The sequence below is a fragment of the Nocardiopsis sp. N85 genome, from assembly GCF_028882275.1.
GTDB lineage: Bacteria > Actinomycetota > Actinomycetes > Streptosporangiales > Streptosporangiaceae > Nocardiopsis > Nocardiopsis lambiniae.
Window position 1 is genome coordinate 57228 of the sequence record NZ_JARBUT010000013.1, and the last position, 115343, is coordinate 172570.

General features: G+C 70.7%; 99 protein-coding genes, 3 tRNA genes, 1 other RNA gene and 2 pseudogenes (2 of these 105 cut by a window edge). 47 read left to right on the forward strand and 58 right to left on the reverse strand.

The window, feature by feature from the left end; translation table 11 throughout:
- From PWG71_RS18625 to dnaA, 10 genes and pseudogenes are all read right to left on the reverse strand, one after another.
- Window positions 1–1111, reverse strand: partial view of a M3 family metallopeptidase gene (locus PWG71_RS18625; RefSeq protein WP_274811109.1) — the 5' portion only. It extends 854 nt beyond the left edge of the window; only the first 1111 of its 1965 coding nucleotides appear in the window; its start codon is at window positions 1109–1111; its stop codon lies beyond the left edge, outside the window.
- 1151 nt (window positions 1112–2262) lie between these two features.
- Window positions 2263–2339: transfer RNA gene (locus PWG71_RS18630), tRNA-Ile, on the reverse strand.
- A 196-nt stretch (window positions 2340–2535) separates the two neighbouring features.
- Entirely contained in the window at window positions 2536–3084 is a 549-nt protein-coding gene (locus PWG71_RS18635) for a DUF3566 domain-containing protein (RefSeq protein ID WP_274811111.1), read from the reverse strand.
- A 103-nt stretch (window positions 3085–3187) separates the two neighbouring features.
- Window positions 3188–5782, reverse strand: a complete 2595-nt coding sequence (gene gyrA, locus PWG71_RS18640) for a DNA gyrase subunit A (RefSeq protein WP_274811112.1) — start codon at window positions 5780–5782, stop codon at window positions 3188–3190.
- Between the two features lie 75 nt (window positions 5783–5857).
- Window positions 5858–7795: a DNA topoisomerase (ATP-hydrolyzing) subunit B gene (gene gyrB, locus PWG71_RS18645; protein ID WP_274811113.1), complete on the reverse strand. Its 1938-nt coding sequence runs from the start codon at window positions 7793–7795 to the stop codon at window positions 5858–5860.
- Between the two features lie 479 nt (window positions 7796–8274).
- Complete coding sequence (locus PWG71_RS18650) at window positions 8275–8772, reverse strand: DUF721 domain-containing protein (protein WP_446725051.1); 498 nt, start codon at window positions 8770–8772, stop codon at window positions 8275–8277.
- Between the two features lie 79 nt (window positions 8773–8851).
- Window positions 8852–9985 carry a DNA replication/repair protein RecF gene (gene recF, locus PWG71_RS18655; protein ID WP_274811114.1) on the reverse strand — a complete coding sequence of 378 codons (1134 nt, stop codon included), beginning with the start codon at window positions 9983–9985 and terminating at the stop codon, window positions 8852–8854.
- A gap of 143 nt (window positions 9986–10128) precedes the next feature.
- A pseudogene (gene gnd / locus PWG71_RS18660) lies at window positions 10129–11043 on the reverse strand (phosphogluconate dehydrogenase (NAD(+)-dependent, decarboxylating)); the annotation flags it as partial.
- 102 nt (window positions 11044–11145) lie between these two features.
- On the reverse strand, window positions 11146–12285 hold the full coding sequence (gene dnaN / locus PWG71_RS18665; RefSeq protein WP_274811116.1) for a DNA polymerase III subunit beta: 1140 nt from the start codon (window positions 12283–12285) through the stop codon (window positions 11146–11148).
- A gap of 1503 nt (window positions 12286–13788) precedes the next feature.
- Window positions 13789–15768, reverse strand: a complete 1980-nt coding sequence (gene dnaA / locus PWG71_RS18670) for a chromosomal replication initiator protein DnaA (RefSeq protein WP_446725055.1) — start codon at window positions 15766–15768, stop codon at window positions 13789–13791.
- Window positions 15769–16571: 803 nt separating this feature from the next.
- On the opposite strand from dnaA, the gene rpmH reads away from it, so the two are divergent.
- From rpmH to PWG71_RS18710, 8 genes are all read left to right on the forward strand, one after another.
- Window positions 16572–16715 (forward strand): 50S ribosomal protein L34, encoded by a 144-nt coding sequence (gene rpmH / locus PWG71_RS18675; protein WP_013155858.1) that lies wholly within the window; start codon window positions 16572–16574, stop codon window positions 16713–16715.
- A gap of 83 nt (window positions 16716–16798) precedes the next feature.
- Complete coding sequence (rnpA, locus tag PWG71_RS18680; RefSeq protein WP_274811118.1) at window positions 16799–17305, forward strand: ribonuclease P protein component; 507 nt, start codon at window positions 16799–16801, stop codon at window positions 17303–17305.
- Window positions 17302–17613, forward strand: a complete 312-nt coding sequence (gene yidD / locus PWG71_RS18685) for a membrane protein insertion efficiency factor YidD (protein WP_274811119.1) — start codon at window positions 17302–17304, stop codon at window positions 17611–17613. The genes rnpA and yidD overlap by 4 nt, the downstream gene beginning before the upstream one ends.
- 28 nt (window positions 17614–17641) lie before the next feature.
- The gene (gene yidC, locus PWG71_RS18690; RefSeq protein ID WP_274811120.1) at window positions 17642–18586 is read left to right on the forward strand and encodes a membrane protein insertase YidC; all 945 of its coding nucleotides are present in this window, start codon (window positions 17642–17644) and stop codon (window positions 18584–18586) included.
- 106 nt (window positions 18587–18692) lie between these two features.
- Entirely contained in the window at window positions 18693–19172 is a 480-nt protein-coding gene (locus PWG71_RS18695; protein ID WP_274811121.1) for a Jag family protein, read from the forward strand.
- A 1485-nt stretch (window positions 19173–20657) separates the two neighbouring features.
- Entirely contained in the window at window positions 20658–21383 is a 726-nt protein-coding gene (rsmG, locus tag PWG71_RS18700) for a 16S rRNA (guanine(527)-N(7))-methyltransferase RsmG (RefSeq protein WP_274811122.1), read from the forward strand.
- Between the two features lie 146 nt (window positions 21384–21529).
- Window positions 21530–22354, forward strand: a complete 825-nt coding sequence (locus PWG71_RS18705) for a ParA family protein (RefSeq protein ID WP_274811123.1) — start codon at window positions 21530–21532, stop codon at window positions 22352–22354.
- Between the two features lie 70 nt (window positions 22355–22424).
- Window positions 22425–23393 carry a ParB/RepB/Spo0J family partition protein gene (locus tag PWG71_RS18710; protein WP_274811124.1) on the forward strand — a complete coding sequence of 323 codons (969 nt, stop codon included), beginning with the start codon at window positions 22425–22427 and terminating at the stop codon, window positions 23391–23393.
- A gap of 162 nt (window positions 23394–23555) precedes the next feature.
- On the opposite strand, the gene trxA is transcribed toward PWG71_RS18710, so the two are convergent.
- The 8 genes from trxA to PWG71_RS18750 form a co-directional block, all read right to left on the reverse strand.
- Window positions 23556–23879, reverse strand: coding sequence for a thioredoxin (gene trxA / locus PWG71_RS18715; protein ID WP_274811125.1), 324 nt, complete (start codon window positions 23877–23879; stop codon window positions 23556–23558).
- Window positions 23880–23946: 67 nt separating this feature from the next.
- Entirely contained in the window at window positions 23947–24879 is a 933-nt protein-coding gene (gene trxB, locus PWG71_RS18720) for a thioredoxin-disulfide reductase (protein WP_274811126.1), read from the reverse strand.
- A 219-nt stretch (window positions 24880–25098) separates the two neighbouring features.
- Complete coding sequence (locus PWG71_RS18725; RefSeq protein ID WP_274811127.1) at window positions 25099–25935, reverse strand: anti-sigma factor family protein; 837 nt, start codon at window positions 25933–25935, stop codon at window positions 25099–25101.
- Window positions 25932–26558, reverse strand: coding sequence for an RNA polymerase sigma factor SigM (gene sigM, locus PWG71_RS18730; RefSeq protein ID WP_274811128.1), 627 nt, complete (start codon window positions 26556–26558; stop codon window positions 25932–25934). Before sigM ends, PWG71_RS18725 begins: the two co-directional genes overlap by 4 nt.
- 23 nt (window positions 26559–26581) lie before the next feature.
- Window positions 26582–28177, reverse strand: a complete 1596-nt coding sequence (locus PWG71_RS18735; protein ID WP_274811129.1) for a protein kinase family protein — start codon at window positions 28175–28177, stop codon at window positions 26582–26584.
- Between the two features lie 276 nt (window positions 28178–28453).
- Entirely contained in the window at window positions 28454–30244 is a 1791-nt protein-coding gene (murJ, locus tag PWG71_RS18740) for a murein biosynthesis integral membrane protein MurJ (protein ID WP_274811242.1), read from the reverse strand.
- 156 nt (window positions 30245–30400) lie between these two features.
- Window positions 30401–32245, reverse strand: coding sequence for a murein biosynthesis integral membrane protein MurJ (gene murJ, locus PWG71_RS18745; protein WP_274811130.1), 1845 nt, complete (start codon window positions 32243–32245; stop codon window positions 30401–30403).
- 181 nt (window positions 32246–32426) lie between these two features.
- Complete coding sequence (locus PWG71_RS18750) at window positions 32427–34970, reverse strand: DUF6049 family protein (RefSeq protein WP_274811131.1); 2544 nt, start codon at window positions 34968–34970, stop codon at window positions 32427–32429.
- 343 nt (window positions 34971–35313) lie between these two features.
- Here PWG71_RS18750 and PWG71_RS18755 point away from each other — a divergent pair, with 343 nt between their 5' ends.
- Window positions 35314–36798, forward strand: coding sequence for a CCA tRNA nucleotidyltransferase (locus PWG71_RS18755; RefSeq protein WP_446725052.1), 1485 nt, complete (start codon window positions 35314–35316; stop codon window positions 36796–36798).
- Window positions 36799–36887: 89 nt separating this feature from the next.
- Here PWG71_RS18755 and PWG71_RS18760 read toward each other — a convergent pair whose 3' ends face one another.
- Together PWG71_RS18760 and PWG71_RS18765 are read right to left on the reverse strand one after the other, a co-directional pair.
- Window positions 36888–37616, reverse strand: coding sequence for a class I SAM-dependent methyltransferase (locus PWG71_RS18760; RefSeq protein WP_274811132.1), 729 nt, complete (start codon window positions 37614–37616; stop codon window positions 36888–36890).
- A 128-nt stretch (window positions 37617–37744) separates the two neighbouring features.
- Complete coding sequence (locus PWG71_RS18765) at window positions 37745–38194, reverse strand: rhodanese-like domain-containing protein (RefSeq protein ID WP_274811133.1); 450 nt, start codon at window positions 38192–38194, stop codon at window positions 37745–37747.
- A 94-nt stretch (window positions 38195–38288) separates the two neighbouring features.
- On the opposite strand from PWG71_RS18765, the gene PWG71_RS18770 reads away from it, so the two are divergent.
- Entirely contained in the window at window positions 38289–38747 is a 459-nt protein-coding gene (locus PWG71_RS18770) for an Lrp/AsnC family transcriptional regulator (RefSeq protein WP_274811134.1), read from the forward strand.
- A gap of 45 nt (window positions 38748–38792) precedes the next feature.
- Entirely contained in the window at window positions 38793–39338 is a 546-nt protein-coding gene (locus PWG71_RS18775; protein ID WP_274811135.1) for a GNAT family N-acetyltransferase, read from the forward strand.
- Between the two features lie 7 nt (window positions 39339–39345).
- Here PWG71_RS18775 and PWG71_RS18780 read toward each other — a convergent pair whose 3' ends face one another.
- Both PWG71_RS18780 and PWG71_RS18785 read right to left on the reverse strand, forming a co-directional pair.
- The gene (locus PWG71_RS18780; protein ID WP_274811136.1) at window positions 39346–40638 is read right to left on the reverse strand and encodes an MFS transporter; all 1293 of its coding nucleotides are present in this window, start codon (window positions 40636–40638) and stop codon (window positions 39346–39348) included.
- Between the two features lie 55 nt (window positions 40639–40693).
- Window positions 40694–41764 (reverse strand): inositol-3-phosphate synthase, encoded by a 1071-nt coding sequence (locus PWG71_RS18785; RefSeq protein WP_274811137.1) that lies wholly within the window; start codon window positions 41762–41764, stop codon window positions 40694–40696.
- Between the two features lie 832 nt (window positions 41765–42596).
- On the opposite strand from PWG71_RS18785, the gene PWG71_RS18790 reads away from it, so the two are divergent.
- From PWG71_RS18790 to PWG71_RS18815, 6 genes are all read left to right on the forward strand, one after another.
- Window positions 42597–45512, forward strand: a complete 2916-nt coding sequence (locus PWG71_RS18790) for a transglycosylase domain-containing protein (protein ID WP_274811138.1) — start codon at window positions 42597–42599, stop codon at window positions 45510–45512.
- 231 nt (window positions 45513–45743) lie between these two features.
- On the forward strand, window positions 45744–46034 hold the full coding sequence (gene rpsF, locus PWG71_RS18795) for a 30S ribosomal protein S6 (protein WP_274811139.1): 291 nt from the start codon (window positions 45744–45746) through the stop codon (window positions 46032–46034).
- Window positions 46035–46159: 125 nt separating this feature from the next.
- On the forward strand, window positions 46160–46765 hold the full coding sequence (locus PWG71_RS18800; protein WP_274811141.1) for a single-stranded DNA-binding protein: 606 nt from the start codon (window positions 46160–46162) through the stop codon (window positions 46763–46765).
- Between the two features lie 126 nt (window positions 46766–46891).
- Window positions 46892–47128 (forward strand): 30S ribosomal protein S18, encoded by a 237-nt coding sequence (rpsR, locus tag PWG71_RS18805; RefSeq protein WP_073381321.1) that lies wholly within the window; start codon window positions 46892–46894, stop codon window positions 47126–47128.
- 28 nt (window positions 47129–47156) lie between these two features.
- Complete coding sequence (gene rplI / locus PWG71_RS18810; protein WP_274811142.1) at window positions 47157–47603, forward strand: 50S ribosomal protein L9; 447 nt, start codon at window positions 47157–47159, stop codon at window positions 47601–47603.
- Between the two features lie 195 nt (window positions 47604–47798).
- Window positions 47799–48614, forward strand: coding sequence for a peptidoglycan recognition protein family protein (locus PWG71_RS18815; protein WP_274811143.1), 816 nt, complete (start codon window positions 47799–47801; stop codon window positions 48612–48614).
- A gap of 42 nt (window positions 48615–48656) precedes the next feature.
- Here PWG71_RS18815 and PWG71_RS18820 read toward each other — a convergent pair whose 3' ends face one another.
- Entirely contained in the window at window positions 48657–50006 is a 1350-nt protein-coding gene (locus PWG71_RS18820) for an MATE family efflux transporter (protein ID WP_274811144.1), read from the reverse strand.
- Between the two features lie 348 nt (window positions 50007–50354).
- Here PWG71_RS18820 and dnaB point away from each other — a divergent pair, with 348 nt between their 5' ends.
- Window positions 50355–51710, forward strand: coding sequence for a replicative DNA helicase (dnaB, locus tag PWG71_RS18825; RefSeq protein WP_274811145.1), 1356 nt, complete (start codon window positions 50355–50357; stop codon window positions 51708–51710).
- 60 nt (window positions 51711–51770) lie between these two features.
- Window positions 51771–51944, forward strand: a complete 174-nt coding sequence (locus tag PWG71_RS18830) for a hypothetical protein (protein WP_274811250.1) — start codon at window positions 51771–51773, stop codon at window positions 51942–51944.
- 424 nt (window positions 51945–52368) lie between these two features.
- Here the strand turns inward: PWG71_RS18830 and abc-f are convergent, their stop codons facing one another.
- From abc-f to upp, 6 genes are all read right to left on the reverse strand, one after another.
- Window positions 52369–54018 carry a ribosomal protection-like ABC-F family protein gene (gene abc-f, locus PWG71_RS18835; RefSeq protein WP_274811147.1) on the reverse strand — a complete coding sequence of 550 codons (1650 nt, stop codon included), beginning with the start codon at window positions 54016–54018 and terminating at the stop codon, window positions 52369–52371.
- 610 nt (window positions 54019–54628) lie between these two features.
- Window positions 54629–54859: a hypothetical protein gene (locus PWG71_RS18840; RefSeq protein WP_274811149.1), complete on the reverse strand. Its 231-nt coding sequence runs from the start codon at window positions 54857–54859 to the stop codon at window positions 54629–54631.
- Window positions 54860–55251: 392 nt separating this feature from the next.
- Window positions 55252–55761 carry a PH domain-containing protein gene (locus PWG71_RS18845; RefSeq protein WP_274811151.1) on the reverse strand — a complete coding sequence of 170 codons (510 nt, stop codon included), beginning with the start codon at window positions 55759–55761 and terminating at the stop codon, window positions 55252–55254.
- 17 nt (window positions 55762–55778) lie between these two features.
- Window positions 55779–55943, reverse strand: coding sequence for a hypothetical protein (locus PWG71_RS18850; protein WP_170293704.1), 165 nt, complete (start codon window positions 55941–55943; stop codon window positions 55779–55781).
- Between the two features lie 333 nt (window positions 55944–56276).
- Complete coding sequence (locus PWG71_RS18855; protein WP_274811153.1) at window positions 56277–56510, reverse strand: three-helix bundle dimerization domain-containing protein; 234 nt, start codon at window positions 56508–56510, stop codon at window positions 56277–56279.
- Window positions 56511–56923: 413 nt separating this feature from the next.
- The gene (upp, locus tag PWG71_RS18860; protein WP_274811154.1) at window positions 56924–57577 is read right to left on the reverse strand and encodes a uracil phosphoribosyltransferase; all 654 of its coding nucleotides are present in this window, start codon (window positions 57575–57577) and stop codon (window positions 56924–56926) included.
- 279 nt (window positions 57578–57856) lie between these two features.
- Here upp and PWG71_RS18865 point away from each other — a divergent pair, with 279 nt between their 5' ends.
- The 4 genes from PWG71_RS18865 to PWG71_RS18880 all read left to right on the forward strand — a co-directional run bounded on the left by PWG71_RS18865 (window position 57857) and on the right by PWG71_RS18880 (window position 59473).
- Window positions 57857–58354: a tRNA adenosine deaminase-associated protein gene (locus PWG71_RS18865; protein WP_274811155.1), complete on the forward strand. Its 498-nt coding sequence runs from the start codon at window positions 57857–57859 to the stop codon at window positions 58352–58354.
- A gap of 43 nt (window positions 58355–58397) precedes the next feature.
- Window positions 58398–58874: a tRNA adenosine deaminase-associated protein gene (locus PWG71_RS18870; RefSeq protein WP_274811156.1), complete on the forward strand. Its 477-nt coding sequence runs from the start codon at window positions 58398–58400 to the stop codon at window positions 58872–58874.
- Window positions 58871–59344 (forward strand): nucleoside deaminase, encoded by a 474-nt coding sequence (locus PWG71_RS18875; RefSeq protein ID WP_274811157.1) that lies wholly within the window; start codon window positions 58871–58873, stop codon window positions 59342–59344. The genes PWG71_RS18870 and PWG71_RS18875 overlap by 4 nt, the downstream gene beginning before the upstream one ends.
- Window positions 59345–59385: 41 nt before the next feature.
- Window positions 59386–59473 (forward strand) — tRNA-Ser (locus tag PWG71_RS18880).
- A 78-nt stretch (window positions 59474–59551) separates the two neighbouring features.
- Here the strand turns inward: PWG71_RS18880 and PWG71_RS18885 are convergent.
- Window positions 59552–60409 (reverse strand): LacI family DNA-binding transcriptional regulator, encoded by an 858-nt coding sequence (locus PWG71_RS18885; RefSeq protein WP_274811158.1) that lies wholly within the window; start codon window positions 60407–60409, stop codon window positions 59552–59554.
- Window positions 60406–62871 (reverse strand): glycoside hydrolase family 2 protein, encoded by a 2466-nt coding sequence (locus PWG71_RS18890; RefSeq protein WP_274811159.1) that lies wholly within the window; start codon window positions 62869–62871, stop codon window positions 60406–60408. Before PWG71_RS18890 ends, PWG71_RS18885 begins: the two co-directional genes overlap by 4 nt.
- A gap of 136 nt (window positions 62872–63007) precedes the next feature.
- On the opposite strand from PWG71_RS18890, the gene PWG71_RS18895 reads away from it, so the two are divergent.
- Window positions 63008–64222 carry an ROK family transcriptional regulator gene (locus PWG71_RS18895; protein WP_274811161.1) on the forward strand — a complete coding sequence of 405 codons (1215 nt, stop codon included), beginning with the start codon at window positions 63008–63010 and terminating at the stop codon, window positions 64220–64222.
- 2 nt (window positions 64223–64224) lie between these two features.
- On the opposite strand, the gene PWG71_RS18900 is transcribed toward PWG71_RS18895, so the two are convergent.
- The 3 genes from PWG71_RS18900 to PWG71_RS18910 all read right to left on the reverse strand — a co-directional run bounded on the left by PWG71_RS18900 (window position 64225) and on the right by PWG71_RS18910 (window position 67789).
- Window positions 64225–64800, reverse strand: a complete 576-nt coding sequence (locus PWG71_RS18900; RefSeq protein WP_274811162.1) for a PadR family transcriptional regulator — start codon at window positions 64798–64800, stop codon at window positions 64225–64227.
- A 76-nt stretch (window positions 64801–64876) separates the two neighbouring features.
- Window positions 64877–66892 carry an NADPH-dependent 2,4-dienoyl-CoA reductase gene (locus tag PWG71_RS18905; RefSeq protein ID WP_274811163.1) on the reverse strand — a complete coding sequence of 672 codons (2016 nt, stop codon included), beginning with the start codon at window positions 66890–66892 and terminating at the stop codon, window positions 64877–64879.
- Between the two features lie 117 nt (window positions 66893–67009).
- On the reverse strand, window positions 67010–67789 hold the full coding sequence (locus PWG71_RS18910; RefSeq protein WP_274811164.1) for an SGNH/GDSL hydrolase family protein: 780 nt from the start codon (window positions 67787–67789) through the stop codon (window positions 67010–67012).
- A 339-nt stretch (window positions 67790–68128) separates the two neighbouring features.
- Here PWG71_RS18910 and PWG71_RS18915 point away from each other — a divergent pair, with 339 nt between their 5' ends.
- The 3 genes from PWG71_RS18915 (at window position 68129) to PWG71_RS18925 (ending at window position 71273) form a co-directional block, all read left to right on the forward strand.
- Window positions 68129–69868, forward strand: a complete 1740-nt coding sequence (locus PWG71_RS18915; RefSeq protein WP_274811165.1) for a pyruvate dehydrogenase — start codon at window positions 68129–68131, stop codon at window positions 69866–69868.
- A 479-nt stretch (window positions 69869–70347) separates the two neighbouring features.
- A complete protein-coding gene (locus tag PWG71_RS18920; protein WP_274811166.1) occupies window positions 70348–70566 on the forward strand; it encodes a hypothetical protein in 219 nt (72 codons plus the stop codon).
- Between the two features lie 335 nt (window positions 70567–70901).
- Window positions 70902–71273 (forward strand): DUF1330 domain-containing protein, encoded by a 372-nt coding sequence (locus PWG71_RS18925; RefSeq protein ID WP_274811167.1) that lies wholly within the window; start codon window positions 70902–70904, stop codon window positions 71271–71273.
- A 288-nt stretch (window positions 71274–71561) separates the two neighbouring features.
- On the opposite strand, the gene PWG71_RS18930 is transcribed toward PWG71_RS18925, so the two are convergent.
- Window positions 71562–71649: transfer RNA gene (locus PWG71_RS18930), tRNA-Ser, on the reverse strand.
- A 460-nt stretch (window positions 71650–72109) separates the two neighbouring features.
- On the opposite strand from PWG71_RS18930, the gene ffs reads away from it, so the two are divergent.
- Window positions 72110–72205: signal recognition particle sRNA small type (ffs, locus tag PWG71_RS18935), an RNA gene on the forward strand.
- A gap of 108 nt (window positions 72206–72313) precedes the next feature.
- Window positions 72314–74512: a DNA polymerase III subunit gamma and tau gene (locus PWG71_RS18940; RefSeq protein ID WP_274811169.1), complete on the forward strand. Its 2199-nt coding sequence runs from the start codon at window positions 72314–72316 to the stop codon at window positions 74510–74512.
- Between the two features lie 15 nt (window positions 74513–74527).
- Here the strand turns inward: PWG71_RS18940 and PWG71_RS18945 are convergent, their stop codons facing one another.
- The gene (locus PWG71_RS18945) at window positions 74528–75151 is read right to left on the reverse strand and encodes a TetR/AcrR family transcriptional regulator (RefSeq protein WP_274811171.1); all 624 of its coding nucleotides are present in this window, start codon (window positions 75149–75151) and stop codon (window positions 74528–74530) included.
- A gap of 113 nt (window positions 75152–75264) precedes the next feature.
- Between PWG71_RS18945 and PWG71_RS18950 the strand changes: the two genes are divergently transcribed.
- The gene (locus PWG71_RS18950) at window positions 75265–75465 is read left to right on the forward strand and encodes a DUF6243 family protein (protein WP_274811172.1); all 201 of its coding nucleotides are present in this window, start codon (window positions 75265–75267) and stop codon (window positions 75463–75465) included.
- Window positions 75466–75541: 76 nt separating this feature from the next.
- Here PWG71_RS18950 and PWG71_RS18955 read toward each other — a convergent pair whose 3' ends face one another.
- Together PWG71_RS18955 and PWG71_RS18960 are read right to left on the reverse strand one after the other, a co-directional pair.
- Window positions 75542–76720: a methyltransferase domain-containing protein gene (locus PWG71_RS18955; RefSeq protein WP_274811174.1), complete on the reverse strand. Its 1179-nt coding sequence runs from the start codon at window positions 76718–76720 to the stop codon at window positions 75542–75544.
- Between the two features lie 106 nt (window positions 76721–76826).
- Complete coding sequence (locus PWG71_RS18960) at window positions 76827–77993, reverse strand: alkene reductase (protein WP_274811175.1); 1167 nt, start codon at window positions 77991–77993, stop codon at window positions 76827–76829.
- A 71-nt stretch (window positions 77994–78064) separates the two neighbouring features.
- Between PWG71_RS18960 and PWG71_RS18965 the strand changes: the two genes are divergently transcribed.
- The 5 genes from PWG71_RS18965 (at window position 78065) to PWG71_RS18985 (ending at window position 82103) form a co-directional block, all read left to right on the forward strand.
- Window positions 78065–78478, forward strand: a complete 414-nt coding sequence (locus tag PWG71_RS18965; RefSeq protein ID WP_274811176.1) for a MerR family transcriptional regulator — start codon at window positions 78065–78067, stop codon at window positions 78476–78478.
- 55 nt (window positions 78479–78533) lie between these two features.
- Window positions 78534–78869 (forward strand): YbaB/EbfC family nucleoid-associated protein, encoded by a 336-nt coding sequence (locus PWG71_RS18970; RefSeq protein WP_274811244.1) that lies wholly within the window; start codon window positions 78534–78536, stop codon window positions 78867–78869.
- Between the two features lie 126 nt (window positions 78870–78995).
- The gene (gene recR, locus PWG71_RS18975) at window positions 78996–79595 is read left to right on the forward strand and encodes a recombination mediator RecR (RefSeq protein WP_274811177.1); all 600 of its coding nucleotides are present in this window, start codon (window positions 78996–78998) and stop codon (window positions 79593–79595) included.
- Window positions 79596–79776: 181 nt separating this feature from the next.
- Window positions 79777–81048 (forward strand): aspartate kinase, encoded by a 1272-nt coding sequence (locus PWG71_RS18980; protein WP_311512390.1) that lies wholly within the window; start codon window positions 79777–79779, stop codon window positions 81046–81048.
- Window positions 81045–82103 (forward strand): aspartate-semialdehyde dehydrogenase, encoded by a 1059-nt coding sequence (locus PWG71_RS18985; protein WP_274811179.1) that lies wholly within the window; start codon window positions 81045–81047, stop codon window positions 82101–82103. The genes PWG71_RS18980 and PWG71_RS18985 overlap by 4 nt, the downstream gene beginning before the upstream one ends.
- Before the next feature lie 93 nt (window positions 82104–82196).
- Here PWG71_RS18985 and PWG71_RS18990 read toward each other — a convergent pair whose 3' ends face one another.
- Window positions 82197–82931 carry a GntR family transcriptional regulator gene (locus PWG71_RS18990; protein ID WP_274811181.1) on the reverse strand — a complete coding sequence of 245 codons (735 nt, stop codon included), beginning with the start codon at window positions 82929–82931 and terminating at the stop codon, window positions 82197–82199.
- Between the two features lie 253 nt (window positions 82932–83184).
- Between PWG71_RS18990 and PWG71_RS18995 the strand changes: the two are divergent.
- A pseudogene (locus tag PWG71_RS18995) lies at window positions 83185–83523 on the forward strand (PLD nuclease N-terminal domain-containing protein); the annotation flags it as partial.
- Between the two features lie 676 nt (window positions 83524–84199).
- Here PWG71_RS18995 and PWG71_RS19000 read toward each other — a convergent pair.
- From PWG71_RS19000 to PWG71_RS19025, 6 genes are all read right to left on the reverse strand, one after another.
- Window positions 84200–84985 (reverse strand): cupin domain-containing protein, encoded by a 786-nt coding sequence (locus tag PWG71_RS19000; protein WP_274811182.1) that lies wholly within the window; start codon window positions 84983–84985, stop codon window positions 84200–84202.
- A 17-nt stretch (window positions 84986–85002) separates the two neighbouring features.
- Window positions 85003–86082, reverse strand: a complete 1080-nt coding sequence (locus PWG71_RS19005) for a hypothetical protein (RefSeq protein WP_274811184.1) — start codon at window positions 86080–86082, stop codon at window positions 85003–85005.
- Window positions 86083–86257: 175 nt separating this feature from the next.
- Window positions 86258–87568: a dihydrolipoamide acetyltransferase family protein gene (locus PWG71_RS19010; RefSeq protein ID WP_274811186.1), complete on the reverse strand. Its 1311-nt coding sequence runs from the start codon at window positions 87566–87568 to the stop codon at window positions 86258–86260.
- 15 nt (window positions 87569–87583) lie between these two features.
- A complete protein-coding gene (locus tag PWG71_RS19015; RefSeq protein ID WP_274811188.1) occupies window positions 87584–88597 on the reverse strand; it encodes an alpha-ketoacid dehydrogenase subunit beta in 1014 nt (337 codons plus the stop codon).
- A gap of 16 nt (window positions 88598–88613) precedes the next feature.
- Complete coding sequence (pdhA, locus tag PWG71_RS19020) at window positions 88614–89720, reverse strand: pyruvate dehydrogenase (acetyl-transferring) E1 component subunit alpha (RefSeq protein WP_274811190.1); 1107 nt, start codon at window positions 89718–89720, stop codon at window positions 88614–88616.
- A 482-nt stretch (window positions 89721–90202) separates the two neighbouring features.
- Window positions 90203–90880 carry a GntR family transcriptional regulator gene (locus PWG71_RS19025; protein ID WP_274811192.1) on the reverse strand — a complete coding sequence of 226 codons (678 nt, stop codon included), beginning with the start codon at window positions 90878–90880 and terminating at the stop codon, window positions 90203–90205.
- 725 nt (window positions 90881–91605) lie between these two features.
- Between PWG71_RS19025 and PWG71_RS19030 the strand changes: the two genes are divergently transcribed.
- Together PWG71_RS19030 and PWG71_RS19035 are read left to right on the forward strand one after the other, a co-directional pair.
- Window positions 91606–92349 (forward strand): phosphatase PAP2 family protein, encoded by a 744-nt coding sequence (locus PWG71_RS19030; RefSeq protein ID WP_274811193.1) that lies wholly within the window; start codon window positions 91606–91608, stop codon window positions 92347–92349.
- A 354-nt stretch (window positions 92350–92703) separates the two neighbouring features.
- Window positions 92704–94758, forward strand: coding sequence for a heavy metal translocating P-type ATPase (locus PWG71_RS19035; protein WP_274811195.1), 2055 nt, complete (start codon window positions 92704–92706; stop codon window positions 94756–94758).
- Between the two features lie 1193 nt (window positions 94759–95951).
- Here PWG71_RS19035 and PWG71_RS19040 read toward each other — a convergent pair.
- The 4 genes from PWG71_RS19040 to PWG71_RS19055 are packed head-to-tail and all read right to left on the reverse strand — an operon-like array spanning window position 95952 to window position 99626.
- Window positions 95952–97277, reverse strand: coding sequence for an ABC transporter permease (locus PWG71_RS19040; protein WP_274811197.1), 1326 nt, complete (start codon window positions 97275–97277; stop codon window positions 95952–95954).
- Window positions 97274–98023 (reverse strand): ABC transporter ATP-binding protein, encoded by a 750-nt coding sequence (locus PWG71_RS19045; protein ID WP_274811198.1) that lies wholly within the window; start codon window positions 98021–98023, stop codon window positions 97274–97276. The genes PWG71_RS19040 and PWG71_RS19045 overlap by 4 nt, the downstream gene beginning before the upstream one ends.
- Window positions 98020–99150 (reverse strand): peptidoglycan-binding protein, encoded by a 1131-nt coding sequence (locus tag PWG71_RS19050; protein WP_274811200.1) that lies wholly within the window; start codon window positions 99148–99150, stop codon window positions 98020–98022. The genes PWG71_RS19045 and PWG71_RS19050 overlap by 4 nt, the downstream gene beginning before the upstream one ends.
- A complete protein-coding gene (locus PWG71_RS19055) occupies window positions 99147–99626 on the reverse strand; it encodes a hypothetical protein (RefSeq protein ID WP_274811201.1) in 480 nt (159 codons plus the stop codon). The genes PWG71_RS19050 and PWG71_RS19055 overlap by 4 nt, the downstream gene beginning before the upstream one ends.
- Window positions 99627–99805: 179 nt before the next feature.
- Between PWG71_RS19055 and PWG71_RS19060 the strand changes: the two genes are divergently transcribed.
- Both PWG71_RS19060 and PWG71_RS19065 read left to right on the forward strand, forming a co-directional pair.
- Entirely contained in the window at window positions 99806–100480 is a 675-nt protein-coding gene (locus PWG71_RS19060) for a response regulator transcription factor (protein WP_274811203.1), read from the forward strand.
- Window positions 100477–101688, forward strand: a complete 1212-nt coding sequence (locus tag PWG71_RS19065; RefSeq protein WP_274811204.1) for a sensor histidine kinase — start codon at window positions 100477–100479, stop codon at window positions 101686–101688. The genes PWG71_RS19060 and PWG71_RS19065 overlap by 4 nt, the downstream gene beginning before the upstream one ends.
- A gap of 134 nt (window positions 101689–101822) precedes the next feature.
- Here the strand turns inward: PWG71_RS19065 and PWG71_RS19070 are convergent, their stop codons facing one another.
- The 9 genes from PWG71_RS19070 to PWG71_RS19110 form a co-directional block, all read right to left on the reverse strand.
- Window positions 101823–102827, reverse strand: a complete 1005-nt coding sequence (locus PWG71_RS19070) for an ABC transporter ATP-binding protein (RefSeq protein WP_274811206.1) — start codon at window positions 102825–102827, stop codon at window positions 101823–101825.
- A gap of 3 nt (window positions 102828–102830) precedes the next feature.
- Complete coding sequence (locus tag PWG71_RS19075) at window positions 102831–103700, reverse strand: ABC transporter permease (protein WP_446725053.1); 870 nt, start codon at window positions 103698–103700, stop codon at window positions 102831–102833.
- Complete coding sequence (locus tag PWG71_RS19080) at window positions 103693–104493, reverse strand: ABC transporter permease (protein ID WP_274811207.1); 801 nt, start codon at window positions 104491–104493, stop codon at window positions 103693–103695. Before PWG71_RS19080 ends, PWG71_RS19075 begins: the two co-directional genes overlap by 8 nt.
- Window positions 104494–104651: 158 nt before the next feature.
- Window positions 104652–105029 carry a hypothetical protein gene (locus tag PWG71_RS19085; RefSeq protein ID WP_274811209.1) on the reverse strand — a complete coding sequence of 126 codons (378 nt, stop codon included), beginning with the start codon at window positions 105027–105029 and terminating at the stop codon, window positions 104652–104654.
- 235 nt (window positions 105030–105264) lie between these two features.
- Window positions 105265–105870, reverse strand: coding sequence for a hypothetical protein (locus tag PWG71_RS19090; protein WP_274811210.1), 606 nt, complete (start codon window positions 105868–105870; stop codon window positions 105265–105267).
- Between the two features lie 38 nt (window positions 105871–105908).
- Window positions 105909–106493 (reverse strand): DUF6286 domain-containing protein, encoded by a 585-nt coding sequence (locus PWG71_RS19095; RefSeq protein WP_274811212.1) that lies wholly within the window; start codon window positions 106491–106493, stop codon window positions 105909–105911.
- Between the two features lie 17 nt (window positions 106494–106510).
- Window positions 106511–106882: an Asp23/Gls24 family envelope stress response protein gene (locus PWG71_RS19100; protein ID WP_274811213.1), complete on the reverse strand. Its 372-nt coding sequence runs from the start codon at window positions 106880–106882 to the stop codon at window positions 106511–106513.
- Window positions 106879–107064 (reverse strand): hypothetical protein, encoded by a 186-nt coding sequence (locus PWG71_RS19105; RefSeq protein ID WP_274811215.1) that lies wholly within the window; start codon window positions 107062–107064, stop codon window positions 106879–106881. The genes PWG71_RS19100 and PWG71_RS19105 overlap by 4 nt, the downstream gene beginning before the upstream one ends.
- Window positions 107065–107110: 46 nt before the next feature.
- Window positions 107111–107581: an Asp23/Gls24 family envelope stress response protein gene (locus tag PWG71_RS19110; protein WP_274811216.1), complete on the reverse strand. Its 471-nt coding sequence runs from the start codon at window positions 107579–107581 to the stop codon at window positions 107111–107113.
- A 458-nt stretch (window positions 107582–108039) separates the two neighbouring features.
- Here PWG71_RS19110 and PWG71_RS19115 point away from each other — a divergent pair, with 458 nt between their 5' ends.
- From PWG71_RS19115 to PWG71_RS19145, 7 genes are all read left to right on the forward strand, one after another.
- Window positions 108040–108603 (forward strand): RNA polymerase sigma factor, encoded by a 564-nt coding sequence (locus PWG71_RS19115; protein ID WP_274811217.1) that lies wholly within the window; start codon window positions 108040–108042, stop codon window positions 108601–108603.
- Window positions 108594–109145 (forward strand): hypothetical protein, encoded by a 552-nt coding sequence (locus PWG71_RS19120; RefSeq protein ID WP_274811218.1) that lies wholly within the window; start codon window positions 108594–108596, stop codon window positions 109143–109145. The genes PWG71_RS19115 and PWG71_RS19120 overlap by 10 nt, the downstream gene beginning before the upstream one ends.
- A 116-nt stretch (window positions 109146–109261) precedes the next feature.
- A complete protein-coding gene (locus tag PWG71_RS19125; protein ID WP_274811219.1) occupies window positions 109262–110089 on the forward strand; it encodes an amino acid-binding protein in 828 nt (275 codons plus the stop codon).
- A gap of 128 nt (window positions 110090–110217) precedes the next feature.
- The gene (locus PWG71_RS19130; RefSeq protein WP_274811220.1) at window positions 110218–110934 is read left to right on the forward strand and encodes a L,D-transpeptidase family protein; all 717 of its coding nucleotides are present in this window, start codon (window positions 110218–110220) and stop codon (window positions 110932–110934) included.
- 317 nt (window positions 110935–111251) lie between these two features.
- Window positions 111252–112172: a hypothetical protein gene (locus tag PWG71_RS19135; RefSeq protein ID WP_274811221.1), complete on the forward strand. Its 921-nt coding sequence runs from the start codon at window positions 111252–111254 to the stop codon at window positions 112170–112172.
- A gap of 511 nt (window positions 112173–112683) precedes the next feature.
- Window positions 112684–113100: a hypothetical protein gene (locus PWG71_RS19140; RefSeq protein WP_274811222.1), complete on the forward strand. Its 417-nt coding sequence runs from the start codon at window positions 112684–112686 to the stop codon at window positions 113098–113100.
- Window positions 113101–113130: 30 nt separating this feature from the next.
- Window positions 113131–115343, forward strand: the 5' portion of a protein-coding gene (locus PWG71_RS19145; protein WP_274811223.1) for a DEAD/DEAH box helicase family protein. It continues 568 nt past the right edge of the window; the window shows 2213 of its 2781 coding nt (coding positions 1–2213); its start codon is at window positions 113131–113133; the stop codon falls past the right edge of the window.

Consider the following 115343-nt stretch of genomic DNA (forward strand, 5'->3'; position numbering starts at 1 on the left):
CGTCGGGGTGGTAACCCCGCAGGTCGGTCCGCTCGGTGAAGGTGATGCCGTACAGCCCGGTGGCGGCGTGGAAGACCCCGTCCACGAAGACCCGCTCCAGCTCGAAGTAGGGGCGCAGGGCCGCCTCGTCGACGTGGTAGCGGCTCTGCCGGACCTTCTCCGCGTAGAACGCCCAGTCCCACGCCTGGATGGGGTGTCCGGCCAGCTCCTCCAGTTCCCCGGCCAACCGGTGGAGGTTGCGGACGGCCGGTTCGACCATCGCGCCGAGTCGTTCCTCGACCGCCTCGACGGTCTTGGCGGTCTGGTCCGCGACCTTGTAGGCGGCGTGGTCGGGGTATCCGAGGAGGGCGGCGCGTTCGGCCCGCAGCGCGGCCATGCGGGCGGCGATCTCGACGTTCCCGGGGGCGCGTTCGACACTGAGGGTGTGGAGCCGCTCGCGCACGGACCGGTCGGTGAGCCGGGCCAGTGCGGGCTGGACGCTGACGTTGAGCAGGGGCAGGACGTACTTCCCGTCCTGCTCGGCCATGGCGATCCGGTCCTCGTCCAGGCCGTCGAGTTCCGCGGCGTCGTCGACGACGAGCGCGGACTCGGTGAGGGACTCGACCACGTTCTGGCCGAACTCCGTGGACAGACGGGCCAGTTCCCCGTTGAGCTCGCGCAGTCGGGTCTGGTCGGCCTCGTCGAGGAGGGCGCCGGCCTTGACGAAGTCGGTGCGGTACCGCTCCAGGAGGGCGGCCTCCTCCGGCCCGTCGGCCATGACCTTCTCGATCCGCTTCCACAGGTCGCGGTCGAGGGTGATGGCGTCGGCGTGCGCGGCCAGTCGGGGGGACATCTCCTTCTCGATCTCCTTGACGCCGTCGGTGGCGTCGGAGGAGCTGAAGGTGAAGAAGACGTTCGAGACCCGGCGCAGGACGGCCCCGGAGCGCTCCAGGGCGGTGAGGGTGTTCTCGAAGGTCACGGGGGCGGGGTCGTTCTTGATCGCGTCGATCTCGGCGATCTGCTCGGCCATGCCCCGTTCGAAGGCGGGGAGGAAGTGCTCCTCGCGGATGTTCTCGAAATCGGGGAGCCCGTAGGGCAACGCGCTGGGAGCGAAGAACGGGTTGTCGGTCAAGGGTCGGGCTCCTCGTGTGCTGGGTGACGGCTCTCCGTGCCGTTCTACCGCGCCGGGGTCGTCCCGTCACCCCACTTTCGTCGAGGGCGAATCCCGGACCGCGCTCCACCTTCGGAGGGTTCGGGGCCGCGCATGGCCTTCGGCCTGATCGAAGGATGGAGAGCCGCTGGACACCCGGGGCGGCCCGCCGATCAGACCGCCCGGCGCACTCCCTCGACGGCACACCGGGGAGCGGTGACCCGCCCGGCGGGAGCCGATGTCGGCCGAAACCACCACGCGAGCGCGGGCGGCCCGGCGTCCGACCGTGCCGACGTGTCGCCGTGTCGATACGGCGACGTGTCGGCAGGTCGGCAGGTCGGCAGGTCGACGCGGCCTCGGGGCCGCCGGCCCCGGCCTGGTCGCCGCCCGGGAGACCCCGCGCCTCCGCGTCAGGGACGCGGGCACGGCCGGGGACCGGCCGGCGAAGGCCCTGAGCGCGGAGCGCGGACCGACCGCGCCTGAACCGGGGCCGGAAGTCGGCGTATTCGGCGTGCACCGTCCTGACCGCCATGGCCCGGCCCTCAGGGCCCATCGCGGCGTGGACCACGTCCGTACCGCCCGCGCGCAGCCGTTCGAGGAGCCGATGACGGCGGCTGACGCGGGGCGCGGCCGGCGACAGGTCCTCGGCGGAGACGGACAGGCGGATCCCCACCCCGAAGGGGGTCTCGGCGGGGGCACGGGTCTCCGGAACACGATGGGGGCGGCTCCTCGGCGACCCGCCGCCGGTGGTCGGAGCGGTCGTCCGGACGGGCCGACGACCGGGTCGGCCCGTTCGTTCCGGGCCCGTGGCGGCCGTCAGCCGACGGGCCACAAGCGCACGCCTCCCCGGCCGACCGTGGCGAGCACGCTCCCGTCCGAGTTGAACGCCACCGCTCCCAGGAATCGGCGTCCCTCGACGATGACGGTGTGCTCACCGGTCGAGATCCCACAGCCACACCCCCTCGGTTCCGGCGGTGGCGAGCCGCGTGCCGCCGGGGTGGACCGCCACCGCGTTCGCGAGCTTTTCTTGGCCGTCCGTGTGGGCGCGGACGCCCGGGCCCGCCCCCGGCGTGCGGGCGGTACTTCGCCGCTGTACGCAAAAGACCCACCAGTGATCTGGTGGGTCTTTTGACTGGTGGGCGTACCAGGACTTGAACCTGGGGCCTCATCCTTATCAGGGATGCGCTCTAACCGACTGAGCTATACGCCCTCGTTCCGAGTGGAACTCTACCGCATCCGATGGACCGGGGCGAACCGGTTACCGGGTGCGGACGGGAGTCGGGACGCGGCTCGCGCGTCCCTCTTCACCTTCGATTTTACCGGTCTCCGGGAGTGCTCCGGACCGCTCTCGCGACGCGTGCGGGCCCGGACCCCGACGGGTCCGGGCCCGCACGCGGAGCCGTTTCCTACTCGGCCTCGGACAGCGTGACGTCGAGGCCGCCCACGAGGTCGGCGACCAGGTTGTAGACCATGGCGCCCACCGTGGACAGAGCGGTGATGAGCACGATGTTCAGCGCGCCGACGACACCCGTGTACCCGAGCACGCGGCCGGGCGAGAACCACGCCGCCGGGTTGAGGCCGAGTTCGCCGTCGCCGTCGCCGTCGCCCTCCAGCAGCGCGTTGATCATGTTGGTCAGCTCGTCGAACACGCCCAGCATCGACAGGGTCGCGTAGATCACCGCCACCGCGACGAACAGGATGATGAAGCACACCAGGGAGACGACGAAGCTGAACTTCATCACCGACCACGGCTCCACGCGGGAGACCGTCAGGTGCGCCTTGCGGCTGCTGAGGGTGGCCTTGACCGCGCCCCCGTCCTTGTGCGCCGTACCGTCGCCCGGGGTCTCCGTCATGGTGGTCGCCTCTCCGTCGCCCGTGGGGGCCGCGTCGGTCGTCTCCACGTCCCCTGCGGGAGCGGTGTCGTTCGTGGTGGTGTTCCGCTGGTTGTCAGACATAGAAACGTTACCGCTGGACTTTCCTTGAGAGCGGGTGGTTGAGCGACCGGGACCCGTGGGGGTGACGTCCCCCCACGGGTCCTATCGGGACTTAACGCGCAGTCTAGGCCTCGGGTTCGCCTTCGGCCGCGACCGTGTCGATGACCGTGTCGTCGGCGGCGTCCTCAAGCCCCTCCTCGTCGTCACCGGCCTCGGCGTTACGGGCGATCGCGACGATCTTGTTGCCCTTGTTCAGGTTCATCAGCCGAACGCCCATGGTGGTGCGGCCGGACTGCTTGACCTCGGCCGCGCCGGTGCGGATGACCCCGCCGGCGGAGGTGATCGCGAAGACCTCGTCGATCCCCGGGTCGACCATGAGCGCGCCCACCAGCTTGCCGCGCATCTCGACGACCTTGGCGGTCAGCACGCCCTTGCCGCCGCGGTTCTGCAGCGGGTACTGGTCGGACGGGGTGCGCTTGGCGTAGCCGTTCTCCGTGGCGACCAGGACGTCGGTGGACCCGTCGCCGGGCCGGATGACGTCCATGCTCAGCAGGTAGTCGCCTTCGAGGAAGCGCATACCGATCACACCGCTGGTGGCCCGGCCCATGGGACGCAGGGACTCGTCGGAGGCCGGGAACCGGATCGCCTGGGCGTCACTGGAGATGAGCAGCAGGTCGTCGTCGCCGAAGACCAGGCGGGCGGCGATCAGCTCGTCGCCCTCGCGGAGGTTGATCGCGATGATGCCGGCCGCGCGCGCCGAGTCGAAGTCCTCCAGGCGGGACTTCTTGACCAGGCCCTCACGGGTGGCCAGGACCAGGTACGGCGCGGCCTCGTAGTCGCGCAGCGCCATGATCTGCGCGATCTCCTCGCCCGGCTGGAACGGCAGGAGGTTGGCCACGTGCTGGCCGCGCGCGTCGCGGGCGGCCTCGGGCAGCTCGTAGGCCTTCGTCCGGTACACCCGGCCCTGGTTGGTGAAGCACAGGATCCAGTGGTGGGTGGTGGTGACGAAGAAGTGCTGGACGATGTCGTCCTGCTTGAGCTGGGCCCCGCGCACGCCCTTGCCGCCGCGCTTCTGCGCCCGGTAGTTGTCGATGCGCGTGCGCTTGGCGTACCCACCGCGGGTGATCGTGACGACCACGTCCTCCTCCGCGATGAAGTCCTCCATGCGCATGTCACCCTCGAACGGGATGATGTGCGTGCGCCGCTCGTCGCCGTACTTGTCGACGATCTCGCCCAGCTCCTGGCGGATGATGGTGCGCTGGCGGACGTCCGACTCCAGGATGTCGTTGTAGTCGGTGATCTGCGCCATCAGCTCGTCGTACTCGGAGGTGAGCTGGTTGCGCTCCAGGGCCGCGAGCTTGCGCAGCTGCATGTCGAGGATGGCGCGGGCCTGGACGTCGTCGATGTCCAGCAGCCCCATGAGACCGGTGCGCGCCTCGTCGGCGGACGCACTGGACCGGATGAGGGCGATGACCTCGTCGATGCGGTCCATGGCCTTGAGCAGCGCGCGCAGGATGTGGGCGCGCTCCTCGGCCTTGCGCAGCAGGTACCGGGTGCGCCGGACGATGACCTCGACCTGGTGCTTGACCCAGTGCCGGATCATCTGGTCCAGGCGCAGGGTGCGCGGCACCCCGTCGACCAGCGCCAGCATGTTGGCGCCGAAGGTCTCCTGGAGCTGGGTGTGCTTGTACAGGTTGTTGAGGACGACCTTGGCGACGGCGTCGCGCTTGAGCACGATGACCAGGCGCTGACCGGTGCGGCCGCTGCTCTCGTCGCGCACGTCGGCGATGCCGTTGATCTTGCCGTCCTTGACCAGGTCGGCGATCTTCAGCGCGAGGTTGTCCGGGTTGACCTGGTAGGGCAGCTCGGTGACGACCAGGGTCTGGCGGCCCCGGTTGTCCTCCTCGACCTCGACCACGGCGCGCATGGTGATGGAGCCGCGCCCGGTCCGGTAGGCCTCCTCGATGCCGCGCTTGCCGACGATCAGGCCGCGGGTCGGGAAGTCGGGGCCCTTGACGCGTTCGATGAGCGCGTCGAGCAGTTCCTCGTCGGAGGTCTCGTGGTTTTCGAGGTACCAGTAGACGCCCTCGGCCACCTCGCGCAGGTTGTGCGGCGGGATGTTGGTGGCCATGCCCACAGCGATCCCCGAGGAACCGTTGACCAGCAGGTTCGGGAAACGGGCGGGGAGCACGACGGGCTCGGAGGAGCGGCCGTCGTAGTTGGGCCGGAAGTCGACGGTCTCCTTCTCGATGTCCCGGAGCATCTCCATGGCCAGCGGCGCGAGCTTGCACTCGGTGTAGCGCATGGCGGCGGCCGGGTCGTTGCCCGGGGAGCCGAAGTTGCCGTTGGGGTCGACCAGCGGCATCCGCATGGACCACCACTGGGCCAGTCGGACCAGGGTGTCGTAGATGGCGCTGTCACCGTGGGGGTGGTAGTTGCCCATCACGTCGCCGACGACGCGGGCGCACTTGAAGAACCCGCGGTCGGGGCGGTAGCCGCCGTCGTACATCGCGTACAGCACGCGCTGGTGGACGGGCTTGAGACCGTCACGGACGTCGGGCAGGGCGCGACCCACGATGACCGACATCGCGTAGTCGAGGTAGCTGCGCTGCATCTCGACCTGGATGTCGACCGGTTCGATGCGGTCGGTGATGCGCTGGGGGGCGTCCAGGGCGGAGTCCGCTCCCTCAGGGGCGTCCGGGTTGTTCGCATCCGTCACGGATGTCGATCCCTTCTACGAAGCTTCGGTTGAGCTCGGTTCGCTGCCCGGGGCCGCCGGCCCCGGGCCTGGTCCCTAGATGTCCAGGAAGCGGACGTCCTTGGCGTTGCGCTGGATGAAGGCGCGTCGGGACTCGACGTCCTCGCCCATGAGCACGCTGAACATGTCGTCGGCCTGAGCGGCGTCCTCCAGGCTGATCTGGAGGAGGACACGTCGGTCGGGGTCCATGGTGGTGTCCCACAGCTCGCCGGCGTTCATCTCGCCCAGACCCTTGAACCGCTGGACCATGTCGCGCGGGCGCGGGTCCTTCCTGCCGGCGGCCATGCCGGCCTCGATGATGCGGTCGCGCTCGGCGTCGGAGAAGGCGTAACCGGCGTCGGAGCCGCGCTGGTCCCACTTGATCTTGTACAGCGGCGGCTGGGCCAGGTAGACGTGGCCGAGCTCCACCAGCGGCTTCATGAAGCGGAACAGCAGCGTGAGCAGCAGGGTGCGGATGTGCTGGCCGTCGACGTCGGCGTCGGCCATCAGGATGATCTTGTGGTACCGCAGCTTCTCGGCGTCGAACTCCTCGTGGATGCCGGTGCCCAGGGCGGTGATGATCGCCTGGACCTCGTTGTTCTTGAGGATGCGGTCGATGCGGGACTTCTCGACGTTCAGGATCTTGCCGCGGATGGGCAGGATGGCCTGGTTGTGCGGGTTGCGGCCGCCCTTGGCGGAGCCACCGGCCGAGTCGCCCTCGACGATGTAGACCTCGCACTCCTCCGGGTTCGTCGACTGGCAGTCGGACAGCTTGCCGGGGAGGGAGGTGGACTCCAGGAGGGTCTTGCGCCGGGTGAGGTCACGGGCCTGGCGGGCGGCGATGCGGGCGCGGGCGGCCTGGCTGGCCTTGGACACGATGTCCTTGGCCTCGCCGGGGTTGCGCTCGAACCAGTCGCGCAGGTGCTCGTTGGTGACCTTCTGGACGAAGGACTTGGCCTCGGTGTTGCCGAGCTTCGTCTTGGTCTGACCCTCGAACTGGGGTTCGGCGAGCTTGACCGAGATGATGGCGGTGAGGCCCTCACGGATGTCGTCGCCGGTGAGGTTGTCCTCTTTCTCCCGCAGCAGCTTCTGGTCGCGGGCGTACCGGTTGACGAGCGTGGTCAGCGCCGACCGGAAGCCCTCCTCGTGCGTGCCGCCCTCCGCCGTGTTGATGGTGTTGGCGAAGGTGTGCACGGAGGAGGTGTACGACTGGTTCCACTGCATGGCGATCTCGGCCGAGATCCCCTCGCCGTCCTCCTCGAAGGAGATGATGGAGGCGTGCGCCGGTTCCTTCTTGGCGTTGATGTGCTTGACGAAGTCGGCCAGGCCGTCCTCGTAGTGGAAGGTGTCGACGGTGGGGCCGCCGTCGGTGTGCTCGGGCCGCTCGTCGCGGAGGGTGATGGACAGCCCCTTGTTGAGGAAGGCCATCTCCTGCATGCGCCGGGCCAGCGTCTCGTAGGAGAACGTGGTGGTCTCGAAGATCGAGCCGTCGGCCCAGAAGGTGATCTGGGTGCCGGTCTCGTCGGTGGCCTCACCCTGGATGAGCGCCTCGGTGGGCGCGGTCATCTCGTAGTGCTGGCGCCAGACGTGACCGTCCCGCCGGATCTCGACGTCCAGGGCGGTGGACAGCGCGTTGACGACGGAGACGCCGACGCCGTGCAGACCACCGGAGACGGCGTAGGACTTGCCGTCGAACTTGCCGCCCGCGTGCAGCGTGGTGAGGACGACCTCGACGGCGGGCCGTTTCTCCACCGGGTGCATGTCGATGGGGATGCCGCGGCCGTTGTCGGCCACCCGCACACCGCCGTCGGCCAGCAGGGTCACCTCGATGGCGTCGGCGTGCCCCGCCAGCGCCTCGTCGACGGAGTTGTCGACCACCTCGTAGACCAGGTGGTGCAGGCCCCGCTCCCCGGTGGAACCGATGTACATTCCGGGGCGCTTGCGGACCGCCTCAAGCCCCTCCAGAACCGTGATTGATCGAGCGTCGTAGGCCAAGTGGGTACACCCTCCTGCTGGGGACGACTGCCGGCTTCGGCCGAGCGGACGGCGGCCGGCCGAGGGCATGGGGATCACAAGGGGCGGCATGCCGCGACACCTGGGAGATCACCGTTCGCCGCTCGGTCCGTCCGCCCACCCTCTCTTGGGGGCGTGATACCGGCTACAGACGTCTGAAGAACCGCTTCCATGATACCCCGCGCGGTACGACAAAGTGGCATTGGCGACCCCTGTGCCGCATCACAACGAACGTTCGGGGAGGGAGACGGGTCCCTACACGCGGGAGGGGCTTCTCGGGGTTCCGGGAGCACTTCAGATGCCTTGGGAGAGGTTCGGTTCCGGTTCGCTCCCGCCCACCCGGTCACACCGGTGAACACCACGGGGCACCTCCCCCACACGCCCCACCACAACCGCACCCACCTGGGGATATCCACAGCCTGTGGACGATGGGGGCCGTGCCGGGCATCGACCGGAAGGGCTCAGCGCCGGCGAGAACCGGGCCCCTTGACCTTGATGGAGACGACGGTGCCCTCGCCCAGCTCCTCGTTGATCCGTCGCATCAGGTCCCGGACCATGGAGCGCGCGTGGGCCGCCATGGTCGGCGAATCCGCCACCAGGACCAGCTCGCCCTCCGCGTAACTCTCCGGACGCAACCGGCGGGCGTTGAACTCCCCGACGATCTCCGACCAGCGGCCGAACACGCCGCCGATCCGCACCTGTTCCTGCCAGCCGTGCTCGACCAGCCAGGTGCGCACGGCGTCGCCGAACATCTGCGGCTCGTTGCGTGACCGCAACCGGCCACGCTTGCGCGGGCCGGAGCCCCGGGGCACCGCGCCGCGGTCCCGGGCCTCGGCGCGGGCCCGCGCCAGTGCCTGCCGGGCGAGGTCGGCGCCGGAGGCCGCCGGGGGCGCGGAAGGCGTGGAGGGCTTGGAGGGTGGGGAAGGAGCCGACGGGGCTTCGGCGCCGAGGCCGTCCACAGGCTGTGGACGACGGATCGCGGAACCGGGATCGGACAGGCCGGATCCCCGCCGGGGATCCACAGGCTGTGGATGACCCTCACTCACCGGCGACCGTCCCCTCGCGCACCCCGAACCGGGCGCCGTCCAGTTCTTTGGGGATGTCGTCGGCGACCGCCGCCGTCACCAGGACCTGTTCCGCGCCGCGGACCCGCTCGGCCAGCCGGCGCCGGCGTTCGGTGTCCAGCTCCGCGAACACGTCGTCGAGGATGAGCACCGGGTCGTCGCCGTCCGCCCGCAGCAGGTCGAACGCCGCCAACTTGAGCGAGAGCGCGTACGACCACGACTCACCCTGGCTGGCGTATCCCTTGGCGGGCAGCCCGCCGAGTTCCAGGAACAGGTCGTCGCGGTGCGGGCCCACCAGGCTCACCCCGCGCTGGAGTTCGCGGTCCCGCTGCTCGACCATGGCCGACCGCAGGGCCTCCGCGAGTCGGGCGCGGTCGTGCGGGGGTTCCTCCCCCTCGGCCGCGAGCGGGCTCCGATAGGAGGGCACCGCCGGACCGCCGGAATCGGTGAGCCCGGCGTAGGACGCGTCGACCAGCGGCCGCAGCTCCTCGACCAGACCCAGTCGGGCGGAGAGCAGCTCCGCGCCGATCTCGGCCAGGTGGGCGTCCCACACCTCCAGCGTGCTCAGGTCGGGCGCCGAACGCTGTCGGAACATCCGTCCCGACGCCGACTTCAGCAGGGCGTTGCGCTGCTTGAGGACACGGTCGTAGTCGGAGCGCACCCCGGCCATCCGGGGGGACCGGGAGACCAGGAGATCGTCGAGGAACCGACGCCGCTCACCCGGGTCGCCCTTGACCAGGGACAGGTCCTCCGGGGCGAAGAGCACCGTGCGCAGGATCCCCAGGACGTCGCGCGGCCGCCCGGCGGCCGCCCGGTTGATCCGGGCCCGGTTCGCTCGTCCCGGGTTGAGCTCCAGGTCGACCAGCATGTCCCGGTCGTCGCGCACCACCCGGGCCCGCACGATGGCGCGGGCCGCCCCCTGGCGTACCAGCGGAGTGTCGGAGGAGACGCGGTGACTGCCGAGCGTGGCCACGTAACCGATGGCCTCGACCAGGTTGGTCTTGCCTTGGCCGTTGGCGCCGACGAACACGCTCACACCGGGCTCCAGCTCCACGAGGGCCTCGGTGTAGGAACGGAAGTCGGCCAGTTGCAGATGGGAGACGTACATCCGGCCTTCCTCCTGGTCAGGGGAGCGGACGAGACGGTGGGAGGGGTGAGGCGGAGGGCGGGTCCGCGGCGGGGGCGCGGACCGCACGCCCCGGATCGCGTCCCGACCCCGGACGGGGGCCGGGACCGATCGGCGACGGTGGATCAGGCCTGGTCGGCGTTGGTGGCGCCGTCGGCCTTGGTGACCGCGTGGCCGCCGAACTGGTTGCGCAGCGCCGCGACGACCTTCATCGACGGGCTGTCGTCCTGGCGGGAGGCGAACCGGGCGAAGAGCGCCGCGGTGATGGCCGGTGCGGGCACCGCCAGGTCGACGGCGGCCTGCACCGTCCAGCGGCCCTCGCCGGAGTCCTGGGCGTAACCGCGCAGCCCCTCCAGCCCCGGGTCCTCCTCCAGCGCCCGGGAGAGCAGGTCGAGCAGCCAGGAGCGCACCACCGTGCCCTCGCGCCAGCTCTCGAACGTGCCGGGGACGTCGTCGACGATGCCGGAGGCCGCCATGAGCTCGAAGCCCTCGCCGAAGGCCTGCATCATGCCGTACTCGATGCCGTTGTGGACCATCTTGACGAAGTGGCCCGCGCCGATGGGGCCGGCGTGCACGAAGCCGCCGCCCACGTCGGGGGTGAGGGAGTCGAAGACCGGCCGGGCCCGCTCGATGTCGGCGGCCTCGCCGCCCACCATGATCCCGTAACCGTTCTGGCGCCCCCAGACGCCGCCGCTGACGCCGGCGTCGATGTAGCCGATGCCCTTGGCGGCCAGGAGGTCGGCGCGGGGACGGTCGGCGACGTAGTGGGTGTTGCCGCCCTCGATGACGAGGTCGCCCTCCTGGAGGAGGCCGGCCAGCTCGGTGATGGTGGACTCGGTGGGCTCCCCGGCGGGGACCATCACCCAGATCACCCGGGGGGCGGCCAGACGGTCCACCAGGGACGCGAGGTCGTCGACGTCGCGCTCGGGGGAGACGACGTCGTAGCCGACGACCTCGTGCCCCTTCTCGCGGAGCCGGGCGGCCATGTTGCCGCCCATCTTCCCGAGGCCGACCATTCCGAGCTGCATGCTCTCGCTCCCCCTTGTGCGCCGCCTGTGGACGGATTCTTCGGACCGTGGATCGTGGACCCCGAACGGCCCGGCCCGTTCGAACGTGTCGGGGACCGGACCGGGCGACCCGGATCAGTTCGGCTGTCGTACCGGCATGATCAGGTAGCGGTATTCGGGGTCCGTGCCTTCGGCGGCCGGCTTCCCGGTCAGGATCGACGGCCGCGTGGAGGTGGTGAAGTTCAGTCGGGCCACGTCGGTGCCGATGGCGCCGAGACCGTCGAGCAGGTAACCGGAGTTGAACGCGATCTGGATGTCGTCGCCCTCCAACTCGGCCTCCAGGACCTCGACCGCCTGGGCCTCCTCACCGGTGCCGGCCTCCAGGACCAGACGGCCCGGGGTGAAGGAGAGCCGCAGCGGGGTGTTGCGTTCGGCGACCAGGGAGACGCGCTTCACGGCCTCCACGAACTCGGAGCGGGAGACCTCCGCGACGGAGTTGAAGGTATCCGGCAGCAGGGCGCGGTACTTGGGGAACTCGCCGTCGAGCAGGCGGCTGGTGGTGCGTCGGCCGCCGCCCTCGAACCCGATCATGCCCTCGCCGGTGTCGCTTCCGGAGAGCGCGATGGAGACCTCGGCGCCGGAGGTCAGCGACTTGGCGGTGTCGTGGAGCGTCTTGGCGGGGACCAGGGCGACCGCGGACAGACCGGGGTCGGCGGGCTTCCAGGTGAGCTCGCGCACCGCGAGGCGGTAGCGGTCGGTGGAGGCGAGGGTGATGGTCTCGCCCTCGATCTCGACGCGCACACCGGTGAGCATCGGCAGGGTGTCGTCGCGGCCGGCGGCCACGGCCACCTGGCTCACGGCGGCGGCGAAGGCGTCGCTGCCGACGGTCCCGCTCACACCGGGCATCTCCGGGAGCGTGGGGTAGTCCTCCACCGGCATGGTGGTGAGCGTGAACTTGGCGCTGCCGCCGGTGACCACGACCTTGGCGCCGTCCGTGGCGACCTCCACGGGCTGCGCGGGGAGGTTGCGGGTGATCTCGGACAGGAGCTTGCCGGTGACCAGGACCGTGCCCGGCTCCTCGACGTCCACGTCCACGACGGCCTGCGTGGAGACCTCGTAGTCGAAGCCGGACAGGCGCAGCTGCTGACGGCCCTCGAACTCGCCCGCCTCCAGCAGGATTCCGACGAGGACGGGGACCGAGGGGCGCGTCGGGAGTGTGCGCGCGGTCCAGGCGACCGCTTCGGCCAGTACGTCGCGTTCGACCCGGAACTTCACTTGCCGACTCACTTTCCGCCCGGCCGGGGTGCCCGGCCGAAGTCTCAACGTTGCTGCTCTTGGGTGTCTCGTGGGAGGTCGCGGGTCGGCCGCCGTCAACAGGCTGTGGACGACGTGGGTGGCGGATGCCGTCACCGGGGTGGACACCTGCGAGGTGAGCCGGGTGCGTCGTCGGAGTCGGTCTCGGATCGGCCGGGCCGGGAGCCCGTAGGGGTCACCGCTCGGATGTGGGCGGCGAAGGACAGGGGCGAGATCACACGTTACCCGGATTCACCCGCTGCCGCTGCCGGCCCCGGGGTCACGGCGGTCACGGCGAGTTGTCCACAGATTTTCCGCGTTGCCGTTTCGAAGCCACACTTGGGTTAATGAAGGTGCGCAGTAGTAGTAGGGCCTGTGGATACTGTGGATAACCGTTGTTTTACCAGGTCAACACCGGAATTTTTATCCACAGGGCCTGTGGACGACCCTGTGTACAACTCGGCCGGCCTGTGGATGAATCGACTCGTCCCCAGGTTGTCCACAGCTCGTCCACAGGGTTGTCCACAGGTTCTCCCCAGGTTGTCCACAACCGGCTGTGGTCTGGTGATCCGATGACCCCCACCCCTGTCCACAGGAACACCCCGGGTTACCCACAGCGATGGCGTGGTTATCCACAGGTTATCCACAGGGTTGTCCACAGATTTGGACCCCCTTCTGTGGATAACTTCGTCGGAGTCGGCGAAAATTTTTTTTCCGGCCCTTCCACATTTCCGGCCAACCTGCACAAAGAGGCTGTGGACAGAGTTGTCCACAGGAAAGGTGCCAACGCGCGTTGACATGAGCGGCTGTCCTGCCGGGTGTGGGAAGGACAACAGGGCCGCGCGGGCCCCGGAAACCGGGGCGAAGCCACTGGTCCAGGCATGTTCGGTGACGATGGTCGACACTCCTCGCCGAGTTCTCGAAGCGGGACGGGCCTGGGCATAAACCTGTGGATAACCGCCTGTGGAGAGACCCAGCCTGTGGATAACTCCCTGTGGACAACGTGTGCGGACCGCTTCGCGGGGTTGTGCACAGGAAGGAACGGATCGGTGAGGGGATGGGGATCCCCGCCGTCGAAGGGCGCACGGGACGGAGGACGGAGACGCGCCGGGTCCCGGGGGCGATGGGATCGATCCGTCGAGGGGGTGTGGGGGAGACACGTGTCGACGACCCCCGGTTCCGCGCGTGTCCGCCCACGGCCCTGTGGACTGTCTCCGCGAGGGGCCCGGGGAGAAGGGGAGGGACGTCCCCGCTGACCTCCCGTGCGCCCTTCGTGTTTTCGCGGGCCGTCCTACGACGAGGGATCGGGGCGGGCACGGGAGGAGGGGAGAACAGGGGTGGGGGAGAGGTACGCCGGTACGGCGGAGGGGCGACCCCGCGGGGTCGCCCCTCCGCCGTACCGGCGTCGTGTCGATACGTCTCCGAAGAGACGAGGCGACACGACCGCTCATCGACATGTCGTCCGTGACGGGGGCACATGAGCGGTCAGGACAGGGGCGGCTGGTCCTTGATACGACTGGTGAGCTCGTGCACCTGGTTGTAGATGGACCGGCGCTCCGCCATCAGCGCCCGCACCTTCCGGTCGGCGTGCATGACCGTCGTGTGGTCCCTGCCGAACTGCTGCCCGATCTTGGGCAGGGAGAGATCGGTCAGCTCCCGGCAGAGGTACATGGCGATCTGCCGGGCGGTCACCAGCACCCGCGAGCGTGAGGTCCCGCACAGGTCCTCCACGGTCAACCCGAAGTAGGCCGCGGTCTGGGACATGATCGCCCCGGCGGTCACCTCGGGCACGTCGGCGCCGGGCACCAGGTCGCGCAGCACCTGACTGGTGAGGTCCAGGTCCACCGACTGCCGGTTGAGGCTGGCGAACGCGGTCACCCGGATCAGCGCGCCCTCCAGCTCCCGGATGTTGGTGGAGATCTTGCTGGCGATGAACTCCAGCACCTCCGGTGGCGCGGCCAGACCCTCCTGCACCGCCTTCTTCCGCAGGATCGCGATGCGCGTCTCCAGTTCGGGCGGCTGTACGTCGGTGAGCAGGCCCCACTCGAACCGGCTGCGCATCCGGTCCTCCAGCGTCGTCAGCTGCTTGGGCGGCCGGTCGCTGGAGATGACGATCTGCTTGTCGGAGTTGTGGAGCGTGTTGAAGGTGTGGAAGAACTCCTCCTGCGTCTGCTCCTTGTTCTCCAGGAACTGGATGTCGTCCACCAGGAGCACGTCGATGTCGCGGTACCGGCGACGGAAGCCGTCGGCCTTGCCGTCGCGGATCGAGTTGATGAACTCGTTGGTGAACTCCTCGGAGCTGACGTACCGCACTCGGGAGCCCTCGTAGAGCCGGTGCGTGTAGTGCCCGATGGCGTGCAACAGGTGGGTCTTGCCCAGCCCGGAGCCGCCGTGGATGAACAGTGGGTTGTAGGCCTTGGCCGGGGCCTCGGCCGCCGCCACCGACGCCGCGTGGGCGAACCGGTTGCTGGAGCCTATGACGAAGGTGTCGAAGGTGTACTTGGGGTTGAGCCGCGCGTGTTCGCCCGGTGGGATCTCCGGGGAACGCCCGGGTGGGGAGGACGGCGCCGACACCGAACGGGCCCGTCGCCGGGCCGTCGGCGCGGGACGCGGTTCCTCCGGGGCGTCCGCCGCGTCGTCGTCGCCGGACGGGGGGACGTCGTCCTCACCGGATTCCTCGGGTGCCGTGGGGGGCGGGGCGGGGAGGGCCTCCGGAGGGGCCGTGAGACCCTCCTCCGGGGTCTCCCAACGGTTGGGGCGCTCCCATTCGGCCTCGCCGCCGGTCCACGTCGCAGGGCCCCAGGAGGACGGCTCCGTGGGGGGCGCGGTCGGCTCGGACGGTGCCGCGGACTGTTCCCAGGCCGGGGGAGAGGATCGTCGGGGCCGCTGCGGGGCGGGCGCCCGGGACGCCGAGGAGGCTCGGGCGGCGGACGTCGACCAGGGCGCGGGCTCGCCGTACTGGATCTCCTCCTGGGTGAAGGAGCCGTCGGCGGGGTGACCGTAGGCGTCCGGGCCGGAGCCGAGCAGGTCCGGCTCGTGCGGCAGGGCGGCGTGTCGGCCCCCCGGGTAGGGGCGTTCCCGCGGGGGCTCCGGGCGTGCGTGCTGACCACGGGCCTCGGGCGACGCGACCGTTCCCTCGGGGCCGTCCAGGAGACCCTGGTCGAACCGGGCGGCACGGGGGTCCTCGGTCTCGCGCGGGCCGTAGGAGGTGTGCGCCGCGGGCGGGGGCGGCGGAGTGGGCACCGCGGTGGGGTCCACCGTCACCGCGACCCGGATCTCCCGCCCCAGGTGGGCGGAGAGCGCCTTGCTGATCATCGGGTAGAGCCGACTCTCCAGCACCTTCTTGGTGAACTCGTTGGGCGCCGCGATCAGCGCCGTGTCCTCGATCAGGCCCAAGGGGCGGGTCTGGGGCAGCCAGGCGCGCTGATGCGCCGGCAGGGAGTCGTTGTCGATCCCGTCCAGCACGCTGGACCAGACCGCTGCGAGGTTGACCTGTGCGTCAGCCAAAGCGACCTGCCATGTTGCTGTCCCTTCGATGCGGAGCTGTTCGTGCGGAGTGGAGAGGGGACGGGGGCGTGTGCGACGGGTGGAGGGTACGGCTCGGATCCCCGGAGTCCTGTGCCCGTGCCGGATCGGGGTCGGCGGCGGGCGGACTCTTCATTGTCCTCCCCTGGCGACGGTGCCGGGGCAGGGTGGGCGGTATGCCCGATGTGAAGGTTCGCACGGGCCTGTGGAAAACCCGCTGGTCCGCCGATCCGGCAAGGCTTTGACTACCTACGGGTATCCACAGCTTCGGTCGGTTGTCCACAGGTTGTCCACAGGGTTATCCACAGGATGGCAGATCTGTGGACTCCACGCAGAGTTATCCACAACAGGCAGGTCAGAATGTGTCCGCGAGGGTTTCTTCGGCATCGCCGGCGCTACGGGGAAGGGTGAGAGGAGAGTTATCCACAGGCTGAGGTTATCCACAGGGGAGGGGGGTTGTGGAAGTCTCACACGCCTGTGGATGACGATCTGTCCACAGGTCGCCCTGTCGACTCGTCCCCACGGACCGGGAGCCGACGACCGCCCCGAGGGGACCCGGCACCGGGCTCGGAGGGTCTGATTTGACCCCGCCCGAACCAGGTCGTATCTTCTTTATGCTTATGCCGACGATTCTGCCCGCGCCTGTCCGTCGACCGGTGCGCACGCGGCCATGGCACTCTGAGGGCCCGCATATCCTGGGGGTCCTGTCGTAGTACTTTCCTGACACGCCCCTGGAGCCAGTAGTGAGCAAGCGTACGTACCAGCCGAACAACCGGCGTCGCGCGAAGGTCCACGGCTTCCGGCTGCGCATGCGTACGCGCGCCGGTCGCGCCATCATCGCCTCGCGTCGCCGTAAGGGACGCGCCGCGCTGACCGTGAGCCACTAGGCCACGCAGCCCCACGTTCTTCGGGACCGGTCCGGCCTTCCGCCGGCCGGTCCCTTTGTCATGGGAAGCCCGGGGGAGGCCCGATGCTGTCGCCGAAGAACCGGATGCGCCATAGCGCCGAGTTCGGTTCCGTCATGCGCTCGGGCCGACGCGCGTCCCGCGACGACCTGGGTGTCGTGTACCTCCCACCGCCCGCCGTCCGGGGAACCACCGGGGAACCGGAAGCGTTCCCGGAAAAGACCCCCGCCCCTCCCCGCGTCGGTTTCGTGGTGAGCAAGGCGGTCGGTGGAGCGGTGGTGCGCAAGCGCGTCCAGCGCCGGCTGCGTCACCTGATGCGACCACGACTGTCCGAATTGCCGGACGGTAGCCTGCTGGTAGTGCGTGCCAGACCTTCCGCCGCGACCGCGCGGCACGAAGACCTGGCCGCGCAGCTGGACGGTGCGATCTCCTCGGCGATGCGACCCAAGGGGGCCTCGCGCCGTCGCCGCGGCCGCGGTTCCCCGAGACCGCAGACGCCGGAACCGGCGAAGAGCGAGACGACAGGCGGCCGCCCCGCACACGAGGGCGGAGAACGGTGGACGGACCGATGACCGAACACGCACCGACGCTGTTCGCGCGTGCGCTGATCCTCCCCATCCGGGGCTATCAGCGGTTCATCAGCCCGCTGCTCCCACCCGTCTGCCGGTTCTATCCTTCGTGCAGCGCGTACGCCGTCGAGGCCTTGCGCGTGCACGGGGCCTTGTACGGGCTGTGGCTGGGCATCCGGCGCATCGCCCGCTGCCATCCCTTCACCAAGGGTGGCTTCGACCCGGTCCCGCCACGGCGGGACCGGGCTCGGGAGTCCGAGGAATCTGCGGGCGGAGCCGGGACCACCGGCCATGCTCCCGGGGACCAGTAGCTGAATCGAAGCACATAGGAGTTGGCCGGTGCTGGACTGGCTTTACAACATCGTCGGCTGGACATTGGTCCAGATCCACGCGGGTCTGGGCTACGTCGGGCTGAACCCCGACAGCGGGTGGGCGTGGGGCCTGTCCATCGTGCTGCTCACCATGCTGATGCGTCTGCTCATGGTGCCGTTGTTCGTCAAACAGATGAACACGCAGCGCAAGATGCAGGAGATTCAGCCCAAGCTGCGCAAGCTCCAGGAACGCTACAAGCACGACAAGGAACGGCTCCAGCAGGAGTCGATGAAGCTGTACCAGGAGAGCGGCACCAACCCGCTCATGGGCTGTCTGCCGCTGCTGTTGCAGATGCCGGTCTTCTTCGCCCTGTTCAACGTGCTCCGCAGCGTCGCCGAGGGCAACGTCCGCTACTACTTCACCGAAGAGCTGGTGGAGAGCGCCCGCCAGGCCCTCGTCTTCGAGGCGCCCATCGCGGCCCACTTCAACAGCTCCCCCGAGGAGCTCCTGGCCCTCGGTTCCACCAACCCGATCATGGCCAAGGTCTTCATCGCGTTGGCCTGCGTCATCATGGGCACCACGACGTTCCTCACCATGCGCCAGAGCATGAAGCGCAGCGTCGTGCAGATGCCCGACAACCCGATGATGCAGACCCAGAAGATCATGATGTACATGGCGCCCCTCTTCGGGCTCTTCGGTCTCATGATGCCCGTGGGCGTGCTCATCTACTGGGTCACCTCCAACGTGTGGACGATGGTGCAGCAGCACTTCCTCTACCGGAACCAGCCGATGCCCGGAGAGCCGGTCGAGGCCAAGGGCGCGCAGACCTCCAACGGTTCCGCCAAGGGCATGCTCGGCCGAAAGAAGAAGCAGCCCGAATCCGCTCCGCCGCCGGCGGAACAGCCTAAGATCGAACGCAAGCAGCCGAAGAAGCAGCCTCGCTCCAAGCGCACCGGGGGCGGATCCCAGTAGCGAGGCTGCGGTACGCAGGCGAGGACGCCCCTGATGCGTACCGATCGCGGGAACAGGAGACGGGAACGCCGTGACATCGAGCGAGGAAGGAAGCGGTGCAGTGGCCGTGGCTGAGGCGCCTATCGACATCGAGGCCCTGGAGAACGAGGGCGACATCGCCGCGGACTACATCGAGGGACTTCTCGACATCGCGGACTTCGACGGCGACATCGACATGGACGTCGAAGGCGACCGTGCGATGGTCTCGGTCGTCGGGGCCACCCTCGATGAACTGATCGGCGAGGAGGGGGAGGTCCTGGAGGCACTCCAGGAGCTGACCCGACTGGCCGTGCACCGGGCGACGGGTGAACGCAGCCGACTGATGCTGGACATCGGTGGCTACCGGGAGGGGCGCCGCAAGGAGCTCTTCCGGGTCGGCGCCGAGGCGGCGGAGAAGGTCAAGGAGAGCGGGGAGGCTTACGACCTGGAGCCGATGACCCCGTTCGAGCGCAAGGTCGTCCACGACGCGGTCGCCGCGGCGGGCCTGCGCAGCGAGTCGGAGGGTGAGGAGCCCAACCGCTACGTGGTGGTCCACCCGGCCTCCTAGACCGGGGGAGACCCGAGGGGCGATGTTTCACGTGAAACATCGCCCCTTTCGCATGCCACGATCTCGCCGACCCGACGGACGGACCCGCCACCACAAGGGGGTGAAACGGAGGAAGGACCGTCTTCCTCCTCCCCAGTGGCAAAGGTGACCGCTTCCTTCGGTCCCGGGGGTGCTGGGGAAGCCGTCCGCGACCTTCGCTCCAGGAGGTTCGAGGAAGACGTGATCGCTGCATTCACCCCAGGGATGAAGGCGATTCTTATCCGCATGACCTGGGCCCGGCGGCGGACGGTGGGCCCCCTTCGGTCACTGGAGTGCTGAAGCGGCCGGGTGGTGAGGCATCGGGCAGGGTGTCGACATGTCCTTATGGCGACGCGATGTTTCACGTGAAACATCATCGAGGTCACGGCCGGACCTGAAGCCGCCGGTCCTCGACACCCCCGCCTCCTGAGGCGCTGGTCGAGGAGAACACGCCTTTACTTTTGAGTCGGGGTCGAGGGCATCCTTCTTTTGAGCCCTTGGGGCTGGCGCCGTAGATCGCTGTTCCCTGCACCCCCTGGGGCGGAGGCAGGGGGCACCGTCCCCTTCGCCCCCGGAACTCAAGGCAGCGGTGACCTTTCCCGCTGGGGCGCAGGAAGATGGCCCCTCCTCGGTTTCACCCCTTGTGGTGGCGGGGCCGCACGCGCCCGGTGTCCTCCCTTCCCGGAAACAGAAGCGTTCTGGGGTGGCGCGGGTCGGATGGGCGATCGCGCACCCGCCCCCGGCAGCACACCCTCACCACCCCGCACGTGCGCCCAACGCGCTCGCCCTGGGCTCTGCCGAGCGTCGACCGCGCCGTGGCCGGGAACGGGCCCACGCCCGCCAGGCCGCCGTCTCCACATGGCTCGGGAGGCCTACCTCATGGCGGTACCGTCTGCTGTCGTACCCTCTGCGGACACCCGCAGGGTCGTGGCACAGGTATCCGGGGAAAGGGGAAACCCTCCGGGGCCGGGCGGGAGCGGACGTCCGACGACCGAGGCCCAAGCGGAAGGAAACCAGCACCCCCCAGGCACCAGCCCCCGGCCAAGGGCCCACCTCCACCACCGGGCCCCGGCCCCAAGGCCTCCAGCCCCAGGGAGACAGCGACCCCCCGGGTCCAAACAGCGACCCCCCGGGTCCTGCCTGAGCGGTGATCCTCGGTCGTGGGCGGAAGACCATCCCCTTGCCGTGGTCGAAAAGGGACCCTCCGCGTCGGGGTGGGGAGGCGACACTCCCGGGGTGTGTCGTTCCCCTGACGGGGGCTGGGAGGGGGGGACGTTCGGGGAATCGATGTTTCACGTGAAACATCGGCACGCTCGCCCGCGTAGGATCGGTGGGGATCCTCCCCCCGTGCGTGCGGTGTTCTCTCCGACGCGGGGATCACCTTCATCGGCCTTCGGGTGCATGCCGCCTTCGCCGACGACCCGACCTTGGAAGTGAAAATGGAAGAGTTCCGACAGGTGGTGACCGATGACCGTGGGCGCTGAGGAGTCCGGTGCCGTGCCGCCCGAGCCTCCCGTCGAGGCGGTGGAGATCTTCGGCGATGCCCTGCCGAAGGCGCGGCGCTATGCCGAACTGCTCGCCGACGACGGCGTGCGGCGCGGGCTGATCGGACCACGCGAGGTGCCCCGCCTCTGGGAGCGGCATCTCATCAACTGCGCGGTGGTCGAGGAACTCCTCCCCGAGGGGGCGGAGGTCGTCGACATCGGTTCCGGTGCGGGCCTGCCCGGTCTGGTGCTCGGCCTGCTCCGTCCCGACGTGCGGATGATCCTCCTGGAGCCGCTGTTGCGTCGGACGGTCTTCCTGGACGAGGCGGTCGAGATCCTGGACCTGCCCAACGTCGAGGTACGGCGGGGGAGGGCCGAGGAGGCGCACGGCGATCTCCTCACCGACTTCGTGACCGCGCGGGCGGTCGCGCCGTTGCCGCGGTTGGCCGGGTGGGCGCTCCCGCTGTTGCGCAAGGGCGGCAGTCTGCTGGCGCTCAAGGGCGAGCAGGCGGAGGCCGAACTCGTCGCCGCGGAGCAAGCCGTTTCAAAACTGCGGCCCAACGTTAGCGATGTGATCAGGGTCGGCCGGGGTAAAGTCGAACCCGCTACCACGGTCGTTCGCGTCACGGTGACATCCGACGGTGGTCCGTCCCCGTCAGGGTCGCAGAAGTCGCGGGACGGCAAGAAGAAGCGCGGACGGAAGAGGTGAACTCATTCGTGCCCCACAATCCAACCGACAGTTCTGATGTTTCACGTGAAACATCCGCCTACGGAGACCTGCTCGATGTTTCACGTGAAACATCGTCCTACGGCGAGAACCCCGATACTCCACTCGCCCGTGCGGCACAGGCCGCCATGGCCTCCCGCGGGCACACCGAGATGTGGCCTCGCCCCGAAGCCTGCCGCGTGATCGGCGTCGCCAACCAGAAGGGCGGCGTCGGCAAGACCACGACGACGGTCAACATCGCCGCCGCTCTGGCGATGCACGGCCAGCGCGTCCTGGTCGTCGACCTCGACCCGCAGGGCAACGCCTCCACCGCCCTGAGCATGGAGCGCAACAACCAGACCCGCTCGATCTACCACTGCCTGGTGGAGGACGAGGAGATCCGCAAGCTGGCCCAGCCGGTCCCGGACATCCCCGGACTCTGGTGCGCCCCGGCGACCATCGACCTGGCCGGCGCGGAGATCGAACTCGTCTCCCTGGTGGCCAGGGAGGCCCGCCTCAAGCGGGCGTTCGCCGCTTACGACACATCGGATCTGGACTACATCCTCATCGACTGCCCGCCCTCGCTCGGCCTGCTCACGGTCAACGCGATGGTGGCCTGCGACGAGGTCATGATCCCGATCCAGTGCGAGTACTACGCGCTCGAAGGTCTGGGTCAGCTGCTCAGCAACGTCAAGCTGGTCCAGTCCCACCTGAACCCCGGGCTGGCGGTCAGCACCATCCTGTTGACGATGTACGACGGTCGGACCCGGCTCTCCCAGCAGGTGGCCGACGAGGTGCGCTCGCACTTCGGCGACACCGTCCTGAAAACGGTCATCCCCCGAAGCGTGCGCGTTTCCGAGGCGCCCAGCTATGGCCAGTCGGTGATGACCTACGACGCGTCCTCCACCGGTGCCGTCGCCTATCTGGACGCGGCTCGGGAGATCGCCTACCGGGCGAAGGACGTGCGGCGCTGATCCGTGCGTATGTGGACCCGGCCGTCCCGGCCGGGTGTGAACCGTGTGAGAAGTGTGGAGGGAAGTACCGGTGAGCCAGCGACCTCGCGGACTGGGCAAGGGATTGGGGGCGCTCATCCCGTCGGGGCCGCCTGCGGCTCCCATGGGGTCCGAGGCCGTTCCGGAGACGGTCAACGGGACGGCGGCCGTGTCCGGCGGCCCGGTGCCCATGCCGGACGGCACCTACCTTGAGGAGATCCCGCTCGCCGACATCCGCCCCAACCCCCGGCAGCCGCGGGTCCACTTCGATGACGACGCCCTGGAGGAGCTGCGCAACTCCATCGTCGAGGTCGGTGTCCTCCAGCCGGTGGTGGTGCGCGAGCTGTCGTCGGGGGAGGGGCACCGCTTCGAGCTGATCATGGGGGAGCGGCGGTTCCGGGCCAGTCACATGGCGGAGAGGGAGACGGTCCCCGCCATCGTCCGCAAGACGAGGGACGACGAACTCCTGCGGGAGGCGCTGCTGGAGAACCTGCACCGGCAGCAGCTCAACCCGCTGGAGGAGGCCGCCGCCTACCAGCAGATGCTGGACGACTTCGGTACCACCCAGGGCGAGCTCGCCCAGCGGGTGGGCAAGTCACGGACGCACGTCACGAACACCCTGCGGTTGCTCCAGCTCCCCGCGAGCCTGCACAACAAGGTGGCCTCCGGTGTGATCAGCGCCGGGCACGCCCGTGCCCTGCTGAGCCTCAAGGAGCCCGAGGCGATGGAGCGAATGGCCGAGCGGGTCATCCAGGAGGGCCTGTCGGTCCGTTCCCTGGAGGAGATCGTCGCGCTGCGGGAGAAGGGGCACGACGTCGAGAGGGCGGAGCGGATCCGCAAGGCCTCGCTCAAGGCGATCACCCCTCCGCACGTCGAGGAGTGGGCGACCGCCCTGGCCGACCGGCTCGACACGACGGTCAAGGTCGACCTGGGCAAGCGCAAGGGCAAGATCGTGGTGGAGTTCGCCTCGGTCGAGGACCTGGAGCGCATCATCGAGCAGATGGGCGCCCGCAAGGCCTGAGCACGTGTCGATTCATCGACTCGGCCCTGATGTTCCACGTGGAACATCAGGGCCGAGTCGCTCAGGTGGCCCTGGGCCGCCTGGCGAGGGGGGGTTCCTCCCCGTGCTCACGAGAGTGACGAAAGGCCCCCAGGGGCGACCTGGGGGCCTTTCGCGAATCGCCTACAGGTACTCGGCCAGCTCGGCTTCGAGGAGGCGCTTGGGCTTGGCGCCGATGATCTGCTTGACGACCTCGCCGTCCTTGTACAGGTTCATGGTCGGCAGCGACATCACGCCGTAGGCCCGCGGGGTCTCCGGGTTCTGGTCGGTGTTGAGCTTGACGACCTCGATCTTCTCGCCGTGCTCCTGGGCGAGCTTGTCCAGGACCGGGGCCATCTGCTTGCACGGCCCGCACCAGTCGGCCCAGAAGTCCACCAGGACGGGCTTGTCGCTCTTGAGGACCTCGACCTCGAAGGTGGCGTCGGTGACGGTCTTGACGGCGGACATGGTTCTCCTTGTTCGATGAGACCTGTTGGCGGGGCCGGGCCCGTGCGGGCGGGCGGCCGGTGGGGTTCTAGTTGCCGTGCTCGGCGAGGAAGCGCTCGGCGTCCAGGGCGGCGGCGCAGCCCGTGCCGGCGGCGGTGATCGCCTGCCGGTAGCTGTGGTCGACGACGTCGCCGGCGGCGAAGACGCCCTCCAGGTTGGTGCGGGTGGAGGGGGAGTCCACCTTGACGTAACCCTCGTCGTCGAGCTCGATCTGGTCGCGGATCAGGTCGACCCGCGGGTCGTGGCCGATGGCGACGAACACACCGGTGACGTCGAGGGTGCCGTCCTCGCCGGTCTTGTTGTCGTGGATCTTCAGCCCGCTGACCCTGTCGGTGCCGAGGACCTCGACCACCTCGGTGTTCCACAGGAAGGAGATCTTCTCGTTGGCGAAGGCACGCTCGGCCATGATGCGGCTGGCGCGCAGCTCGTCCCGACGGTGGATCACGGTCACGGACTTGGCGAAGCGGGTGAGGAAGAGGGCCTCCTCCATGGCGGTGTCGCCGCCGCCGATCACCGCGATGTCCTGGTCGCGGAAGAAGAACCCGTCGCAGGTGGCGCACCAGGAGGTGCCGCGGCCGGACAGTTCCTTCTCACCCGGCACGCCGAGCTCGCGGTAACCGGAGCCGGTGGCGAGGATGATCGTGTGCGCGAGGAAGGTCTCACCGCCGGCGGTGACCTCCTTGACGGGCTTGGTCAGGTCCACGGCGGTGACGTCCTCGGGGACCAGCTCGGCACCGAAGCGCTCGGCCTGCTTGCGCAGGTTGTCCATGAGGTCCGGGCCCATGATGCCGTCGGGGAAACCGGGGAAGTTCTCCACCTCGGTCGTGTTCATCAGCGCGCCGCCCGCGGTGATGGAGCCCTCGAACACCAAGGGGCGCAGTTCGGCTCGGGCGGCGTAGACGGCGGCGGTGTACCCCGCCGGTCCGGAACCGATGATGATGACATTGCGGACGTCACTCACGCTCGTAGGCCCTTCACACGATCAGATGCCCCGGCCACGGGATGGTGACCTCGGGGGAGAGTCGGTATAGCACAACCGATGGTAGGCGCACCTGATTCCCATGGACACATCCGCCCTGGTTACGGGGGCGGGGTATGCCGAAGGCCCGGTACGGCGGGAGGTCCGGCGATCCGTCGGCGAATCGTCCTGTCGACGTGTCGACAGGACGACGCGGGCCGTTCAACGGGTGGTGAAGGTCTCCTGCTCCAGGACGCCGTCGGGGCTCTCGCAACCGGCCGGGTCCACCACGTACACCTCGGTCGTGTCGCCCATCGGGGCGAACAGGACCCAGGCCGGTGCCCCCTCGAACCGGGCGTCGTCGACCAGGGTGAAGCGCACCCCCAGGCGCTCGCCCAGGGACACCGCGCACTCCTCGATGAGGATGGAGCCGTCCTGCGCCTCCTCCTCGGCGCCGTACCCGCTCTCGGGGACGGTCGCGTCGAGCACGTCGGCGGCCTGGTCCGCCAGATCCTTCGAGGTGTAGTCGGTGCCGCTGCCCACGATCTCCGGCTTGTAGGGCTGGGCGGCGTCGGGTACGGCCTCCTCGGCCTGCTCCTCTTGCAGCAGGGGCGCGGCGCTGCCGCCGACGGCGGATTCCTGCTGGGTGGACATCACCGCGTTGAGCACGGCCCCGCCTCCACCGACGACGACCGCGCCCGCGGCGGCGAGCATCATCAGCCGGGGCAGGTTCATCCCGTTGAAACCGCGCTTCTTCGGGCGGGTGAACGGAACGACCGGTGCCACCGGTCCGCCCGTCTCCGTAGCGGTGTCGTCGGAGCCGGCACGTTCGCGCACCGCCTCGTCGATACGTCGGTCGAGGAGGTCGGCGACGTCCTGTGGCATGGGAGGGACCGGCGGCACGTCGGCGAGCACACCGCTGACGGCGGTGAGCTCGTCCAGTGTCGCCGCGCAGAGCGCGCAGGTCTCTATGTGGTGGGCAACGGTGCGTTCCTCGTCGGGCTCCAGTAGCTCCTCGGCGAAGAAGGCGAGTGCCTCCACGTCAGGATGGGACGTCACGATGGGTTGGCACCTCCTCTCCCAGTTGTGACGTCTCGGGGGGGATGAGGGTTCCTCAGGTGGGCCAGAGACGGAAGAAGTTTGGCGCGACCTCGCGCACATCGGCTCTTGACCGTGCCCGTCGCCACATCGAGGATCTGCGCGGCCTCCTCCACCCGGTAGCCGAGCATGTCGACGAGGGTGAGGGCCATGCGCTGGTCGAGGGGGAGGGTCTCCAGGGCGGCGTGCACGTCCAGGCGCGCCTCGGTCTGGGAGGCGTGGTCGGGTCCGCCGCCGACGCGGCCCAGCCGGTCGTTGGAGAGCACGTCGAGGGTGTCGTCCTCGGTGGGGGTGGACGGGCGCGCCTTGCGGCGGCGCAGCCGGTCGTGGCAGGCGTTGACGACGATGCGGTGCAGCCAGGTGGTCACCTGGGACTCGCCGCGGAAGCGGTCGGCCGAGCGGAACGCGGACAGGAACGCGTCCTGGAGGGCGTCCGAGGCCTCCTCGCGATCACCCATCATGCGCACGGCGACGGCCCAGAGACGATCCCGGTGGCGTCGCACGAGCACCGCGAACGCCTGGTCGTCACCCTGGGTGTGTCTTGTCAGAAGCTCCCGGTCAGGAAGCTCTTGGACCGCGTCCATCAGTGTCGATCACATATCCCCGTCTACTCGACGCCGAGTACCTCTACCTCGTAGATGCTCCCACGGTACTTGCCGTCGTTGTCCACCGGCAGTTCGGTGAACCAGACGAGGACGTACTGACCGGAGGTCGGTGTCTCCAGCTCGATCGGCTGTTCACCGGTCACCGCACCGGACCAGACGGCCGGCATGGCGGCGTCCACCGCCTCCATCTCGCTGGGGTGCGAGGCCGCCTGGTCGCCGATCCGCACCTCGACGGTGTGGTCGGCGGTGGGCAGGTACAGGTTCAGCCCGTGGACCTCACGGCTGGAACCCAGGTCGACCAGGAGGCCGACCCCGTCCTTGGTGGTGCCCATGGGGTCGTTGTAACTCTCGGTCTTCCAGGGCTCCCCGCCGGTGTCCCCGTCGTGCGCCCTGTGCGCGTTGTTGCCGTGCTCGTCGCCGTCGCCGGCGGGCAGCGGGTCGTACCCCTCGGCACCGGAGATGTCGAGAAGTACCGTTTCGACGGTCTCCTCTCCGCCGGCCTGCTCGCTGCCGTCGCCGCTGGGCTGGGCCTCGTCGTCGTTGCGCATGTTGGAGCCGAACATCCAGGCGCCGGTGACCACGGCCGCGAAGAGCACCACGGCGAGCACGCCGATGATGATCTTCTGCGGCGATCCCTGTCGCTCGGCGGCCCGGCGGTCCATGCGCGAGGGCGCGGGGCGCTCGCTCCGCATGGTCGCGGCGGACCGCGGTCCCGTCCCGTTGCGTGAGGAGCGGCGCGGGCCGGTGGAGCCGAACTCGCCGGTGCGCCGTGAGGTCCCGGGCTCGGGCGGCGGGGCCGCCTCGGCGGGGGCGACGGGCAGCGGGATGAGCCGGGGTACGTCCGCCATGGCCGCGCAGAACTCGCCCGGCGAGGTGATCGCCGGGCCCGGGACCACCTGGCCCACCAGGTGGGGCAGGGCGGCGCGGGTGGTGATGGAGGCCAGGGGTTCGCCGACGCCCTGGCGGATCTGGTTCGCCGGGTAGGGGCCGGAGGGGCCCTGGGGGGCCGGGGGCAGGCTGTTCTGCGGCCCACCCGGCCAGGTGCCGGTCAGGGCCGCGTACAACAGGTTGCCCAGCCCCTGGGCGTCGATGGCGGCCGGGTCGGCGACGGGGGCGCCCAACAGGGCGGCGTCCACACCGATACCGGTGACCTTGACCGCTCCGCCGCTGCTCCACATGAGCTTGCTCGGCGTGAGACACAGGTGGTACAGGCCGCCCGCGTGCGCGGCGGCGATGGCCTCGGCCGCCTCGGCGACCAGGCCGGCGGCGCGTTCGGGGTCCAGGGGACCTTGGGACAGCAGGTCGGCCAGGGAGGAGCCGACCACCCACTCCTCGACCACGTAGGGGATGGGAGGAGTGTCGTCGGCGTCGAAGACCTGGGTGACGCGCGCGTCGGGGATGCGGCTGGTCGCTCGGGCCGCGCGGACCACTTCGGACGTGCGCGGGAAGCCGTCGGCGAAAGTCCACACGGCCACGGGCCGTGCGAGTGTCTCGTCGGTGGCCTTCCAGCGGGTGGCCCCACCGGTCTCGCTCACCACCTGGTCAAGGCGGTACCGGTTGGCCAGCTTCGCCCCGGGCTCGATCAGGAAGGTGCTCATGATGGGAGTGACGGGTGCCAGTGCCGGTGCCCGGCGCGGTCCGTGTCGCGATCCTGTGGGGATCGGTGCGTCACGGGGTGCGCGTGCAGGGGGTATCGGCCCTGTCTGCTGTCCCCAGCCTCCCTTCGGGCAGCTCGGATGAACATTGTGGTAGCGGTCAAGCGATGCTCGTCCATGCTAGGACGCCTGAACAGCATCTTTGGAGGACAACGGGTGTCCGTTCACCTTCTGGGACGTAGCGGCCCTGGGGCGCCCAAGGCCATCCATTCCCGGTGATCAGCGACGTCGCAGTCGGGTCTTGAGCAATTCGAGGAATGATGTGACTTCGGTCACATTGAGGAACTTGGCACTGACCACGAACAGTACGCCACCCACGACACCTCCGAGGACCATCGACGCGAGTCCGGGCCAGAAGTCGCCGGGCAGCCCTTGGAACACGTGGATCATCGCGATTCCGAAGACGGCCGAGGGGACCGTGGCCAGGTGCAGCTTGAACAGGGTGACCGCCGTGTGCCGCCCGTCCAGGCCGTTCAGCCGCTTGTGCAGCATGTACCACATGATGATCGCACCGACGATGTAGTAAAGCCCGTAGGGGATCGGCAGTAGCACCACCACGTGCTGTGGTTCCACGACGAACAGCAGGGCGATCGCGGTGGTCGCGTGCGCGATCTCCGACGGGATCGCCACCAGGGCCGGGGTGCGCGTGTCACCGAGCGCGTAGAACACCCGCATCTGGAGCTGGAACAGGGTGAACGGGATCAGCATCACGCAGAAGACCATGAGGATGCGACCGATCGCGGCGGCGTCGGCGGTGCTCGTGCTGCCCTGCGCGTAGATCATCACGCAGAACGGGATCGCGAAGACGATCATCGCCACCGAGATCGGCACGATCAGCACCGAGGAGAGCCGGAAGCCCCGGGAGAAGTCGCTGCGCACCTGGTCCTTGCGGCCGGCCGCCACGTGCTCGCTCATCCGCGGCAGCAGCGCGGTGATCACCGAGACGGCGATGATCGCGTACGGGAGCTGGAACAGCATCGAAGCGAACTTGTACGCCGCGATGCCCGAACCCGACTCGAAGCCCAGCTCGGCCGCCCGGGTACCGGCGCGGGAGGCCACGTTCGTGGAGACGAGGGCGCCCAACTGGGCGACGACGATGTAGAGCATCATCCACGAGGCGGCCTGGGCCGCCTCGCCCAGCCCCGCGCCCCGCAGGTCCAGGCGGGGGCGCCAGCGGAATCCCGCCGCGGCCAGCGCCCACAACAGCACCAGCGCCTGGACGACCTGACCGGCGGCCGTGCCCAGACCCAGCAGAATCAGCTCATCGGAGGTCACCGTGTCCGGAGTGCGGCCGGGCCCGGCGATGTGCAGGAACCAGACGCCGATACCGATGATCACCACGTTGTTGAGCACCGGGGCCCACATCGGCGCCCCGAACCTGCCGCGCGCGTTGAGCATCGCGCTGGCCAGACCGCTCGCACCGATGAAGAAGATCTGGGTGACCAGGTACCGCGCCATGATCACCGACACCTCGAACTGGGCGCCGGTGAACTCGCCCGCGTAGATGCGGATGAACCACTCCGACAGCAGCACCGAGACCACGGTGATCAGGAGCAGCGAGACCAGCATCAGCGTGACCAGCCGCTGCTCCGTCTTGTTCCCTCCGTCGACGTCCAGCCTGCGCCGTTTCACCAGGAACGGGACGAAGACACTGGCCAGCAGACCGCCGATGAGCAGGTCGTAGACCATGTACGGGACCATGCCCGCCACCTGGTAGGCGTCGCCCAGCATCTGCGTGCCGATCGCCGCCGCCAGCACGATGGTGCGGACGAACCCGGTGGCGCGCGAGAACACGGTGCCCAGCGCCATGATCGCGCTGGACCTGGCGAGGTTGCCCGGGGCGGTGTGGGTGCTACCGCCGATCTCGTCGCCGTCCTCCATGCCGGCGCGGTCGGCGGTGCCCAGGTCGCCGATGTCGCTCGGGTCCCGGCGCGTGGTCAGCCCGGTCTCGGGCTCGGTCGCCGGTTCGTCGCGCTCGTAGACGTCGAGGACGTCCTCGGGCATCACCATCTGGCGACGGCGCCGCTCCCCGGAGGCCCGCTCTCCGGGCCTCGTACCGGAATCCTGCTCGTGGGGGTCTTCGCTGGACACCGTGGTCTCGTCCTTGTCTCGTGGAGCGGGGGCGGTATCCCGGCGGGGGTCAGGGCCGGGAACGTCGATGCGGGATCAACGACGCAGGCGGCCGCGGATCAGTTCCACCGCGGCGCTCAACTCCGGGACCCGCAACAGCCGGGCGGCCACGAGGAAGAACAGCGCGCCGAGAAGGCACCCGGCCGCGGGGGCGCCGAGGTAGGTGAGCAGGCCGGGGCCGACGTAGGTGTCGAAGAGCCAGAGCACACCGAAGCCCGCCGCGATGCTCGGGACGACGGCCAGGTGCAGGCGCAACAATGTGCCCATGATGTGCTTTCCGTCAAGCCCTCCGATACGGCGGCTCAGCACGGTCCCGGCGATGACCAGACCGGACAGGAACGAGAACATGAAGCCCGCCGCGACGCCCACGACCACCTGCTCCGGAGGCAGGAACAGGTAGGACACCAGCGCGAGAGCGGCGTGTACGGCCAGGTTGGCGATGGCGATCATCGCCGGGGAACGGGTGTCCCCCATGGCGAAGAACACGCGCAGCATGAGCTGGAAGATCGTGAACGGCACCAGCCCGAGCGACATCACGGCCAGGATCTGGCCGATGTTGGCCGCGTCGGCCACCGAGATGGACCCGCGAGCGAACGCCAGGATCGACAGCGGTTGGGCGAACAGGGCGATCGCGAAGGCCATGGGCACCAGCACGAACGCGGAGATCCGCAGGGTCCGGGAGAAGTCCGACCGGACCGCGTCCCAGTCGTGGTCGTCGGCGTGCGCGCTCATCCGGGGCAGGAGCACCGTGATGAGGGAGACCGCGATGATCGCGTACGGGAGCTGGAACAGCTGGTAGGCCAGGTTGTAGGCGGTGATGCCGGCACCGACGTCGCGCCCCTGCTCGATGGCGGTGACGTTGGCGGCGTTGGCGATGTTGGTGGTGATCCACAGCCCCGCCTGCGTGAGCAGGGTGTACATCATCATCCAGCCGGCGGTCCTGAGGGCCTCGCCCAATCCGGAACCGCGCAGGTCCAGGCGGGGACGCCAGCGGTAACCGGTGCGCGTCAGCGCCACGAACAGCACCAGGGCCTGGAGGACCATGCCGGCGGCCGTGCCGGCGCCCAGGAGGTTCAGCTGGCCGTCGGTGACGGTGCTCGGGGTCTGGCCGGGACCGGCCATCCACAGGAACACGCCCGCCACGGACATGATCACCAGGTTGTTGAGCACCGGTGCCCACACGGCGGCGCCGAAGTACCCGCGGGTGTTGAGCATGGCGCTGAGCAGACCGCTCAGGCCCACGAAGAAGATCTGCGACAGCAGGTAGCGGGCCAGGTACACCGACACGTCGAACTGGTCCCCGGTGAACCGGGAGCCGTACAACCAGATGAGGAACTCGGCGGCCGCGATCGCCACGGCGGTGAGCAGGAACAGCGCCACGAACGTGGTGGTGAACAGTCGGTCCTCGGTCGCCTTGCCGCCGTCGGCGTCGCGCTTGCGCCGCTTGACCAGGAACGGCACGACGACGCTGGCCATCAGGCCGCCGATGAGCAGGTCGTTGAGGATGAAGGGGATCGTGTGCGCCGTGTGGTAGGCGTCACCGAGCAGGTGGGTGCCGATGGCGGCGCCCAGCACGATGGTGCGGGCGAAGCCGGTGATCCGGGAGGCCATCGTGCCGATCGCCATGATGGCGCTGGAGCGCATCATGCCGCCGCCGGTGTCCGACGCCGTTCCGCCGTCACCGCCTCCGTCGTCGCCCCCGTTCCGGTCGTCCCCGGGGGAGGGGACGCCGGGAACGGCCGGTTCGGGCAGTTCGCCCTCCTCGAACGAGGGGACGGGGCCGCCCGAGGGGCGGATCGGGCTCTCACCGGGGAGAGGACCTTCGGGCTGGGAGGAACGACGGCGGTGTTTTCCGCCATCGTTCGGGGAGTCGGTGACCACCGTGGATCAGGCTTCCTTTCGTCCGACTGGGAGGACCCGGCGGGACCGGGCCGTCGGCTCCGCGTTCGGCCGGGTCGGGCCGTGTCCGAGGCGCGCGGGGCGCGTCGACACGGCGACGTGATGATGTGTCGACATGGCGCCCTGTCGCCGAGCGGTCATGTCGATCGGGGGATCGGAGGGCTCACGACCCTTCGCCGCGCGGGGGCGCGGTGTCCCCGTCGGGCGTCCTCGTGTCGTCACCGGGTGCCCCGTCCTCCTGAGAGGGCGTGTCGCCCCCCTCGGTTCGCGGGCCCGGGTCGGCTCCGTCGGCGTCCGTGTCCTCGTCCGCGCCCTCCGGGGAGGCGCCTCCGGCGGGGGTGTCCCCCTCGGGGGTCTCCCCGGCGGCCCGCTCGGCCTCCGCCGCCGCCCGACTCCGACGGACGATCCACCTGCGCAGGGCGCGCGGGGCCAGGGCGGCGATGAGGATCAGCGCGCCGACACCACTGATCAGCAGTGCCTGGGTGCCCAGACCGGTGGCGTTCACCGGAAGCTGGACGGCCTGGCTGTTGATCGGTTCGCCGGCGGAGTTGTGCAGGCTGGCGTGCACCACGGTGCGCCCGTTGATCCGGGCCGACAACGGCACGTACACCGTGGTCTTGGCCCCCGGGGCGATCTCGAAGTGGGTGTCGTACTCGCCGATGCTCAACCGTTCGGCGTTCTCGGAGAACACCGACAGGTGCACGTAGACGGACTGGTCCTCAAGGTCGTTGGCGACCAGGATGCCGGTGATGCCGGTCCGGCTGGCGAGGGTGACGTCCTCACCGGGGATGATGCGCACGTCCCCCAGACCGTCGTCGACCTTCGCCATGACCAGGGAGCGCATGTTGCCGGCCACGGCCTCCTCATCGCGCCAGTGCACGGACTCCAGGCGCACCAGGGCGGGCCGGAACGGGTCCTCGTCCTCCACCAGGATGCTGTTGAACATCCGCACGTCGCGGCTGACGTCCTCGACCAGGCCCAGGTAGGTGGAGCCGAGTTCGTTCTCGGCCGCGCGGTCGGGGTAGTTCAGCGAGCCGCGGACGTCCTCCCACTCCTCCTCGGCGGGCGGTTCGATCTCGTCCAGGCGCTCCGCGGACAGCCAGGGCAGCTCGTCCGTGGCCGCGAGCACGCCCTCGGCGAACTCCCGGCTCGGGTCCCACCCGGAGTCGGGGGAGGCCACGATGACCCGGTCGCCGCCCACGTTCTCACCGGCGATCATCGCGGTCTCGGCGACGAACCGCCGCAGTGCCAGAGCGGTCTCCTCCGGGGTGTCCGTGGGCATCGACAGGATCTCGGTGATGCCCTCGTCGGCCACGAGCGCGATCGGCTCCTCGTCGGAGTCGCCCTCCGAAACGGGCAGCGGGGCCTGGGCGGTGGGGGTGGTGGGAAGCAGGCTCTGGACGGGCAGCGCGTCCTCGGTCAACAGGAAGCGGGTGGCCCCCTCTTCGGCGAAGAGGGTGTGCACGGCGCCGTCCATCAGCCCTTCGGCGGGGAGGGCGAAACGTTCGTCGGCGGGGCTCCCCAGCGCCCGTTCGACGGCCTCCCGGCCGATACGGAACGAGGCCTCGGCGTCGCCGTCCATCTCGTTGCGGAGCAGGGCCGCCAGGTCGGGGGAGGCGTAGGGGGTGGCCACGACCGTGTCGAGGGACAGCACGCGGCGCGCCTCGCGCAGCCACACCTGGGCGGCGACGTCGGCCTGCACGCTCTCCCGGTCCGGGTCGGACCCGGCGGGCACGGTCAAGGGGTCGTTGACGACGTCGTGTTCGTCGGCGGCCATGCGCAGGATGTCGTCGAGGGTGCCGGGGTCGACGGCCCAGGTGACGGGCACGCCCTCGGTACGGGACGGGTCGGTCTCCTCGGACTCGTTCTCCTCCTCGCCCTCCTCGCCGTTCTCCTCGCCCTCGTCCTGATCATCGGTCTCGGCCTCGGTCTCGTCCTGGGGCACCGGACCGGCGGTCTCCTCGGCGGTGGCCTCCTCGTCGAGGGGGGACTCGGAGGGTTCGGCGTTCAGTCCGAGGAGTTCGACGAGGTCCTCGTCGCCGGGGGCGAAGGACACCGGGGTCTGGGCGCCCACGGACAGCAGCCGGCCCAACCGGCCCTCCTCCGCGACGGTCGTCGACAGGCCGTCGCCGAGGAAGGTGTCGTCGTCCGCGCGCTGGGGCGGGGCCATCAGCGGCCACACCCAGGCGATGTCGACGGCGGGCGGGTCGTCCTCGTCGCCGACGTAGGGGAGGAAGGTGTACCGGGCGCCGATCACGGCGCCGTCGCCGTCGACGGCCTCGATCACCAACGGGTAGACGCCGTAGGAGCCCAGACCCAGCTCCTCGGCGGGCACGCTCAACGAATACGAGTGGCCGGTGCCGGGGGGCAGTTCGTCGGTGATCTCGTCCTCGGGGCCGGGCGCGTCGGGCTGCCAGCCGTCGCCGGAGGCGAAATCGTCCAGGGCGTCGCGGTCGACGAAGGGGTGCTTGGAGTACCGCACGCGGACGGTGACCTCGCGCATGCTCTCCGAGGTGGTGTTGGTCACCTCACCCGAGATGCGCAGAGTGTCCTTCTCGTCGAGGGCGTCCGGCGTGATCCGCTCGACGACGAGCGGCTCGGCGCCGTCCGAGGGCTCGGCCGGGACGGCCGACGCGGACGTGGCCGGGAACGGAAGCAGCGCGGTGGCCAGGGCCATGACCACCGGCACGGAGGTGATTCGACGCAACGCTTGACCGGTTTCCTGATTCGGGTCCAGAGGGCCGACCCGCCGGGATCTCGTCGCGAGGGCGGGAACGGTCGGGGTGCCCGCACGGCGCACACGACGTTCGCGGGTCGGGTGGACGCGGAGAACACGACCATCGCGCTCCACCACTGCACCCGAAGATACCGTCTCCCTCACATCCGGGGTCTGGCGAGGACCTTCGTGGGACGTGTCGTCGGGACACGATCGCACATCGAACGGGCGTGTTCGGGCGTTCGGACGACCGAGCCGTGCCCCGCGCGCCCCGGCTGCCGACGCCCCGGAAACGATTCGCGGTTTGCTCGCGGGGCCGCCTAACCTGCGTTGTGTGCCGAACACAGAGTCTTCGAGTGAGAACGACATCATGCCGACCACGGCGGGTGCGCCGACCCCCGCGCAGCTGTCCGCGATAGCCGAACTGGTCGAGTCGTCCCGTCCCGTCTCGGATGGACTCGGCGGTCGGTTCGCCGAGCACGGGAAGGAACTGGCCCTGGTCGGCGGCCCCGTCCGGGACGCCCTTCTCGGTCGGCCGTCCCATGACATCGACCTCACCACCGACGCCGTGCCCCAGCGGGTGCTGGAACTGGTCGACGGCTGGGCCGACTCGGTGTGGACCGTGGGCATCGACTTCGGCACCGTCGGACTGCGCAAGAGGGATCTCCAGTTGGAGATCACCACCTACCGCAGCGAGTCCTACTCTCCCAAGTCCCGCAAGCCCGAGGTGGCGTACGGCACGGAGATCGAGGACGACCTGCTGCGCCGCGACTTCACCGTCAACGCCATGGCGGTGCGCCTGCCCGCCGGGGAGTTCGTCGACCCCTTCGGCGGCCTGGCCGACCTGCGGGCCGGGGTCCTGCGCACCCCGGGCAAACCCGAGGACTCCTTCAGCGACGACCCTCTGCGCATCATGCGGGCCGTGCGGTTCGCCGCCCAGCTCGGTTTCGAGCTCGCCCCGGAGGTCGCCGACGCGGCCGGGGACATGGCCGATCGGCTGACCATCGTCTCCGCCGAGCGGGTCCGGGAGGAGCTGACCAAGCTGATGCTCAGCCCGGACCCGAGCCGGGGCATCGGGCTCATGGTCGACCTGGGCATCGCGCCCTACGTCCTGCCGGAGGTCCCCAAGCTGCGTCTGGAGATCGACGAGCACCACCGGCACAAGGACGTCTACGAGCACTCCCTCACCGTCCTGGACCAGGCCATCGAACTGGAGCGTTCGCGAGGGCACGAGCCCGACCTGGTCCTGCGCCTGGCGGCGCTGCTCCACGATGTCGGCAAGCCCAAGACGCGCGCCTTCGAGGGGCCCGGACGGGTGACCTTCCACCACCACGAGGTGGTGGGCGCCTCCATGAGCCGCAAGCGCCTCACCGCGCTGCGCTTCCCCAAGGACGTCATCTCCGACGTCGCCGCCCTGGTCGGGCTGCACCTGCGCTTCCACGGATACGGCAAGGGGGAGTGGACCGACTCGGCGGTGCGCCGGTACGCCCGCGACGCCGGTCCGCTGCTGGAACGGCTGCACATCCTCACCCGGGCCGACTGCACCACCCGCAACCGGCGCAAGGCGGCGGCCCTGGCCCGTTCCTACGACGACATCGAGCGGCGCATCGAGGCCCTCGCCGAGCAGGAGGAGCTGGACCGCATCCGGCCCGACCTGGACGGCAACGAGATCCAGGAGATCCTCGGCCTCAGGCCGGGGCCGGAGATCGGCAAGGCCTACCGCTACCTCCTGGAACTGCGCCTGGAGAACGGGCCGATGGAGAAGGAGGCCGCGATCGAGGAACTGCGCGCCTGGGCCGCCGAGCACCTGTCCTCCTGACCCTTGGACCCGCCCGCCACCGTCCTCGCCGGGGGGTCCGCGGACGCGGGCCCCTTGGCCGTGCCCCGGAATGATCCTCCGAACACGGACTAGGGCCGGCCGGGCTTGACGGCGGTGACCGCCATCGCCATCCCGAACACCCGCAGCGGCGTCCCCTCCAGCACGTCCGACAGGGACCGGAGGGGGCGCGGGCGTCGGTCGAAGGCCGGCATCAGGTAGTCGATCGCCCGCACCCGCAGGCCGACCCCTCGCAGTAGTCGGCCCATCTCCTGGGTGGTGAACGCGCGGACGTCGGACATCCGCCCGTGCAGCGGGGGCACCCACGGCAGGAACGGAGCGGTCAACGCCGGCATGCGCCGATCGCCCCACAGCACGCCGTGGGTCTCGAAGGGGAACCACCGGTTGGAGGTGGTGAGCGAGAACGCCCCGCCGGGTTTGAGGACGCGGTGGATCTCGCCCAGCGCCGACCCCAGGTCATCGATGTGCTCGACCACCTCGAACGCGGTGACACGGTCGAAGGTGTTGGGATCGAAGGCGAGCGAGTCGGCCGACATCTTGTGAAGGCCGATCCGATCCTCCAACGGGGTGCCGGCGATGCGCTCGGCGAACAGGTCCAACCGCTGCGGCTCCAGGTCGATGGCGTCGACCCGCACGTAGTCGTCGGCGATCTCGACGGTGTGGGCACCGTCGCCACAACCGATGTCGAGCAGTCGGTCCCCCCGGACGGGCAGGTGCCGCGAGACGGCTCCGACCCGTTTGGCCACTCCGCGTCGCCCGAAGGCGCCGGAGGGATCACCGATCCCCGGCCCATCGTTCATGGCACACCATCTCTCCGCATCGACGAGTCCTTGGCCGGGACACTACAGCAAGTGATGGATTGATCACGGAAGGATCGATCGCTGTATGGACATGTCGACACCCCGGCTTCGGAGTCCGGCCGTCCCGCTCAACAGGCACAGGTGGGGGCGCCCTCGGGGGCGGTCAGCGGGTCGGCCGGGGAACGCCGGGCCCCATCGGCGGTCTCCACCGCGAAACCCTCGCGGATCCAGTACTCGATGCCGCCCGCCATCTCCTTGACGCGGTATCCCAGACGGGCGAACTCCAGGGCGCCCTTGGCGGCGCCGTCGCACCCCGGGCCCCAGCAGTACACGACCACCGGTCGGGACGGGTCGACGAGCGCGGCCGCCTCCGCGGCGATCCGGGTCCTGGGCAGGTGTACCGCGCCGGGCACGCGGGCCTGGTCCCAGGCGACGTCGGCGCGGGTGTCCACCAGGGTGAAACCCGGGTCCCCGGTCGCCATGGCGGCACTCACGTCGGACACGTCGGTGTACAGGGCCAGACGCGCCGAGAAGTGGGCGACGGCCTCGGAAGGGTCGGCGAAACGCGATGTCATCATGTCGACAAGGCTAGATTCGGGGACCGATCGGGGAACAGGTGTGATCCACGGTCTCACCTTGTTCCGACCGTGGAACACGCGGTATATCCCTTTCATGACCGACGTATCCCTGGACGAGACCGATCTGCGCCTGTTGGCCGCCCTCCAGGCCGATGGCCGGGCCGGGTACGCCGAGCTGGCCCGGACCGTTGCCATGTCCGCCAGCGCCGTCGCCGAACGCGTGCGCCGGTTGGAGGCCGCCGGCGTCATCTCCGGTTACACCGCCGTCGTCGACCCCGAGCGGTTGGGGTTCACCGTGTCCGCCTTCGTCCGCCTGTCCTACCCCAACGGCAACCACAAGCCCTTTCACGACCTGCTGGCCACCACGCCCGAGATCCTCGAAGCCCACCACATCACCGGTGAGGACTGCTTCCTGCTCAAGGTCCTCGCACGTTCCATGCGTCACCTGGAGGAGGTGGTGGGTCGCGTCGCCACCCTGGGCGCGGTCACCACCAACGTCGTCTACTCCAGCCCGCTCACCGGGCGCGCGCCCACCGAGGCGCGAAGGGCGTGACGGCGGTCATTGCGCGGATCGGACCTTCGGCATGACACTGGCGCGATGAGCCTGACCACCTGGTACCTGGAGATGACCGACCTCGGTGACCTGCGCCCCGCGCGGGAGCCGGAGGGCGACGTACGGTTCGTCCGTGTGGGGATCCCCAGCCCCGCGTTCAGCCGGTTCCTCTACGAGCGCGTCGGCGGTGACTGGCAGTGGGTCGACCGCCTCACCTGGACCCCGGAGCGGTGGAGGGCCTGGGTCGACCGCCCCGCCGTGGAGACCTGGGTGCTCTACCAGGACGGGGCCCCCGCCGGCTACGCCGAGTTGGAGGCCCAGGACGACGGCGCGGTCGAGATCCTCTACTTCGGTCTCATGCCCGGCTTCCTCGGCCACGGGCTGGGCGGGCACACGCTCACCCTCGCCCTGCGTCGCGCCTGGGACCTGGCAGACCGGCTCCCCGGCCGGGAGCCCACCCGCCGGGTATGGCTGCACACCTGCTCCCTCGACGGCGAGCACGCGCTCACCAACTACCGCGCGCGGGGCCTGGAGATCTACAGGACGACACACGAACAGGTCGACACGTCGACCAAGGGGCGTGTCGCCTGAGACCCGCTCACGCCTCCGTGGTCTCGGGCAGCGCGACGGTGACGCGCTCCCTGAGGGACCAGACCAGGCTCGCCGCGAGGTAGACGGCGGCCATCCCGATCACCACGGTCGCCCCCGCCCCCGAGGGCGGCACCAGAGCCGCGGCCAACGCCGCGCCGAGCACGAACGTGGCGTTGAAGAGCACGTCGTACACCGAGAACACGCGGCCGCGGAAGGCGTCGTCGACATGTCGCTGTACCAACGTGTCGACGGTGACCTTCACCCCCTGGGACACGAACCCCAGCACGAACGCCGCCACCGGGAACAGCACGGGTGAGAACGGCAGGGCGAAGAGCACCAGCGCCACCGCCGCCGCCAGCAGCTGGAGTCGGATCCACGTCCCCGGCGTCATCCGCTTCGTCGCCCACGGGGTGGCCACCGCGCCGAGGAAGAACCCGATCGCCAGCACCGCCGCCGCCACGGAGAACCCGGCCAGGCCCGCCACCCCGCCGCCGGTGAACGTGTTGTCGTACAGCAGCAGCGTCATCAGCGAGGAGATCCCGAACAGCGTCCGGTGCAGCCCGATCGTGGCCAGGGCGTCCCGGGCCGGCGGGCGCGACCAGATGTGCCGCACCCCGGCGACCATGCCGCGCACCGATCCCCGCACGGCGTCCCGCACCTCAGCGGGTTCCCGCTCCATGTGGGGGCCCAGCTCCCGGTACCCCAGGGAGAGGGAGACCAGCCCGGCGCCGACGAAGCCGAGAGCGGCGGTCACCAGGACGACGCCCGTACCGAGCGCTCCGGCACCGCCGAGCACCCCGAGCACCAGACCGGCTCCGGTGCCCAGTGAGCTCGCCACGGTCCCACAGGTCGGCGTGACGGCGTTGGCCATCATGAGCTGTTCGCGCGGCACCACGTACGGCAGCCCCGCGGACAGCCCGGACAGGAAGAACCGATTGACACTCAACACCAGGAGCGCCGCGACGAAGAAGGCCGGGCCCTCGCCCCCGGTCACCACCACCGCGCTGACCACCGCCAGCGCGGCCTTGGCCAGCGCGGACAGCAGGAGCACCTGGCGGCGCGGCCACCGGTCGATGAGCACCCCGGCGAACGGCGCCACCACCGAGAACGGCAGGAGCAGCACCGCGAAGGCCGTCGCCACGGCGGCCGCGCTCGTGTGCTGCTCGGGGTTGAAGAAGACGAAGCCGGCCAGGCCCGCCTGATAGACCCCGTCGGAGAACTGCGAGACCAGCCGGGTACCGAAGAGCCGGCGGAACCGGGAGCCCTGGAGAACCGTGCGCAGATCGCCGAAGAAGGACACGCCACCAGGGTAGGGCGTGCCCGGGGCCGGGCCGGCCCCGGGCGTCCGCCCCGCGCTACTCGCCCGCGATGAAGCGCTCGACCGCGTCGTGCGCCTCGGCGTCGCTGTACTGCTCGGGCGGCGACTTCATGAAGTAGGAGGAGGGCGCGAGGATCGGGCCGCCGACGCCGCGGTCCTTGGCGATCTTCGCGGCGCGCACCGCGTCGATGATGATGCCCGCGGAGTTCGGGGAGTCCCAGACCTCCAGCTTGTACTCCAGGCTGAGCGGCACGTCGCCGAAGGCACGACCCTCCAGGCGCACGTACGCCCACTTGCGGTCGTCCAGCCACGGCACGTGGTCCGAGGGGCCGATGTGCACGGCACCGGCCTTCAGCTCGTGGGGGATCTGCGAGGTGACCGACTGGGTCTTGGAGATCTTCTTGGACTCCAGGCGGTCGCGTTCGAGCATGTTCTTGAAGTCCATGTTGCCGCCGAAGTTCAGCTGGTAGGTGCGGTCGACGATCACACCGCGGTCCTCGAACAGCTTCGACAGCACCCGGTGGGTGATGGTCGCGCCCACCTGGGACTTGATGTCGTCACCGATGATCGGCACGCCGGCCTCGGTGAACTTGGCGGCCCACTCGGGGTCGGAGGCGATGAACACCGGCAGGGCGTTGACGAAGGCCACGCCCGCGTCGATCGCGCACTGGGCGTAGAACTTGCCGGCCTCCTCCGAGCCCACGGGGAGGTAGGAGACGAGGACGTCGGCCTCGCTGTGCTTGAGGGCGGCGACCACGTCCACGGCGTCCTCGGGGGACTCCTGGATCATCTCCCGGTAGTACTTGCCGAGACCGTCGTAGGTGGGGCCGCGCATGACGGTGACGCCGGTGGGCGGCACGTCGCAGATCTTGACGGTGTTGTTCTCACTGGCCACGATGGCGTCGGCCAGATCGTGGCCGACCTTCTTGGCGTCCACGTCGAAGGCGGCGACGAACTCGATGTCGCGCACGTGGTAGGGACCGAACCGAACGTGCATCAGGCCCGGGACCCGGGAATCGGGGTCGGCGTCCTTGTAGTAGTGCACGCCTTGGACGAGCGACGCCGCACAATTGCCGACGCCCACGACGGCTACACGTACCGAACCCATTGGTCCTTGCTCCTTCTCGTTCGCGAACATGGATGCCACGGCGCGCGACGGCGCCCCCGTGCCCTGGGGCCGGTGGGGGACGGCCGCCCCGCGTTCGTTCTCCGTATGTGCTCAGCGGTTCGCACGGTGTTTCTGTTCCCGACCCGGACGGTCGGGCGGGGGAGGAACATGCGTCTCCGCCTGTTTTGTTCGGATATGACTCTATCTTCGGTCATCCGGGGAACCGCATGTCACGCCGGGTGACACCATCGTTCCGCAAGCGTCGGCACCCTTCCGTGTCCGTCCCCTCCTCCGTCGCGTCGCGCGCGAAATGTCACACACCCCCTCCATTCTGCGCCGACACCGCCTCGACCTTCCCTGGTGATACCGACCGGTGTTCGGTTCCATGGCCGCGAACAGCGTGAACGGTACGAGGCAGGCGGTACGTGGTGGATTGTTCCGCCGCACGCGGTACTCTCGCGCGTGGGTTGTGCTATACCGGCTCCTCGCCTTAACGTGACCTGTGATTTGCGTGTGATGGCCGGTACAGCTCCCCGCCCCGCCCCCGACACGATGGACATCGGCCGACACCTACGGGGCTGAGGTCCCTACCGGCCGAGGACCAGGAGGATGCAGCGGCCGACGTCTTCGTGACCTGTTGAAAACCTTCGCCCCGACCGGGGCGTCCTTTTATCAAGCCTTGAAGCACGGGCGACGGTGACGGGGTTCGGGCAAGGCCCCGCCCCGTCACCGTGGAACAGGTCGCGGACCACCGATCCCCCAGGGGGACCGTCCCCCCGTTCCACCAAGGAATCGTCAGGCCGACCGGCCGCGAAAGGCAATCGAGGACCACGTGAGTACCGAACGACGACGGAGCGCCGATGACGGCCGTCGCCGGGCCGACGGCCCGGCGAACGGCCCCGGCGGCAACGGCGGGAGGCGCCGGGCCGAGGGCCCGCCGCCCCGGGAACAACGTGCCGGAGGGCGCCGATCCCCGGATGCGGAGAATGGTTTCTGGGGGGAGGAGGACCGTCCGAGGCGTCGTCCCCCCGCCGATGACGCGCGCCCCGAGGACCGGGGCGGCCGCCGTAGGGCCGAGGGTGAGCGTCCGCGCCGCCCGGAGGGCCAGGGGCAGCGCCGCCGCCCGCCCGAGGACGACCCGCGTCGCCGCGGTGAAGGCCCGCGCCGCCGGCCTCCGGCCGACGGCGAGCGACCCCGGCGCCGCCCGGAGGACGCCGAGCACGGTGCCCGCTCCGAGGGCGGCCGACGCCGGCCGCCGCAGGACGGTGCCCGCCCCGGCGGCCGTCGGCGTGCCGAGGGTGGTCCGCGCGACCCCCGCGACCGTGAGCACGGTGCCCGCTCAGAGGGCGGCCGACGCCGTGCGGCCGCGGCCGCCGGCGGTGGCGGACGCGGTGGGGGACGTGGCGGCGGTGGACGCCGCCGCGAGGAGGGGCCGGACGACCGCCCCTGGTGGAAGCGCTTCCTGTCCAAGGCCTGGAAGCCCGCGCTGGCGGTGTTCGGCCTGATGATCATCGGCGGTGTGGCGGCCTTCGCGCTCCTCTACGCCCAGGCTCCCGACCCCAAGGATCTGGACGCGAAGGAGGACGCCATGCGGTCGGCCACCCAGATCTTCTGGGAGACCGGCGACGTCGCGGTCACCACCGGCGAGGTCCGCCGTATCGAGGTCCAGTACGAGGACATCCCGCCGCACGTCATCGACGGCATCATCGCCGCCGAGCAGCACACGTTCTTCGAGGACCCCGCGATCAGCATCATGGGCATCGGCCGTGCCCTGGTCTACCGCGGCGAGGCCGGCGGCGGCTCGACCATCACCCAGCAGATGGCCCGCAACTACTACAGCGACCTCGACGGCTACGGCACCATCGAGCGCAAGATCCGCGAGATCTTCATCTCCATCAAGCTCGGCCAGAGGATGGAGAAGGAGGAGATCCTGGAGCGCTACGTCAACACGATCTACTTCGGCCGTCAGGCCATGGGGATCGAGATGGCGGCCCGCCAGTACTTCGACAAGAGCGTGACGGAACTCGACGAGGCGGAGGCCGCCTACCTCGGCCTCGTCATCCAGATGCCGGCCAACTTCGAGAACTCCCAACTGGGTCCCTGGACCGAAAAATACCTCCACGAGGAGCGCTGGCCCTACATGCAGGGACAGCTGGCGGCCATGAAGGAGGAGAACGGCCGTGGGCTGTCCAAGGAGGAGGCCCAGGCCCTGGAGATCCCCCCGACGACCCAGTGGGGCCCCAGTGCCGAGGGCGAGGAGTCCGAGGAGGAGACCGAGGACGAGTTCGACCCCAAGCCCGGCTACGTCCGCGACGCCGTCATCACCGAACTCGTCGAGCGCTACGGGCTCACCTCGGAGCAGATCGCCACCAAGGGCTACAAGGTCGAGACCTCCCTCAACCCCGACCTCATGGACGCGGCCTACTCCGCGTTCGACACCCTGCCCGGACATCCGGAGGACACCCGCAAGGGTCTGACCGCGATCAACCCCGCCACCGGCGAGATCGTGGCCTTCCGCGGCGGTTCCGACGTGGGCGTCCAGTTGAACCAGTCCCTGGTGGAGCGCACCCAGGCGGGTTCGTCGTACAAGCCCTACGTGCTCGCCGAGGCGCTCAAACAGAACATCAGCCTCAGGACCCTGATGAACGGCGACTCGCCGCAGAACTTCGCCGGTCTGGAGAGCGAGGTCAAGAACGCCGACGGGAAAAGCCACGGGGCGGTCGACCTCGTCGAGTCCACGATGCACTCCTACAACACCCCGTACGTGCAGCTCGCCGAGAAGGTGACCCCGGTCAAGGTCGACGAGACGGCCGTCGCCGCGGGTGTGGACCCGGAGCAGATCAAGACCTCCACCCAGGGGCCGCTGATCGCCCTGGGCACCCACCAGGTCAGTGCCCTGGACCAGGCCACCGGCTACGCCACCTTCGCCGCGCAGGGTCTGCACCGCCCCGCCCACATGGTGACCAAGGTGACCAGCAAGGAGGGCACCGAGGTCCAGCCCAACGACGTGCAGGAGATCGAGACCGGGACCCGGGCCATGAGCGCCGACGTCGCCAACGACGTCACCTACGCACTGACCGAGGTCGTCGCGAACGGCGGTGGTTCCAACGCCGCGCTGCCCGACGGTCGCCCGGTCGCCGGCAAGACCGGTACCTCCTCCGGCGCCATCTCGGCCTGGTTCGTCGGCTACGTGCCCCAGCTGTCCGTGGCCGTGGGCCTCAGCCGCGAGGACGCCAACGTCGGTCTGGAGTTCGACGGCATCGCCAACAGCGATGTGTACGGTGGCCGTACCTCGGCCACGGTGTGGAACGCGTTCATGGTCCAGGCCATCGAGATCATGGAACTGGAGCCGCAGAACTTCCCGCCGGCCGCGAACGTCGGCACGGACCAGAGCTTCGCCCCCTCGCCGAGTCCCGATCCGACGCCGTCCGCGAGCGACTCCCCGGAGGAGCCGAGTGACGATCCCACCCCGGACGTCCCGTGCGACCCGAACGACGTCGACCCGAACAACCCCAACTGCGCCGGGTTCCCGACCGAGCCCGACTGCGAACGGTTCGACTTCGAGTGCCCGGGCGATGACGGCGATAACGACGGGGAGAGCCCGGGTCCGGAGGACTGCTTCGGTCTCCCCCTGGACGACCCCTGCTGGTCCGGTGATGACGATGGTGACGACGGCAACACCGGCCGCCCCGGACAGGACCAGAGTCAGAACGGCCGGGTGGTCATCCTCGGCTCGCGTGACGACTGATCCGACCGCCACATGAGAGGGGGCCGGCGCGCATCGCGCGCCGGCCCCCTCCGCGTTCTCCACAGGTGAGGCGGATCGCGGATTCCGGTCTTCGGCTGCTGGTAACCTTGGTTCCCGTATGGCTCTGAGCCCGCACCTCCCGCGCCCACGCGCGGGACATCCCGGCGGGCTCCTGCCCTCCTGCCATGGAGATTCCATGGCCGCGACAGTCCAGAGGAGGAACGTACGCCTATGCGTCGTTACGAAATCATGGTCATCCTCGACCCGAACCTCGACGAGCGCACCGTCGCCCCGTCGCTGGAGAACTTCCTGTCCGTCGTGCGCAACGACGGCGGCTCGGTCGAGAAGGTCGACATCTGGGGCAAGCGTCGGCTCGCCTACGACATCGAAAAGAACCCCGAGGGCATCTACGCCGTGATCGACCTGACGGCCGAGCCCGCCACGGTCAAGGAGCTGGACCGCCAGCTCGGTATCGCCGAGGCCGTGCTCCGCACCAAGGTCATCCGGCCCGAGGTCCACTAGCGGCTCTCGCCCGCACCCCCTACCTCTGATCCTCGGCCTCCCCACCGTCTGTCGGTGGTGGAGCGGATGATCGGGGGAGCAGGCGAAACCGCCTGATCCGATCTATCTCGAACCGGAGCCCTTTCATGGCAGGCGAAACCCAGATCACGCTCGTCGGCAACCTCGTCGACGATCCTGAACTGCGCTTCACTCCCAGTGGAGCCGCGGTCGCCAACTTCCGCGTGGCCTCGACGCCGCGCACCTTCGACCGCGCGTCGGGGGAGTGGAAGGACGGCGAGTCCATGTTCCTCACCTGCACCGTCTGGCGGCAGTACGCGGAGAACGTCGCGGAAAGCCTCCAGCGCGGTATGCGCGTGATCGTCCAGGGGCGGCTCAAGCAGCGCTCCTACGACACCCAGCAGGGTGAGAAGCGCACCGTCTTCGAGATCGATGTCGACGAGGTCGGCCCGGCTCTGCGCAGCGCCACCGCCAAGGTGACCAAGACGCAGCGCCAGGGCGGCGGTGGCGGTTTCGGCGGGGGCGGCGGTGGCGGTTTCGGTGGCGGCCAGCCTCAGGGCGCGAGCCCGCAGGGCGGCGGCTACGGGAACCAGGGCGGTGGCTTCGGCGGCGGCCAGCCTCAGGGCGGCGGCCGCAGCGGTCCCCCCGCCGACGACCCGTGGGCGAACAACGGCGGCGGCAGCGGTGGCGGTGGCGGTTTCGGCGGCGGCTTCTCCGAAGACCCGCCGTTCTAGACCGTCCGGACCACCGGTCGCACAACGCATCACCCCGGCCCGGCGCCCCAAGGCGCCGAGTCCATGTACACACGTCCTCAGACCATCCCCGGGTGGACCCCGGGGCTCTTGCGAAGGAGCACCACGATGGCGAAGCCGGCAGCGCGCAAGCCCAAGAAGAAGGTTTGTTTCTTCTGCCAGGAGAAGCAGTCCTACATCGACTACAAGGACACCACGCTTCTCCGCAAGTTCATCTCCGAGCGCGGCAAGATCCGCGCCCGCCGTGTGACGGGTAACTGCACCCAGCACCAGCGCGACGTCGCGACCGCGATCAAGAACGCGCGCGAGGTGGCCCTGCTGCCCTACACCAGCACCGCTCGCTAGCGGGGATTCTCCGAGGGAGGTTTTTGTCATGAAGCTGATCCTGACCCACGAGGTCAACGGTCTCGGAGCCCCCGGCGATGTCGTCGAGGTGAAGAACGGTTACGGCCGCAACTACCTGCTTCCCCGCGGGTTCGCCATCCGGTGGACGCGCGGCGGTCAGAAGCAGATCGACCTGATCCAGCGCGCCCGCTCGGCGCGCGACATCCGGACCCTGGACGAGGCCAAGCAGGTCGCCGGCCGGGTCTCCGCGCTCAACGTGCGCCTCAAGCAGCGCGCCGGTGAGGGTGGCCGTCTCTTCGGTTCGGTCACGCCCGCGGACATCGCCGAGGCCGTCAAGGTCGCCGGTGGTCCGGAGCTGGACAAGCGTCGTATCGAGGTCAAGAACCCGATCAAGTCGGTCGGCGCCTACAAGGTCCAGGTCCGCCTGCACCCCGAGGTCGTCGCCACGATCAATCTGGACGTCGCCGGCGTCTGATCCGGGCGTTCCGCTCGTGCCCGACGGGCCCCGTTCCTCCGTGGAGGAACGGGGCCCGTCCTGCTTTCCCGACGCGGGTGGCCAACACGCCGGGGCCCCACGAAAGCCACCCTTTGACTACTCTTTGTAACCTATCGTGTTCTCTGTGTTGATGTCGCGTGGTGCGACGCTCCGCACTGAGAGGACGACGGGCCGATGAACGGACGACCGGAGTACCCACCGGACCGCAGGACGGTCCTCAAAGGTACGGTGCTGGCGGCCGGGGGCGTACTCCTCGGCGGACTGCTGGGCCTCACCCCCGCGGACCGGGCCTGGGCCGCCGCCATGCCCAAGGTGTACACCCGGGCGGACTGGAAGGCCCGCAACCCCAGGAACCGCATCGAGGTCCGGCCGCAGGGGCCCACCCACATCGTCGTGCACCACACGGCGACCGGGAACGTCTCCGACACCTCGACCTCGCACGCGGCGGCGTTGTCCCGCTCCATCCAGCGGTACCACATGGACCACAACGGGTGGAGCGACACGGGTCAACAGCTCACCATCAGCCGCGGCGGGCACATCATGGAGGGTCGCGACCGCACCCTCCGGGCGATCGCCGACGGCGGGCACGTGATCGGCGCGCACACCGCCAACCACAACTCGCACACCATCGGGATCGAGAACGAGGGCACCTACTCCACGGTGGCCCCGCCGGACGCGCTCATGCGCTCCCTGGTGGACACCTGTGTCTGGCTGTGCCTGGTGTACCGGCTGGACCCGGAGAAGGCCATCGTCGGGCACCGCGACTACAACGCGACCAACTGCCCGGGGGACGAGCTGTACGCGATGCTCCCGCGGTTGCGCGAGGACGTCACGTCCCGGCTCAGGGAACAGCTCTCGCACCTCAGCCGGGTGACGGGGGTCGAACTCACCCTGGAACAGCTGCCCACCTATCCGCCCGCCCCGACCTCCGAGCGGGTGGCGACCTTCTACCACGGGCCGGCGGTCGGCGACCTCGACGATTCCCTCTGATCCGGGCGGACCCGGGATTTCCGCGTCTCCGGGACTCCCGGGTCAGGGCCTGGTCGCGCCGGTGACCAACCAGGCCCCGCCCCGGGCCCGGTGCCCCAGGGCGACCGCGCGGGCGAGGATCCACACGCCGTAGGCGCCCCACAACCCGATCAGACCCCACACGGGGGTCGTCCCCAAGGAGGGGACGACCAGGGCGAACGGCAGGAAGACCAGCATCGTCCACAGGGAGGCCCAGGCCAGGTACCGCTGATCCCCGGCGCCCATGAGCACCCCGTCCAGGACCATGGTCACCCCGCTCAGGGGTTGCAGGAGGGCCACCACGATCAGGGACGCGGTGATGAGCGCGCGCACCTCCGGATCGGAGGTGAACGGGATCCAGGCCCAGGGCAGGATCACCAGCACCAGGACCGTGAAGGCCAGGCCCGTCATCACGCCCCACTCGACCATGCGGCGGGTGGCGTCCCTCGTCCCCTGGACGTCACCCGCGCCCAGGTAACGGCCGACGATCGACTGCCCGGCGATCGCGATCGCGTCCAGGGCGAACACCAGCAGCGCCCAGATGTTGTGGGAGACCTGGTGGGCGGCCACCGGCGCGTCGCCGAGCCGGGCCGCGACGGCCACCGTCACCAGGGCCACCACGCGCATCGAGACGCTGCGCAGGAACAGGGCGAACCCGGCCGAGGCCGAAGCGCGCAGCCCGGCGGCCGTCGGCGCGAGGGAGACCCCCGCGGCGCGGGCGCGGCGGACCATGGCCGCCACGTACCAGAACGCGCTGCCCCCCTGGGCCAGCACCGTCGCCCAGGCCGAGCCGGCCATGCCCTGGTCCAGGACCAGTACGAGGATCGCGCACAACACCGCGTTGGCCACGTAGGAGGCGACCGCGACGACGAGCGGGGTACGGGCGTCCTGGAGGCCGCGCAGTACGCCGGTGCCCGCCATGACGATGAGCAGGAACGGCGTGCTCAACAGGCTGACGCGCAGATAGGTCAGGGCGTGGGGGGCGACCTCGGGGGAGGCGCCGAGCAGGTCCACCATGGCCGGTCCGAGCGGCCAGCCGATCACGATCGCGGCGACACCGAGGAGGACGGCCAGCCAGAGCCCGTCGATACCGTCCCGGATGCCGCCGGGGATGTCGCCGGCGCCGAACTTGCGGGAGACCGCCGCGGTGGTGCCGTAAGCGAGGAAGACGCAGACCGCCACCAAGGTCAGCAGGACCTGGCCGGCGATGCCCAGCCCCGCCAGGGCCTCGGTGCCCAGGGTGCCGACGATCGCGGAGTCGGTCAGCAGGAACAGGGGCTCGCTGACGAGGGCGAAGAACGTGGGGATCGCGAGGGCGAAGATCTCACGGTCGTGGCGGTGCCGGAACGGCGCGGCGGAGAGCGGTCTGCGCATGACCAGGCCACGGTATCGGACAGGCGTTCCCATGAGGACGTGAAGTTATCCACAGGCCCTGAGATGCCTGTGGATAACCTGTGGAAATCGGCCCTGTGAGACATGTTGCACACCTGGGTAGCGAAGCATGTTTTCGCAGGTCAACACCGATAAGAGGGGGCGTGTACGAAGTTATCCACAGGTTATGTGCACAATGGGTCGGAGAAACCCCTGCGGACCGGGCCGAACGGGTGCTAGAAGGCCTGTGGACGACTCCGCCGGCGGCGTCTTCGGCACCCTTCATGAGGCATCCTGGAAGGGTCGGTCCCGACCCGGGGTCGGTGGAGCACGGCCCAGGGGAGATTGTTCGTGAGCGTCGCTGAGCAGCCACCCGAAGAAGGCGGCGGATACGAGCGCACGCCCCCTCACGACATCCAGGCCGAACAGAGCGTGCTGGGGGGCATGCTCATCTCCAAGGACGCCATCACCCAGGTCGTCGAGATCATCCGCTCCGCGGACTTCTACCGTCCGGCGCATCAGATCATCTACGACGCCGTCGTCGACCTCTTCTCCCGCGGTGAGCCCGTCGACGTCATCTCCGTCAACGCCGAACTCACCAAACGCGGCGAGGTCACCCGGGTAGGCGGCGCCCTCTACCTGCACACCCTCACCGAGGCCATCCCCACCGCAGCGAACGCCGGTTACTACGCCAAGATCGTCTCCGACCGCGCCATCCTGCGCCGTCTCGTCGAGGTCGGCACCCGCATCGCGCAGATCGGCTACGCCGGCGACGGTGAGGTGGACGACCTCGTCGACCACGCCCAGGCGGAGATCTACAAGGTCGCCGAGAAGCGCACCGGCGAGGACTACGTCGCCCTGGCCGACATCATGCCGGGCGCCCTGGACGAGATCGAGGCGATCTCCTCCCACGACGGCACCCTCACGGGCGTCCCCACCGGCTTCGCCGACTTCGACGCCCTCACCAACGGACTCCACCCGGGCCAGATGATCATCATCGCCGCCCGACCCGCCGTCGGAAAATCCACGCTGGCCCTGGACTTCGCGCGGGCGGCGTCGATCAAGAACGATCTGACCTCGGTCTTCTTCAGCCTGGAGATGGGGCGCAACGAGATCGTCATGCGCCTGCTCTCGGCGGAGGCCCGGGTGCCGCTGCACACCATGCGCTCGGGTCTGATGACCGACGACGACTGGGCGCGGCTGGCCCGGCGCATGGGCGAGGTCGCCAACGCGCCGCTGTTCATCGACGACTCGCCCAACATGTCGATGATGGAGATCCGGGCCAAGTGCCGCCGGCTCAAACAGCAGCACGATCTCAAGCTGGTCATCGTCGACTACCTCCAGCTGATGAGCTCGCCCGGCCGGGTGGAGAGCCGCCAGCAGGAGGTCTCGGAGATGTCCCGATCCCTCAAGTTGCTGGCCAAGGAGTTGGAGGTGCCCGTGGTGGCGCTCTCCCAGCTCAACCGCGGCCCCGAACAGCGCACCGACAAGCGCCCGCAGGTGTCGGACCTCCGTGAGTCCGGATCCATCGAACAGGACGCCGACATGGTGATCCTGCTGTACCGCGAGGACGTGCACGACAAGGAGTCGCCGCGCGCCGGCGAGGCCGACATCATCGTGGCCAAGCACCGTAACGGCCCCACCGCCGACGTCACCGTGGCCTTCCAGGGCCACTACAGCCGCTTCGTCGACATGGCGCCCGGCTAGGGCGTGTCCCGCGGACACCCGTTCCGCTCGGCACAGGCCGAGAGGGCCTCCGGTGGCGGTGTGGATCGTGACATCCGCACCGACTCCGGAAGGCCCTCGACGGCCCACACCGCCCACGCCGAAATCACACCCGTAGGCCGCCTCGCGTCGGCCCGCCGCCTGGTCGAGGACGGCCGACCACCGCGCCGTGCCGCCGAACGCTTCCGGGTCGGCCCCACCACCGCCCAACGGTGAGCCGGGCGCGGGCCCGGGGCGGCCGTCGACGAATCGGTGCGGGGGGCACGGCCATGACCGGCGTGTGCACGATGGCCTCCTCTCGGGGACGTGGCCCGGGTACGGACGGGTGTCCTGCCGAGCCCCGACCCCTCACGGGACACGGTCGGGGCCTGGGACGCCCTCTCCGGCCTGTCCACGGCGGTCTCGCGGGTGCCCGCCCGGCGGTCACGGCACGCCCCCGCCGAGGGGCTTCGGGAGGACGAGGGGAGCGGCCGGCCGGGAGCGGTCCCGTCGGCGAAGGGCACGGCTTATGCTGTATCAGGTCGGTCTTTTCGGACACCGAAAGAGGGGTGTGCCGGTGTCCGACACACCCCCTGGTTTCGGTCAGTTGATTTACCGATTTATGGTCAAGCCGATTTGTCGACAAAGCGCCAGGGCGACCTCAGGCGGTGTCGGCGACGATCATTCCCCCACGCATCTCCAGCCGCCGACCGGTGAAGCGTTCGCGCGTTCTCCGATCGTGGGTCACGATCACCATCGCCCCCCGGTACCGGGACAGCGCTTCCTCCAGGTCCTCCACGAGACCCGGGGAGAGGTGGTTGGTCGGCTCGTCCAACAGCAGCAGGTCATAGGAGTCCGAGGTCAATCGGGCCACCTCGATGCGACGGCGCTGGCCGACCGAAAGGGACTCCACCGACCGGTCCATTTCCCGGGGCCGGAACAGGCCGAGCGCGGCCAGCTCGTCCCGGTGTTCCTCGGCCGCCCCCGGGCGACCGGCCGCGTAGGACTTGAGCACCGTCCGGCCTGGAACGATCACCCCGTCCTCCTGGCGGAGATGGCCGACCCGGCCCCTCCGGGCGACCCGACCTGAATCGGGTGCCGACTCCCCGGCCATGACCCGCAGAAGCGTGGTCTTGCCCGCCCCGTTGGGGCCGGTGACCAGCACGCGCTCGCCCGGGGCCAGGGTCAGCGCGGGAACGGCGAGCCGATGGTCGACCCGTACCCCTTCCAGCTCCACCGGCGGCACCGCCCCGTCCTCGGAGACGGCGGTCCCGAAGGACGCGGTCATCTCCAACGGGACCGGCGGCGGCGCGACGGGGTTCTCGATCAATCGCTCCGCCCGCTCCTTGGCCTGACGGATCCGGCTCATGGCGCCGTGCGCGCGCCCGCGCATCCGGAAGCCACCGTGACCGAAGGCCGCCTTGTCCATCTTGCGGGGGATGGCCTGGAGTGCCGCGACGTTGTTCTCCGCCAACCGACGCTGACGGGCCAGCTCGGTCCTCCACACGTCGTACTCGCGGATCCACCGGGCCCGGGCCGCGGCCTTCGCGGCGAGGAAGCCGTCGTAGCCGTTGCCGTAGCGGTTCACCCGGCGCGACTCGTGATCGACCTCCAGTACGGTCCCGGTGACCCCGGCCAGGAAGGCGCGGTCGTGGGTGACGGCGACGACCGTGCCCCGGTGGGCGCGGAGCCGCTGCTCCAACCAGGCGACCGCGCGGTCGTCCAGGTCGTTGGTGGGTTCGTCGAGCAGGAGGAGTTCCGGGTCGGCCGCCAGCACCGCGGCCAGCGCCAACCGAGAGCGCTCCCCTCCGGAGAGCGTGCGCAGCGGGCGACCCCGATCCAGGTTCGGCAGGCCGAGGCCGTGCAGGCCGGCGTCGACCCGCACGTCGGCCTCGTAGCCGCCGCGCGCCTCGAACTCGGAGAGCAGGTCACCGTAGGCCACCAGTCCCTCCGGGCCCGCGGTGCCCAGTTCCGCCTCCCGGTCCCGCAGACGGGTCTCCATCTCCCTCAGGTCCGACAGGGCGTCGTCGATGGCGTCGCCGACGGTGCCGCTCCCGACCCGTTCCATCTGGGGGAGGTGACCGATGCCTCCGGGCGCGATGACGGTCATCTCCCCGTTGTCGGGCTCCTCCTCTCCGGAGAGCAACCGCAGCAGGGTGCTCTTGCCGGAGCCGTTGTCACCGATGACGCCGACGCGCTCGCCCGGCGCGATGCTCAGGCTCACCCGGTCCAGGACGGTGTGATCGCCGTAGCGTTTGCCGACCTCGGTGAGGGTGACCCGGGCTGCGGATCGAACCGGGGGCGTGGGCACGGGCTTTCCTCCTCGGGTGATCTCGGTGGCGCGGGCTGCGGATCGAATTCGAGCGGTGCGCATGGTCCGCCTCCTCGGGTGCGGTGTGGCCGGTGGGTCAACGGGCCGCGGGCCGCCGGAGGGCTCGGGTCGCGTCACACGGGTGCCGGGCGGAGGGGTGCTTCGGGGGCACCGGTCCCGGGGCGTGGAGACGACGAAGAGGCCGTACCGGATCGACCGCGGTGGAGCGACGCCGAGGGAGCCGCGCGGGGCCGCCGGAAGGCGGTGGGGCGCGATGTGCTCGGACACGGGCGTCGGGCGCGGGATCACAGGAAGAAGTACAGCCTCATGAACAAGACGATACGTCTCGTTTCGCATCAGGTCAAGAGAGAATCCGGTGAGACGCGGATCACTCACGCTCCGAACTCGGGCTCCCTATAAGGCCATCTGAAATAGGGGTATTTCTTCAAACCGATATGTCGACACGACGACAAGACGCCTTCCGGCGCGGGGAAGGACGAAGGGCCGCCCCGCTCGGCGGGACGGCCCTTCACTCACTCTCGTGCCCGGTGTGAAAACCGAGCGCCCCCTCCGGCATGGTCGGCGGGGGGCGTACGTCGTTGACGCGCGGCTACAGCCAGCGGGCCTCGGGGCGGGTGCGCCCGGTCTCGTCGGTGACCGGCACCCAATGCATGATCGGGTGCCCGGAGGCGATGGTGTCGGCGTCCTCGCGCGGTCGGGGAACGCTCACGGCGTCCGGCGCGAGGCCGGCAAGGCGGAGGTTCTCCTCGGTGGAGCGAGTGCGTCGACGGACGTTCACGGAGCGAGTCGGGTGCGGTGCACGTTCGGTCCTGCGTGCCATGAAGCCCTCCTCGTTTCCGTATCAGATAGCACTAGTTAACCCTATGTTCACCTTCGAGTCAATTCTTCTCCGAACCTCCGCGTGTCGGGAACCTCTCTTTCCGCGACCACGGACAGAGAATCCCTGCTCTTCAGGGGGGTTCCGCAGGGCCTCTCGCGTGAGCGCGAAGCGGCCGAAGAAGCAAAGTGAACGGAAGGTGAACAAGGGGAGAATCGGTTGTCCTCTAGGTGCGACGTGAGGCCCGGCGGCCCGGGGAGGCGGCGAGGGGGCCGGGCGGGTGATCCGTCGGCGTGCGGAGAGGTGGAGCGCGCCCTCCGCCGGCGCACCGAACCCGGAAAAACGAGAAGCACCCGCCCAGGAGGCGGGTGCCCTATCGGACGCGAGTGGCGGGGCTACTCCTTGAAGATGAGCCCCACGACCTCCAGGTAGAGCTGCTCCGGGTACGGGATGAACGCGATCTTGCTCAAGGCCTGGTCCTGACCCGCGGACTCCATCACGAAGGTCCCGTAACCGAGGAAACGCCCCATCAGGGTGCGTTCGAACCTCATGTCGGTGACCTTGCCCAACGGCATCATGTTCACCTGCCGGGTGATCAACCCCGTCGTCAGCAACAGGCGCGCGGAGGTGATGACGAAGTAGTCGACCGACCACTCCGCGACCTGCCACACGAACCACACCAGGACCAGCAGCCACAACCACCAGATGATGGCCAGTGCCGCCGGTGTATCGGCGAGCTGCGTGTTGCTGAGGAATCCGGCGACGATCAGGGTCCCCAGGACCGCGCCCACCGGTCCCACCAGGACCGCGGGATGCCGCCGGATGGTGACCACGTCCTGCTCGTGTGGGAGCAGGTAGCGGTTGACCGAAGCCGGGGCGCTGTTACTCGACGCTACGAGGCGCATGGCACCCGACCATCCCCCTACGGCAGCAGTGCGTTAACGAAGCGGGACATCGACTCGGCGCCGCCCATCAGCCCCCCGAGCGCACTCTGGATCACGCCCGCCGCGCTTTCGGGTTGCGTGAGCAGATAAAACGCCACGAAACCGATGAGAGCGTAGCCGCCCCATTTCTTCAACTTCGCCACGACTGACTCCCCTTGGAATCCACCTGACCCACCGACCCAGCAGCGATTGTCGCACCGGGAATCCTGCCCGTAAAGCCTGGGGCGCACCCTCGGCGTGGCGGTATGTCGGACCTTCCTCGCTTGCGGGCTGTGTCCGGTTCCGGTGCTGTTGATCGCCGAGTGGCCGAAGGTCCGAAATTCGGGCGTCTTCCAGGGCAGGTCAGGAGGTTTGGGCTGGCTTTTGTGGAGAAGTGGGGCGCATCGATCAAGGCCGAAAATCACCCTGTGTGTCGGCCCGCCCGAAAAGGGAACTCGGGTCGGGTCAGATTTCTCCGGGATGCCGGGGAAACGGGGTCAGGCGCGTTCCGCGAAGGCCAGGGCGAGCACCTGGAGGTGCTGTCTGGCGATCCGCTCGACCAGATCCGGGGTGGCCCGGCCGGTGACCTCCTCGGCGCCGTGCCGGGCGGCGTCCACACACCGGGTCACGGTGGACTCGTGGTGAACCCCGGAGAACTCCGAGGCGAGGCGATCCACCACGGGAGCGAAGCGCGTGTCGGTGGCGGTGGGGGCGGAGGTGGTCTCGGGCATCTCTCTCCTTGAGAGCTCGGGAGACTGATGGCTCAGCGTGCGCGACCGGAGGCTTTCGGTAGTCACCGTGGGGTCGCCTGAAGGCCGCGTCCGGGATGGGCGAGGGGTGGGGGTCGGTGGAACGCGTCCTGATGGAGGTGGTTTCGGGCCGTTGAGGTTCCTTGTTACGGGCGGCCTGGAACCATGATCACTCCTGTCGGTTACGTTCCCGTCTCGAAATGAATTCGGATAATGCGGTCTGAGGTGTCGTCCTGGCGTCCGGCCCGCCCATCGTCCTTCCGGCTGCGACCTGGGGCGATGGTGGTTCGATGGAGGGACTCTGCCCGATTTTCGGCCATTCATTCATCCGGGCTTCAAAACAACCGAAAAAGCGCCCGACCGGAAGACCGGTCGGGCGCCCGAGAGGCCGGGGATCAGGCGCAGCCGTACAGCCGGTCGCCCGCGTCTCCCAGCCCCGGAAGGATGAAGCCGTTCTCGTTGAGTCGCTCGTCCACCGCCGCCGTCACCACGCGCAGCGTCGCGCCGTGGTCGGGGGCCAGGGTTTCGGACAATTTCTCCTTCACCGCCGTCAGCCCTTCGGGGGCGGCGAGCAGGCAGATCGCGGTGATGTGGTCGGCGCCCCGGTCCACCAGGAGCTTGAGCGCGGCCGCCAGGGTGCCGCCGGTGGCCAGCATCGGGTCGAGCACGTAGCACTGGCGGCCCGACAGGTCCTGCGGCAGCCGGTCGGCGTACGTGGCCGGCTGAAGGGTCTTCTCGTCCCGGGCCATGCCCAGGAAACCCACCTCGGCGGTGGGCAGCAGTCGGGTCATCCCGTCGAGCATGCCCAGGCCGGCGCGCAGGATCGGCACCACCAGCGGGGTGGGGCGGCTCAACTGGGTTCCGGTGGTCTCCACCAGCGGCGTGGCGATGGTGACCTCCGTCACTCGCACGTCGCGGGTCGCCTCGTAGGCGAGCAGGGTCACCAGCTCGTCGGTCAGGCGGCGGAAGGTCGGAGAGTCGGTCCGCACATCGCGCAGGGTGGTGAGTTTGTGCGCGACCAAGGGGTGATCGACGACCAGGGTTTCCAAGGTGGTCTCCGGGTGAGCTGGGACGACGGGACGGTGGCCGGGGAGCTGAGCCAGCCAGAGTCTAGCCTCGGGCACTCACCCGCCGGCGTGTGCTCGCGAGCCCACGGGGCGCTCACGGGAACCCCCCGTGGGAGCGCGTCCTCCCAACTCGTGAGAGCGTTGTCGGACTGAAGCGGACAAGGACCACGGTGGGCACGGAGTGATCGTTACCATGTCACTCGCACGGGCGATCCGGGTTCCATCGTCCGGACTGATGGCACCGGCCGGGTTGGGGTGACGATGACAGTGCTCGATCATGGTGACGACTCGGGTGACTTCGCGGCCGTCGCGTTCCGGGAAGAGGAGTACTGGGAGGTCGATCTCCTCCCGGTGGCCCTGACGCACGACCTCAAGGGGCTCATCCATGCCCTGCGCCAACAACCCAGCATCAGCGGGACGATCGGTCTGGTCTCGGTCGGGGACGACTTCTTCATCATCGTCCGGGTTTACGGCGGTGAGGTGTCCCTGTTCCTCTCCGACGTGACCGCGTCCGTCGACTGGCAGGTGGCCCGGGACGTCCTCGACCACCTGGACATCGACCAGCCCGACGACGACGATCTCGATCAGGTCCTGCCCGCGGGAGACCTGTCGATCGTCGCCGATCTGGGGCTGGACGAGATGGAACTGGGCGCCTTGGCGGGCGACCTCGACCTGTACCCGGACGAGGTGCTGGCCAGCATCTCCGAACGGCTCGGATTCGCACAGTCCTTCCAGCGTGTCCTTGACGCGATGGGGTAGGGAGTCCCGGGAAGCGCAGGCCGGAGAGCTAGGAGAGCACGCGGTGTCGACCTTCGCAGCCGTCTTCGCGCCCGATGGGCAGGCGTGGCGGGGAACCGAACTCGAACTCGGGGAGGTGGACGTCATCGACGACGTCATCGATCCGGCGCTCGACTTCGCCGCCGACACGGGAGCCGAATCCGCCGTCATCCTCATGGAGGCAGACGACGAATGGTTCGCCGTCGTGCGGGTCGGCGAGGACGGGGAGCCCCGTGTGTACCTGTCCGACGCCCGCGCGGTGGAGGAACATCCCCTGGCCGAGGTGCTCGCCGAGACGGGGATGCTCGTGGCGGCCGGCCCGGCCGAGACCTCCCGCGGGCCCGCCCCGGGCGGGGACGCGGGCCTGCTGGAGGAGTTCGGGATGCCGTCCGACGAACTGCGTTCGCTGTCCGTCGGCGGGGGAGTCCTGCCCGCCGACGTCCTGGCGGTCGTGGCCGACCGCGCCGGGTTCGGCGACCTGCTCGACGGCATGAGGCTGTGAACCACGCCCTCGACGCCGCGCTGCGCGCGGCCCTGACCGAGGGCGAGCGGGCCCTGGCCGCGGGGGACGTTCCGGTGGGCGCCGTGGTGCTGGACACCGAGGGCGCCATCATCGGTCGCGGACACAACGAACGCGAGGCCACCGGCGATCCGACCGGCCACGCCGAGGTCCTCGCCCTGCGAGCGGCGGCCCGGACCCGCGGCGAATGGCGGCTCTCGGGCTGCACCCTGGTCGTCACCCTGGAACCCTGCGTCATGTGCGCGGGCGCCACGGTGCTCTCCCGGATCGACCGTCTCGTCTACGGTGCGCGCGACCCCAAGGCAGGCGCGGCGGGATCCCTGTGGGACCTGGTCCGGGACCCCCGGCTGAACCACCGGCCCGAGGTCGTCCCGCCCGACCTGGTGGGGGCCGAGGTCGCCGCCGATTGCGCCGGGCTGCTCACCCGCTTCTTCTCCGAACGGCGCGGGTAACCGGTTTTCCGCAGTGGTCCTCATCCGGTAGAGTTGCCCACGGTGGAGTCGCCTAGTGGCCGATGGCGCCCGCCTCGAAAGCGGGTAAGGGGCAACCCTTCGGGGGTTCAAATCCCCCCTCCACCGCCACCAGCCGCCCCCGGCACAGCCGGGGGCGGTTCTTTCATGTCCGGGCCCGTGTCGACAAAGGACTTCGGCGACTCGCGGTCAGATCGACTCCGGGGCGGGGCCGGTGCTGCCGCGGGGGGTGAAGCGGGCGGCCGGGGACCACCGTTCGGTGATCGGTCGGCCCTCCGCCGCCTCCAGGGCGGCCTCGGCGACGGCGGTCCCGTAGCGGTGGACGTCCACGCTCATCGCGGTCAGCGTGGGGGAGGACAGTCGGCAGCGGGTGGAGTCGTCCCAGGCGACCAGGCTCACCCCGGAGGGGACGTCCACGCCCAGGGCGCGGGCGGCCGCCAGCCCGCCGACCGCCATCACGTCGTTGTCGTACAGGATCGCGGTGGGCGGCTCCGGAGCGGACAACAGGGCGGTGGTGAGCCGCTCGCCCTCCTCGTGCGAGTAGTCGCCCGTCAGGATCGCCGGCGCGGGCAGCCCCGTGTCGGCACAGGTCGAGATGAGGGCCTCGGTGCGGGCGCGGGTGTGCAGCAGCGGTTCGGGGCCGCTCACCCGGGCGATACGGCGGTGCCCCAGGGCCCGCAGCCGGTCCACGGCCTCCCGGACGGGCGCCGCGTGGTCGGCGGACACCGCCGGGAGGTCCGCTCCCGCGAGGGCGCCGGCCACCACGAACGGGAGCCCCAGATCGCGCAACAGCGCGGGCCGGGGGTCGTCCGCGGTCGGGTTGACCACCGCCACCGCGTCCACCACCCGGCGCCGCACCCAGCGGCGGTAGGCGGCGATCTCTTCATCGAGCGTGGAGACGAGGTGCAGCATGACCCACATGTCGTGGTCCGCCAGGCGCTCCTCGATGCCCGCGATGAACTCCATGAAGAAGGGCTCGGCGCTCAACAACCGGGGCGGTCGGGCCAGGATCAGCCCGACCGCGCCGGCGCGCTCGTGCGCGGTCATCGCTTCCCACGGGGGTGCGTGGAACCGGAGGAGCGCAGCACCGGTGCCCGGGTGAACTCCGCCGGGTCGACCTCCGCCGAGGTGCGCACCAGGAAGGTGTGCGACTCGCCCGCGAGCAGGTCCACGAGCATGTCGTCCACCTCCGCGTCCGGGGCGACCCGGTCGGCGAGCACGGACACGCCTCGGGTCAGCGAGGCCGCGCGGACCTCCACCCGGTACCCGCCGGGGACGGCCACGGCCGTGGCGGTGAGCGACTCGGGGTCGTAGGCCAGGTGGACGTCCTCGCGGAGGGTGTACACGAGACGGGTGTCGTCGGTGGTGGCCACCAGCGCCTCCCGGGTGTCGTCGGCGGCCGCGAAGAGCGATCGGGCCGGCTCGTGCTCCGCCGTGGACCGGGGCGGAACGGCGATGTCGATCTGGGTACCGTCTAGTATCCCGCCCTCGAAGTGCCGACGCTCCAGCCGCACCGTCGTCTCCCACGGTTCGTCGGTGTCGTTGATCGCGATGAGGACGAGGCGTCCGTCCCTCGGCTGGACCGTGAGCAGGCGGGGCGCGTAGGCCGCCCGCAGCGCGTACCACAGGGGCTTGCGCCGCCCCTCGCCGTCGACGGCCGCCCAGGAGGTGACCGGCCAGCAGTCGTTGAGCTGCCACACGAGGGTGCCGGCGGTGCGCGGCCACCAGGAGCGGAAGTGCTCGACGCCGAACGCCACGGCGCGGGCCTGGTTGAGCTGGGTGGCCCAGTGCCAGTCGGCGAAGGTGGTGGGCGTCGGCAGGTGGCCGGACAGCCCGCGGCCGAGCTTGCCGTTGCCGTCCTCGGCCTTCTGGTGGAGGAGGAAGGCGGGGGACTCCGGGGTGAGCGGCTCGTCGTGGATCCAGTCGGTGAGGGTGGACCAGGTCGGCGGTCCCTGGAAGCCGAACTCGGAGCAGAACCGGGGCACGTTGTCGCGGTAGCCGCGGTAGTCGACGCGGTTCCACACCTCCCATTCGTGGCGGGTGCCGTGCGCTTCGGCGTTGGGGTGGGACTCCTCCGGGGTGAGGCCCGGGGAGTAGGGGCTGCCGTCGGAGTAGAACCGGGTGGGGTCGAGTTCGGCGACGATCCGGGGGAACAGCTCGGTGTAGTAGCGGTGGCCCCAGGTGAGGTCGCCCAGCTGTTCCTTCCAGCCCCAGTCCTCGTGGCCCCACAGGTTCTCGTTGCCGCCGTTCCACAGGGCGAGGGAGGCGTGCGAGGTGAGGCGGGCGACGTTCTCGCGCGCCTCGGCCTCGAACTCGCTCCACAGCGGTTCCTCCTCGGGGTAGGCCGCGCAGGCCAGGAGGAAGTCCTGCCAGACGAGGACGCCGCGCTCGTCGCAGACGTCGTAGAAGTCCTCGGTCTCGTAGATGCCGCCGCCCCACACGCGCAGCATGTTCATGTGCGCGTCGACGGCCTGGTCGACGCGGTGCGCGAGGCGGTCACGGGTGATCCGGGTGAGGAAGTGGTCGTCGGGGATCCAGTTGGCGCCCTTGACGAAGATCGGCCGACCGTTGACCTCGACGGTGAAGGGCGTGCCGTGCGCGTCGGGCGCGGTGTCCACGGTGATGGTGCGGAAACCGATCCGGCGGCGCGCGCCGTCCAGGGTGGTGTCGTCGGCGGCGAGGGTGACGTCGAGGTCGTACAGGGGCTGGTCGCCGTATCCGACGGGCCACCACAGGTCGGCGTCGGCCACCTCGACGACCACGGTGCCGGTGCGGGCGCCTGCGGCGACGGTCGCGGTGGCGGTGCGGCCGGCGACCTCGGCGGTGAGGCGGAGGTCGGTGTCAGGGCCGGAGCGTTCGACGTCGACGTGGACCTCGACCCGGCCGGTGCCGTCGGGGGAGACGGTGACCAGGGGACGCACCCGGGAGAGCCGGGCGGTGTTCCAGCGTTCGAGCCGCACCGGCTTCCAGATGCCGGCGGTCTGGAGGTCGGGCCCCCAGTCCCAGCCGAAGGAGCAGGCCATCTTGCGCACCATGTTGTACGGGTGGGCGTTGACGTGCGGGCGGGCGCCGAGTTCGGCGCGGTTCTCCTCGGCGTACGCCAGGGCCGAACGCAGGTCCACGGTCAGTTCGTTGGTCCCGGCGCGCAGCGCGGAGCGGACGTCGAACCGGTGGGCGCGGTGCATGTTGGCGGTGGTGCCGAGCACGTGGCCGTTGAGGATGACGGTGGCGATGGTGTCCAGGCCGTCGAAGGCCAGGTCGACGCGTTCCCCGTCGCCGGGGGCCTCGGCTTCGAAGGTGAGGGCGTAACGCCAGTCGGCGCGGTGGACCCAGGCGAGCCCGGTCTCGGACTCGTCCAGGTAGGGCTCGGGGATCAGGTCCGCGGCGAGCAGGTCGAGGTGGGTGCTCCCGGGCACCTCGGCGGGGATCTCCCGGTCCGCGATGTGCTCGGGGACGGGGCCGGCGGTGGCGGTCAGTCGCCAGCCGTCGTGCAGGGTGTGACGGTGCATCTCGCTCCTCAAGTGCGAGCAGGTGGTCTGAGGATTCTTACTTCAATGAACTAAGTAAGTCAACGGTGGGTTTCCGGAACCCCTCGGTACGCTGGGGTCGCATCGCGCGTCGGACGCGGCACAGCCGGAGGTTCTCTTGGGTCGGGCCATTCCCCACACGTCGAGCCGGGCCACGGTCCTCGACGTCATCCGGGCGGCCGGCACCATCAGCCGGGCGGGCCTGGCGAGTGCCACGGGATTGACGGCGGCGACGATCTCCAACGTCGTGCGCGGACTCCTCGCCGACGAGCTGGTGACCGAGGTCGGCCGCGCCGAGTCCACCGGTGGCAAACCCCGGGTGCTGCTGCGCCTGGTCCCCAGCTCGCGGTACGCGGTCGGCGTGCATCTGGACGCCGGCGGCACCACGTACGCGCTGACCGACCTCACCGGCGCCGTCGTCTCCCGCATGGCCCACGTCGGAACACGTGAGGAGGACCCCGAGGAGGTTCCGGCCCGCATGGTCCGCCAGGTGGACGCCCTCGTCGACGGCGCGGGCGTGGACCGCGAACGGCTCCTGGGCATCGGTCTCGTCACCGCGGCGGGCGTTCCCGCCCCGGTCTCCCTCTCGGCGCAGGACCTGGAACGGGCCACCGGGCTCTCGGTGGTCACCGGCGACGACGCGACGGCCTCGGCCCTGGGCGAGTACTGGTCGGGTGAGGCGGGCGGCGCGTCGGTCCTGGCCGCCGTGCACATGGGCGCCACCATCGGCGCGGGCGTGCTGGTCGACGGCATCCCCTACCGGGGCGCGCACGGGAACGCCGGCGACCTCGGGCACGTGTGCCTGGACGTCGACGGACCGGAGTGCCGGTGCGGGGCCAGGGGCTGTCTGGAGGCGATCGCCGGACCGGAGGCGATCGTCGCGGCGGCCCGTGCCGACGAGCGCACCGCCGGTGCGGCCGGCCTGGTCGGCCGCGAACGGTCATCGGTCGTCGGGGGGTTCACCGCGGTGGTGCGGGCGGCCCGGAGCGGGGACCCCACCGCTCGCGCCCTGGTGGACCGGTCCGCCCGGTACACGGCGGTGGCGGTGCGCACCCTCGTCGGCATCGTCGACCCGGACCTGGTGGTGCTCACCGGTGTGGGGCAGGCCGTCGCGGGCGAGACCTACCTCCCGGCCGTGCGCCGGGAGCTGGGGACGGCGTTCGCCGGCCGGGGCGGGGATCCGGTACGGGTGCGACTGTCCACCTTCGCCGACACCGCGCCGGCGATCGGGGCGGCCGCGATGGTCCTGCGGTCCCGGCTGACGCCGCTGCGCACGCCGGGGCTGCGGCTGCCCGACGACCTGTCCGAGTCGGGTCCCGTTCCGGTTCCCTGAGGTCACCGTTCCTCGGCGGTCGACACGGGTCCCCCGAGGTCCCCGGAGATCTCGGAGAGTTCGTCGATGGCGCGGGTGAGCCAGGAGATCCACCCGTTCTCGACGTCGATGCCGCCGCGCAGCACCAACAGGTGGATGCGCTCCTGTTCGGTGCGGGGTCCGTCGGTGAAGTCGCGCCTCTCGAACTCCCGGTACTCGTCCAGCCGGGCGCGGTGCAGATCGCGGTGGCGGACGATCTCGGGGAGCAGGTCGCCCACGCCCACGACCCCGGCGGCGCGCAGGCGCAGCGGCAGCGGGTCGCGCGCGACCTTGGGGTCCTCGCGCCGGTTCACCCAGGAGCGCAGTTCCTCGCGTCCCTTCGGGAGGACCTCGTACTCCTTCTTCTGTCCTCGGGTGGGGACCGGCGAGGGCAGCGCGCGGATCAGTCCGGCCTTCTCCAACTTGCCCAGTTCCCGGTAGATCTGCTGGTGGGTGGCCGACCAGAAGTAGCCGATGGACCGGTCGAACCGTCGGGTCAGCTCCGACCCGGACGAGGGTTTCTCCAGCAGGGCGGTCAGGATGGCGTGGGGCAGGGACATGTGCGCATTCTAGGTTCGGGCGGCGGACGCGCCGGTCGCGCGCCCGCCGCCGGAGTGAAGGGCCGGGGCCCGGCCGCTACAGGGCGGCCGCCAGGCGGGTGCCCTGATCGATGGCGCGCTTGGCGTCCAGTTCGGCGGCCACGTCGGCGCCGCCGATGAGGTGCGCCGTCACACCGCGTTCGGCCAGTCCGTCGAGGAGGTCGCGGCGCGGGTCCTGCCCGGCGCACAGCACGACGGTGTCCACCTCCAGCACGCGCGGTTCTCCCGCGACGACGATGTGCAGGCCCTCGTCGTCGACGCGGGTGTACTCCACGCCCGCGAGCATCTCCACGCCCCGGTGGCGCAGCTCCAGACGGTGGATCCACCCGGTGGTCTTGCCCAGGCCCGCGCCGACCTTGCTGGTCTTGCGCTGGAGCAGGTGGACGCGGCGCGACGGGGCGGGCCGCTCGGGGGGGCGCAGACCGCCCGGGGTGGTGTGGTCGGTGTCCACGCCCCACTGGCGGAAGAACTCGTCGGCGTCCAGGGACGCCCGACCGCCGTCATCGGTGAGGAACTCGGCGACGTCGAACCCGATGCCGCCGGCGCCGATGATCGCGACCCGCGCGCCTACCTCGGCGTTCTTCCGGAGCACGTCGACGTAGCCGACGACCTTCGGGTGGTCGACCCCCGGGATCTCGGGTGTGCGGGGGGCGACACCGGTGGCCAGGACGACCTCGTCGTAACCGGTCAGGTCGTCGACGCCCACCTCGGTCTTGAGGCGCACGTCCACCCCCTGCCCGTCGAGCCGGACACGGAAGTAGCGCAGGGTCTCGTCGAACTCCTCCTTGCCGGGTACCCGGCGGGCCATGTTCAGCTGGCCGCCGATCTCGTCGGCGGAGTCGAACAGGGTGACCTCGTGGCCGCGTTCCGCGGCCGACACCGAGAACGCCAGCCCGGCGGGTCCGGCGCCGACGACGGCGATCCGCTTGCGCAGGCGGGTGGGGGAGAGCACGAGTTCGGTCTCGTGGCAGGCGCGCGGGTTGACCAGGCAGGAGGTGATCTTGAGGTTGAAGGTGTGGTCGAGGCAGGCCTGGTTGCAGCCGATGCAGGTGTTGATCTCCTCGGAGCGACCGGCGGCGGCCTTGGCCACGAACTCCGGGTCGGCGAGGAAGGGGCGGGCCATGGCGACCATGTCGGCCTTGCCGCTCGCGATGATCTCCTCGGCCACCTCGGGGGTGTTGATGCGGTTGACGGCCACGAGTGGGACGGACACCTCGCCCATGAGCTTCTCGGTCACCCAGCCGTAGGCGCCGCGCGGGACGGAGGTGGCGATGGTGGGGATGCGCGCCTCGTGCCAGCCGATGCCGGTGTTGATGATGGTGGCCCCGGCCGCCTCGACGGCCTTCGCGAGCCGGACGACCTCGTCGAAGGTGGAGCCGCCGGGGACCAGGTCGAGCATGGACAGGCGGTACACGATGATGAAGTCGGTGCCGACCCGCTCGCGGACCCGGCGCACGATCTCCACGGGGAAGCGCATGCGGTTCTCGTAGGACCCGCCCCACTCGTCGTCGCGCTTGTTCGTGGCGGCGGCGATGAACTGGTTGATGAGGTAGCCCTCGGAGCCCATGACCTCGACACCGTCGTAGCCGGCCTCGCGGGCCAGGGCGGCGGCGTTCGCGAAGTCCTCGATGGTCCGCTCGACCTCGTCGGCGGTGAGCTCGCGCGGGGTGAAGGGGTTGATGGGGGCCTGGATCGCGCTGGGGGCGACGAGGTCCTCGTTGAACGAGTAGCGGCCGGTGTGCAGGATCTGCATGGCGATGCGGCCGCCTTCGCGGTGCACGGCCTCGGTGATGATCCGGTGCCGGGCGACCTCCTCGGCGTTGGTCAGTTTGGCGGCGCCCTTGAAGGTGGCGCCGTGATCGTTGGGGCCGATGCCGCCGGTGATGATGAGACCGACCCCGCCGCGGGCGCGTTCGGCGTAGAAGGCGGCCATCCGCTCGAAGCCGCCGGGGTGCTCCTCCAGGCCGAGGTGCATCGAGCCCATGATGGCCCGGTTGGGCAGGGTGGTGAAGCCCAGGTCCAGGGGCGCCAACAGGTGGGGGTGGTCGCTCATCGTGTCTCCTCGCGCGGGGTGCCTCGCGGGCCGCTGTCCGGGCGACCCGCCATCTCATTATGCAACAAGTTGCAAAATGCCTCGCGGGTCGCCCCCGGAGACGGGGAGCGTCCCCGGTCAGCCCACCTCGACCGGTAGCGGTTCCGGGCGCTTGGCCACCCGGCCGTCCCCGGACGACCGTCCGCGCAGCCGCCGCATCGCCCACGGTCCGAGGAAGGCGCACAGCCACCGGACCTCCTCGGTCACCGTGAGGAGGGCCCCCGGGCGGGGCAACACCGGCAGCGGGTCGGACCAGGACCCGTCCGCCCCGGGCAGTTCCAGGGCCGAGGCCAGCGCTCCGGAGATCCGGGCGTGCCCGAGCGGGGTGCAGTGCAACCGGTCGGTCGCCCACAGCCGCCGGTCGGTGGAGATCTCGTGCTTCGCGACGTCCGCGACCACCACGCCGTGCCGATCGGCCGCCGCGCGGATCCGCTCGTTGAAGTCCAGCACCCGTGGCACCAGGGGACGCGTCAAGGGGGCCACCCTCGCGATGTCGGGGAAGGTCAGCGTGGCCACCCGGGCGCCGGCTCCGGTCAGGGCGGCGAACATCGCCTCCAGGTCGCCGATCACCTTGTCGGCGTCGTACCTGGACCGGATCACGTCGTTGACCCCGGCGAACACCGTGGCCACGGTCGGCTCCAAGGCCAGCGCGGGCGCCAGTTGCTCCGCCCTGACCTGCGCGGACAGCCGTCCGCGGATCGCCAGGTTCGCGTACTCCACGCGCGCCCCGGTCGCCGCCATCCGCTCGGCCAGCCGGTCCGCCCACCCGCGCACGCCGAGGACGTCGTCGCCGTCCCCGACCCCCTCGGTGTGGCTGTCGCCGATCGCGACATAGCGCACCCTGTCCCCAGGTCCCATTCCGGACTCCTCGCATCGTGGTCGTCAAAGCAGACTATTCCACAAAGTGACTAGTCGACTTATGGACCAAGGGGGCGCGGAGCGGAGCACGGGATCCCCGTCCCCGGGCCGGACGGTCCGTCCACCGACGTGGTGCGTCCGGTGAACGGCAGCGGGAAGGAACCGCTCGGCCCCTCCACGCGCCCGCCCTCGCCCGCCCGCGCGGGATCACCGCCCCCTACGCCCGACCTCCGGTGGGCGTGGCGGTCCGGGGCTCGGCCGGGGCGCGCTCCTAGCGTGGAGCGGGGGCGCCGGGGCGGCGCACCCGCGCACCGTCGCCGCGCTCCGGGGGAGACCGCCATGGCCAGGAACACCGTCGCCGAACAACTCGTCTGCACGTTGGTCGCCGCGGGGGTGAACCGGATCTACGGCGTGGTCGGCGACAGTCTCAACCCCGTCGTCGACGCCGTGCACGATACCGACGGCATCGAGTGGATCCACGTGCGCAACGAGGAGACGGCTGCCTTCGCCGCCGCGGCCCAGGCCCAGGTCGACGGGAACCTCGCCGTGTGCGCGGGTTCCTGCGGGCCCGGCAACACCCACCTCGTCCAGGGCCTCTACGACGCCCAGCGCAGTGGCGTTCCCGTCCTGGCCCTGGCCTCCCACATCCCCTCCCGACAGATCGGCACCGGGTACTTCCAGGAGACCCACCCCGAGCGGCTGTTCGGCGACGTCACCGGCTTCCGCGAGCTGGTCTCCCACCCCGAGCAGATGCCCCGCCTGGCCCGCGTCGCGATCCAGCACGCCCTGGGCACCCCCGGCGTCGCCGTGCTCGTCCTGCCCGGCGACGTCGCCGGACGCAAGGCGACCGGCGACGCCGACACCACCCCGGTCGTCCCCGTGCGCGCCACCGCCTGGCCCGCCGAGGACGATGTTCGCGAACTCGCCAAACGGATCAACACGGCCGAGAAGGTCGCCCTCTTCTGCGGCGCCGGTACGCGCGGCGCCCACGGCGAGGTCATGACGCTCGCCAACCGGGTGAACGCCCCGGTGGGGCACACCCTGCGAGGCAAGGAGTGGATCCAGTACGACAACCCGTACGACGTCGGCATGATCGGCCTGCTCGGCTACGGGGCCTGCCACGAGGCCCTCCACGAGGCCGACCTGGTGCTCCTGCTCGGCTGCGACTTCCCCTACGACGCCTTCCTGCCCAGGCGCAACGTCGTCCAGGTCGACCGCGATCCCCGCCGTCTGGGCTGTCGGGTGCCGCTCACCCTGGGCGTCCACGGCGACGTCGCCGCCACCCTGCGCTCGGTGCTGCCGCTCATCGGCCACAAGTCCGACACCCGCTTCCTGCACGACATGCTGCGCCGCCACGAGCGGGCCCTGACCAAGGTGGTGGAGGCCTATACGGGGAACATCGCCGACCGGACCCCGATCCATCCGGAGTACGTGGCCCGTCTCCTGGACGAGGCCGCCCCCGACGACGCGGTGTTCACCGTCGACACCGGCATGAACAACGTGTGGGCCGCCCGCTACCTGACCCCCAACGGTCGTCGCCGGGTCATCGGGTCGTTCACGCACGGCAGCATGGCCAACGCCCTGCCGCACGCGATCGGCGCCGCCTACGCCGCGCCCGACCGCCGCGTGATCTCCCTGTCCGGCGACGGCGGGCTGAGCATGCTGCTCGGCGAGCTCATCACCGTTCACCAGCACGGGCTGCCCATCACCACGGTCGTGTTCGACAACTCCTCGCTGGGGATGGTGCGGCTGGAGATGATGGTGGACGGGATGCCCGCCTTCCAGACCGATCACCCGCCCGTCGACTACGCGGCGATCGCCGGCGCGATCGGGATGCGCGCCCTGCGCGTCACCCGCCCGGACGAGGTGCGCGACGCCCTGCGCGAGGCGATCGCCGCGCCCGAGGCGGTGCTGGTGGACGTGGTCACCGATCCGAACGCGCTGTCCATCCCCTCACGGATCACCGCCGACCAGGTCGCCGGGTTCGCCCTGTCCGCCGGGCGGACGGTGCTCCAGGGCGGTGTCGGCTCGATGATCGACCTGGCCCGCTCGAACCTGCGCAACCTCCCTCGGCCCTGACCGGGGGAGGCCGATGATCGCGCGGGCCCACTCCGCCGGGGACGCCGGCCGTTCGTGCGCGGTGGAAGGAGGACTCCGACACGACCGTGGCCCGTGGCCCCGCCACCCCTTCCCCGCGTACGCACGGCGCAGCACGTCCGTGGACGTTCCGTGGTCGGGGCGCGGGCCTTCCAGCAACAGGATCGGGTCGCCCGCGACGACGCGCGTCTCCCGGATCCCGGGGATGGCGGCCGGCGCCGATCCGGCGTCGCCCATCCGGGCGGACGCGTCGACCACCACCACCGTGAGGAACCCCTGCCCCCGGGCCATCGCCGGGTCGACCTCGACGGTGGCGTGTCGGACGATTCCGCACGTCCGAGGCTTGCGCGCCCGGGGAGGGCGACCCCACCGCCCGCCAACGTTTTGCCCGCTCGTGCTCATACATTGACCCCCCTCGGGCAGTAGTCCACAGACCTGCATCCGACATCATGGAGGACATCGTGATCGCGAAACTGTCCGAGCTCGGCGTCACCTCGGAAATGGCCTACGGCGCCGGGACCGCCAGCATCGGGTTGGCCTTCCTGAGCTGGGCCCTCTCGAAGAAGAAGGAGGACGCCGGCCTCGACCGGGCCGACCGATGGGGGATCTTCATCGGCCAGTGGGCACCCACCTTCTTCGCCCTGGGCGTCGCCCTTCGCCTCGAAGAGGGCAGCAAGTGACCCGATGCCACCGGGCCGGCGGGCGCGCGACCTCGGTTCGCGTCCTGCCGGACCCGTCCCGGCGGGGTGGGCCGCGGGGACACCGGGGGACGGCCGTGCCGCCCCTGTGAAGGGGAGGGCCATCGGAAGACGCTCGTCCCCGCTCGGCTTCACCGGAGCGGGGACGAGGTCGTGTCACCGCCCGGACGGCCCGGCCCCGATCCGTCGGAGGCCGCGCTCCGAGCCTCTCCCCGCGGAGTCCATCCGGTAGGGGACCCAGGGAACATACCGACCAGTCGGTTACCATGGTGGCCGTGCGGTGACCGCGTCACCCCCGACCCGGCAAGGAGCCCCCCATGGCCGTCGACCCCACCGGAGCCGACCTCGCGACCCTGATGGACGAGGACCCGGGCGGTCCCGTCGTGATGCTGAACCTGCTGCGCTTCGCCCCCGACGGCCGCGCCTCCTACGAGGAGTACTCGCGGGCCGCGTCCCGCTTCCTGGCCGAGTACGGGGGTGAACTCCTCTACGCCGGCGACGGCGACACCCCGCTGGTGGCCGAAGCCGGGCAGGGCTGGGACGCGGTGCTCCTGGTCCGCTACCCCAGCAGGGAGGCGTTCGGCCGCATGATCGCCGACCCCGGATACCGGGAGATCACCGCGCTGCGCTCGCGCGCGTTGGTGGAGGCGGTCCTCCAGCCGACCAACCCCTGGGGGTCGGGTCGCTAGGACCCGGGCACGGGGGATCCGCGTCCCCGAGCCGGTCTCCGACATCGCGTTCGGCGGACCCGGGACAACCCCGTGAGTGGTCGTCATCCTCGATGGCCAAGCGCTACCGGCACGTGGTGGACGAGGTCCGCGCGGACGTCGCCGACCGGCTCGGAGGGCTGATCTGGGAGGCTCTCCAGGGGGAGATCCCGGCTCCCAACAGGCCGACTGAGACTAGAAGTGAGACTACGAACGACGAAGGCCCCGACCGGTGTCCGGTCGGGGCCTTTCATCCGCCCTGATGGGCTGTGGCGGAGGATAGGGGATTCGAACCCCTGAGGCGTTGCCACCAACACGCTTTCCAAGCGTGCGCCCTAGGCCACTAGGCGAATCCTCCGCGCACAACTCTACAGGCTGTCCGGGTGTACTTCGAACGGGCTTCCCCGACGGGGGTCGGCCCCGGTCGGAACGCGCGCCGAAGAGGGTGCCGGGCCGATGAACAGCGCTGGTCGGCGCGCACCCGGGCCGGGTGCGCGTGGGGGAAGTCCGCGCACTCCCGCCCGTGTCCGCCCGGCACCCCCATCAGCGCGTGCCCGAAGGTCGGCGGGCGCGTGGAGGGCGAACGGGTCGGCCGCCATCGTGCGGAATTCGCCCCGGAGCGCGGCGGGAGCCCCGGTCATCAGATCGGCGGGGGCGTCCTCCGCTACGGAGGCGGCGAGGTCGCGGCGCGCGGGAGAACGGTCGGCCGGGGAGCGAGCGTCGAACACGGTCCCGGGGGATGAAGGCCCCCTCCGGGTGACGGGCGCGGCCGATCGCGGTCGGTTGCCCGAGCACCCCCGGGTTCGGATAGACTCTGGGCAGACCCCTCGTGCGGCGTCACCTCATGAACCTCCCCAGGGCCGGAAGGCAGCAAGGATAAATGGGCTCTGGCGGGTGCGCGGGGGGTCCTTTCTGTTTTCTCCGGCCCGGTCCACTCCGGATTCCTCCCCGGAATCGGCGCGAGCTGTCGGTGCTCGCGGGTTGAATGGACCCGTGGCAGGGACCAGGGGAGTGATCACGCCGTGAGCATCGCGCTGTACCGCAAGTACCGTCCCGCGACGTTCGCCGAGGTGCGCGGGCAGGAGCACGTGACCGACCCGTTGCGGCAGGCGCTGCGCAGCGGTCGCATCAATCACGCCTACCTGTTCAGCGGCCCCCGGGGCTGTGGCAAGACCACCAGCGCCCGCATCCTGGCCCGCTCCCTCAACTGCGTCGAGGGCCCCACCCCGGACCCGTGCGGTGTGTGCGACTCGTGCGTGGCGCTGGCCCCCGACGGCGGCGGCAGCATCGACGTCATGGAGATCGACGCCGCCTCCCACGGTGGTGTGGACGACGCGCGCGACCTGCGCGAACGCGCGTTCTTCGCGCCGGTGAGCTCGCGCTACAAGATCTACATCATCGACGAGGCGCACATGGTGACCCGCGAGGGTTTCAACGCGCTGCTGAAGTTGGTGGAGGAACCCCCGCCGCACCTGAAGTTCGTGTTCGCGACCACCGAACCCGAGAAGGTCATCGGCACCATCCGGTCGCGCACCCACCACTACCCCTTCCGGCTCATTCCGCCGAGCACCCTCCGCGAGCTGATGGAGGATCTCCTCGGCCAGGAGAAGGTGCCCTACGACCCGGCGGCGCTGCCGCTGGTGGTGCGGGCGGGCGCCGGTTCGGCGCGCGACACCCTGTCGGTCCTCGACCAGCTCATCGCCGGTTCGGGTGATGGGGGGATCACCCGCGAGGGCGCGGTGTCCCTGCTCGGGTACACCGATTCGAGCCTGCTCGGCGAGATGGTCGACTCGCTCGGCGCCCGGGACGGCGCCGCCGTGTTCTCCCTCATCGACCGGGTGGTGGAGGGGGGTCACGATCCCCGGCGGTTCGCCACGGACCTGTTGGAGCGTTTCCGAGACCTGGTGGTGTTGGCGGCGGTACCGGACGCCTTGGACAAGGGTCTGGTCAACGTGGCGGCCGAGGCCACCGAGCAGATGAAGGCGCAGGCCGGTCGGCTGGGGCCCGCCGAGCTGACCCGCGCGGCCGACATCCTCAACCAGGGGTTGACCGACATGCGCGGGTCGACCGCGCCCCGGCTGGTGTTGGAGCTCATGTGCTCGCGCATCCTGCTGCCGGCCACCGACGGCGCTCAGGGCGCGGCGCTGCTGGCCCGGCTGGAGCAGGTGGAGCGCCGGGTCGCCACGGGCGCCGTGGCCGCTCCGATCACCCACCGGGCCCCGGCGGCGCAGCCCCCGGCCCCGCAGGCCATCGCGGAGCCGCGGCCTTCCGCCCCGCGGTCTTCCGCTCCGACGCCCTCCGCCCCCGAGCCCGACTCCGCGCGGCCCGAGCCTGCCCCGCGGGCGGCGCCCCGCGCGGCCGAGCCCGACGGCTGGGACGCGGCCCCCGCCCGCCGCGAACCGGCCCCGGCCCCCGTCGCGCCGGTCTCCGCGCCCGCGACACCGGCCCCGGGCGGTGGCGGCACGGTGGACCTGGGCCGGGTCCAGAGCGCCTGGCCCCAGATCCTGGACGCGGTCAAGGGGCTGCGCCGGTTCACCTGGATGGTGCTGAGCGGTGGCGACGTCCGCCCCATCGGGGTGGAGGGCAACGCCATCGTCCTGGGCTTCTCCCGCGCCAACGAGGCCAAGGGGTTCGGTAACAGCGGCAGCGACCAGGTGGTCGCCAACGCCGTCCGGCAGGTGCTCGGGGTGGAGGTGCGCGTGACGGCCTCCGCCGGTGCCACCGCCGCGCCCGCCCATCGCGCCCCCGAACCGGGGCCTCGCGAGCCCGTGGGCTGGGACGCCCCGGCCCCGGAGCCCGCACCCGCGCAGACCCCTCCACCGGCTGCCCCGGAACCCGTCGCCAACGGTTCCGCCGCGCCCGCCGGACCGCCGTCGGACCGCATCGTCACCGGTCTCCAGGAACCGCCGCCGGACCCCTACGAGGACGCCGCGGCCGCGCCGCCCCCGGAGGACGCCGGCCCCCCGACCGAGTCTCGGCGCGCCCCGACCGCCGAACGGTCTGCTCCGCCGACCGCACCGGACCGGCGGGAACCGGAGCCCGAAGCGCGGCGACCCGCTCCGGAGCCGGTCCCGAGCCCCGCCCCCCGCGAGGAGTCGGTGTCGACGGCGAAGGGTTCCGCGCCGCTGCCCCCGGGTTCGGGCGCTTCCCTCATCGAGACGGCGCTGGGCGGAAGGGTCATCGAGGAGATCGAGCACGAGGGCCCCGACGTCTCCCCGTGAGGCCCTCGCCGTGCGTCAGTCGCGCGGGCGCAGGGCCCGCATCACCGTGTCGATGAGGGTGTCCACGTAGGCGTGCGACAGCGCCCCGGTGCGCATCATCCACCGGTTCTGGATCGGCGCGAGCAGCAGTTCCACCGCGATGGCCGGGTCCAGGCCCGGGTCGATCTGCCCGGCGTCGCGGGCGGCGCGCAACCGTTCCCCGAACGCGTCCAGGTTGGGGCGCAGCAGGGTCCGTGTGAGGTGTTCGGCCAGTTCGGGGTCGGCCTGCATCTCGGCGATGACGGCCCTGTTGATACGGTCCATGAGCGGGTCGGCGAGTTCGTCGACGATTCCGTGCATGACCGTGCGCAGGTCGGCGGGCAGGTCACCGGTGTCCGGCAGGGGCTCTCCGGCGTCTCCTCCGCTCAGTTCGGCGAACACGTCCAACACCACGGCGGACTTGGCGGGCCACCATCGGTAGATGGTCTGTTTTCCGACCTTGGCCCGGGCGGCGATCGCCTCCATGGTCAATCGGGTGTACCCCACCTCGCCCAGTAGTTCTCCCGCGGCGGTGAGAATGGCCTTGCGCGCCCGCTCGCTGCGGCGACGGGGGTTCGGTCGGGTCCGGGCCGGCTCCTCCGGGGTGCTCGTCTGTGCCATAAGTCCCACGGTATCCCTGATAAATGACGAGACGTATCGTCTTGTGAAAAGGTACCCTTCAAGGGATCCACACGGCATCGGGCGAGGCAGACCTCGCCCCAGGGGGAGGTCCCATGTCCCGCAACAACGACAATCTTCTCGGCCTGGGCGGCGGGCGGGGCGTCTCCCGCTCCAACGCCAAGGGTGCCAAGAGCGGCCCCACCGGCCCCAGCGACGACGCCCGTCGCCGCAAGGAGGACCTGCTGCGCAAGATCAAGGAGCGCAATCAGGGCGATGACGGCGCCGCGGGCGCCGAGGCCACCGACGGCGAGTGAACGATCACCCGCGCCCCCGGACCGCGCCCGGTCCGGGGGCGTCGTCGTGTGCGTTCACCGTCCGGGGAGACGCGGTTCACACGCGCCATCCGGGTTGCTCGGGCGAGTCCAGCCACACCCGGTGCGTTCCGTCGGCCGCCACCGACAAACCGAAGCGGTCCGGAGCGGGCGAACCCAGCCGGGCCCACTCCTGAAGGGCCTCCTCGAACTCGTCCCAGATGCTGCGCGGGCCGCCCTGCTCGATCATCCACGACGTGCCGTAGGGGTAGACCCGCACCCACGAGTCCCCGGTGCGGTCGCACACCCACACCCCCGACCCGGTGCCGATCCACCTACGGCGCAGCCGCCACCCGGGCACCATCACCGACAGCGCGAACGCCGACGGGAACGCCATGAGCGGTGCCACCGGGTCCACCTGGGTGAGGCGGTACTCGTCGGGCTGCTGTCCGGTGTCCCGGACGGGCGGAAGCCGGGGGCCGGGGGCGCGCAGCGGCACGAAGCCGACCCCGCCGTGGAAGCTCGCCCGAGCCGTTCCGTCGCCGGGGCACACCAGGCGGGCCAGTACCCCCGTACCCTCCAGCAGTCCCCACGGGCACACGATCAGACCGCCGGGTGAGAGCTGCCCGATCCACGCGGGCGGGACGCGGCGCACCCCGCAGGGCGAGATGACGCGGTCGTAGGGTGCCCGCTCAGGAAGTCCCTCGTGGCCGTCGCCGGTCAGCACCACGGGGTCGTAGCCCTCCGAGTGCAGGGTCTGCCGGGCCGTCCGGGCCAGGCGTTCGTCGATCTCCACGGAGACCACGGCGGAGTCGCCCAGCCGGCACGCCAACAGCGCCGTGTTCCACCCGGTCCCGGTGCCGACCTCCAGGACCTTGAGCCCGTGGGCCAGGTCGGCCAGTCCCAGCATCCGGGCCAGCACCGTGGGCGCGGCACTGGAGGAGGTGGCCCGGGACGGCGCGGATCCACGCGGCCCGGGCACGCCGCCCTCACCGCCGCGCGGCTCGTCCCGTTCGGTGAGGACGGCGGGATCGTCGATCCGCGTCACGAGGGCGTTGTCGGCGTAGACCGCCGACAGCCACAGGTCCGGGTCGCTCGCGGCGTTGAGCGCCGTCCCGTGCGCCGTCAACGCCCCGGACTCGGGGATGAACCGGTGTCTGGGCACCGCTCTGAACGTCTCGATGAGGGAGGCATCGACCAGGGTGCCGTCCGCGATCATCGCCTCGATCAGTGCCGAGTGGCGTTCTCGTGCGGTCAACACGTCCTCGACCCCCGTGCCTCTCGCTGTGGCGGTGGTGCCCGAGTGCACCACCGGGACGGTTGTGCCCCGGGAGGCACGATTTCAACCGGCAGTGATGTTATCGCTACTCTTCGAGCTTTTCGCTGGTGGAAGCGGGCGTTCGGAGAGTCGTCTCCGCGTCGTGCCGCGGAAGGTCCACATACCCGTGTGGACCGCTCCCGTAGTGGTAGTCCTTTCCCCGGATCGGTGCCCACGCCACTCCCGCCGCGATGCGTTCCACCACGTCGGGGTTGAAGATGTAGGGCCGCCCCACCGACACCAGGTCCGCGCGCCCGGAGGCGACGAGCGCGGTGGCGCTCTCCTGTGTCGTCTCCACGTGTTCACCGGTGTTGCCCACCAGGGTCCCGGACCACCGGGGACGCAGGTCGTCCAAGGCCGGATAACGCGGATCGTCCGTGAGGTGCAGGTAGGCCGGACTCAACGGGGCGATCGCCGAGAGCAGCGCCCGGTAGGTCGGTGCCGGGTCCCGCTCCACCATTCCACCTTCCTTGTTGCCGGGGGAGATCCGCAACCCCACCCGGTGGGCTCCGATCGCGTCGGCGACCGCCTCGACCACCTCCACGGCGAACCGGATCCGCCCGGTGACCGGGCCGCCGTAACGGTCGGCGCGCAGGTTGGTGCCGTCGGCCAGGAACTGGTGCACGAGATAACCGTTGGCACCGTGGATCTCGACCCCGTCGAACCCGGCCCGGATCGCCGCCCGCGCCGCCTCCGCGTGATCGGCCACGGTCCGACGGACCTCCTCCGTCGTCAGAGCGCGCGGGACCACCGGATCGACCTTGCCGTCGAGGGTGTGCACCGGACCGGGCGCGACGACCGCCGACGGGGCGACCGGGATCCCCCCGTCCGGACGGTTGGCGGGATGGGTGTTGCGTCCGCTGTGCATGAGCTGGGCGAAGATCCGTCCTCCGGCCGTGTGCACGGCCCCGGTCACCGAACGCCACGCCGCGACCTGCTCCTCCGTGTCCAGTCCGGGTTGGAGGGGGTGATGCCGACCGGCGATGTTCGGGGAGATCCCCTCGGAGACGATGAGCGCTGCCCCGGCGCGCTGCCGGTAGTACTCGATCATCAGCGGGGTGGGCACGCCGCGGTGATCGGCGCGCATCCGGGTCATGGGGGCCATGACCACACGATTGGGCAGGGTGAGCCCGGCCAGGTCGTGGGGGGAGAGCAGCGGGTGGCCGGTCGGGGCGGTGGTGCGCTGGTCGGTCCGCGTCGTTGTCGTCGTCATGGGACGAGCGTAAAATCTGACATCCATGTGAGATTCAAGGGCTTGTGCGGTAGATCACCCCGGAGGGTGCGATGCGGATCGGCGAACTCTCTCGACGGACCGGGGCCAGCCCCCGTTCCCTGCGCTACTACGAGGAACAGGGGCTCCTGGTCTCCACCCGCACCCCGGGCGGGCACCGCGAGTACGCCGAAGGCGTGGTCGAACGGGTCGATCGCATCCGCTGCCTGTACTCGGCCGGCCTCAACAGCGACACCGTCCGTCGCCTCATGCCGTGCATGTACGCCAACGAACGCGGTGAGCCCGCCCCCGACCTGCTCGACATGTTCCGCGACGAACGCCGGCGGATCGACGCCGCCATCCGCTCCCTGGAACGGACCCGCGACTCCCTCGACACGGTCATCGACGAGACCGTCCTCGCCCGGGAGGCGTCGGCGGCCCCGCCCTCCGCCCGGGAACCGGTTACGCTCACACCCATACGGACATGACACCGAGACCCGTCACCGCGGGTGCGACGAGGAGACGGCCGTGAACCCTGGCGGAATGGACATGCAGGCCCTGCTCCAGCAGGCCCAGCAGATGCAGCAGCAGCTCGTGGAGGCACAGCAGGCCCTGGAGGAGGCCGAAGTGGAGGGCACCTCCGGCGGCGGCCTGGTCAAGGTCAAGCTGAGCGGGCGCGGACAGGTCGAGGACATCACCATCGACCCCAAGGCCGTCGACCCCGACGACGCGGCCGACACCGCCGAGACCATCGCGGACCTGGTCCTGGCGGCCATCCGGGATGCCGAGGCGCAGGTCGAGCGGCTTCAGCAGGAGAAGATGGGCCCGCTCGCCCAGGGTCTGGGCGGCGGCGGGATCCCCGGCCTCCCCGGTTTCTAGACACCGCCCCACCGAGGGACGAAGACGACGACCCGACGCGTACGCGGAAGGTCGTCGTTCCCTATACGGTGGTGGTAGGGGTGACGGACCGCCCCGAGCCAGACGGTCCGACCGAATGGGCGGGCGATGTACGAAGGCGCGGTGCAGAATCTGATCGACGAGCTCGGGCGGCTGCCCGGCGTCGGTCCGAAAAGCGCGCAGCGCATCGCCTTCCACCTGCTGTCCGCCGAGCACGCGGACGTCAAGCGCCTCGTCGGCGCGCTGGTCGAGGTCAAGGAGAAGGTGCGCTTCTGCTCCATCTGCGGCAACGTCGCGGAAGAGGAACAGTGCCGGATCTGCCGTGACCCCCGGCGTGACGCCGCCGTCATCTGCGTCGTCGAGGAGTCCAAGGACGTCGTGGCCATCGAGCGCACCCGCGAGTTCCGGGGGCGCTACCACGTCCTGGGCGGGGCGATCAGCCCGATCGAAGGTGTGGGCCCGGACGACCTGCGCGTCAAGGAGCTCATGAAACGTCTCGCCGACGGCGAGATCACCGAGCTGATCCTGGCCACCGACCCCAACCTTGAGGGGGAGGCCACCGCCACCTACCTCGCCCGCCTGGTCAAACCCATGGGTCTCAAAGTGACCCGGTTGGCCAGCGGCCTGCCCGTGGGCGGCGATCTCGAATACGCCGACGAGGTCACTCTGGGACGCGCCTTCGAGGGGCGCCGCAGCCTGGAGTTCTAGCTCACATTTCGCCTTGATCCTGTCGAAATATGAGTACTCTCCCGATCGCCGGGTAGGCCCGAGCGCTGGTGCGCCGTGCTCGACTACGCCTTCCGTCCCAGGTGGGACGGGCTGACGAAGACGTCACCGGTTACACTCCCTTTCAATCGTCTTTGATCCCAACTCTTCAGGAGCATCGACCGTGGCCTTGATCGTGCAGAAGTACGGTGGGTCTTCCGTGGCCGACGCGGAAGCCATCAAGCGAGTAGCCCAGCGGATCGTCGCTCAGAAAAAAGCGGGATATGACGTCGTCGTCGTGGTCTCGGCCATGGGCGACACCACCGACGAGCTCATCGACCTCGCCGAGCAGGTGTCCCCGATGCCGCCGGCCCGCGAACTCGACATGCTCCTCACCGCGGGTGAGCGCATGTCCATGGCCGTCGTCGCGATGGCCATCACGAACCTGGGCTTCGAGGCGCGGTCGTTCACCGGTTCCCAGGCCGGTGTGATCACCACGTCCCTGCACGGCAACGCCAAGATCATCGACGTCACGCCCGGCCGCATCAAGGAGGCCGTGGACGAGGGCGCGATCTGTATCGTCGCCGGTTTCCAGGGCGTCTCCCAGGACACCAAGGACATCACCACCCTGGGCAGGGGCGGGTCGGACACCACGGCCGTGGCCCTCGCCGCCGCCCTGGAGGCGGACGCCTGCGAGATCTACACGGACGTGGACGGCGTGTTCACCGCCGACCCGCGCATCGTTCCCACCGCACGGCGCATCCCCCAGGTCTCCTACGAGGAGATGCTGGAGATGGCCGCCAGCGGGACCAAGATCCTGCACCTGCGATGCGTGGAGTACGCGCGTCGGTACAACATCCCCCTGCACGTCCGTTCGTCGTTCAGCCAGAAGCCCGGGACCTGGGTCGTTCCGGAAGTCGAGGAAAGCGAAGGCATGGAACAGCCGATCATCTCCGGGGTCTCCCACGACCGGAGCGAAGCCAAGGTCACCGTCGTCGGGGTTCCGGACAAGGTCGGTGAGGCCGCCACGATCTTCAAGGCGCTCGCCGACGCCGAGATCAACATCGACATGATCGTGCAGAACGTGTCCGCGGTCTCCACCTCCCGCACCGACATCTCCTTCACGGTGCCCAAGGACTTCGGCAAGCAGGCCCTGTCCGCGCTGAAGAAGGTCCAGGACAAGGTCGGCTTCGAGTCGCTGCGTTACGACGACAAGATCGGCAAGGTCTCCCTCATCGGCGCCGGCATGCGCTCCTACCCGGGGGTCACCGCCCGTTTCTTCGACGCCATCGCCGGTTCGGGCACCAACATCGAGATGATCTCCACCTCGGAGATCCGCATCTCCGTCATCGTCGCGGAAGACCAGATCGACGCGGCCGTCCAGGCCGCCCACACCGAGTTCCAGCTCGACGCCGACCAGGTCGAGGCTGTCGTGTACGGAGGTACCGGCCGATGAGCAACCGTCTTCCCACCCTGGCCATCGTCGGCGCGACCGGCGCCGTCGGCACCGTGATGCTGGACATCCTCACCCAGCGGGAGAACGTGTGGGGCGAGATCCGCCTCATCGCCTCCCCGCGCAGCGCCGGCAAGGTGCTCCGGGTACGCGGCGAGGACGTCGTGGTGCAGGCCCTGGCCCCCGAGGTGTTCGACGGCGTCGACGTCGCCATGTTCGACGTCCCCGACGAGGTGTCCAAGGAGTGGGCGCCGATCGCCGCCGCGCGCGGTGCGGTCGCCGTCGACAACTCCGGTGCGTTCCGCATGGACGCCGACGTTCCGCTCGTGGTGCCCGAGGTCAACGCGGAGCAGGTCCGCAACCGGCCGCGCGGCATCATCAGCAACCCCAACTGCACCACCCTGTCGATGATCGTCGCCATCGGCGCCCTGCACCGCACCTTCGGTGTCACCGACCTGGTGGTCTCCTCCTACCAGGCCGCCTCCGGCGCGGGCCAGGAGGGCATCGACACCCTCCGCGACCAGATGGCCAAGGCGGGCGCCGACCGCACCCTCGGCGAGAAGGCCGGCGACGTCCGCGCCGCCGCGGGCGAGCTCGGCCCCTTCCCGGCGCCGCTGGCCTACAACGTCGTGCCGTGGGCGGGTTCGCTCAAGGACGAGGGCTGGTCCTCGGAGGAGCTGAAGGTCCGCAACGAGTCCCGCAAGATCCTGGGCCTGCCCGACCTGCGCGTCTCGGCCACCTGTGTCCGCGTCCCGGTCATCACCACCCACTCGCTGACCGTGCACGCGACCTTCGCCGAGGAGGTGACCGCCGACGCCGCCCGCGAGCTGCTGGGCAAGGCCGAGGGCGTGACCGTCCTGGACGACCCGGCCAAGGGCGAGTTCCCGACCCCGGCCGACGTGGTGGGCACCGACCCCACCTGGGTGGGGCGCATCCGGCAGTCGTTGGACGACCCGAAGTCGCTGGACCTGTTCCTGTGCGGCGACAACCTGCGCAAGGGCGCCGCGCTCAACACCGCGCAGATCGCCGAGGTCGTCGCGAAGGAGTTCACCTCCTAGGGCGTGTGTCCGTGGAACACGCCTTAGCGCTCGGTGGTTCTCCGTCCCTCGGGGGTGGTCGCTTCGGCGGCCGCCCCCGTCGGCGTGTACGGGTCAGGCGCGCCCTCGCGGCCGGGGCCGGGCGAGTGTCAGTTTGTAGAGGAGTCGACACTGGTCGGCGGAGCCGATGAGATCGGAGGTCTCCACCGGGCGGTCGCCGCTGAAGTGGGTGCGTTCGACCACCAGGACGGGGATGCCGGGGGCGGAGTCGAGCAGTGCCGCCTCGGAGTCGCGCAGCACCCGCACCCCCACCTCCTCCACGACCCGGTCCACCGGGTACCCGGCGGAGGCCAGGCGTTCGAGCAGGCCCACCTCGGGAGCGGAGTCGAAGGGGGTGCGCAGGGTTCCGACGGTGAGGGACGCGGGTTCCCAGGAACGGTGCAGGGTGAGGGGCCGGCCTTCGGCCAGTCCGCGCGAGGTGGTCCGGTACACGGGTTCGCCCTCGCGCATGCGCAGCCGCTCGTTGATCGGATGCTCACCGATCTCCTGCTCGGTGCCGAAGGGCTCCCGGGAGAGTCGGCCCAGGCCGGAACCGGAGGTGGCGTCGGTGCGGCAGAGGCGGAAGACGTCGGGCACGTCGCGCACGTAGTAACCGGAACCGGGTCGGGCCTCCACCAGGCCCTCGGTGACCAACAGGCGCAGCGCGGTGCGGGAGATCTGTTCGCTCACCCGATACGTCCGGGCCAGGCGGGTGCGCGAGGGCAGACGGGTGCCCGGGGGCATCTCGCCGCGCAGGATCGGGGTACGGAGCTGATCGGCCAACCACAGGTAGCGGGGTTTCCTGGTCACGGTCACGCGACTTCGACGCCTCCCGGCTCGGCTCTGCGCGTCCGGGGAGGAGGACGGAGCGGGGTCGCTTCGAGGGGAGGAGAGCCCATGTCTCTCAGTAAAGCAGTGGAAAGCGCTGGTGGGGGGCGGTACCGATGAGTAGCCCATCGATCCGGCGTCGAGGAAACGCCCGAAAACCGTGAAATGGGGGTGAGTGTGCCCTCCTGGTGATTACTCTTGGTATCGATATGATCACTTCATGCTTGGGGGAGTCATGATCGAACACCTCACGGACCGCATCGCCCTCGCGAACACGACGGACCCGGTCGGCACGGCCGTCGCCTGGATGACCGGTATCACGGGCATCGCCATCGTCGCCATCGGTCTGGCGCTCCTCATCCTGCTCATCGCCGCCGTCATCTCGGCGGTGATCGACGACAACACGACCGCCGGCGGGAAGCTCCTGTGGGTGATCTTCATCCTCTGGTTCCCGTTCTTCGGGGCGATCGCCTGGTTCGTGGTCGGCAAGAAGGGCTACCTGAACCGCATCCTGGGCGTGGACAAGGGCAAGGTCCGGCACACCAGCCCGCCCAGCGTCGGTTCGCACAGCGACATCCGTGTCACCGACCGGTCCGGTGCGGGTTCGCAGGGCGACTTCCACGACACCGACCGGTCCGATATGGGTTCGCACGGCGAGTACTACGACACCGACCGGTCCGGTGCGGGTTCGCACGGCGAGTACCACGACACCGACCGGTCCGGTGCGGGTTCGCACGGCGAGTACCACGACACCGACCGGTCCGATATGGGTTCGCACGGCGACATCCGCGGCACCGGGCCGATCCCGCAGCCGGGAACGGAGCGGTACACGGCCGCTCCGCAGCAGACCGGGCGGTACTGACCGGCCCTCTCGACCCTTCTGCTCCCCGCCGCGTGCGAGCGGCGCCCCGGTCCGCGCCGGGCCCCGGCCACCACCGGGAACATCGCGACCGACACGGCCGCCGAACCGCGTGCGCCGGGGGCGCCCGCCGCACACGGTCGGGACCGCGCCCGAGGGAAGGACCGTGCCGCCGAGGGCAGCGCCGTCGCCGCGGGGATACGTCCGCGGACCGGGTCGCGCGGGTCACCGGGCGTGATCCCGGTCCCGGGAGTGGCACCGGGGAAGCGGCTCCGACCACCGGCGAACCGCCCGGGGACGCCCGCCGGGCGGAGCGAAGGCCCCACGGCCCCGGTCGAGGGGCCCTGGGGCGCGTTCCCCGGGCACCCACCCGGCCGCGCGCCGCCCCGCCCTAGACCGACTCGAAGTCGGCGAAGTCGAAGCCCGGCGACACGAAGCAGCCCACCAGGACCTCTTCGGCGGCCGCCGGGCGGGCCGACTGCCAGGTCTCCGCGGGCACCAGGACCTGGAGCGACTCTCCCGCCGCGAGGTCCGGGCCCAGGATCCGGCCGCCGGAGGGCACCGGGGCGGGACCCGTCCCGCCGAAGTCCAGCCGCAGCGGGCCGCCCCGCTGGAAGACCCACATCTCGTCGGAGCGCACCCGGTGCCACCGCGACTTCTCGCCCGGACACAGCAGGAAGTGGATCCCGGTGGCACTCGGGCGATGGCCCGGATACCCCTCGGGCCGGATCCGCACCCCCGACTCCCAGGTCCGCCGGTACCAGCCGCCCTCGGGGTGCGGCAGCAGGTCCAGCGACTCGGCGGTGGACGGCCGGTCCTCGACCGCCGTGAACCGACCGTCCGGAGCGCGACGCAGGTGGCGGACCTCCGTCACCGCCTCCCGGGGGACGGCGCCGTAGACGTGCGGGAAGAGCGCGCCCCCGTCCGTCCCGGGCGGCGGTGCGGGATCGGCGGCCTCCCAACGGGTCTCCACGCCCAGGGAGTCCAGGATCCCGGTGTCCACGACCAGGGCGACCAAGGGCTCGGACACGTTCGTGTACAGGGCGTTGGCGACCGCGAGCAGGGTCTTGTCGTCGGGTGACGCGTGCACGAACCCCTGGGCGGCGAGCGAGTCGGCCTCGACGTCGCCGCCGGCCTTCCAGCGCTCCAGCTCGGTCATGTGCAGGATGTGGGCCATGCCGCCGACCGTACCGCTCAGGGGTTGCCGATGACACCCAGACCGTGGTGGTACAGGTGGTACTCCGGTCGGCCGTCCCCGCCCTGGACGCGATCGGCCCAGTCGGTCAGCGAGAGGTCCGAGGGGAAGGGGATGCCCAGGTCCTCGGCCATCTCCATCACCATCATGGCCAACCGGGTCCCGTTGACCTCGTCGTAGGGGGTCGGCTCGGTGTGGAAGGCGATCTCGTACTCCAGGTCCTCGGGGGCGGTGGCCCTGATCCAGCCCCGCTCCTCCGGCTCCAGGTCCTCCAGGTCCACCTCACCCTCGCCCGCCGCCGCGTACAGTGCCAGGCGCATGGTCTCGCCGATGTCGAAACCGAAGACCCAGGGGCCGCCGGCGCCGGGGACGCGCCCGTGGAGACCGAAGGAGCGTTCCAGCCCCAGCGCGGTCATCTCGGCGGCCATCGTCCCCAGGGAGGCGGACAGCAGGCGGGCGTACTCCTTCCAGTCCTCGTGCCGGTTCACCCCGGGCATGGTCATGCCGCTCAGGTCTCCGAAGGGAAGGGGTTCCAGCGCGATGGCGAGGAACCCGCTCATCCGTCCGTCGCAGTTCTCGTAGCTGCGCCGGTACCAGGACTCCAGCGGCCCCGAGGGGAGCAGGGTCAGGACCGGTCCGGTGAGGGCGGCGCGCAGTTCCAGGGACAGCTCCCCGTCCCGCCAGCGCGCGAACGGGGCGCCCCATGAGGGGGAGCCCGAGAAGTGGGACGCCAGGGTGTCGTAGGCGCCCATGACCCCGGGGTGACCATAGCCCTCGCGCAGCTCCCCGAAGGCCCTGCGGAAGGCCTCGACGTGCTCCCGGGTGCCGCCCTCGACCACCTCCAACGGCTGATGGAGGCCCAGGACCTCCTCCCCGTCGGTGTAGTCGACGTTGTACGACTCCACCCGGGTCAGGCGGGCGTCACCGGCGGGATGCCCGGTGCTCAGGGACACCCCGCGCTCGGTGGCGACCCACTCCCAGCCCAGGCCGGCGGTCCCGGTGCGGACCTCCTCCTCGGACCAGGAAACGGGGCGCAGGCTCAGGAGCCGTTCGGCGACCGGTAGTGCTCTCTGTTCCACGGTGTCCCTCTGTTCCTTCTCCCATACGGTCGGGGACGATCCTGGCAGAGGCACGTGACGGTCCGCCGGCCGCCCCCTCGCCCCCCCGTGTGGGGCATCTCGTCCACGGGGGCCGTGGACGGCGCGAACGCCCCGGCCGAACCCGGCCGGGGCGTTCGCGAAGACGTGCGGATCCCTACAGGATGATCCGCATCGGCTCCTCCAGGATCTCCGCGAGGTCCTTGAGGAACGCCGCGCCCACGGCGCCGTCCACCGCGCGGTGGTCCACCGACAGCTCCAGGGAGATCCGGTTGCGCACGGCGATCTCGCCGTCCACCACCACGGCCTCCTGGCGCATCGCGCCGACCGCCAGGATCGCCGCCTCCGGCGGGTTGATCACGGCGGAGAAGCTGTCCACGCCGAACATGCCCAGGTTGGACACGCTGAACGTGCCGCCGCTCATCTCCTGCGGCTTGAGCTTGCCGTCCCTGGCCTTGCCCGCCAGCTCGCGGGTACGGCCGGAGATCTCCGACAGCGTGGCCTTGTCGGTGTCGTGCAGGACCGGCACCACCAACCCGGAGTCGACCGCGACGGCCACGCCGACGTTGATCCGCCCGTGCTGGAGCAGCTTCCCGTCCACCCACGAGGAGTTGACGGCCGGGTGCAGCTTCAACGCCGTGGCACTGGCCTTGACGATGAGGTCGTTGAAGCTGATCTTCGCCCCGGTGCTCGCCAGCTGCTCGTTGATCTGCGAGCGGAAGGCCTTGAGAGCCTCGGCGTCGATCGTCCGGCGCAGGTAGAAGTGCGGCACCTGCTGCTTGCTCTCGGTCAGTCGGCGCGCGATCACCTTGCGCACGTTGCCGATCTGGACCTCTTCGGAGTCGCGGCCGTCGTCGAAGGCGGGGGCCTGCGACGCCGGGGCGGCGGGTGCGGCCGGGGCCGCCTTCTCCTTCGCGGCCGGGGCGGGCGCCTCGGCGGTGCCCTCCTTGGCCGCGGCCTCGATGTCGGCGCGCACGATCCGGCCCCGGGGACCCGAGCCCTTGATCTTGGTGATGTCCAGGCCGTACTCCTTGGCCAGCCGACGGGCCAGCGGGGAGGTGCGCGGACGTTCACCGCTCTCGGAGCCGGTCTCGGCGGGGGCGGACGACTCCGCCGGGGCCTCCTCGGCGGGGGCGGTCTCCTCGGCGGGGGCCCCCTCGGCCTCCTCTTCCTCCTCGTCCGCCTCCTCGGCGGCCGGCTCCCCGCTCCCGGAGCCGTCCGGGACGGCGTCGGGAGAGTCACCGATCACACCGATGACGGTGCCGATCTGTACCGTCTCGCCCTCGGACACCGACTGCGCGACGAGGAAACCGTCCTCGTAGGCCTCGTACTCCATGACGGCCTTGTCGGTCTCGATCTCGACCAGGACGTCACCGGACGCGACCTTGTCACCCACCTGTTTGACCCAGGTGCTGATGACGCCTTCCTCCATGGTGTCGGAGAGGCGCGGCATGTAGATCTCGCTCATGAAATGGAACTCCCTCTACCCGACCCGCTTGCCGACGGCGCTCAGGGTCTCCTTGATGGCGGTGCTGATCGACTCGATGGACGGCAGGGCCGCGGTCTCCAGCGGCTTGGCGTAGGGCATGGGCACCTCGGCCATGGCCACCCGTCGCACGGGGGCGTCCAGGTGATCGAAGGCGCCCTCCTGGATGGACGCGGCGATCTCCGCGCCGATCCCGTACGTCAGCCAGTCGTCCTCGCAGACGACGGCGGCGCCGGTCTTCTTGACCGAGTCCACGAAGGTCTGGCGGTCGAGAGGGCGGAGGCTGCGCAGGTCGACGACCTCGACGCTGATGTCCTCCTTGGCGAGCCTCTCGGCCACCTGGGTGGCGACCATGGCCATCCGGGAGTAGCCGATGAGGGTGATGTCGGTGCCCTCACGGGTGACGGCGGCGCGGCCGATGGTCGCGACGTCGTCGTTCTCGGGCTGCGCGTAGTCCTCGGGGACCTCGCCCTTGGTGTTGTACAGTCCCAGGTTCTCCAGGAACAGCACCGGGTCGTCGTCGCGGATGGCCGCGCGCAGCATCGACGACGCCTCTGCGGGCGTGCTGGGCGCGAGCACCTTCAGACCCGGGATGAAGGAGTAGAACAGCTCGATGTTCTGCGAGTGGGTCGCGCCGAGCTGCTGGCCGCCGCCACCGGGGGTGCGGATGACCATGGGCACGCTGGTCTGGCCGCCGAACATGCCGTAGATCTTGGCGGCGTGATTGATGATCTGGTCGATCGCGATGAGCGAGAAGTTGATCGTCATCAGCTCGACCACCGGGCGCAGGCCCAGCATGGCCGCGCCGATGGCGGCGCCGACGAATCCCTCCTCGGCGATCGGGGTGTCCTTGACCCGACGGGGGCCGAACTCCTTGAGCAGGCCCTCGGTGATCTTGTAGGAACCCTCGAAGACGCCGATCTCCTCGCCCATGACGAGGACGTTCTCGTCACGGACCATCTCGGCGTGCAGGGTGTCGCGCAGGGCCTGACGGTAAGTGATCACAGACATGTGTCGTCGTCCTTCTCTACTCTGCGAACACCGGGTCGGCCGGCATGCGCCGCGACTCGTTGGGGACCGGGGTGGCGTACGTGTAGTCGAAGAGGGTCGACACGTCCGGCGTCGGGCTGTTCTCCGCGAAGTCGGCGGCCTCGGTGACCTCGGCCTTGACGGAGGCCGCGATCTCCTCGCGCAGTTCGTCCGTGAGGACGCCCGCCTCGGTCAGCCTGGCCTCGAAGAGCGTGATCGGGTCGTTCTCGTCGGACCGGGCCTGCTCCCGCTGCTCGTCGGTGCGGTACTTGGCGGGGTCGACGACGGAGTGGCCCTTCTGTCGGTAACTCCATGCTTCCAGCAGGAACGGGGTCTGCTCCTTGCGGGCGCGCTCGACCAGCTCGGCCGCGGTGTCGCGGACCGCGAGCACGTCACGGCCGTCCACGCGCACGCCCTCGATGCGGAAGGCGGAACCGCGCTTGTACAGCTCGGGCTCGGCGGAGGACATCTCGACGGTGGTGCCCATGCCGGTGAAGTTGTTGATCACCACGAACACGATCGGCAGGTTCCATAGCTTGGCGATGTTGAGGGACTCGTGCCAGGCGCCGATGTTGGTGGTGCCGTCCCCCATCTGGCACATGACGACCTCGTCGCCGCCCCGGTAGGAGATGGCCAGCGCGGCGCCGGTGGCCAGCGGCAGCTGGCCGCCGACGATGCCGTAACCGCCGAGCATGCGGGTCTTGGTGTCGTACATGTGCATGGACCCGCCCCAGCCCTTGGAGACGCCGTCGGAGCGCCCGTAGAGCTCGGCCATGACCCTCTTGGGGTCCATGCCCTTCTCGATCGCGTACCCGTGGTCGCGATAGTTCGTGAAGAGGTAGTCGTTCTCGTGCAGGGCGTCGAGCAGGCCGACGACGGTGGCCTCCTCGCCCAGGTTGAGGTGACAGTAGCCGCCGATGCGCGCCTGGGTGTAGGCCTGGGCGGTGCGCTCCTCGAAGCGGCGGATGAAGAGCATCCGACGGTAGTAGTCGAGCAGGGCCTCGGGCTTCTCGGCGCCGAGACCGGGGGCGCTCTTGCGGCTCCGGCGCCGGGTTCCTGCGGACCTGACGGCGGCGCCCTTCGGCTTGGCCGTGGTGTCAGCCATGGTGTGCCTTTCTACGTACGAGAGGGCCCGGCAACCCGGCCTGTGGGCCGAGGTGCGAGAGGCCCGCCGGGGTCGCGCTGTCGGGTGCGGCTCCGGCACGCGTCACCGCCGGGCTCAACGGCGGTGACGCTCCTGTGGCTGTCGGGGTGCGCCCTGGGGAGCGTGGCTCGTCCTCTCCTGGGCGCGAAAGACTCGCGGGGTCTCGTATGCGGTTGTCACCGGACCCCTTCATCGCATGCTTCCCGGTCTCCACCGCGCTAAGCATGAGGTGGCGAGAGCGCGCGGCGATGAGTGCGTCGGGTTCGTTCACCGGCCGGATGAACGATTCCGGACACCCGTAAGGGGCCGTGCGGTGTGTGACGTGCGTCGCGCCACACTCTACGGTCTGATCGATGATCGATCAATAAGACTTTACGGCAGATACCCGGACCTTGGCCCGGGAGGGCCGGTCATCGGTGGGAAACGCCCGTGTCGGGCCCGGGTCAGTGCGTGCCCTCGTGCGACTTCAGGGCGGCTTCGACGTAGTTGAGCACGTGATCGCTCAGCATGTGACCGACCTCCGCGTCGCCCTCCCGGAAGGCCTTCGTGATCTGGTCGTGGTCGGCGGCCTTGGCGTGCAGCTCCATGTTCAGCCAGCGCACGGACAGGGTCGTCCACACCTCGACGCCCAGCGACTCCCAGGTGTGGAGGAGCACACTGTTGTCGGCGGCCCGCACGACCTCCCGGTGGAACTCCACGCTGTGCTTGATCTGCGCGGACACGTCACCCTCGGCGGTCGCCCGCTTGAGCAGCTCCACCTCCCGCTCCAACGGGGAGGGGTCGGCCCGGAGGCGCGGGGCCGCCAGTTGGGCCGCCACCAGCTCCAGGCCGGCGCGCACCGGATAGATCTCGGCCATGTCCCGGACGCCGAAGTCCCTCACCCGGGCGCCCTTGTTGGGCACCGTCTCGATGAGCCGCAACGTCTCCAGCTCGCGCAACGCCTCGCGGACCGGAGCCTGGCTGACCCGCAGCTCGGTGGCGATCCGGCGTTCGACGATCCGCTCGCCCGGCTGCCAGCGGCCGGACAACAGGCCCTCGACCAGGACCTGCCGGATCTGCTCCCGCAGCGGCTCCCTGGCCAACTTCGAGGGATCATCCGGCAACATCGGCAGGTCGACCATCCAGGGCCCTTCCCGTTCGCGGCCGCGCACAGCGCGTGCGCGGCCGGTTCACTCGTCGTCTCGGAAACTCCTTGAAGAGTGCCACACGCGCGGGAGCCGCTTCGCCGATCGGACTCGAAGCGCTAACGGAAAGCTCACGAACGTGTCGCATGGCGGTGAACCGCCTGGGTCCAGTATCCGGGCGTGCGGCAAAGTCCGAGGTGGAAGGGTCACACTTGGCCACCAGGGTCACCAAGGGGGCGAAGTGTCCGGGTAGGCTCATCTGTCGGCAATGTTCACACCGCGTCGCGCCCATGTGACGCACGCGACGGTAAAGGAACGACCGAGAGCGCGTGAACCGCGTTCGGGACATGAAGCGGTGCGGGGGGCACCGCAGGAGCAGACGACGCATCGCAGACGTTCTTCTTCCGTTCCTCGGAGACCGGACCTGCCGAGGGCCGTTCACAAAGGGGTGAACCGGCTCGAAGGTTCGGCCGTCGAAGGGAGGTGAGGGGTCATCCCTCACCCCGTCGACCCCGAGGGCGTTGGGAATCCCGTTTCCGGAAACCGCGGCTGGCCCTTCCCCCGACCAGTGCCACAGGCGAGCCCACGACACGTGAGACAGCACTGAGCACATGACGCACTCTTCAAGGACCCGGCATCCGAGGGCGAGACACGTGACCACGACGCACGACAGGGAAAAGAGGACCCCGGAACCGGGTCCCTACAGCGGCCCCATCCCCGTCGTGCGCGATGTTCCGCTCACCCCGGGGCCCCCGGTCGTCCGCGCGGTCAAGTGGCCGAGCGTCAGCGAGATCGCGTGGGGTCTGGCATCGGACCGGATCGCCATCATCCTGGCGGTCGCGCTGATCGTGGTGACGATGCTCGCGGCCGGTCCGCTGCATCCCGTGGACGATTTCCTCAATGAGCTCCCCCGGCCCTACTGGGACCTGATCCGCGAACCGCTCATCCACTGGCCGGACAACGTGGCCTCCCGTTACGTGGCGCTGCCGGTGCTGGGGGTGGTCGCCCTCCAGTTGGCGTACTGGCATCGCAGCTGGCGGCCGATCGTGTTGAGCGGTGTGGGCGTGGTCGGCATCATGTCGCTGGTATCGATCATGAAGCTGGGCATCAACCGGGGCCACGCCAAGCACTACGACCCGGAATTCTTCGCCGGGGCGGGGAACGTGGCGTTCCCCTCCGGGCACGGGTCCAACGCGATCCTCATCTACGGGCTGGTGCTGTTCCTCATCATCCGCTTCGGCGCGGCCCGGCCGCACATCATCCGGCGCCTGGGCTACTGCATCGTCGGGATCGCGCTGCTCCAGTCGGCGGTCTCGATCTACCTGCACTTCCACTGGTTCTCGGACCTGGTCGCGGGGATGATCGCGGGCGGTTTCGCGCTGCGACTGACGATCCGGTTGGACCGGATGATCCCGCACGGGCGCACCGTCGAATGGTGGCCCTGGTACGGCCGCCAGGAGGACTAGGGTCCGCTCTTCGCATGTCCTTCAGCGCTCCTGGGGGATCGCGAGGCCGCCCACGGGGTTCTGGAGGTCGACGTGGCGGCCGAAGGTTCGCGTTCTTCGGGCGGCCGAGCACGGACCGGAGCGCAGCGGAGGTTCGAAAGAACACGCCCCGGGCCTCCAGGGGTCTCGCGCACTTCCGACGGCGCCCACGGACATGGTCCGGGGCGCCGTTCCCGTTCTCCGTCGTTCCCGGGAGTCGAAGCCCTTGCGGGAATACCCCTAGGGGGTATATTCCTTGAAGAGTGAGAGCCGCATGGTGCGGAGATCCGTCCGAAAAATACCCCTATGGGGTATATGAAGGGAAAGGGGAGGGGCATGAGCGCACAGGGCCACGGCGAACACGTCGGGCACACCGACCACGGGGAGGGCTCCGACCACGGCGGGCACACGGGGCACGGTGGCGGACACGGGGACCACGCGGCGATGTTCCGGACCCGGTTCTGGTGGAGCCTGCTCCTCAGCCTGCCCGTGGTGTTCACCAGCCACATGGTCTCGGGGTGGCTCGGCTACCACGTGCCCGAGGCGCTCGCCTGGGTGCCGCCGGTGCTCGGCACCGTCGTCTACCTGTACGGCGGATGGCCCTTCCTCTCGGGGGTCGCCGGGGAGATCGAGGCGCGCCGACCCGGGATGATGACCCTGGTCGCGATGGCCATCACCGTCGCCTTCGGCGCCAGCACGCTCGCCACCCTCGGTGTGGTGGGCACGGCGCTCGACTTCTGGTGGGAGCTCGTCCTGCTGGTCGTGGTGATGCTCCTCGGCCACTGGCTGGAGATGCGCGCCCTCGGTCAGGCCTCCGGCGCCCTGGAGGCGCTGGCCGCCCTCCTGCCCGACCGGGCCGAGCGGATCGGCGCGGACGATGGGGCCGAGGAGGTGGCCGTCTCCGACCTGGGCGCCGGGGACACCGTGCTGGTCCGCTCCGGCGGTCGGGTGCCGGCGGACGGCACCGTCGTGCGGGGCTCCGCCGCCATGGACGAGTCGATGATCACCGGAGAGTCCCGCACCGTCACCCGAGCGGAGGGGGACCGGGTCGTCGCGGGCACCGTGGCCACCGACTCCTCCGTACGCGTGCGCGTCGACGCCGTCGGCGAGGACACCACCCTGGCGGGGATCCGGCGGCTGGTCGCCGAGGCACAGGCGTCCACCTCCCGCTCCCAGGTCCTGGCCGACCGCGCGGCGGGACTGCTGTTCTGGTTCGCGCTCGGGTCCGCGATCATCACCGCCGTCGTCTGGGCGGCACTGGGAGAGCCCACCGAGGCCGTCGAACGGACCGTGACGGTGCTGGTCATCGCCTGCCCGCACGCGCTCGGGCTGGCGATCCCGCTGGTCATCGCGATCTCCACGGCCCTCTCGGCGCGCAACGGCATCCTGATCAAGGATCGGATGGCGTTGGAGCGCACCCGCCTCGTGGACACCGTCCTGTTCGACAAGACCGGGACCCTGACCAAGGGCGCCCCGGCCGTCATCGAGCACGCCGCCGCCCCCGGCGCGGACGCCGCCCGGGTGCTCGCGCTGGCCGGTGCGGTGGAGGCCGACTCCGAGCACCCGTTGGCCAGGGCCGTCGTCCGGGCGGCGAAGGAGGCCGGGGACGTGCCGACGGCCGGTGGTTTCCGCTCGCTGACCGGGCGAGGGGTGCGGGCCGTGGTGGACGGCGCCACCGTGCACGTGGGGGGTCCCGCCCTGCTGGACTCCCTCGGGTCGATCGCACCGGAAGACCTGGAGGCGCGGACGGGACCGTGGCGTGAGCGTGGGGCGACGGTGCTGCACGTGGTCGTCGACGACGTCGTGGTCGGGGCGCTGGCGCTGGCCGACGAGATCCGTCCCGAGTCGCGAGCGGCCGTCCGGCAGCTGAGGGCGCAGGGTGTCCGGGTGGCGATGGTCACCGGAGACGCCCGTAACGTGGCCGACGCGGTCGCCGCCGAGCTGGACCTGGACGAGGTCTTCGCCCAGGTCCTGCCGGACCAGAAGGACGCCGTGGTCCGCGATCTCCAGGAGCGCGGCCGCACGGTGGCGATGGTCGGCGACGGCGTCAACGACGCCCCGGCCCTGGCCCGCGCGGACGTCGGCATCGCCATCGGCGCCGGTACCGACGTGGCCATCGAGTCGGCGGGTGTGGTGCTGGCCTCCGACGACCCGCGCGGTGTCGTCTCGGTCCGCGCCCTGTCCCGGGCGGGCTACCGCAAGATGATCCAGAACCTGGTGTGGGCGGCCGGCTACAACGTCATCGCGGTGCCGTTGGCCGCCGGTGTGCTGGCCCCGATCGGCATCGTCCTGGCACCGGCGGTCGGCGCGGTGCTGATGAGCCTGTCGACCGTCATCGTCGCGCTCAACGCGCAGTTGCTGCGGCGGGTGGACCTGACCCCGACGGAATGAGGGATGTCCTCAGTCGGCCAGACGGAGGAGTGGCGCACGGCCCATGGAGGGGGGAGGATCGAAGGGTCGGTCCTCCCCTCTGTAGCGGGAAGGGGCGGTCGGCGGGCCCCGTCCCGCTTCGGATACGGGACGGCGGCCCATTCCTCACCCCGCCCCGGCCGCGCTCTTCCACGCCGGGTCGTGATCAGGGTGGTCCTTGTGGATCCAGCGCCGTGCGGGCGAGCGCACGGGTGGGGCGGCCTCCTTGCTCGGTGCCCTCGTTCACGGTCCGCCGTGGGAGGACCGGTACGAGCGGTCGTCGTCATCCTCGAACCGGTCGCCGCACCACCCGGCGCGCTTCACCCGGGCCCGGCCCTCCTACTCGCACGGGGCGTCGAGGGCGTTGGCCGAGGCCCGGAAGGAGCGGGTCGCGGGGGCCTCTCCCTCCGGGCCCCGGCCGGCCGGGTGGCCGAGCCTCCTCTCCGCCTCGCGCCCGTCACCCCTCCTGCGCGCGAGGGCGTAGTGGCTCCGGGCGCCCGCGCGGAATTCGGGCGGTCCGCTCGGCGACGGCCTTCCGGTCGCCCCCGGCGACGAGGCCACACGGGATCGGGTCATCGATGCGTGTCCTTTCGTCCGTTTTCGGCCCGTATCCCCTGTCGAGAAGGCGATCCGGGGTTTCACGTGAAACATCGGATCGCGTCCGCCCCGCGCGTCCACCGCCATCGGTCCCGCCCGGGGTCCACCACTAGGGCGTGTTCCGTGGATGCCGCCCGTCGCGAGAGCCGTACCGGGGCGTCGCGCGGCAGGGTGAGTATCCGCGGAACACGCCTTGGAACCCGAGCAGGCGCGGGCCCGCCGCGAGGCGGCCCGGCCCCTGTCGGAGCGGCCCGTCGTCGCCATCCTCTGGGAGGGGATGCCATCAGCGAGGCCGCCCAGCGCGTCATCGCCATGGGCGAGGTGCGCCCGTGCGCCGGGGTGACCGCTCGGCACAGCCTGCTCATCGCCGCGTGGAACCGCCCGGTGGAGGACACCCGGCGCTTCGAGACCGACCTGATGCGAGTGGTGCCCGAGCCGGTCGTCGGCGACCGGGCCGTCGCCCTGTGGCGGACGAAGATCCTCGGCCAACGCGGGTACCGCACCGGCGGTGTCCCGGTCGACCCGTGGAACGTTCCCGCCCCCGGACGAGGGGGCGACGGCCCGGGGCCGTCCCGCGTTCAGTCCGCGCTCAACGCCCCGATGGGGTGCTGGGCCGCGGCGCGCAGGGCGGGCAGCAGCCCGGCCACCGCGCCGATCGCCACGGTCGCGGCCACGGCGCCCACCCCCGCCCACCAGGGCAGGGCGAACGGCCACCCGCGCACCAGCGCGAACACCAGGGTCACCACCGCGCCCAGTGCCACGCCGAACACCCCGCCCAACAGGGACAGCGCCATCGCCTCCACCAGGAACTGGACCCGGATCGCCCCGCGGGTCGCCCCCAGGGCCCGGCGCAGTCCGATCTCCCCGCGCCGCTCCAGCACCGAGATGACCATGGTGTTGGCCACCCCGACCCCGCCGACCAGCAGGGCCACCCCGCCGAGCCCCAGCAGCAGGCCTTGGAGGGTCCGGTCGGCGGCCTGTCCGGCCGCCAGGGCGTCCGAGGGCCGCGACACCTCGACCTCGTTCGGCCGCTCCGGGTTGGCGTTGCGGCCGATGAGCTCCCGGACCTCGGAGATCCGCTCCGGGTCCACGCGCACGTAGACCATGGACGCGTCGCCGGTGGCGCCCAACAGCTCCTCGGCGGCCCCTTGGCCGACCAGCGCGGCGTTGTCGAGTTCCGGAGCCAGTTCCACCGGCTCCAGCACGCCCACCACGGCGAAGTACACGTCACCGATCAGCACCAGCGTGTCCGGGGTGATCCGGGTGACGCCCAGGCGCTCGGCCGCCGACGCGCCCAGCACCACCGCCGGGTGGTCCGCGGTCGCCCCGTTGAACCACTCGCCCAGCGCCGTCTCGGCGCGCAGGGTGTCCAGAAGGTCCACGTCGACGCCGTACACGCCGATACCGCCCGACTCCGCCTTGGGGACCAGGTCGCTGCGGTACACGTTCGCCCCGCCCACGGACTCCACCCGGGCGGTGCGCTCCACCTCGGGCATGCGGTCGATCCGGCCGCGCGCCTCCTCCGGCAGCGTCGCGTTCCCGCCGAACAGCGTGCTCCCCGGCGCCACCGTGATCAGGTCGGTGCCCAGCCGGGCGAGCGTCGCCTCCAGGTCGGCCCGGCCGGAAGCCGAGATGCCGACCACGGACACCATCGCGGCGATGCCGATGGCGATGCCCAGCGCCGACAACACCACCCGGGTGGGGCGGGCGCGCAGCCCGCTCGCCCCGGTGCGCAGGTGGTCGAGCGGGGACAGTCGGGCCGGCCGGAGCCGGTCACGCCCGGCCGACCGGCTCCCTCGGCGCCCACGCGGGGCCGTCCGGTCCTCGTTTCCGGGTCGGGTCCCGTGGTCCTTCGCGCCCCCGCGTCGGGCCGTCCGCCCCTCCCCCTTGCCACGGCCGATCATGAGCGCCCCTCGCGAGCGGAGACGGACACGGTCGCGGAGTCGGCGACGACCCGCCCGTCCCGCACCTCCACCCGGCGGGGCGCCAGCGCCGCCGACTCCCGGTCGTGGGTGATGACGAGGACGGTGACCCCGTCCCGGTGCAGCTCGTGGAGCAGGTCCATCACCGCCGCCCCCGACGCCGTGTCCAGCGCGCCGGTCGGCTCGTCGGCGAGCAGCAGCGCCGGAGCACCGACCACCGCGCGGGCGATCGCCACCCGCTGCCGTTGACCGCCGGACAGCTCGTGCGGCCGGTGGTCGATCCGGTCGGCCAGTCCCACCCGCGTCAGCGCCTCCACGGCCCGTGTCCTTCGCACTCGCGCCGGCGATCCCGTGTAGAGCAGGCCGTCGGCGACGTCGTCCACGGCCCGCACGTTGGGGGCCAGGTGGAACCGCTGGAACACGAATCCCAGGGAACGGGCGCGCAGTGCCGACAGCGCGCCGTCGTCCAGCGCCCCCACGTCGTGGCCGAACACCCGCACCGTCCCCTCGGTGGGCGCGTCCAGGGTGCCGACCAGGTTGAGCACGGTCGACTTGCCCGACCCCGACGGCCCGACGATCGCCACCATCTCGCCGCGCTCCACACGCAGGTCCACCCCGTCCAGGGCACGGACCCCGCCCGGGTGGACCCGTGAGACCCCGACGAACTCGACGGCGGGAACGGTCTCCCGGAATCCCTCCCGCCCACCGCTCTCCTCGCGGACGCTCATCCCGGGATCACCACTTCCGTGCCCTCGGCGACGCCGTCGCCGGAGACCTCCACCAGCCCGTCGGAGAACCAGCCGGTCTCCACCGGGACATCGCGCACGGTGCCGTCGGCGGCCACGACGGAAAGCCCGTACCCTCCGCCGGAGAGCGCGATCAGCGCGCCCACGGGCGCGGCGAGCACGTCCTCGCGCGCCTCTCCTCGTACCTCCACGGTCACCGGGGCCCGATCGAGGAACCCCGCGACGTCGTCGGGCAGCCGGACCAGCACCTCCACGGTGGCCCCCTCCTCGGCACCGGGCGTGCCGTCCTCCGTGCCCTCCTCGGTGTTCGCCACGGTGCCGACGGAGGCGACCTCGCCGGTCACGAGGTCGCCGCCGGGCATCTCCACGGAGACCTCATCGCCCTCGGCCACGAGGTCTCGGTCGTCCACGTCCAGGTCGATCCGCACCACGCGCTCGGTGGCGGCGGTGTCGAGCAGGGCGGTGCCGGGGGCGATGTTCGCGCCCACGGAGGTCTCGTGCCCGGTCACCCGCACCGGCCCCGACGTGTACCAGATCCGCGCGGGGTCGACCGTGCCGGTGACCTCCATGCCCTCGGTGTTCCGCTGCCAGTTCCGCACCGCCTCGGCGGTGAGCAGGGTGTACTCGTCGTCCACGGTGAACCCGCCGTACCCGAGTTCGGCCAGCGCCTGCTCGAACCGCCGCACGTCGGGCCCCTCGACCCCGGGTTCGAGCACCCGGTGGGTAGGGGCGTCCCCGCGGAGCAGGACGGTGGGCCGGCCGTCGATCTCCCAGGCCCGGTCGCCCGCGGACAGTTCGGTGCCCACCTCGGGCAGCCGGGTCAGCACCCCTTCGGAGCGGGCGAAGAAGGAACCGGCCGCCGGGTGACCGAGTGCGCCGTCCAGTGACTCACGCCGTTCCAGGGTGGTGCGTTCGACGGTCGCGGTGGCCTCCGGCCTCGGGTCCGGTTCCCCGTCGGAGGAGGTCGGCGGCCCCCACACGGTGAGGGCGGCCACGACCCCCAGCGCGATCAGCGCCGCCAACGCGGCGATCAGCCATCCCAGACCGCGCCACCGGCGGCGCGGTCCCCCCACGGTTCCGGGTTCCTCGGGGGTGATCACGGTGCTCACGAGTCGCCGTTCCCCTCGCCCCGCGCGGTCTCCGAGCACCGGGTGAGGGCCGCCATGCCCTCGTCGTCGTCCGGGTCCACCGGGACGGCCAGGCCCATCCCCCGTTCGGGATCGGGCATGTCGTAGCCGTTCTCGCGCATGCACTCGGCCATCCGCAGGTTCTCCTCGAACATCTCCTCCTCGGAGGGGGCGTTCTCGTCGACGGGCAGCAGGTTCTCACAGGTCTCCATGGCGGCCATGAGCTCTTCGTCGTCGGGGCCGGCGGCGGGCAGGTGGACCATGCCCTCCCCCTCGGGGTCGGGCATGTCGTAGCCGTTCTCGCGCATGCAGGCGGCGAAGTCCACCATCGCCTCCTCCATGGTCGGCTCCCGCGTCCCGGAGGCCTCGTCGTCTCCCTCTCCGCCGAGGGGCCCGCAGCCGGTGAGCAGCAGGCCGGCCATGACCGCCCCCAGGGCGTACACGGTCGATGCGCGCATGTCGTTCGTCCTCCGATTCCGGGCGCCGGTCGGACCGGCGCCGTTCGCCTCGCGGTCGGAGCACATGTCATCGGGGGCGCGGTTAGCCGCCGGTTAGGGGCGGTCATAACCGCGTTCTAACCGGAGGAGTGCATACTCGCCGGCCAGGGGTGTCGTCGGGCGTCCGAAGGGGGAGCACCGTGCGGGTTCTGGTGGTGGAGGACGAACCGTCGTTGGCGGAGACCGTCGCCGAAGGGCTGAGGGGGGAGGGGATGGCCGTCGACGTGTGCCACGACGGCGGGACCGGCTGGGAGACGGCCACCGTCCACGACTACGACGTGATCGTCCTGGACCGGGACCTGCCCGTCCTGCACGGCGACCTGGTGTGCCGCCGGCTGGTGGCCGACCCCGACGTGCACGCCCGGGTGCTCATGCTCACGGCCTCCGGGGGAGTGGACGACCGGGTGGCCGGACTCGACCTGGGCGCCGACGACTACCTGGCCAAACCCTTCGCCTACACGGAGCTGGTGGCCCGGGTGCGGGCGTTGGGGCGGCGGTCCCGCCCGGCCGCGCCGCCGTTGTTGGGTCGGGCCGGGGTGGAGGTGGACACCGTGCGCCGCGTCGCGTTCCGGGACGGGCGGGAGGTGTCCCTGTCGCCCAAGGAGCTCGGGGTCCTGGAGGAGCTGCTGCGGGCCGACGGCGCCCCGCTGTCGGCCGTCCACCTCATCGAGAAGGTGTGGGACGCCCACCTCGACCCGTTCAGCGGGGTGCTGAAGGTGGTGGTGCACGGCCTGCGGCGCAAACTCGGCGGTCCGCCGGTGATCGAGACGGTCCCCGGTCAGGGGTACCGGATCCGGGCCGGGGGCCCGGAGTGAACGGGCTCACCCTGCGCACCCGGCTCGCCCTCGTCTACACGGCGGTCTTCCTGCTCGGCGGGGCCGCACTGCTGGCGGTGAACTACGGGATCGTCTCGGCCAGCCTGGAGAGCCGGGGAACGGGCCTGGCCACGACCGTCGAGGGGGTGGCGGTGGCGGCCCGGGTCGACGACCCTTCTTCGACACTCGACGTTCCGGCACGGCCGGCCCTTTCCATCGAGAGGACGGAGGCGGAGAGGACGCAGGAGGCGGTCCAAGGCCTGGTCGACGCCTACCGTTCCGCCGTGCTCTCGGACATGCTCCTCGACTCCGCCCTGGTCCTGTGCGGGGTCACGGTCCTGGCCGCCCTGGCCGGATGGCTCATCGCGGGACGCCCGATGCGGCGCCTGCACCGGGTCACCGAGGCCGCCCGCACCCTCTCCGAACACGACCTGCACAGCCGACTGGCGCTCACCGGCCCCGACGACGAGTTCCGCGAACTGGGGGACACCTTCGACGACATGCTCGCCCGCCTGGAACGGGCCTTCGACGGCCGGCGCCGGTTCGTCGCCAACGCCTCGCACGAGCTGCGCACGCCGCTGGCCGTTCAGCGCACCGCCCTCGAAGTCCCCCTGGCCCAGGGTCGGGTGCCCGAGGACCTGCGGCCGACCTTCGAGCGGGCGCTCGACTCGGTGGGGCGCAGCGAGGAGCTCATCACGGGTCTGCTCCTGCTCGCCCGCTCCGATCGGGGCCTCGCCGGGACCGGGGCGGTGAGCCTGGCCGAGGCCGCCGGCGACGCGGTCGCCCTCCACACCGGTGCCGCCGAGGCCGCGGACGTCGACCTGAGGCTGAGGGTCGAGCCCGCCGAGGTGACCGGTGAACCGGTCCTGGTGGCGCACCTGGTCCGCAACCTGGTCGACAACGCCGTCCGTTACAACGTCGACGGCGGGTGGGTCCGGGTGGAGGTGGGCACGACGGCCGACCGGGCCGTGCTGCGGGTCGTCAACACCGGGCCGAGGGTCCGCGACGCCGACGTGCTGTTCGAGCCCTTCCACCGGGGCGACGACGCCCGCCTGCATCGGAGTCGTTCGGGCAGCGGTCTGGGGTTGTCCATCGTCCGGTCGATCGCCGAGGCGCACGGCGGCACGGTGTCGGCGCTGCCGCGCCCCGAGGGCGGACTGACCGTCACGATCGGGTTCCCCGTCGCGCCCGACGAACACGGGCGGTGACGAATTCTCGGGTGACGCGACAACGCAACGAAAACGCGAACGCCGTCCCCGGTGGTTTCGTCACCCGGGGCCGCGGTGCGATCTCCGGGCCCCGCCAACGAAAGCCCTCGGACGGGTCGAGCCGGAGACGGGGTTCAGGAGGGGGAGGGGGAGGGGGAGGGGGAGGGCTCCCCGGCCGCGGCCCCCCGGTACAGGGACGCCACCACACCCTCGATGTCCGGTTCCTGCACGGTCAGGTCGGCGATCTCGTGCTCGGCGGCGACCCGCCCGATCACCGCCGTCGGGTTGTCCGCCAACTCCAGCCACTGACGGGGCCCCTCCACCCGCACGCACCGGGCGCCCTCCACGTGCAGGGCGGGCGCGGGTGCGGTCAGGTCCACCACCAGGACCCGGGGGACGGGCACGGTCGCGCGCAGACCGGCCAGGTCGCCGTCGTAGGCCATCGAGCCCTTGTCGATCACCACGACCCGGTGGCACAGGCGTTCCACGTCACCCAGGTCGTGGGTGGTGAGCAGGATCGTCGTGCCCTCCTCCGCGTTCGCCCGCAGGAGGAACTCCCGGATCGTCGACTTGCTCACCACGTCCAGACCGATGGTGGGTTCGTCGAGTACCAGCAGGCGGGGACCGTGCAGCAGGGCGGCGGTGAGGTCACCGCGCATCCGCTGCCCCAGGCTGAGCTGGCGCACCGGTGTGCCCAGGAACGGTCCCAGTTCCAGCAGCTCGGTGAGTTCGGCCAGGCGCCGGGCGTGGTCGGCGGCCGGGACCCGGTACATGTGCCGGGTCAGTTCCAGGCTGTCCCGCAACGGCAGGTCCCACCACAGGGTGGTGCGCTGGCCGAACACCACCCCGATCCGGGCGGCCAACCGGGTGCGCTCCCGCGACGGTTCCACGCCCAGCACCCGCAGGTGCCCGGTGGTGGGGGTGAGGATGCCGGTCAGCATCTTCATGGTGCTGCTCTTGCCGGCCCCGTTGGGACCCAGGTAGCCGACGATCTCGCCGGACCGGACGGTGAGGTCGATGTCGCGCACGGCGGACACGGTGCGCCTGCGGCGGCGGAACAGGGGGCCTTCGGACAGGACGAAGTCACGACCCAGCCCGACCGCCTCGATGACGGTCTCGGGGGTGTGCGTCGAGGTCATCGGTCAACTCCCGGTGGATCGGTAGCGGCGCAGTCCCAGCCGCCACAACAGGGCGGCGGCGGTACAGGCGAGGACGGCGACGAAGGGCGACGCGAAACGCAGGGACTCGGGCAGCCCGGTCGGGTCCGGCCGGTCCAGCAGGTACAGGACGGGCTGCCAGCCCACGAAGGCCAGGGGGACGGCGAAGGTCACCGCGGTCACGACGCCCTTGCCGTAGATGGACAGCGGGTACTCGGTGAGGGCCTGCCCGCCGTAGGTCACCGAGTTGGCGGCCTCGCGGGCGTCGATGACGAAGAACTGGAGACAGGAGCCGGCCAGCCAGATCGCGGCGGCGATCGCCACCCCCGACACCAGCAGGACGGGCAGGAACAGGATCTTGCCGAGGGTCCAGTCGATGTCGCAGTGGTGGAGGGCGATGCCGGTGATCACGCCCGCCGGGATCACCCGGCCCAGTCGGCGCAGCGCGAACCGGTCGGTGATGATCTGGATCAGCGGGGAGACCGGGCGCACGAGCATGACGTCGAGGCTTCCGGTGCGGATGTGCTGCCCCAGGCCCTCCACCATGCCCATGAGCATGTCGGCGGTGGCGAACATCAGGCTGGCCAGGCCCGCGATGAGCAGGCCTTCGGCCAGGGAGAAGCCGTCGAGGGCGCCGGCGTGCCGGAACACGACGAACACCGCGAAGACCTCGGCGATCGCGCCCAACGACGTTCCGAGGGTCATCAACAGCAGGGAGGCCGGGTACTGGGCCAGTGCCCGGCTCCAGGTCCAGGCCAGGAGGAGGTAGACGCGGATCGGACGCGACAGGCGCTCGACGGGTCGGCCCCACCGGGGAGCCGGGCGGGGTCCCGGGCGCGCGAAGGTGTCAGCCACCCTGGACCACCACCTTCCGCGTGGCGACGGAGGTGATCCAGGCTCCGAGCAGCAACAGCCCGAGCGCCCAACCGGCCTGAAGGGCCAGCCCGCCCGCGATGCTCCCGCCGGGCAGGCTCTCCTTGCCCAGGAGGATCTCGGCGGGGATCTGGATCGTCGACGCCCAGGGCAGGGCGCGCAGCACCCCGGACACCGCCGGCGGGTAGAGGGCGAGCGGGAGCAGCATCCCGGCGGCCACCGGGCCGAGCATGCCGACGATCGCCCAGATGCCCCGGGTGTCCAGGATCCAGAAACCGGCGAGTTCGTACAGGTAGCGCAGGGCGAACCCGATGACCGCGGCCAGGGCGCAGGAGACCAGGACCAACGCCCAGTGCCCGAGCGTCTTCGGTAGGACCAGGTCGAACAGGACCGTTCCGACGAGAAAGGTGGGCGTGCCGCGAAAGACCAGGCTGAACGTGGCCCGGCCGAGATCCTCGGCCAACCACCAGCCCATCAGGGACACCGGGCGCAGCAGGTCGACGCCGACGGCACCGGTGCGGACGCGCTCGCCCAGGTCGAGCGGGGGACCCATGACCGCGACCGTGGCGATCAGGGCCTGGCAGACGAACACCTGGGTGACGGCGTCGCCCATGTCGTAGCCGTTGATCTCGGGGCGGACCGAGAACAGGGCGATCAGGACGGCGGCGTTGATGCAGCCGAAGACGGAGTTGGTGAGGATGCCGGCGATCGTGGCGGCGCGATAGGTGGAATATCGGCGCAGCCCTCTGATGTACACGGCCGGATAGACGCGCACGGGAAGGGACTCCCTGATGAGAGACGTGCAGGTGGGAACGGTCGTGCCCGTGGGGCACGGTGTGTCCGGCACGTCCCTGACGCGCGAAGGGGCTCAGGTCCGGGTCGCCGCAAAGGGCGAACATAGCACGGTGGGGTACGGGGCGAGGCCGATTCGGATCAGAGGACCATGGGGTTCCGTGTTCCTTCGGCGTCGCGATGGGAGCGGCGGAGGTCGTCCTCCGCGCGATGGTCCGCGATGACGGCGGAGATCAGGAAGGTCAGGCCCAGCGCCGAGGCGACGGCGGTGGCGGGCATGGCCCATGCCGACACGGGGCCGAAACCGCTGAGCAGGGTGATGGACTCGGGGCGGGCCAGGAGCACCACTCCGAGGACGGCGATGAATCCGGTCAGGACGCCCACGGCGACGAACACGCCGATGGTCGTGGCGGACGAGGGCGGACGCATCAGCACCGTCTTCTCGTCGCCGTTCTCGGATCCCTCTTCTTTCGCGGTGGTCGTCACGCCCGTCGAGGTGAGCCCGGCAGGGACTCTCATGTGGACCTCCCGGTATCGGTCACGCGGTCTTTGCCGTCGGTCCGTAGGACACGCTCGGGCTTGATCAACTCACGCCCTGATCTATGTGATGTAGTTCACTTTCCCGTTCCTGGGAAAGAAATCTCCCGCGGACGGTGATTTTACGTTCACTCCTAGCAGGACGAACGTTGCGGAGGGGTTGCGCGCACGGCGCCGAACGCCGCCACCGGACACCCCGCCCGGTCCGGAGAGCCCCTCACCGCACGCGCGTCCGGACCCCGTCCGCCACGGTGACGACGATGATCGCGGGCACCTCCGGCACGCCGAGGGACACGCGCAACGCCTCGATCACCGTCTCCTCGCAGGCGCGCAGGAACGACCGGACGTCGACGTCCCCGGTCACGGTCGCCTCCACGTACAGGCGTGGCGCGTGCCCCGCGCCGTTGAGGCGCGCTCGGGCCCTGAGCACCCCGGGCGATCGCGCGACGGTGTCCGCCACCGCGTCCGCCAGCGCGCGGCCCGAGAGCACCGTGGAACCCGACGCCGTGTCCCGCCCCCGCACGATCCGGTGCAGCCGGTCGGCGTCCCGTTGCGCCGACAGCCACCAGGCGCCGAGCACCGTGCTGACGAGCGCCGCGACGATGACGACGTGAGGGATCCACTCGTGGGGGACTTCGGGAAGGGGCGGCCCCGCCGGGAGGGCGACCGGGACCGGGACGACGGCCCCGGTCGCGACCGCCCCCAGGGCGCCCGACCCGATCAGGGCCGCTCCCAGGAGGAACGACAGCGAACGGTTCAGGCGGGACCTGCGGCGTGCCCCGCGAAACCGCCGCGCGCCGGGCCGGGCCCTTCCGTCTTCCACACGCTCCCGCGTCCGTGCCGGTCGCGCCGCTGTCGTCGTCATGTCGATCCCACCTCTCGTACGCGCGTGCTCACCCGAGGAGGGGTGAGCACGCCCAGTCCCTCACATCGCCCGCGCACCGACGCCTCCACCCGCTCGCGCAGCGGTCCTCCGTCCCCGCGAAGATGGGTGGAGACCCGTATCCGGACGCGTCGGCGCCCGACCCGGACCCGTGCGTCGCTCACGCCGTCCACGCCCAGCACCTCCTCCGTCAACAGGCGAGCGGCGCCCCTACGGGTCAGACCGAGCACGATCGACGGGTCGTCGGTCCGCAGCGCGACGGGCCCCCGCGATCCGGGTACGACCGCCCACGTGATCAAGGCGGCCCCGGCGACCACCGCGGCGACGGCCGCGCTCGCCGGGGCCGCCGAACCGAGGGCCGAGGAACCCGTCACGACGTCAGAGAAGCCCCGGACCAACGGATGATCCGGATCGACGACACCGAGAACGGCGATCACGAGGGTGGCGCCGCCGCCGAGGACCAGAGCCGAGGCGCAGATCGAGGCGGTGCCGATCCGCTGCGGTCTCAGCATTCTCAGGGCGGTGCGTCGCGCGGCGTCGTCGGCGTTCATCGTGGATCCCATGGAAGACCTTCCGTGTCTCAACGCAGGCGTGGGGCGAGGACGAACCGCACGATCCGGATGTCGGTCGTGTGGACCGACAGACCGGTCGTCCGCTCCACCGTGGCGACGATGTGGCGGCGCAATCCGTCCGCCGTCTCCTCAAGCGGGCATGGGTAGGCCATCGCGACCTCCACGCGCAGGGAGACCCGGGAGCCGCCCCTGCGCACCTCCACGCGGACCGGGGCCCCGCCGATCCCGCCGGGCAGCGGCGTCTCCAACGGGCGCACCGCCTCGTGTTCGAGGGACGCGTGGCGGACCAGGCGCTCGATCACCCGGTCGGCGACCACGGTCCTGCCGGGGCCGCCGGGTTCCACGCTCCCGTCCCGGAACCCGGCGATGGGCGGACTCATCGGAGACCACCCCGCCCCTTCGCGGTGAACAGCGCCGCGAGGTCCACCTCGCCCGCGTACGCCCTACCGCCGAGGAACCCGGCGATTCCGAACGACAGGACCAGCAGGAGGGCCCAGAAACCCCCGAACGCAGCGGTCAGTCCCAGTACGACGCCGAAGGCGAGTCCGACGATCGGCCACATGACTCCTCATTCCCGGTCGGTCGCTCCGAAGTGCACGACGCCCCCGTCACCGCACACGGGGCTCGCCCCCGGAGGTCTCCTCGCCCTCGCCGGGCAGGCGGATGTCGTCGACGGTCACGTTCACCTCGGTGACCTCCAGCCCGGTCATGCGCTCCACGGCCGAGACCACGTTGCGTCGGACCTCGGTGGCCAGGTCGGGGATGACGGCCCCGTACTCGACGATCAGGTTGATGTCGACGGCCGCCTGGCGCTCTCCCACCTCGACCGAGACCCCCCGGGCGGCGGTGGACGTCGAGGTCGAGCCGGGAATGCGCTCGCGCACGGCGTCGAAGGCACGGGCGGTGTTGCCGCCCATGTGGTGGACGCCCCGGATCTGGCGCGCGGCCATGCCCGCGATCTTGGCGACCACGTGGTCGGCGATCACGGTACGGCCCTGGGCGGACTCGGCGCGGGCCGAGTCCACCCGGCGCAGCTCGGTGCCGGCGGTGTCGTTCTCCTGCGGGTTCTTCGCGGCCATGGGCCTCTCCTCTTCCTCGTCCTGATGCGTCGGTGACGGTGTCTCAGCGCCGGACGGTCCCGGATCCCGCCTTCGGAGGGGACGTGTCCCGACCAGAGGGGAAGCGCGTCGCCTCGCCCGTGACCGTGACCGTGCGCCGAGGGCCGGCGGTCGGGCCGTCGTGGAGGGTGGCGACGTCACCCGATCGGTCTGCGGGTCCCCTCTTCGCGGTCTCGGAGGTCGTGCGCGACCCTGCCGCCTCGCGCGCAAGGAACATCCCGGTCCCTCCCACGTCCCGCCCCTCCCGTCGTGGCGTCGGTCGTTCCGGCGCCGTCATGAGGGAGGACACGGCTGGAGCCGGTGGGCTCACGGCGCTCTTTCCGTGATCCACGTCACGTTTGTTCGGGTCATGGATGGATACTCAAGGTAACTGAACGCATACTCGGAGTGGGTGGCCCTTGTCAGGTGAGCGTCACGAGGTGACCGCGCCGTCGTTCGTCCCGGACACCGCCCTCCCCGAACCGGTCCTGGTGGAACGGGCTCAGGACGGTGACGACAGCGCGTTCGAGATCCTCCTGCGCCGGCACCAGGACACCGTCTACCGGATCACCCTGCGCATTCTGAGGGAACCCGGAGACGCGCGGGACGCGGCACAGGAAGCGCTCATCACGGCGTGGCGCAAGCTCCCCACCCTGAGGGAACCCGCCGGGTTCGGCGCCTGGCTGCGTCGTATCGCCGGTCGGAGGGCGCTCAACGTGCTGCGCGCCCGCGCCGACACCGATCCCATCGACGAGGAGAGCGCACCGGACCTTCCGGGCCGTGAGCCCGACGCCGAGGTCCTGGCCGGCGACCTCCGCGAGGCCCTGTCCCGGGCCCTGTCCGGTCTGCCCCCCTCACAGCGCACCTGTTGGGTTCTCCGTGAGATGGAAGGATGGGGATATGAAGAGATAGCCGAAGTCGTCGACGCGACCCCGACCGCCGTGCGCGGGCGCATCCACCGCGCTCGCGCCCATCTCGTGAAGGCGCTTGCACCATGGCGTTAGAACCGCCCGACGACAACGACGACCTCCTGCCCTGCGGGAACGGCGAGGACGCGCTGGCGCGGCACCTGATGGCCGGTCGGACCACGGACCATGAGGCCGGCTGCGCCCACTGCCGTTCGGCGGCCCGGGACCTGGAGCCGTTGATCTCCGTCCTGCGCGAACCGCCGGATGAGGAGACCACCGCCCCCGTCGGCCTCGTCGACGACGTGATGCGCATCGTCCGAAGCGAGCGCAGGAACACCCGCACGCTCACGCTGGGCGGCGCCGGGCCGGGGACCACCGAGATCCGCGAGTCGGCCGTCGCCACCCTGGTGCGCCTCTCCGCCCGCGACGTCCCCGACGTCCTCGTCGGCCGCTGTCGGGTGAGGCGGACCCCGGACGGGCTCGTGGTGTCGCTGACCGTGCTGGTGGTCGTCGGAACGCCCATCGTGGAGGCGGCCGAGCGCCTGCGCCGCACCGTGCGCGCCCTCCTGGAGGAGCGCCTGCGCCTGGCCGTCCCGAGGATCGACATCGACGTCACCGGACTCGTCGAGCCCGGCTGAGCGGGCCCTCGGCCCGGGCTCGGGCCCATGTTCGGTGACCGGACTCACACCTCGCCGTTACCGTTCCGTCACGCGCCGGAGCACGGGCGCAACGTCGACTCGGCATCGTCGGACCCATGGACTTTTCCGAAGGCCACCACGGGACCGACGACCGACGCACCGGCTTCCTCGGCAGGGAGGCCCTCGACATGGGGGTCCTGCTGCTCGCCGCCGGGGCGGCGCACATGGTGGTGCTCTCCCTCGGGCACAGCGACGGCGGGGTCCGCGCCCTGATCGCGGTGGGCGTCCTGCTCATCGTGGTCTCGATCCTGCACCGCTGGCACCGGCACCGTCGTTCCGCCACCCCGCCCCGGCCCCCGATCGCGTCGCACCGGCCGATCGTCCCGGCCGACCCGACCGGCGACCGACTGTGGAGCGTGCGGGTCACCGTCGCCGACGTGCCCGGCGGACTCGCGGCGCTCACCGCCGGATTCGCCGTGCTGGGCATAGACATCCGACTCATGCACGTCCACCCCGCCGGCACCGATGCGGTCGACGAGTTCTTCGTCAGCGCGCCCGTCCACGTCGGGGCGCACGCCCTGCACGCGGTGGTCCGGGAGGCGGGTGGTCGCGACGCCATCGTGCGCACCGCCGACCCGCACGAACTCAGCGACACCACGAGTCGCACGCTGGCGCTGGTCGGAGCGCTCGTCGGTGGGAACACGACTCTGGAGAACTCGCTCATCTCACTGGCGACGGCCGAGCGGGTGGACGCCGTCGACGGGCCGCCCCCGGGCCTGGGCCGCGAGGACCTGGCCGGGGCCGTCATGACCCTGTCCGCCCCTGACGGCCGGGTGTTGGTCGTCCGCCGTTCCGGGGTGCCGTTCACCTCGGTGGAGTTCGCCCGCTGCCGAGCGCTCGTCCAGGTCGCCGCCACCCTGCGCGACCGCAGCGAACGGTCGTGACCCGACTCCCCGGGGGCGGACCCCGGGGAGCCGGGCCGACCCACGGGATCGGATCCCGGTCCGTGTGCTTTCGTCCACAGGCTGTGGAAAATCCCCCATGATTCGCCGCAGGAGGGTAAAAGAGACGTATGGCTACCCCCCGAACACCCTCCGTCCCGTCCCTCCGACATCCGCGATCGACCCTCGCGATCCTGCTCACCGTCCTGCTGGGCGTGCTCCTGCTCGCCCCGCCCGCCCACGCCGACGCCCGCGAACTCCGCAACGGCGCCTCCGGGCCGGCCGTCACCGAACTGCAAGAGCGTCTTCTCGGCCTCGGGTACTGGCTCGACGGGGCGGACGGCCGGTTCGGACACCACACCGCGCAGGCGGTGGTCGCCCTCCAGAAGGCGGCCGGCATCGACCGTGACGGTGTGGTCGGCCCGGACACCCGGGCCGCGCTGGCCGACGGGATCCGACCATCGGCCTCCAGTACCTCCGGCGACGTGCTGGAGATCGACCTGGAGCGCCAGCTGCTCCTGGTCGTCTCCGACGGCGAGGTGGAGTACGCGCTCAACACCTCCACCGGGTCCGGAAGGCCCTACCAGGGCGCCGACGGCTCGGAGCGGATCGCGGTCACCCCCACCGGCGCCTACACGGTGTTCCGGCAGGTCGCCGGCTGGGATCCGGGTCCCTACGGGGCCCTGTACGCCCCCATGTACTTCAACGGCGGCATCGCCGTCCACGGCTACCCGAGCGTGCCGGCGCAACCGGCCTCGCACGGATGCGCCCGAGTGAGCCTGTCCGCGATGGACTGGCTCCGCGAGGAGGGGCACATCGCGGTGGGCACCACGATCGTCGTTCGCTGATCGCGCCGGGAACCGCGGGTCTCCGGTGTCCGGGGTGATGCCCCCGGGCGCCGGTCGCCCCCGGCGGGCGGTGGCGTTCGGGCCGTACCGGACCGCGCCCCGGGGGCGGCCGGGCACGATCGACCCGGTTCCCCACGTCCGGCCGTGCCCTCCGGAACGCCCCGGCCTCGAACCACGGGGGGCGGGAGCCGCTCTCGGAGCAGGTGCGGTGACCGGGTGCGGTGACGCGTGGCCGTCGGTCGGGTGACCGGACGCGACCCCGGGGAAGGAGAGAGCACGGCCGGGCGGAGAGGCCGACCGGCGCGAAGGGGACCCGTATGCCTTTCCTGATCGCCACCGAGCCCGGTCACGTCGACCGGCCCAACGAGGACTTCGCGGCGGTGACCGCGCGCTGCGCGGTGGTGCTGGACGGGGTGAGCGGGCCGCTCGACGGCGACGGCGGCTGCTCCCACGGGGTGGCCTGGTACGTCCGAAGGCTCGGCGCCCTGCTGCTGGCGGGCATCGACACCGGCGGACCACTGCGCTCCGCGCTGGCCGAGGCGATCACGGCGGTCACCGCCCTGCACACCGACACCTGCGACATCGCGCACCGGGACACCCCCTCGGCGACGGTGGTGGCCGCCCGCATGACCGGTGAGGGCCTGGAGTACCTGGTGCTGTCGGATTCGGTACTGCTGGTCGCCGACCCCCGCCCCGTGGACCGCACCGGCAAGGCCCTTCGCGCCGATGGGCGCCACGGCGACCCACATCCGGCGGGTCACCCGAGGGGAGACGGCCGCCCCGCGGGCCGGTCGACCGCGGCGACCGGCCCGAACACCGGCGCTCCCGTGGCGGTGGACGGGGTCGGCCTGGTCGCCGACACCCGGCTGGACGCCCTCCGCGCCGACCTGCTCCGCCGTGGCGAGCCCGCCGGGGCGATCCGCGCGCTGCGCGGTGTGCCGGGCGGATTCTGGACGGCCGGCTCCGATCCCCGGGCTGCCGACGAGGCCCTCACCGGAACGGCCGCGGCCGGCCCCTTCGCCCTGATGACCGACGGGGCCACCCGGGCGGTCGAGGTGTTCGGGGACCTGGATTGGGGACAGGCCTTCTCCTTGGTTTCGGACAAGGGGCCGAGGGCGTTGATCGAGCGGGTGCGCACCCTGGAGGCGGCCGACCCCGAAGGGGGTTCCCACCCCCGGGGCAAGGTCCGGGACGACGCCACCGTCGTGTTCTGGGAGCCGGAAGCCCTCGTGCGCTAACGAGGTGACGAAGCACGCGCGTCGGCGAGAGCGTGTCCCCGTGCCGAGGCGGAGGGCGGGAACCGGGAAGTCGGGACCTTTGAACCCCATTTTCGGGTGGCCGAAAAAGGGGTATTCGGATTTCTCTCTGCGCGGTGATCATGATCCACACGCACCGTCACCAGGTGGGACGCATGTCATGGGCATTGATCATTGGCGACGTTTTTCCAGTGGATTCAGATCACATTCAATGGATTTCTCCTGAAAAATTCAGAGAACCCTGGGGCGCCCTTCGCGCGTCACACCACCGTGTGGCGGAGAACGCCGGGATGCCCACGCCACAGGCGCTTTCGCCTGTCGTGTTCATCCGGTAGATTTCCCGGTAACCGAACAGTCGGGGTTACTCCACAACGTCCCCACTCGGCTCGGTGTTCTCTTCGCACCCCACTGCTCATACGCGCCCTTCGGCACCCCATACCCGGAAGAACGATTGACCACCTTCCTTGAAGCGAGAACCGGAAAAGGAGACGGCGTGACCCCCACGGGCGTCCTTGAACCGACCGGCCCGAACCGCGCCCTCAACGGCACCGGATGGCTGGATCGGCTGCTGTCCACCCCGGTGGTCACCCCCGTCGAGCGCTCCCGCCCGCTGCGCGACATCGACGGCTACGAACACCGCCCCAACCCCCTGCACGCCCGCACCGCCGCCGGATTCCTGCTCACCATGCGCCGCTACGTGGTGTGGGCCGGCGACTGGTCCTACCGGGAGCTGGAGTACCTGTGCGGCGGAGCGGTCAAGCACACCACCTTCCGGCAGGTCCTCGAAGGGGACCGACTGCCCAGGTACGTGTTCCTGATGGCGTTCGTCACCGCCTGCGCCGGGGAGGACGAGGCCGAACGGCGGCGCTGGGTCGCCGCCTGGCAGCGGTTGCGCCTGTCCGCCGATTGACCTCGGGCCCCTCCTCGCTACCGTGGACGGGTGTCCTCACCCCAGGCGGATCATCCGGCCGGGATACTCCGGCCCTATCAGCGCGCCGCGTTGACGGCGGTCCAGGACCGCTGGTCGAACGGCCACCGGCGCACCTGGATCGTGCTCCCACCGGGTGCGGGCAAGACCCTCGTCGGCCTGGAGGCCGCCCGCCGGCTCGGCCGCCGGACCGTCGTCCTCGTGCCCAACACCGCCATCCAGGGGCAGTGGATCCGCCAATGGTCCGCCCTGTGTCCGGACGACGACCGCACCGCCGGCGCCGACCGCGACCTCGCGCACCACGTCAACGTCCTCACGTACCAGTCCCTGGCGGTGTTCGACCCCGAGGCCGAGAACGATGAGGAAGGGCGCGGGACCGCCCCCGTCCGCGATCGACTGCACCCCAACGGGCGGGCCCTCGTCGCCGCCCTGCACGACGCCGGCCCCCTCACCGTCCTGCTCGACGAGTGCCACCACCTGCTCCAGGTGTGGGGTCGGCTCCTCTCCGAGATCCTCGACGAGCTGCCCGACGCCCGCGTCATCGGTCTGACCGGGACCCCGGCCACGAACCTCACCACCGCCGAGCGGACGCTGGTGGACCGACTCTTCGGCGAACCCGTCACGGGCGCCTCCATCCCCGCCCTGGTGCGGGACGGCTACCTCGCCCCCTTCGCCGAACTCGCCTACCTCACCGAACCCACGCACACCGAACTCGTCTACCTCAAGGAACAGGGCGAACGGTTCGCCCGGATGTGCGACGAACTGCTCACCCCGGGCTTCGCCACCACCGACCTGCTGCCCTGGATCGACGCCCGGTTCGTCCACCGGGACATGGCCGAGGGCGGTCGCCTGCCCTGGTCGCGGATCGCCGCCGCCGAACCCGATCTGGCCGCCGCCGTCCTGCGCCTGCACCACATCGGACTGTGCGCCCTCCCCGAGGGCGCCCGACCCCTTGAGGAACACCGCCGGCCGCCCACCGCCGCCGACTGGATCGCCGTCATCGACGACTACGCCCGGCGCTGCCTGGACCCCGGTTCCGCCCACGACCGCGCGGCCCGCGACCGCCTGCGCGCCGCCCTGCCCGCCGTCGGCCACCACCTCACCCGCAACGGTGTCCGGCGCGGCGCGTCCCCGGTGGACCGGGTGCTGGCCCGCAGCGATTCCAAGGCCCACGCCACCGTCGAGATCCTCGCCGCCGAGCACACCGCCCTGGGGGACCGCCTGCGCGCCCTCGTCCTGTGCGACCACGAACGCGCGTCCTCCCGCCCGCCCGCCGCACTGCTCGGCATCCTCGACGCCGACGCCGGGTCGGCCCGCCTCCAGCTCTCCACCCTGGTCGGCGACCCCCGTACCGGGCACCTGGACCCGATCCTGCTCACCGGTCGCACCGTGGCGATGGCGCCCGACACGGCCATGGTGTTCCTGGAATCGATCCGCGCCGAACTCCCGGACGCCGGACTCGTCGCCGTCGACCGACCCGACGGCCTGTGCGACATCGAGGGCTCCTGGTCGTCCCGCACCCGGGTCGCCGTGGTCACCCGGTTCTTCGAATCCGGTGGCGGCCGGATCCTGGTGGGCACCCGCGCCCTGCTCGGCGAGGGTTGGGACGCGCGGGGCGTGAACACCGTCGTCGACCTCACCACCGCCACCACCCCCACCGCCGTCGTGCAGAGCCGGGGGAGGGCCCTGCGCCTGGACCCGACCTGGCCGGACAAGACCGCGCACACGTGGACGGTCGTCTGCGTCAGCCGGGATCATCCGCGCGGGGACGCCGACTGGGAGCGGTTCGTCCGCAAACACCAGGGCTACCTGGGGGTGGACGCCGACGGCGAGGTGATGAGCGGTATCGCGCACGTCGACCCGTCGCTCTCGCCCTACACCCCGCCGGACGACCTCGACGCGGTCAACCTGCGCATGCTCGCCCGGGTCGGTCGCCGCGACCTCACCCGCGCGCGCTGGCGCATCGGCGAACCCTACGAGGACGCCCTCCTGCCCACTCTGCGGGTCCGCCGCCCCCGCCCGGTCACCGTCCGCGGCGTGGACGTCGCCCTACCCGACCCTCCCCGGGTCCTGCCCGCCGAGCGGGGCGTGTCCCTGTCGGGTGCGTCCCCCTCGGACCCGCCGCCGAAGTCGTTCCCGGACATCGTCATCCTCCTGGGGATCATCACCACCCTCTCCCTCGTGCTCGGACTGCTCGCCCCCTGGAGCCTGATCGCGGCGGTGAT

What these genes read in the sequence shown, in the direction of transcription:
- PWG71_RS19125 (WP_274811219.1), top strand. Translation starts at nt 109,262, where the DNA reads ATGGACTTTTCCGAAGGCCACCACGGGACCGACGACCGACGCACCGGC.
- PWG71_RS18885 (WP_274811158.1), bottom strand. Translation starts at nt 60,409, where the DNA reads ATGACCGCGCACGAGCGCGCCGGCGCGGTCGGGCTGATCCTGGCCCGA.
- PWG71_RS19025 (WP_274811192.1), bottom strand. Translation starts at nt 90,880, where the DNA reads ATGGTCGACCTGCCGATGTTGCCGGATGATCCCTCGAAGTTGGCCAGG.
- PWG71_RS19070 (WP_274811206.1), bottom strand. Translation starts at nt 102,827, where the DNA reads ATGACCTCGACGCACACCCCCGAGACCGTCATCGAGGCGGTCGGGCTG.
- PWG71_RS18865 (WP_274811155.1), top strand. Translation starts at nt 57,857, where the DNA reads ATGACAGTGCTCGATCATGGTGACGACTCGGGTGACTTCGCGGCCGTC.
- PWG71_RS18635 (WP_274811111.1), bottom strand. Translation starts at nt 3,084, where the DNA reads ATGTCTGACAACCAGCGGAACACCACCACGAACGACACCGCTCCCGCA.
- PWG71_RS18855 (WP_274811153.1), bottom strand. Translation starts at nt 56,510, where the DNA reads ATGCCCGAGACCACCTCCGCCCCCACCGCCACCGACACGCGCTTCGCT.
- PWG71_RS18765 (WP_274811133.1), bottom strand. Translation starts at nt 38,194, where the DNA reads ATGATGACATCGCGTTTCGCCGACCCTTCCGAGGCCGTCGCCCACTTC.
- PWG71_RS19130 (WP_274811220.1), top strand. Translation starts at nt 110,218, where the DNA reads ATGGCTACCCCCCGAACACCCTCCGTCCCGTCCCTCCGACATCCGCGA.
- PWG71_RS18820 (WP_274811144.1), bottom strand. Translation starts at nt 50,006, where the DNA reads ATGCGCAGACCGCTCTCCGCCGCGCCGTTCCGGCACCGCCACGACCGT.
- recF (WP_274811114.1), bottom strand. Translation starts at nt 9,985, where the DNA reads ATGTACGTCTCCCATCTGCAACTGGCCGACTTCCGTTCCTACACCGAG.
- PWG71_RS19085 (WP_274811209.1), bottom strand. Translation starts at nt 105,029, where the DNA reads ATGAGAGTCCCTGCCGGGCTCACCTCGACGGGCGTGACGACCACCGCG.
- recR (WP_274811177.1), top strand. Translation starts at nt 78,996, where the DNA reads ATGTACGAAGGCGCGGTGCAGAATCTGATCGACGAGCTCGGGCGGCTG.
- PWG71_RS18905 (WP_274811163.1), bottom strand. Translation starts at nt 66,892, where the DNA reads ATGAGCGACCACCCCCACCTGTTGGCGCCCCTGGACCTGGGCTTCACC.
- PWG71_RS18965 (WP_274811176.1), top strand. Translation starts at nt 78,065, where the DNA reads ATGCGGATCGGCGAACTCTCTCGACGGACCGGGGCCAGCCCCCGTTCC.
- PWG71_RS19015 (WP_274811188.1), bottom strand. Translation starts at nt 88,597, where the DNA reads ATGTCTGTGATCACTTACCGTCAGGCCCTGCGCGACACCCTGCACGCC.
- PWG71_RS19000 (WP_274811182.1), bottom strand. Translation starts at nt 84,985, where the DNA reads ATGGCCCACATCCTGCACATGACCGAGCTGGAGCGCTGGAAGGCCGGC.
- PWG71_RS19055 (WP_274811201.1), bottom strand. Translation starts at nt 99,626, where the DNA reads ATGCGCGCATCGACCGTGTACGCCCTGGGGGCGGTCATGGCCGGCCTG.
- PWG71_RS19110 (WP_274811216.1), bottom strand. Translation starts at nt 107,581, where the DNA reads ATGGCCGCGAAGAACCCGCAGGAGAACGACACCGCCGGCACCGAGCTG.
- PWG71_RS18910 (WP_274811164.1), bottom strand. Translation starts at nt 67,789, where the DNA reads ATGGGACCTGGGGACAGGGTGCGCTATGTCGCGATCGGCGACAGCCAC.
- PWG71_RS18775 (WP_274811135.1), top strand. Translation starts at nt 38,793, where the DNA reads ATGAGCCTGACCACCTGGTACCTGGAGATGACCGACCTCGGTGACCTG.
- PWG71_RS19035 (WP_274811195.1), top strand. Translation starts at nt 92,704, where the DNA reads ATGAGCGCACAGGGCCACGGCGAACACGTCGGGCACACCGACCACGGG.
- PWG71_RS18785 (WP_274811137.1), bottom strand. Translation starts at nt 41,764, where the DNA reads ATGGGTTCGGTACGTGTAGCCGTCGTGGGCGTCGGCAATTGTGCGGCG.
- PWG71_RS18915 (WP_274811165.1), top strand. Translation starts at nt 68,129, where the DNA reads ATGGCCAGGAACACCGTCGCCGAACAACTCGTCTGCACGTTGGTCGCC.
- PWG71_RS18735 (WP_274811129.1), bottom strand. Translation starts at nt 28,177, where the DNA reads ATGAGCACCTTCCTGATCGAGCCCGGGGCGAAGCTGGCCAACCGGTAC.
- PWG71_RS19045 (WP_274811198.1), bottom strand. Translation starts at nt 98,023, where the DNA reads ATGAGCGTCCGCGAGGAGAGCGGTGGGCGGGAGGGATTCCGGGAGACC.
- rpsR (WP_073381321.1), top strand. Translation starts at nt 46,892, where the DNA reads ATGGCGAAGCCGGCAGCGCGCAAGCCCAAGAAGAAGGTTTGTTTCTTC.
- PWG71_RS18845 (WP_274811151.1), bottom strand. Translation starts at nt 55,761, where the DNA reads ATGCGCCTCGTAGCGTCGAGTAACAGCGCCCCGGCTTCGGTCAACCGC.
- PWG71_RS19010 (WP_274811186.1), bottom strand. Translation starts at nt 87,568, where the DNA reads ATGAGCGAGATCTACATGCCGCGCCTCTCCGACACCATGGAGGAAGGC.
- yidD (WP_274811119.1), top strand. Translation starts at nt 17,302, where the DNA reads ATGACCGAACACGCACCGACGCTGTTCGCGCGTGCGCTGATCCTCCCC.
- PWG71_RS18815 (WP_274811143.1), top strand. Translation starts at nt 47,799, where the DNA reads ATGAACGGACGACCGGAGTACCCACCGGACCGCAGGACGGTCCTCAAA.
- PWG71_RS18970 (WP_274811244.1), top strand. Translation starts at nt 78,534, where the DNA reads ATGGACATGCAGGCCCTGCTCCAGCAGGCCCAGCAGATGCAGCAGCAG.
- PWG71_RS18985 (WP_274811179.1), top strand. Translation starts at nt 81,045, where the DNA reads ATGAGCAACCGTCTTCCCACCCTGGCCATCGTCGGCGCGACCGGCGCC.
- rnpA (WP_274811118.1), top strand. Translation starts at nt 16,799, where the DNA reads ATGCTGTCGCCGAAGAACCGGATGCGCCATAGCGCCGAGTTCGGTTCC.
- rplI (WP_274811142.1), top strand. Translation starts at nt 47,157, where the DNA reads ATGAAGCTGATCCTGACCCACGAGGTCAACGGTCTCGGAGCCCCCGGC.
- PWG71_RS18900 (WP_274811162.1), bottom strand. Translation starts at nt 64,800, where the DNA reads ATGTCCCTGCCCCACGCCATCCTGACCGCCCTGCTGGAGAAACCCTCG.
- murJ (WP_274811242.1), bottom strand. Translation starts at nt 30,244, where the DNA reads ATGGTGATGCCCGAGGACGTCCTCGACGTCTACGAGCGCGACGAACCG.
- PWG71_RS19100 (WP_274811213.1), bottom strand. Translation starts at nt 106,882, where the DNA reads ATGAGTCCGCCCATCGCCGGGTTCCGGGACGGGAGCGTGGAACCCGGC.
- trxA (WP_274811125.1), bottom strand. Translation starts at nt 23,879, where the DNA reads ATGTCCGCCGTCAAGACCGTCACCGACGCCACCTTCGAGGTCGAGGTC.
- PWG71_RS19040 (WP_274811197.1), bottom strand. Translation starts at nt 97,277, where the DNA reads ATGATCGGCCGTGGCAAGGGGGAGGGGCGGACGGCCCGACGCGGGGGC.
- PWG71_RS18925 (WP_274811167.1), top strand. Translation starts at nt 70,902, where the DNA reads ATGGCCGTCGACCCCACCGGAGCCGACCTCGCGACCCTGATGGACGAG.
- pdhA (WP_274811190.1), bottom strand. Translation starts at nt 89,720, where the DNA reads ATGGCTGACACCACGGCCAAGCCGAAGGGCGCCGCCGTCAGGTCCGCA.
- PWG71_RS18950 (WP_274811172.1), top strand. Translation starts at nt 75,265, where the DNA reads ATGTCCCGCAACAACGACAATCTTCTCGGCCTGGGCGGCGGGCGGGGC.
- PWG71_RS18960 (WP_274811175.1), bottom strand. Translation starts at nt 77,993, where the DNA reads ATGACGACGACAACGACGCGGACCGACCAGCGCACCACCGCCCCGACC.
- rsmG (WP_274811122.1), top strand. Translation starts at nt 20,658, where the DNA reads ATGACCGTGGGCGCTGAGGAGTCCGGTGCCGTGCCGCCCGAGCCTCCC.
- sigM (WP_274811128.1), bottom strand. Translation starts at nt 26,558, where the DNA reads ATGGACGCGGTCCAAGAGCTTCCTGACCGGGAGCTTCTGACAAGACAC.
- PWG71_RS18705 (WP_274811123.1), top strand. Translation starts at nt 21,530, where the DNA reads ATGGCCTCCCGCGGGCACACCGAGATGTGGCCTCGCCCCGAAGCCTGC.
- PWG71_RS18800 (WP_274811141.1), top strand. Translation starts at nt 46,160, where the DNA reads ATGGCAGGCGAAACCCAGATCACGCTCGTCGGCAACCTCGTCGACGAT.
- PWG71_RS19095 (WP_274811212.1), bottom strand. Translation starts at nt 106,493, where the DNA reads ATGGGATCCACGATGAACGCCGACGACGCCGCGCGACGCACCGCCCTG.
- PWG71_RS18760 (WP_274811132.1), bottom strand. Translation starts at nt 37,616, where the DNA reads ATGAACGATGGGCCGGGGATCGGTGATCCCTCCGGCGCCTTCGGGCGA.
- PWG71_RS19135 (WP_274811221.1), top strand. Translation starts at nt 111,252, where the DNA reads ATGCCTTTCCTGATCGCCACCGAGCCCGGTCACGTCGACCGGCCCAAC.
- PWG71_RS18840 (WP_274811149.1), bottom strand. Translation starts at nt 54,859, where the DNA reads ATGGCACGCAGGACCGAACGTGCACCGCACCCGACTCGCTCCGTGAAC.
- rpsF (WP_274811139.1), top strand. Translation starts at nt 45,744, where the DNA reads ATGCGTCGTTACGAAATCATGGTCATCCTCGACCCGAACCTCGACGAG.
- PWG71_RS18770 (WP_274811134.1), top strand. Translation starts at nt 38,289, where the DNA reads ATGACCGACGTATCCCTGGACGAGACCGATCTGCGCCTGTTGGCCGCC.
- PWG71_RS19120 (WP_274811218.1), top strand. Translation starts at nt 108,594, where the DNA reads ATGGCGTTAGAACCGCCCGACGACAACGACGACCTCCTGCCCTGCGGG.
- PWG71_RS18890 (WP_274811159.1), bottom strand. Translation starts at nt 62,871, where the DNA reads ATGCACCGTCACACCCTGCACGACGGCTGGCGACTGACCGCCACCGCC.
- PWG71_RS18945 (WP_274811171.1), bottom strand. Translation starts at nt 75,151, where the DNA reads ATGGCACAGACGAGCACCCCGGAGGAGCCGGCCCGGACCCGACCGAAC.
- PWG71_RS19105 (WP_274811215.1), bottom strand. Translation starts at nt 107,064, where the DNA reads ATGTGGCCGATCGTCGGACTCGCCTTCGGCGTCGTACTGGGACTGACC.